We start from the raw sequence: 84,297 nt of genomic DNA, 5'->3' as shown, positions 1-84,297 counted from the left end.
CGAGGCGGCGGGTCGCCTCCGCGGCGGCCCGGCCCACCGCGGCGGCCGGGCCGTCGACGGCGCTGGCGGCGAGCCGCTCGGCGAGCAGCAGGCCGACCGGGCCGGCCAGGCCGAGGGCGAGCAGGCCGGCCGGGGCGGCCTCCACCCGCAGGTACGCCTCGAAGCGGTGCGCCGGCCGCCCGTCGACGGTGTCGGCGCGCACGGTGCAGCGGACCTCCCGCACCGGGGCGGGGAAGTCGGTCCCGGCCAGCAGTTCCACCGGCCCGTCCTGGGCGGCGGTCAGCAGCCCGGCCGGGTCGGCGATGTGCACCTCGGCGCCGAGCAGCGGCACCGTCTCCTCGTCCGGCCGCACGTCGTACCCGGTCATGGGGCCTCTTCCCTCGCGGCGATGTCTGCACCGAGTCTGGCACCGGCCGGGCCAAGCGGCCAACCGCTCAGCCGGCGTCGGCGAGCAGCGCGTCGACCAGGTCGCGGGGCAGCCCGTGGGTGTCGTGCAGCCAGTGGTAGTCGGGTTCGGTCAACGGGCCGCGCGCCCGGACCCGCTCGACCAGCGGCCGGCCGCGCCGCAGCAGCCCCCGGAACCGGTGCTCCTCGTCGCGCAGCACCGCCCGCAGCGGGCCGGGCTGGACCGGCTGGCGGAACCGGCGCAGCGTGTCGTCGAATCCGGTCAGCGGCAGCTCGTCCAGGCTCCGCGTCGGGTCGTCGCGCCACAGCACGGTCAACGCGCGGCGCAGCAGCCGCCGCAGCACGTACCCGCGGCCGGTGGCGCCCGGGCGTACCCCGTCGCCCAGCACGACCACCGCGGACCGCAGGTGGTCGGCGACCACGCGCAGGTCCGCGCCGCGCAGGCCCCACCGGTCGCCGACCGCGCCCACCCACGGGCGCAGCCCGTCGCCGGTGAACACGGACCGGTCACCACGCAGCACCATCTCCAGCCGTTCCAGGCCCATGCCGGTGTCGATGCTGGACAGCGGCAGCGGCGTGAGCCGGCCGTCGGGGTGCCGGTGGTGTCGCATCTGCACGTGGTTCCACACCTCCACCCAGCGGTCGTCGCCGCTCGGGGTGCCGGTGGGCGGGTCGTCACCGGTCCACACGAAGATCTCCGAGTCCGGGCCGCACGGGCCGGTCGGGCCGTTGGACCACCAGTTGTCCGCGCCGAGCGCCTCCACCGGCACGCCGAGCGTGGTCCAGGTGGCGCGTGCCGTCTCGTCCGGCCCGAGGCCGTGGTCGTCGCCGCCGAAGACCGTCGCGTGCAGCTTTCCCGGCGCGATGCCGTAGCCGTCGGTGAGCAGGTCGAAGCCCCAGCGCAGGCTGGTCGCGATGTCGTAGTCGCCGAGCGACCAGGAGCCGAGCATCTGGAACACGGTCAGGTGGGTCCGGTCGCCCACCTCGTCCAGGTCGGTGGTGCGCAGGCACCGCTGCACGTTGACCAGGCGGCGTCCGCCGGGGTGCGGGCGCCCCAGCAGGTACGGCGTGAGCGGATGCATGCCGGACGTGGTGAACAGCACCGGGTCGCCGGGCGGCGGCACCAGGGAACTCTCCGGCGCGTCGGAGTGGCCGAGGCGATGGTGGTGCTCGACGAAGGTACGGATGATCTCGTCGGGTGTCATGGCGGGTGCCTTCCGGGTACGGGCGACCGGACGGCCCACCCGACGGTGGCCGTGACACACGACGACGCCGGCGGACCGTCTCCGGTCGCCGGCGTGGGATGGGGCAGGTCAGGCGGCGGCAACCGGCGAGCGGGAAGCTCGCGCGGCCGCGGCGGTGATCGATCGCCTGCTCTGCATACCGCCAACGCTATCCCACCCGCCCTCCCCCGCCCACCTCATTTCCCCCACCACCCGCCCCGCCCTCGCCCGCCCTCGCCCGCCCCCGCCCGCCCCCGCTCCGCGCTGATTCACGGAAAGAGTGGCTATTCAGCCTTTGACAGCAACGCTTTCCGTGAATCAGCGCACTCAGGGAAGGGGGGTGGGGGTGAGCAGGTGGTGGTAGAGGGTGGTGAGGCGGTCGGCCTGGGCCTCCCAGGTCCAGGTGGACAGCGGCGAGTCCGGGCCGTCGTAGGCGGCGCGGTAGCGGGCCGGGTCGGCGAGCACCGCCCGGACCGCCCGGGCCAGGTCGGCGGCGTCCCGGGCACGGAACACCTCACCCTGGCCGGTGGCCCGGACCGTGTCGGCCATGGTGCGGACGTCGCTCACCACGATCGGCAGCCGCGCGTGCGCGTACTCGAAGAACTTGGTGATCAGCGCGATCTCGTGGTTGGGCCAGTGGTGCAGCGGGATGAGCCCGACGTCGGCGGCGGCGAGGAACGCGACGAGCTGCCGGTGCGGCACGTACGGCAGCACGTGCACCCGGTCGGCCACGCCGTGCCGGGCGGCCCGCGCCACGACCTCCCGGACGTAGCCGGCGGCCGGGTCGGCGACGACCAGGGCCAGGTGTACGCCGGGCAGCCGGGGCAGCGCCTCGACCACGGTGTCCACCCCGCGCTGGACGGCCATCGCCCCGCTGTAGACCAGCAGCGGGGTGCCGGCGGCCAGGCCGCAGCGGGCCCGGAGGTCGGGTGCGTCCCGGTCGTCCGCCTCGCCCGCGTCGGCCGGGACGGACCCGGCCCCGGTGACCGGTTCGGCAGCCATGACCGGGTCGGCGGCGGTGACCGGCGCGTTGAGCACGACGGTGGGGCGTTCGGGCAGGGCGTGGTCGCGGACCAGCAGGTCGGCGAGCGTGTCGGAGACGGTGACGACCGCGTCGGCGTGGCCGACGTACTCGCGGACGTAGCCGAGGTGGGCGGGCAGCCAGCGGGCGTTGTCGCGGCGGGGCCGGGCGCCGGGCAGCCACTCGTGGGCGTCCCAGACCAGCTTCACGGCGCGGCCCCGGTCCCGGGCCCGGTCGACCACGCGGGCTGCCACCCCGAGCATCCGGAAGTCGTGCGCGTGGATCAGGTCCGGGCGTAGCGCGTCGACGACCGGGCCGGCGACCCGCTCGTAGTCCCAGAGGCCCGGCTCCAGCCGACGCCAGGCCCGGTCACCGAGCCGGGCCCGCCAGTAGCGGACCTGGGCGTGCTCCACCGGCCGGCGGGCCAGCCGGGCGGCGCGCAGCGGCAGACCACCCCGGGCCACCAGACGCCGCCGCAGACCGGACATCCCGCCCACCGCCCGAGGCACGTCTCCCTGCTGACCAGGGGCGACGGGTCGGGTGTCGCGGGGGGCGTCGAGCGGCAGCACGCGTACCTCGGCGTCGCCGAGTCGCCAGCGACGCTCGGCGTCGACCCGGGCGCAGCCGAGCAGCGTGACGTCCCAGCCGGCGTCGGCGGCGGACCGGGCGGCCTTCTGCACCCGCGAGTCACCCTCGACCGCGTTGTCGACGAGCATCACCACCCGCCGGCCGGCGGCCGGCGGCGTCGCGGCGTCGTACGGCATCAACGACCACACCCCCCTCAGCTCGACGGCGCGAGTGTACGGGGGTCGGCGACCGCCACGAAGTGCGCGGAAGCCGCGCTGAGCTGGGCGGACACCGGTTGTGCAGGCGCCGGCGGGCGGAAGTTCACCCACCGTGCACCGGTCGGTCAGGCCGCGCCGGAGGGGACCAGCGGGCCCGGGGCGACCGGCTGCCGGCGGTCGCGCCGGTTGGGCAGCGACAGGCGGATCACCTTCCACCAGGCGGAGGCGACCTGCTTGGGCAGCGGGCCGGTGGTGTACCGCAGCCCGTACCTGTCGAACAGCGCCCGCACCTGCGGGGCGATCTCCTGGTAGCGGTTGCTCGGCAGGTCCGGGAACAGGTGGTGCTCGATCTGGAACGACAGGTTGCCGGTCATGATGTGCAGCAGGCGGGGGCCGCTGATGTTGGCCGAGCCGAGCATCTGCCGCAGGTACCACTCGCCGCGCGTCTCGCCCTCGATGGAGGTCTTCTCGAACGTCTCCACGCCGTTCGGGAAGTGCCCGCACATGATCACCGAGTGGCTCCACACGTTGCGGATCAGGTTCGCGGTGAACGTGGCGGCGAACGTGGACAGGAACGACGGGCCGGAGAGCAGCGGGTGCACCACGTAGTCCTTGAGCACCTGCTTGCGGATCTTGCGGCCGACCGCCTTGGCCCTGGCCCGGAACTTCGGGTCCTTGAGCCGCTTCTGCTTGAGGTGGTCGCCCAGCTCCAGGTCGTACGCGGCGATGCCGTACTCGAAGAAGGCGGCGTTGAGCAGGTTCCACACCGGCTGGCCCAGGTGCATCGGGTGCCACGGCTGGTCCTCGTCCACGCGCATGATGCCGTACCCGAGGTCGTTGTCCTTGCCGACCACGTTGGTGAAGCGGTGGTGCAGCTCGTTGTGCGACTGCTTCCACTGGTCGGCCGGGGAGACGTGGTCCCAGTCCCAGGTGGTCGAGTGGATCTTCGGGTCGCGCATCCAGTCCCACTGGCCGTGCAGGACGTTGTGCCCGATCTCCATGTTGTCGAGGATCTTGGCGACGGTGAGGCCGGCCGTGCCGACGATCCAGGCCGGCGGGAACAGCGAGAACAGCAGCACCGCGCGACTGCTGATCTCCAGCGTCCGCTGGGTCTTGATCACCTTGCGGATGTAGCGGGCGTCGCGCTCCCCCCGGTCGGCGATGACCCGGTCCCGGATCGCGTCCAGTTCCTTGCCGATGATCTCGATGTCCTCGGCGCTCAGGTGGGCGATCGGGTTGTCGGCCTTCTTCTGGATCACGGTCACGTCGGTGGCTCCTCAGAGTTCGATGTCGCAGGTACCGGCGGCCGCCGAGATACAGGTCTGGATCCGCACGCCGTCACCCGGCACGGCCGTGGTGACGTCGCCGTTGCGCAGGTCGCGTACCGCGCCCTGCCGCAGCGGCACGACGCAGCCGTAACAGATCCCCATCCGACAGCCCGAGGGCATGAGCACCCCCGCGTTCTCCCCCGCGTCGAGCAGGGTGGTGGCGCCGTCGGCCGCGACGGTCACCCCCGCCCCGGTGAACGTCACCGTGCCGCCGTCGCCCGGCGTAACCACCGTAGGACGGAACCGCTCGGTGTGCAGCCTGTCGGGGCAGCCGCGCGCCGCCCAGTGCGTCTCCGCCGCGTCCAGCAAGCCGACCGGGCCGCAGGCCCAGGTGTGCCGCTGGGCGTGGTCGGGTACCAGGTCGTCCAGCTCGGCCACGTCGAGCAGGCCGGAGGTGGCGGTGTGTCGCTCGACCAGCCGCACCGCGCCCCGGTCGGCCAGCGCCCGCAGCTCCGCGCCGAAGATGACGTCGTTGCGGGTGGGCGCCGAGTGCACCAGCACCACGTCGGCCCGTTCGGTGAGCCCGGCCCGCAGCATCCCCATGACCGGGGTGATGCCGCTGCCGGCGGTGAGGAACAGCACGCGCTCCGGCGTCGCGGTGGGCAGCACGAAATCGCCCTGCGCCTGGTCGAGCTGGACGATCGTGCCGGGCCGGATCCGGCGGACCAGGTGGTTGCTGACCTTGCCGTCCGGGATCGCCTTGACCGTCACGCTGATCCGGCCGTCCGCCGCCCCCGGCGCCGAGGTGACCGAGTACGCGCGCCACTGGCGTACGCCGTCGACGTCCACGCCGAGGCGCACGTACTGCCCCGGCAGGTGGCCGTGCCAGCCGCGACCCGGCTGGATCACCAGCGTCGCCGCGTCGCGGGTCTCCGGCCGGACCGCGACGATCCGGCCGCGCAGCGGGGCGCCCGCGCGCAGCGGCGCGATCATGTCCAGGTAGTCGCCCGGCAGCAGCGGGGTGGTGACCGTGCCGGCCAGCCGCAGCAGCCTGTCCCGGAAGGACGCCTTCTGGGGGCGGCGGGGCGCAGTTGTGGTCATATGACCAGCGTGGCTGCGGAATCGCATAACATCTTGACCAGCAAAGGTGAAAAGGTCACGGGTTTTTGTTCGAAGGGAACAACATGACGCAGGAGACCGGGACCGGCGCGCGGGCCGCCCATCTCGATCTCGACGCCGGCGTCGCGGCGCTGCTGCGCGACCGGCTGCCCATGGTCGCCGAGCGGACGGTCAGCGCGATCACCGCCGAGGTGACGGACTACTCCGGCGCGCTCACCGGCACCATGCGGGAGAAGATCGAGAACGCGGTACGCATCGCGCTCGGCACGTTCCTCCAGCTCATCGAGGGTACCCAGGCGTTCGACCCGAGCACTCCCCTGGCCCCCGCGCTGGAGGCCGCGTACGCGCTGGGCAGCGGCGAGGCACGGGCCGGGCGGAGCATGGACGCGCTGCTGGCCGCGTACCGGGTGGGTGCCCGGGTGGCCTGGCGGGAGGTCTCCACCACCACGGTCCGCAGCGGGCTGGCCGCCGAGACGGTGGCCGAGTTCGCCGAGCTGATGTTCGCGTACATCGACGAGCTGTCCGCGGCCAGCGTGGCCGGGCACGCCGACGAGCTGGCCAGCGCCGGCCGGGTCCGCCGCCGCGACCTGGAACGGCTCACCCAGCAGCTGCTCGCCGGCGAGCCGGAGGAGTCGCTGCGGCGCAGCGCGGAACGGGCCGACTGGCCGCCACCCCAGACGCTGACCGTGGTGCTGCTGCCCCGCCGGCACCTGCGCGCGGTGCTCGCCCTGCTCGGCCCGCAGACGTTGGAGAGCGGCGAGGACCTGCCCGGCATGAACCCGGCCGAGGAGCTGGCCGTGCTGCTCGTGCCGGACGCGCACGGCGGACGACGCCGGCAACTCGTCCGGCTGCTGCACGGGCACCGGGCGGTGCTGGGCCCGGCCCGCCCCTGGCACCGGGTCGCCGCGTCCTACCAGCGGGCCACCCGGGCGCTCACGCTCGGCCTCGGCGAGCCGGACGCCGGGCCGGTCGACACCGAGTGTCACCTTTCCGCGTTGCTGCTCAGCATGGACCCGGAAGCGCTTGCCGACCTGCGCACCCAGGCCCTCGCGCCGCTCGCCGCGCTTCCCCCGGCCACCGCGCACCGGCTCGCCGAGACGCTGCGGTCCTGGCTGCTGCACCAGGGCCGGCGTGACGACGTGGCGGCGGACCTGTTCGTGCACCCGCAGACCGTCCGCTACCGGATGGGCAAGCTCCGCGAGCTGTTCGGCGACCGCCTGCACGACCCCGCCACCATCCTCGACCTGACCATCGCCCTCGCTGTCCCACCCACGCAAGGCGGGGCCCCCGCTTGACGCCTCCGGCAGAGCAGGGGCCCCTGTTGACACTCGGGACGCAGGGTCCCGGTCGGTCGGGCCCTCCGACCCTGGCCCGGGGGCACGGCGGCCGGCAACCTCGGAAGGGGACGAGCAACGAGGAGGCGCCGCCATGGACCGGTCATCGACGCGTACCGAACAGAACCCGACGGTACGGGTGCTGGAGGCGGCAGCCCGGCAGTCCCTGCACGCCCCCTCGGTGTTCAACACCCAGCCGTGGCGCTGGCGGGTCAGCGCGGACGCGCTGGAGCTGCGTACGGACCCGGGCCGGCAGCTCGCGCACACCGACCCGGACGGTCGACTGCTGGTCCTGAGCTGTGGCGCGGCGCTGCACCACGCCCGGGTCTCGCTCGCCGCCGCCGGCTGGACGGTCGACGTCGAGCGGCTGCCCGACCGGGCGGACCCGACGCTGCTCGCCCGGCTGCGCACCACCGGCCCGACCGCCCTGGACGTGCCGGCCGGCCGGCTGGTCGACGCGATCCCGCGCCGCCGCACCGACCGGCGCGCGTACGGCGACCGCCCGGTCCCGGAACCGGTGCTGGCCCGGCTCGGGGACGCGGTCGAGGCCGAGGGCGCGCACCTGCACGTGGTCCGCCCGGACCAGATGCCGATGCTGGCGGTCTCCACCGGCCGCGCCGCCGATGCCGAGCTGGCCGACCCGGCGTACCGGGAGGAGTTGCGCCGCTGGACCAATCGCCCGGCGGGCAGCGGCGACGGCGTGCCCACCGCCACCGCGGTCCGGCCCGCGCCACGGCGGGTGCCGCTGCGTGACCACGCTCCCGGTGGGGCGGCCGGGCTGACCGTCGGCGCGGACTTCGACCGGGGCGCGGCGTACCTGATCCTGTTCGGTGAGCGCGACGACCCGGCGGCCTGGCTGCGCGGCGGCGAGGCGCTGTCGGCGCTGCTGCTCACCGCCACCGCCGAGGGCCTGGCCAGCGCGCCGCTCAGCGACGCGATCGAGCTGGCCTGGCCGCGCCGGATGATGCGTGACCTGCTCGCCGGCATCGGCGAGCCCTACCTGGTGGTGCGCGTCGGCTGGGGACCGGACGCCGACCTGCCGCCGGCCCCGCGCCGCGCGCCGGCCGACGTCATCGAGGTGGCGGCGCCGGCGGAGTGACCTGCCCGGCGTCACCACGCGCGCCGCGTGCCGGACCACGGAACGCCGTCCAGAGGTTGAACCCGACGATCGCGACGACGGCCACCGCCCATGGGACGAGGAACGCGACCGGCCGGCCGTCCCGGGCGAACCGGGGCAGGGCCACGCCCAGCAGCACCGCGCCGAACACGGCCGAGGCGACGGCCATCACCCGCCGCGCCCGCCGGCCGGGCCGGCCGGGGGCCGGACGCTCGTCGGCGGCCGCCGGCCGGCCGCCGCAGGCGCGACGCACCGTGGTCACGACGACCGTGGCCGCCACCACCACCCAGAGGACGGAGAACCACGCGGTGACGCTCTCCCAGTCGGCGGGCCACCGCCTGCGGGTCGGGCCGGCACACGCGGATCGGCCGCGGACACCACTCGTCGCGCACCGTCGCCATGACCACATCCGGTGAGCGAATCGGAGTGGCACAGCGCGCCGGCAGGCGGACGCCACAGTGTCCTCGCCCGAGAGCACGGCGCCAAGAACCGCGACCCTCGAGTGGTGACGTTCAGTGATATCGCTGCACCCATCCGCCGAACTACTCAGCGTGATCACAGATTGGACGCGGTACTGAGCGTCGCCTCGCGGCATATCGCGCTGAACAGGTAATGTCCTCCAGCGCTACCGGTCGTCGGCATGCATCGCTCGGCCCTTTGCTCTGCACACACGGGCGCAGCGGTAGCGTTCGGTCACCGATGCGTTGATGGCTGCAGAGCAAAGGGGTGCCACGGTGGTAGACCATCCTCGCCCCCGCCATCACCCTGGGTGACGCAAGAGCAGCGTTCGCAGGCGCCCCGGCCGGTCCATGCCGGACACCACCCCCGCCGGACCGGGCGGCACGGGCCGCGCCGGCGGTGTCGGCGAGCGCCCACCAGGAACTATTCCTTATTGTCCACTGTCACTGTCCGCAACCCTTGTGCACATTCCCAATCGCATGTTGACGGCTGCCAGTCCGGCGGCAATCATGATGGTCACTGGATCCACCTAACGCCAATGTCGGATCTGGTGGCTTTTCCCACCCCTCGACGGGATCGCGCCGGACGCGAGATTCCGCCGGGCGACCATGCCCGGCGCGCGCTCGGTAAATCCTATCGACGGAATAGGAAATCCACCGCTCGCCTCGAGGAGTCCGCCGGTGAACGGGAACAACGACGCTCCCGCGGCGAGCCGGCCCAGGCCGGCCTCGCACAGCGCTGAGCTGGAAGAACCGCTCGCACTGCACGGCGGCCGGCCGGTGCGGGACACGCCGTGGCCCACCTACGACAAGGGCGCGGTATTCGTGCACCCCGACGACGAGGACGCCGCAATTCGGGCCATTCGCAGCCATCTCTACTTCCGATACGACCATCGCGCGCAGAAAGAAACCGAATGCGGGCGGTTCGAGGACGAACTGTGCCGTTATTTCGGCACCCGGCACGCCCTCGCCGTTTCCAGCGGCACGGCCGCACTTGCCCTCGCCCTGATGGGCGCCGGGGTGCCGGCCGGGTCATTGGTCGCCTGTCCCGGATTCACTTTCGTCGCCACTCCGAGCGCCATTGTGCTGGCCGGGTGCCGGCCATTACTGGTGGAGGTCGACGACGACCTGCGGATGGACCTCGACGATCTGCGCCGCCGCTGGCGACCGGACATCCGGGCCATCATGGTCGTCCACATGCGCGGCTTCGCCGCCGACGTCGAGGCCTTGGCCGCCTTCGCCGCCGAGATGGGCGTGCCGCTCATCGAGGACGCCGTGCCGGCGCTCGGCGCCGAACTCAACGGCCGCAAGCTCGGCACGTTCGGCGCCGCCGGGGCGTTCAGCACCCAGTCCGACAAGGCGCTCAACTGCGGCGAGGGCGGCTTTCTGATCACCGACGACAGCACGCTGTTCGCCCGGGCGGTCGCGTTGTCCGGGGCGTACGAGGGGCGGCTGCGCCGGCACTTCCCGGACGGCGAACCGCCGCTCACCGGCCTGGACCTGCCGCTGCTCAGCCTCCGGATGGACGAGATCCGGGCGGCCCTGCTGCGCGCCGAACTGACCCGGCTGCCGCAGCGACTGACCCTGTTCCACCGCAACTACGCGCACGTCTCGCAGGCCCTGGCCGACCTGCCCGGCATCGCGGTGCGGCGGCCGGTCGCGCCCGGGGCGTACCTCGGGGAGGCGTTCGTGTTCCGCGTGCCCGGCGGCGACGCCGGCTGGTTCGCCCGGGCGCTGCGGGCCGAGGGGATCGACGCCCGCAACATCGGCGCGGACGACGACCTGAACGTCCGCGCGTTCTGGAACTGGCGCTTCCTCTATGACACCGCGGACCCGGGACAGATCCGGGCGACGCTGCCACGCACCGCGCGACTGCTCACCGAGACCGTCGACGTGCCGCTGTCGTCGAACCTCACCCCGGACGACTGCGACGACCTGATCCGCGCGGTCCGCAAGGTGGCCGCCGCCCGCGAGACCGTGCTGGCCCGGCCATGACCGGCGCGCCCCTGACCGACGCCGGCGCCGAGGAGAAGCCGCTGCCCCGGCGGGCGCTGGTCGGCCTGCTCGGCGGGCTCTTCGCCGGCTACCTCGGGTTGACCGCGGTCATCCCGGTGCTGCCCGGCTTCCTGCGCGAGCGGCACGGCGCCGGCGACCTCACCGTCGGCGTGGTGGTCACGGTGACCGCGGTGACCGCGCTGCTGGTCCGTCCGGTCGCCGGCGCGCTCGCCGACCGGCACGGCCACCGCACCGTGATGCTGACCGGTGCGCTCGTGGTGGCCGCCGGCGGGCTGCTCTACCTGGCGCCGCTGGGCGTGCCGGCGTTGGTGGCGGTCCGGCTGCTGGTCGGCGCCGGCGAGGCGGCGCTGTTCACCGCCGGGGCGGTGTGGATCGTCCAACTCGCCCCGCACCACCGGCGCGGCCAGCTCATCGGCCTGTACGGGGTGAGCATGTGGGGCGGCATCTCCGCCGGCACGTTCCTCGGCGCGACCGTGCAGCAGGCCGGCTACCCGGCGGTGTGGGTGCTCAGCGCCGCCGCGCCGGCGGCCGGCGCCGTGCTCGTCGCACTGGTGCCGGCCCCACCGCGTACCGCGCCGGCGGCCAAGGGTGGGGGCCTGCTGCTGCGCCCCGCGCTGCTGCCCGGCGTGGCGCTGACGTTCGGCGCCGCCGGGTACGCCGGCCTGGCCGCGTTCGTGGTGCTGCACCTGGACGCCCGCGGCATCGGGCACGGCGTGGTGGTGCTGAGCTGTTTCAGCGCCGTCTACGCCGGCACCCGCCTGATCATCGGGCACCTGCCCGACCGGCTCGGCCCCCGGCGGGTGGCCACCTGGTGCGGGGTGGGCGAGGCGGTCGGCCTGCTGGTCATCGCGGTCGCCCCGAACCTTGCGGTGGCGGTGGTCGGCAGCGTGGTGATGGGCGTCGGGTTCTCGCTGCTGCACCCGTCGCTGGCGCTGATGGTGATGAACCGCACCGATCCGGCGCGGCAGGGCGCGGCGATCGGCGCGTACACGTCGTTCTGGGATCTCGGTCTGGCGGTGTGGGGGCCGGCGACCGGGCTGGTCGCGGCCGGGTTCGGCTACCCGGCGGTGTTCGTCGCCGGCGCGGCCGGCGCGGCGGTGGCCGCCGCGATGGCGTTGCGCATCGGCCGGCCCGTCGGCAGCGAGACGCCGATGGAGGTACGGGCATGAGCGCTCCCGTGACCGTGCTCAGCGTCACCGGCTGGTGCCGCAACGGCAGCACCATCATCGGCAACGTCCTCGGCGAGGTGCCCGGCGTGGCGCACGTCGGTGAACTGCACTTCCTGTGGAAGAACTCGACCGGGCGCGGCGTCAACGACCGCTGCGGCTGCGGCGAGGCGCTGACCGCCTGCCCGCTGTGGTCGGCGGTGCTGCCGGTCGGCCGCCCGGCCGGCGTGTCGGCCGACGCGCACGCCGCCGAGGTGATCCGGCGGCAACGCGCCCGGCTGCGGACCCGGCACACCTGGCGGGTGCTGCGCCGGGGCGCGTCCGACGCGGACACCCGCGCGCACGCCGACCTGCTCGGCGCGGTCTACCGGGAGGTGGCCGCGCGCACCGGCGCCCGCGTGATCGTGGACAGCACCAAGATCCCGGGTGAGTCGGCCCTGCTGCCGCACGTGCCCGGCGTCGAACCGTACTGGCTGCACCTGGTCCGCGATCCGCGCGCGGTGGCGCACTCGTGGCGGGAGCCGAAGGAGTACGTCTACGCCATGTCGGCGGCGCGCAGCACCGCGTACTGGCACGGGTTCAACCTGGCCTCGGCGGCGATCAACCGCCGGCACCCCGACCGGTCGATGCTGCTGCGGTACGAGGACTTCGCCGCCGATCCGGCCGGCACGGTCGACGCGCTGCTGCGGCTGGTCGGCGTCGACCCGGCCGGCAACCCGGTCCACGACCGGACCGTCGCGCTGCGCGGCAACCACACGGTCACCGGCAACCCGGACCGGTTCCGGACCGGCCCGACCGTCATCCGGGACACCGACGACGGGTGGCGGCGGACGCTGACCGGCCGGCAACGGCTGGCCGTGGCGGCGCTGGCCTGGCCGTTGTCCACCCGCTACGGCTACCGGTCCGACGCAACGGCCCGGACGCATCCCGGCGCGGCGGCCCGCGTCGGCGAGACGGAGAGGTGACGGACGTGGATCTGGGGCTCAAGGGGCGGGTGGCGCTGGTCGCCGGCGGCACCAGCGGCATCGGGCTGGCCTGCGCGAGGGAGTTCGCCGCCGAGGGCGCGCACGTGGCGGTCTGCGGCCGGGACCCGGCACGCCTGGCCGCGGCCGAACGGGAACTGGCGTCGGTGGCCACCGGACGGGTCAGCGCCACCGCCGTGGACCTCACCGACACGGCCGCCGCCGCCCGCTGGATCGACGACGTCGCCGCCGACCTGGGCGGGACGGACGTGCTGCTGGTCAGCGGCGGCAGCCCGCCGGTCGGCACCGCCGCCGGGTTCGGCGTCGAGGACTACCGGGCGGCCGTCGAGCGGGTGCTGCTGCCCGCGGTCGCGGTGTCGACGGCCGCGCTGCCGCACATGCGCGCCGCCGGCTGGGGCCGGCTGCTGCTGGTCGCCTCCGAGACCGCCTGCGTGCCGATCGGTCCGCTGGTGCTGTCCGGGGTGACCCGGGCGGCGCTGGTCCGCTTCGCGCAGGGGCTCGCCGTCGACGTGGGCCGCGACGGCATCACCGTGAACGTGCTCGCGCCCGGCGGTGTGCGTACCCCGCCGATGGAACGCGCGGCGGCGCGGCTGGCCGGCGCGGACGGCGACGTGGAGGCGCGGCTGGCCGCGATGGGTCACCACAGCGCGCTCGGCCGGCTGGCCCGTCCCGAGGAGGTGGCCGCGATGGCCGCGTTCCTGGCCAGCGAGCGGGCGTCGTACGTGACCGCCGGCGTGCACCTGATCGACGGCGGCGCCGCCGCCACCGGCCCCGACCTGCCCCACCTGACCGGCGTCCGCAAGGACACCTACGCCTGATCCACCCGACCGCCGCACGAGGGAGTGCCCATGTCGACGACCAGCCAGTTCACCGAGCGGGACGTCTCCGAGTTCTTCGACCAGACCACGCAGACGTACCTCAGTTTCTGGGACAGCGAGGGCGTGCTGCACACCGGCTACTTCGCCGGGGACGACGACACCGACTACCACGCGGCGGCGGACCGGACCTCGGACATCCTCGCCGACGACGCCGGCATCGACGCCTCCTCGAACGTGCTCGACGTCGGGTGCGGCTGCGGCAACTTCCTGCTGCGGCTGGCCGGGCGCACCGGGTGCCGGGGCGAGGGGCTGGACCTGAGCATCGAGCGGGTGCGCTTCGCCGAGCAGCGGCGCGCCGAGCGGGGCGCCGGGCTGGACGTCCGGTTCCGGCACGGCTCGGCCACCGCCATGCCGTACGCCGACGGCACGTTCACGCACGTGGTCAGCCAGGACGCGCTGTTCCTGGTGCCGGAGAAGCCGCGCAGCCACGCCGAGATGTTCCGGGTGCTCGCGCCGGGCGGGGTGCTGGCGGTCTCCGACTTCCTCCAGCCGACCGAGCGGATCGGCGAGGCGGCCCGCCGGCACGTCTACGACCGGGTGCGCTGGAACGGCGGCTACTCGCTGGACGGCTACCGCGAGGCGCTGGCCGAGGCCGGGTTCGTGGACGTGGTGGCTCGCAGCCTGGACGCGCACATCCGGCAGACGTACCGGGTGCTGGGCCGCACCGCCCGGGAGCGGGCGGACGGCACGGCGGACGAGGCGGCGCGGACCTGGATCCTCGGCTTCGCCGAGTCGTGCGACGAGATCCAGGCGGCGATCGACCGGGGCGAGTTCGGCTGGGGCATGTTCGTCGCCCGCAAGCCGGCCTGAGGAGGGGGCGACACATGCAGCAGCGGACCGACACCGTGAAGCGGACCATCGCCGAGGTGGTCGCCGAGCGGAAGACCCAGATGTCGCCCGGCGCGACGTTCGTCGAGGCGTTCGCCAAGGACGGCTTCGACACCAGCGTCGACTACGACGTCACGATCACCGACTCGCTGACCAGTTCCCGGCGCAAGCCGCGCTACCCGTCCCGGAACATGCTGAAGGTGGTGGACCTGTCCCGGGACCCGCAGGACTTCTACTGGCACGAGAGCCCGCCCCGACCGGACGATCCGGCGGTCGACGGCGCGGACCTGCGCCGGGAGGCGGCCAACCACTTCCACCGCTCCCCCATCCCGCCGCTGCTCACCACCACCGCGTGGGTGCAGGTGCCGGACACGCTGTGGGAGGACCCGGTCAGTTTCGCCCAGTTCATCGACTACCGGCTGGTGGTGCGGCTGGCCACCGCCGAGAACCACACCATCCTGCGCGGCGAGGGCGGGCTGCTGGCCATGCCGGACCTGGGCCGGCTCACCGACCCGGGGCCGTTCGCCTCGACCATCCTGTCCGCCTGCAACGAGGTCGAGCAGATGGGCAGCACCGCCGACGGGCTGATCATCAACCCGGCCGACTACTACCGGCTGCTCGGCAGCGGCACGCTGATGCGGGACGTGGAGGAGAACGGCGTCTTCATCGTGCGTACCCGGCTGGTCGACCCGGGCACCGCGATCGTCGGCGACTTCGGCCACGGCGCGTTGCTGTTCGACGCCGGCCGGTCCACGATCGGGTTCGCCGAGCCGCCGCCGGGCACGTTCGCCGAGCCGGGGGTGGCGTTGCGCGCGGAGATCTGGGAACGGGTCGTGGTCAACCTGCCCACCTGCTTCTTCGTCGTGACGATCTGACCGGCGGCGACGATGACGACGCCCGCCCGCGCCGACCCCGACGTCCTGGTCATCGGCGCGGGCATGGTCGGGCTGTGCTGTGCCTGGTTCCTGCGCCGCGCCGGCCACACCGTGACGGTGGTCGACCGGGGCGAGGTCGGGGACGCGGCGGCCTGCTCGGCGGGGAACACCGGCTTCGTCGGCACCCAGGGCTCGGCGCCGCTGGCCGAGCCGGGGGTGCCGGCCAAGGGCATCCGCTGGCTGTTCAGCCCGGAGAGCCCGTTCTCGGTCCGGCCCCGGCTGGATGCCGCGCTGCTGGCCTGGCTGTGGCAGTTCCGCCGGCACTGCACCGAGCGGCACGCCCGCGCCGGCTTCGAGACGCTGCTCGCGCTCAAGCAACGCAGCCTGGCGCTGCTGCGCGGGATGTGCGCCGAGGACGAGCTGGCCGGCACGCTCACCGAACGCGGCATGATCCTGGCCTGCCACACCGAGCAGGGGTACGCGCAGGCGCGTCGCACGATCCGCGCGGCGACCGCCCGCGGGGTGCCGCTGCGCGACCTGGGCCGGGCGGAGCTGGCCCGGCTGGAGCCGGGGGTCGACTTCGCGGTGGCCGGCGCGCTGCTCAACGAGGAGGGCGCGGCGCTGCGCATCCCGGCGTTCCTGGTCGGTCTCGCCGAGGCGTTGCGGGCCCGCGGCGTGGAGATCGTCACCGGCGCCGAGGTGCGCGGTTTCGAGACGACCGGCCGTCGGGTGCGGACGGTGCGGACCGCCCGGGGCGACCTGCGCGCGAGCGAGGTGGTGGTGGCCGCCGGGGTGTGGTCGACGGCGTGCGCCCGGATGCTCGGCGTCGGGCTGACGCTGCAACCGGCCAAGGGCTACACCGTCACGCTCCCGGCCGGGCCGGGCACGCCCACCCGGCCGGTGCTGCTCAGCGAGGGCAAGGTCGCGGTGATGCCGCTGGGTGACCGGGTACGCGTCGGCGGCACGCTGGAGCTGTCCGGGCTGGACGCCTCGATCTCGCCGCGCCGGGTGGACGGCATCCTGCGTACCGCCCGGCGTTACCTGCCGGCGCTGGACACCGGCCGGCGACTCGACGTGTGGAGCGGGCTGCGCCCGTGCACGCCGGACAGTCTGCCGCTGATCGGCCGGGCCGGCGGCTGGGACAACGTCAGCGTGGCCACCGGTCACGGGCACATCGGGATGGGGCTGGCCCCGGCCGGCGGTGAGCTGCTCGCCCAGCTCGTCACCGGCGTGGCACCGACCCTGCCGGCGCGGACGTTCGCGCTGGACCGCTTCCGGAGGGGGAGCTGATGGGCGACCGACCGGAGATCGGGGTGCTCTGCCTCGACACCAGCTTCGACAAGATTCCCGGGCACATCCGCAACCCGGCCACGTTCGACTTCCCGGTGCGCTACCGGGTGGTGGAGGGGGCCACGCCGCAGCGGCTGGTCCGCGACGCCGACCCGACGCTGCTGGCGCCGTTCGTCGACGCGGCCCGGGACCTCCAGGCCGCCGGCGTCGCCGGCATCACCGGGGCGTGCGGGTTCCTGGTGCTGTTCCAGGCCGAGCTGGCCGCCGCGGTGGACGTGCCGCTGTGGTCGTCGAGCCTGGTGCAGCTGCCGATGGTGCACCGGATGGTCGGGCGTACCGTCGGGCTGCTGGTCGCCGACGAGGCGGCGCTGACGCCACGGCACCTGGCGGCGGTCGGCGCGGCGGACGTGCCGGTCGCGGTCACCGGCATGGCCGGGCAGCCGGAGTTCCGTGAGGTGATGCTCCAGGGGCGGCGGGACGCGCTCGACGTGGACCGGCTGGCCGCCGAGGTGGACGACCGGGTGGACGCGCTGGCCCGCGCCCACCCCGACCTGGGCGCGCTGGTGATCGAGTGCACCGACCTGGTGCCGTTCGCCCACCGGATCCAGGCGCGGCTCGGCGTGCCGGTGTTCGACATCGTCACGCTCACCACGATGGCGTACGCGACGCTCACCCGCCGCCCCTACGCGCCGTCCTAGGCGTCCCGCCCCCTGTTTCCCGGAAAGAGTGGCTTTCAGGGCCCGGATGGCCACTCTTTCCGGGAAACAGGGCGGGATGAGGGGCGCGGGGCGCTCAGACCGGGGGGATGCCGGAGCGACCGATGGCCGACATGTCGCCGCCGCCGATCTCGCTGGTCGCCGTCGGTGGAGGCGGTGCGGTCGTCTCGGTGCGGTCCTCGATGCAGGCGTCGCCGAGCCCGTGCATCAGCTCCCCGATCGCGGCCAGCGCCGAGCCCTTGTCCGGACAGGGGCGGCCGGTGGCGAGCACCTGGCCGTCGCCGCCCAGCACCGTGAAACCGACCCGGCCGTCGGTCTCGCTCTCGATGACGAACTTCACCGCGCTCCCCCCGCCGCTCAGACGCCGTGCGACTGGAGCCACAGCTCCAGCAGACCCAGTTGCCACAGCTTGTTGCTGCCGGCGGCGGCCTGCGCCCGGTCCGGCTCGGCGAGCAACTCGTCCACGTAGGCCCGACGGAACAGGCCACGCCGGCGGGCCTCGGGCGCGTCGAGCGCCTCGATCACCAACTCCCGCACCGGGCCGTCGACGTTGCGCAGCGCCGGCACCGGGAAGTAGCCCTTGGGCCGGTCGATGACCTCGGCCGGCAGCACCTCCCGGGCCACGTCCTTGAGCACGCCCTTGCCGCCCCCTGCCAGTTTGTGCTCGGGAGGGCAGGCGGCGGCGAGCGTCACCAGGTCCTGGTCGAGGAAGGGCGTGCGCACCTCCAGCCCCCAGGCCATGCTCATGCTGTCGACCCGTTTGACCGGGTCGTCGGGGAGCATCAGGTGGGTGTCCAGGCGCAGCACCGCGTCCACCGCGGTCTCCGCGCCCGGCGCGGCCAGTTCCGCGGCGACCAGCTCGCCGCTGACGTCGGCGTCGCAGGCGTACGCCGGGTCGACCACCCGGTTCAGCTCGGCGTGGTCGCGGTCGAAGAACGCGGCGGTGAACTCCGCGGCGGCGTCGGCGCGGGCCGCCTGCGCGAGCCGGTGGTGGTAGCCGTAGCCGGCGAACACCTCGTCGGCGCCCTGCCCGGACTGCGCCACCTTCACGTGTCGGGCGACCTGCTCGGAGAGCAGGTGGAAGGCCACCACGTCGTGGCTGCCCATTGGTTCGGTCATGGCCGCCACGGTGGCGCGGACGGCCGGGCCGAGGTCGCCGTCGGCGAGGCGGATGCGGTGGTGGTCGGTGTCGAAGGTGCGGGCGACCAGGTCGGAGTAGTGGAACTCGTCGCCGGACTCGTCGCCCCGGCTGTCGAAGCCGATGCTGAACGTCTGGAGGTGGTGCTGCCCGGCCCCGTCGAGCAGCGCGACGATCATGCTGGAGTCGAGGCCGCCGGAGAGCAGCACCCCGACCGGCACGTCGGCGACCAGCCGACGGCGTACCGCGGTGCGCAGCGCGTCTCCGATCGCGGCCCGCCAGTCGCCGGCGTCCATCCCGTCGTGGGCCGGGTCGCGCTGGTAGTCAGGCCGCCAGTAGACGTGTTCGCGGGTGCTCCCGTCGGCCTCCACCACCCGGACGGTGGCCGGCGGGAGCTTCCGCACGCCGCGCAGGATGGTGCGCGGCGCCGGCACGATCGAGTGCCAGGACAGGTAGTGGTGCAGCGCGACCGGGTCGATGCCGGTGTCCACGTCGCCGGCGGCCAGCAGGGCCGGCAGGGTGGAGGCGAACCGCAGCCGGCCGGGTGACTCGGCGAGGTAGAGCGGCTTGATGCCCAGCCGGTCCCGGGCCAGCACGAGGCGGCGGCGCCGCCGGTCCACCAGCGCGACGGCGAACATGCCGACCAGGTGGTCGACGAACCGTTCGCCCCACTGGGCGTACGCGACCAGGATCACCTCGGTGTCGCTCGTCGATCGGAAGGTGTGCCCGGCCGCCCGCAGCTCGTCGCGCAGCTCGGGATAGTTGTAGACGCAACCGTTGAAGACCAGGGCGAGCCCGAGGTCGTCCCGGACCATCGGCTGGTCGCCGGTCTCGGTCAGGTCGATCACGGTCAACCGGCGGTGCCCCAGGGTGACCCAGCCGTCGTTCCACCGCCCCTGGCCGTCGGGGCCGCGCGAGCGCATGGCCTCGGTCATCCGGGTCACCGCGCCCGCGTCGGGGGTGGCCCCGTCGAACCGGGCCTCACCGCTGATCCCGCACATGTCGGCGACTACCCGGCGTGTGACCAAGGAAACCCGGGATGGGCGGTTGGCGAGCCGGGGACGACGAGCCGTCGTACGGTGACGGTACGGGCCATGTCCCCGGGCGGTCCGGCCACGGGACGTGGCCGGAGATCAACAACGCTGCCAGGAGGACGTGTGTTCGCCAATTCCGAGGAACTCCTGCGATACCTCAGCAACGAGGACGTGAAGTTCGTCGACGTACGTTTCTGTGACCTGCCCGGCGTGATGCAGCACTTCAACCTGCCGGTCGAGTCCTTCGACGACAGCGTCTTCACCGACGGCCTCGCGTTCGACGGCTCGTCGATCCGCGGCTTCCAGTCGATCCACGAGTCGGACATGCTCCTGCTCCCCGACGTCGCCACCGCGTTCATCGACCCGTTCCGCGCCCAGAAGACCCTCGCGCTCAACTTCTTCGTCCACGACCCGTTCACCCGCGAGGCCTACTCCCGCGACCCCCGCAACGTCGCCAAGAAGGCCGAGGCCTACCTCGCCGCCAGCGGCATCGCCGACACCGCCTACTTCGGCGCCGAAGCCGAGTTCTACATCTTCGACTCCATCCGCCACGAAACCTCCGCCCACCAGTCGTTCTACTACATCGACTCGATCGAGGGCGCCTGGAACACCGGCCGCGTCGAAGAAGGCGGCAACCGCGGCTACAAGACCGCCTACAAGGGCGGCTACTTCCCCGTCCCCCCGGTCGACCACTACGCCGACCTGCGCGACAGCATGGTCCGCCGCATGGTCGACGCGGGCTTCACGGTCGAGCGCTCGCACCACGAGGTCGGCACCGGTGGGCAGTCGGAGATCAACTACAAGTTCTCGACGCTGCTGCGCGCCGCCGACGAACTGCAGCTCTTCAAGTATCTGATCAAGAACGAGGCGTGGGCGCACGGCAAGACCGCCACGTTCATGCCCAAGCCGCTGTTCGGTGACAACGGCTCCGGCATGCACACCCACCAGAGCCTCTGGCGGGGCGGGGAGCCGCTGTTCTACGACGAGACCGGCTACGCCGGCCTGTCCGACACCGCCCGCTGGTACATCGGCGGCCTGCTGCACCACGCCCCCTCGCTGCTGGCCTTCACCAACCCGACCGTCAACTCCTACCGGCGCCTCGTGCCCGGCTTCGAGGCCCCGGTCAACCTGGTCTACTCCCAGCGCAACCGCTCCGCCTGCACCCGCATCCCGGTCACCGGCAGCAACCCCAAGGCCAAGCGCGTCGAGTTCCGCGTCCCCGACCCCTCGGCCAACGTCTACCTCGCCTTCTCCGCGATGATGATGGCCGGCCTCGACGGCATCAAGAGCAAGATCGAACCCCCGGCCCCCATCGACAAGGACCTCTACGACCTCCCCCCGGAGGAGTGGGGCGACGTCAAGCAGGTCCCCGCCTCGCTGTCGCACGCGCTGGAGGCGCTGGCGGCCGACCACGACTACCTGCTCGACGGCGGCGTCTTCACCGACGACCTGATCTCCACCTGGATCGACTGGAAGAACGCCAACGAGGTCGACCCGGTGCGCCTGCGCCCGACCCCGCACGAGTTCGCGATGTACTTCGACTGCTGACGCCGTACCCCGTTCGTCACCGGCACCGCGTGCGGAGCCCGCGGGGTCGGTGGAAACGGCATCCGGGAGGCCACCGGCCTCGTACCGTCGAGACATGGCGCAGCCCCGCGACGACCGGCCCGGAGCGGCGGTGCGGCCGCGACCGACCGACGCCCCGGCGACCGCCGACCCGCTCACGCTCGGGGTGGAAGAGGAGTTCCTGCTGCTGCACCCGGTGACCGGGGAGAGCATGCCGGTCGCCGACCGGGTCCGCGACGCGCTCTCCGGCGTCGCCCGTGCGCAGAGCCGGCAGGAGTTCCGGCACAGCATGGTGGAGATGGTGACCCCGGTCAGCCCCGACCTGGCGTCGCTGCGGGAGCACCTCGTCGCGCTGCGTCGGGCCGCCGCCCGGGCCGCCGACGCGGTCGGGGCGCGGCTGGTGGCGGTCGGGGCGACCCCGGTCTGCGAGGCCCACCGCACGGTGCCCGACGAGCCCCGCTACCACGACATGTCCCGCCGGTTCGGGCCGGTCGCCCACGACCCGGCGGTGTGCGGCTGTCACGTCCACGTCGGGGTGCCCGACCGGGAACTCGCCGTCCGGGTCTGCAACCACCTGCGCCCGTGGCTGCCGGTGGTGCAGGCGCTCACCGTGAACTCGCCGCTGCACGACGGGCGGGACACCGGACACGCGAGCTGGCGCTCGATGCAGCTGGAACGTTGGCCGAGCATCGGGCCCACACCGCACTTCGACTCCGCCGCCGACTACGACGCCACCGTGCAGGAGCTGATCACCGCCGGGATCATGCTCGACGCCGCGATGGTCTACTGGTACGCCCGGCCGTCCGCGTCCTACCCGACCGTGGAGATCCGGGTCGGCGACGTCTGCCCCACCGTCGACGACACCGTGCTCGTCGCCGGGCTGGTCCGGGCGCTGGTCGCCGCCATGATCGACGAGATCCGCGCGGGTGTTCCCGCGCCGCGGATCCGCGACTGCCTGGTCGCCGCCGCGCACTGGCGGGCCGCCCACGACGGTCTCGACGGTGAGCTGGTGGACCTGCGCACCGGCCGGCCCCGGCGGGCCTGGGACCTGGTCGACGAGCTGCTCGCCACCGTCGCGCCCGCGCTGACCCGGCACGGGGACCGGGAGCTGATCATGCGGGAGGCGGAGCGGCTCCGCCGGGACGGCACCGGCGCCACCCGGCAACGCCGGATCATGGCCGACACCGGTGGCGACGTCCGCGCCGTGCTGGCGCATCTGGCCGCGCAGACCACCGCGGCCTGACCGGTGCCGGCCGTGCCGTCAGCGCAGACCGGCGAACAGGTCGTCCTCCGGCGTCGGCGCGCCGGTGGTGTCGCGGACCCGGACGAACGTCTCCGTCCCCATCAGCTCGACGAACCGCTCCTGCCCGAGGCGCAGGAAGAAGATGTTCTCCGCCTGGCTGGCGTGCGTGGCCAGCGAGGCGAACTTCTGCTCCCCGTGGGCCCGGGTGTCCACCCAGGTGGTGATCTCCTCGTCGGGCAGGCCCAGCGCCGGCGTCGAGTCGGTCGCCTCCGGATTCGGAAACTCCACCCCGATCTCCCGCATGACCTTGCCGAACTCCCGGAACGCGCTGCGCGGCACCGTGGTCCAGTAGACCTTCGCCGGGATGCCGGTGCGCTCCACCGCGGCCATCGTGATGCGGTGCGCCTGGATGTGGTCGGGGTGGCCGTAGAAGCCGTTCTCGTCGTAGGTGACCACCACGTCGGGGCGGTAACGCCGGATCAGCTCGGCCAGCCGGTCGGCCGCCTCGGTCACCGGCGTGTTCCAGAACGCGCCGGGCGCGTCGTTGGTGGCCCAGCCCATCATCCCGGAGTCGGCGTAGTCGAGCGTCTCCAGGTGGGTCACCTTCAGCGCCTCGCAACTGGCCACCAGCTCCGCCCGGCGCATCGCCACCACGGCCTGCGGGTCGTGGCCGGCCTCGCCCGGCTTGACGCCGTCGGGGCCGTCGCCGCACCGGCCGTCCGTGCAGGTCACGAGCACTGTCGTGACGCCTTCGGCCGCATAGCGGGCGAGGACGCCGCCGGTGCTCGTCGCTTCGTCGTCGGGGTGCGCGTGCACCGCCATCAGGGTCAGGGATCGCTCAGCCACCCCGTCACCATACGAGCATCCACCGACGCACTAACATTGCCCGGTCCGCAGACGGCGACGGAAGCGAGGCTCGATGGGTTGGCTCCGGCGGTTGCTGGGTGGCGGCGGTGGGGTCGAACTGGACCCCGAACGCCAGCAGACACTGCTGCGGGACGTCCGCCACTCCTACGGCGCGCACGCTCCGATCCGGTTCCCCGAGCAGGTCGACGCGATCGGTCGGCTGCTCGCCGACGACGACGGTCTGGTGGTGGCCGCCGGGATCGTGTGCGAGGCCGCCGAGGAGGCCCACGCCGACCTCCAGTTCCAGGCCCAGGAGGTGTTCCGGCGCACCGGCCGGCGGCTGCTGGTGCACCGACGCAACTACCGGCCCCTGTGGAAGGAGGCCGGTCAGTGGCTGCGCTGGCCACTCGCCGCGCTGCCCAGCGGGCTGCACCCGTACGCGCAGGTGGCCGCCGCCGTCACGGTGGTCGGCGGCCGGGCGAAGCGCCTCGACCGGGTGACCGACCCGCAGCCGTTGGTGACCCGCCTGTTCGAGGTGCTCGACCTCACCACCGCCGGCTGGGAGTTCGGCCGGGTGCGGGTGGACACCGACAGCGCCACGCTGGTCGAGCGGCTCACCGGCACCGCCGCGCAGGTGCTCGCCACCATGGACGATCCGCCCCGGCTGCCGCCGCCGGTCCGCGAGATGATGCGCCGCAACCACAGCATCGACGTGTACGACCCGGCCGCCCCCCGGGTGGTGGGTCGGATCAACCCGGGCGCCCGACTGCGCGAGACGCTGCTGGCTTGACCGCCGCCCACCCAGGGCGCGAGCCGGTCGGTCAGGTGGTCGTGCAGGTGAGGTTCGTCGGCGGGTTGTTGGCGCCGGTGACCGTGCCGATGAAGCCGAACGTGGTGGACGCCCCGGCCGCCAGCGCGCCGTTGTAGTCGACGTTGCGCACCGACACGTTCGCGCCGCTCTGGGTGTGGGAGCCGCCCCAGATCTGGTTGATGACCTGCCCGTCGGGGAACGTCCAGGACACCGTCCAGCCGCGGATCGCGGTCGCGCCGGCGGTCACCGTGACCTCACCCTGGAAGCCGCCCGACCAGGAGCCCGTCACCGCGTACGTCGCCCGCGCGCCGGACGGCGCGGGAGAGCTGGTGGTCGGTGTCGGTGTCGGACTCACCGTGGGCGTGGGCGGGGGCGGGGGCGTGACGGTCGGCGTCGGTGTCGGCGTCACGCCCGGCCGCGCCGCCCGGTAGGTGCGGCCGGCCCGGACGGCGAACTGGACGACGTCCGTCTCCGGTCGGGTGGTGGCCGGCGTGCTGCCGTCACCGGCGTCGGCGAGGGTGAAGCCGCCGGTGAACAGCCGGGACCGCAGCCGCAGCGTGCCGTCGCGGTCGGCGCGGACGACGATCTCGTCGGGCTGGCCGTTCGACCAGGCCAGCGCGACCGTGTACCCGCCCCGACCGCGTAGGCCCGCGACCTGGCCGGCGGGCCAGGCGGTGGGCAGCGCCGGCAACACGTTCAGCTCGCCGGTGTGACTGTGCAGCAGCATCTCGGCGATGCCGGAGGTGGCGCCGAAGTTGCCGTCGATCTGGAACGGCGGGTGCAGGTCGAACATGTTCGGCGCGAGCCGGTCGGTGCGCACCAGGTCACGCAGGAGCTTGTGGGCGCGGGCGCCGTCCTCCAGCCGGGCCCAGAAATTGATCTTCCAGGCGAGCGACCAGCCGGTCCCGTCGTCGCCCCGCAGCTCCAGCGTCCGGCGGGCGGCCTCGTAGAGCGCCGGCGTGCCCCGCTTGGTGATCTGGTTGCTGGGATGCAGCCCGTACAGGTGGGAGACGTGCCGGTGGGTCCGCTCGGTCTCGATCCAGTCGGCGAGCCACTCCTGGACGTTGCCGCGGGAGCCGACGCGGCTCGGGGGCAGCCGGTCTTTCGCGGTGCGCACCTGGGACCGGAACGTGGTGTCGACGCCGAGGACCTCACTGGCCCGGGCCGCGGCGTCGAACAGGTCGCGCAGGATCTGGTTGTCCATGGTGGGGCCGCCGCAGACGCTCGCGTTCGCGTGGTGCGGCAGCTCCGGCGAGTTCGACGGGTTCGTCACCAGGTAGTTGAGCGTCGGGTGGACGACCAGGGTGTCCAGGAAGAACTGGGCGGCGCCCTTCAACGCCGGATAGTTGGCCTGGAGGAACCCGAGGTCGCCGGTGAACAGGTAGTGGTCCCAGATGAGCGTGCTCAGCCACGCGCCACCGGTCTGCCACATGCCCCACAGCGCCCCGTCGACGACCGAGGCGCCCCGCCACGCGTCCGTGTTGTGGTGGGTGACCCAGCCGCCGGCGCCGTACTGCGCCTGGGCGACCCGCGCGCCGGTCACCGTCAGATCCTTGATCATGTCGAACACCGGCAGGAAGCACTCGGACAGGTTCGTGGTGTCGGCCGGCCAGTAGTTCATCGGCAGGTTGGCGTTGATCGTGTACTTCGAGTCCCAGGACGGGGCGAGCGAGTCGTTCCAGATGCCCTGGAGGTTCGCGGGTTGGGTGCCCGGACGCGAGGAGGAGATCAGCAGGTACCGCCCGAACTGGAACAGCAACGCGGCGAACTGCGGATCGTTTGTGCTCGCGTGTTGCGCGATCCGGACGTCGGTCGGCTGGTCGGCCGCGGCCGTGCGGCCCAGGTCGATCGTGACCCGGTTGAACAGCGCCTGGTAGTCGGCGAGGTGGCGGCTGCGCAACTGGTCGACCGCCACGCTCCGGGCGGCGCTGAGCCGGGTCCGCGCGATGCCCTGGTAGTCGCCGTTGACGGTGCGGTAGTTGACGTAACTGGAGCCGATCGAGATCAGCACCGTCACGCTCGTCGCGCCGGAGACCCGCAGCGTCCCGCCGGAGCTGCTGACCGTGCCACCGGTCACGGCGGCGTTGGCCAGGGCGAGGAACCGCACCGAGCCGGTGACGCCCTCCATGCTGCCGGAGATGCCGTCGAGCCCGATGGTGGCGGAGTCCGGGCTCGACACGGTGGTGCGTTGCGGGCTGTCGAAGGTGGCGGAGAAGCTGATCGAGTTCGCCCGGTCGGCGGTCAGCCGGACCACGATCACCTGGTCGGGCGCGCTCGCGAACACCTCCCGCTGATGTCGTACGCCGCTCAGCACGTAGCTCGTGGTGACCGTGGCGGTGGTGAGGTCGAGCGTCCGGCGGTACTGCGTCGCCCCGCCGGACGAGCCGAAGGCGAGCCGGAGGTTGCCCACGATCTGGTAGGCGAGCTGACCGCCGGGGGTCCCCATCATGGTCTGGTTGATGAGGTCCTGCGCCGAGGTCCACTGGTCGGCGAAGACGCGCCGCCGGATCTCGGCCAGGTTGGCCGCGCCCCGGGTGTTGGCGGAGTCGTAGGGGCCGCCGGCCCAGACCGTGTCCTCGTTGAGCTGGAGCCGTTCGGTGTCGACGTTGCCGAACACCATCGCGCCGAGCCGCCCGTTGCCGATCGGCAGCGCACGGAGCCAGTCGGTGCCGGCCTCCTCGTCGTACCACAGTGCCAGATCGTTCGCGGCCAGCACCTCGGGCGGCGCCGCCGAGCCGGCGCGGGCGGCGGCGGTCCAGGCGGCCGGCGCCAGCGCCGCGCCGGCGCCGGCCGCCGAAGCCTTGAGGACGTTTCTTCGGGTCACTTCGGACATGGTCTTCTCCCGGGCACGCGGATCAGAGGTGGGTGCAGGTGAACGACGGCGTCGTCGCCGTGCCGTTGGCGGTGAAGCCGAACGTGGTGGACGCGCCCGCCGCCAGGCTGCCGTTCCACGCCTCGTTGGAGACGTTCTGGGTGCTGCCGGAGGGCGCGTTGCGACCGCCCCAGAGCTGGGTGATGCTCTGCCCGGCGGCCAACGTCCAACTGACCCGCCATCCGCTGATGGCCGAGGCGCCGGCGGTCACCGTGACCTCGCCCTGGAAGCCGCCCGGCCACTCGGTGGAGGTCCGGTAGGTGGCGGCGCAGCCGCCGGGAACCGGCGTGGTCGGCGAGGCCGTGGGCGACGCGGTCGGCGAGACAGTCGGCGAAACGGTCGGCGACGGGGTGGGCGTGGTGCCGTCGAACTGGGTGAAGAACTTCCACACCTCGCCGGGGACCCAGGTCCGCGAGCCGCTGTCACCGCCGGCGCCGTCCTGCGGAGCGGCGATGTGGCCGCCGTCGAACGCCGCCCACACCACCGGGTAGCCGGGCCGGCAACCGGAGTAGGCGTAGACCGTGTGGGTCAGGCTGCCGGACCTCGGCTCCGGTGGGCTGGCCGCCGTGCAGCCGTTGTTGGTGACGAAGCGGTCCCGCAGCGCGCGTCCGCTGGCGATGCTGTCACCGATGCCGTGCACCCCGAGGTACGCGATCGGCTGGGTGCCGCCGCTGCATCCGCTGAGCGTGCCGGGCGACGACTGCACCGCGACCGCGCGGAACACGTTCGGCCGGGCGCAGGCCAGCGCGTAGCTCATCCCGCCGCCGTAGCTGAAGCCGACGGAGAACCGCTTCGTCGTGTCGACGCACAGGTCGCCCTCGATCCGGCGGAGCATGTCGTCGACGAACGTGACGTCCTCGCCGCCGGAGTTGGCCCAGCCGTTGCCGATGCCCTGGGGCGCCACGAAGATCGTGCTGTTGTTCGACAGCCGCAGCAGGCCGTAGTAGGCCCACACGTCGCGCTGCACGGTCTGGCCGGTCGCCACGTCCACGGCGGTGCCGCCCCACCAGTGGAATCCGAAGACCAGCCGGTACTGGCGGTTGCGGTCGTAGTTGTCGGGGAGCTTGAGGATGAAGCTGCGGTTCATCCCGCTGCTGGAGATGGTGTAGGTGCCGTTGGCCAGGGTCGGGGCCTTGCCGCAGCCGGCCGTCGCGGCAGCCGTCCCGACGTCGGCGGCCCGGGCGCTGCTGCCGAGCCCGCCGCTGACCGTCGCGGCGCCCATGCCCAGGGTCAGCAGGACGGCTGCCGCGACCGACCCGAGTCTCGTTCTGCGTGTCGACATGCGTGTCTCCTCAGGGGTGGTGGAGGGGGACGGCTCAGCGGAACTGCCACCAGTTGACGTTGAGCAGGTAGCCGCTGCCGCCGGCGAAGCGCAGGAACACGTCCTGGGTGCCGGTGGCGCCGCTGACCGGGCAGGTGACGGTGGTCCACGTCTGCCAGCCGCCGGTGGCCCCGACGGTGCAGGTGCCGACCACGGCGCCGGTGGCGCTACCCAGCCGTACCTCGATCCGGCCCCCGGCGGACGCCGAGGCCACCCGGGCGGTGAACGAGGTGGCGCCGGCGCCGAACGCGACGCCCTTGACCTTGATGTGGTCGCCGTGCTCGATCCAGCCGACGTTCATGCCGCCCTCACTGGACGGTTCGGTCTCCACGCCGACGGACCAGGCGATCGTCTCCGCCTCCTGGCGCACGTACGGGTTGAGCGTGCCGACCTGCGGTGCGCCGGCGGTGGTCATGTTGATCGTCGGGATGGTGCCGTCGGCGCGGTAGCTGAACTTCTCCACCGCCACCGACCTGGTGAAACCGCCGCCGCCCGGCAGCGCGCCGTTGTGGTAGAAGAAGTACGAGCCGCCGTTGAAGTCGATGATCGCCGGGTGGTTGGTGAAGCTGCCGCCCTGCCGGGGCATGATCGTGCCGCGGTAGGTCCACGGCCCGGTGGGGCCGGGCGCGGTGGAGTAGCCGATGAACTCCGAGCAGCACTCGGCGGCGAAGATGTTGTAGTAGGTGCCGTTGCGCTTGTAGACCCAGGGCGCCTCCTCGTAGAGCGTGGGGCGGCTGGTGTTCCCGCTGCGCGTGCCGAAGCCGGCGGTGGTCAGCGGGATCTGGGTCGGACTGCCGGAGAACGACGTCATGTCGGCGTTGAGCCGCACGTACCACAGGTTCGGGTTGCCCCAGTAGAGGTACGCCTGGCCGGTGTCGTCGACGAACGCGTGCGGGTCGATCTCGCCGTTCTCGACAAGCGGCCGGCCGATGGCGTCGCGGAACGGACCGGTGGGGCTGTCGGAGACCGCGACGCCGATCGCCATCCGGCCGGTGGCCCGGTTCTTGACCGGGACGTACCAGTAGAAGCGGCCGTTACGGTAGACGGTCTGGCCGGCCCACGCGTCGGCGCTGGCCCAGCTGAAGGTCGCCAGGTTCATCGGTACGCCGTGGTCGGTCCAGTTGACCATGTCGGCCGACGAGTAGACGCGCCACTCCTTCATGGTGAAGTAGGTCGAGCCGTCCTCGTCGTGGCCGGTGTAGAGGTAGACCCGGCCGTTGTGCACGAGCGCCGCCGGGTCGGCCGTGTAGACGGTCTGGACGATGGGGTTGTCCGCCCGGGCGGCGGCCGGGGTCAGCACGGCCACGCAGAGCAGGCCGGTGAGCAGGGCCACGCCGCGGCGCAGAAGCGTTCTCATCAGGAGTGCCTTCCTGGTCAGGGCGTGATGCGGAAAGTGGCGTCCTGGCGGTCGCTCGCGCTCGACGCGGAGCTGAGCGGGTCGATCCGCAGGAGTTGGCCGGCGTGCCGCAGGTAGCGGTCCGGGAAGTTGTGGGAGCGGAACGACGTCCACGTGCTGTCCGCCAGCCCGGCGGTCCGCTGGAAGGTGGCGTCCGCGCGGAACGTCGCGGTCCCGTCGTTCGGGTCGAGGCGGATGGCGTAGTTGTAGTGCCGCAGGAAGCTGCCGGGCCGGTTCACCGACTCGAACGAGACACCCGTGGGGTCGGCCAGGCCGGCCACCATCCGCCACATCTGGTCCTGGTACGGGTCGAACGGGTACGGGTCGATCCGGCCGACGCCGTTGCTGTGCCGGACGACCTGGTCGGGGAGGTTCGACGACTTGAGGCGTACCCAGTTCGGGGTGCCCCAGCGGGTGACCATCGCGTTGTACTCGGCGTCGCTGATCCCGACGATCGAGCCGTGCTTGGCGTTCAGCGGCGGGGTGTAGTCACGCTGGTTGAGCGGCGTCCACGAGTTGCCGCCGATGGTCGAGGTGGACCAGATGTAGTAGTCGGCGTTGACCGGGCTGAACGAGTCGCCCCACAGCCGCCAGCCGCCGTCGTTGTTCTTCACCAGCAGCGGCGCCTCGATCGCGTTGCCCTGCCGCAGGCCGCTGGTGTAGGTGGTGAAGCTGTTCGGCGCGCCGGTCGAGGACCGGGCGCCGTGCAGCAGGCCGGTGGACAGGTTCTTGTAGTACAGGTAGGTGGTGCCGCCGTCGACGACGATGTCGCCGTCGAGCACACCGAAGCCGGGGCTGAAGAAGACCTGTTGCGGGCCCACGGTGACGAAGTCGCTGGTGTAGTTGACCATCAGCACGTCGCCGCCGCTGTTGCACGAGTAGACGATGCCGTACTGGCCGCGGTTGGCGTCCCAGAACGCGGTCGGCGCCCAGGTGTGCGAGTTGGCCAGGGTGTGCATCCGGATCCGGCGGTAGCCGGTGAAGCTGGTCAGGTTCGTCGAGTCCCACACGTGCAGGTACTGGCTGTTCAAGCCGAAGTTGGTGCCCTTGAGATCGGTGGCCAGCACCACGAACGTGCCGTCCTGCTTGCGGAACACGAACGGGTCCCGCAGGCCGAGCTGTCCCTGGGTCGGGGTGACCACCGGGTTGTTCTGGTTCAGCGGCGTCCAGTTGAGACCGTCGCGACTCACCGCGAGGTGCAGGCCGTAGTCGGCGCCCTGGAAGTTCGGCGTCTCGGTGAAGTACGACATCGCGTACGCGGTGTTCGCCGCCCACGCGGCACCGGGCAGTCCGGCCACGGTCGCCGCGGTGAGCGCGCCGGAGGCGGCCACGGCCTTGATGAGTGCTCTTCGGCTGATCGCCACGATGGGGAACCTTTCTGACGCATGGTGGGGGGAAGGTGCGACGGGTCTGGCCGGGACGGTCGCCGTCAGGGCAGGGGGGATCGACTGTCGCCCGGCGTTCGAGGTCGGCGGTGGATCGCTGTTAGCGTTAACAAATGCTGCCCGCGCACTTCTACGCCACCCGCCTCGGCAGCTGCCGGCGCCCGAGCTCCCGGTCGCGCGCCACATCTGCCTATATCGACTTTCATGGATCGGGGTGGCAGCCGTCAAGATGTGACGATCAGGTTTCGCGAAAGTTCCGTCCGGCCGCCTGTCGGCAACCAGCCCGGCCGGACCCGTCCCCGACGGCTCCCACCTGCGCAGATCCGCGTCCCGCCGACGCGCCGCCGCTTCCCGGGCGCGAAATGTTACCGCTAACCTTTCGCGCCTCACCGGCCGACCGGCGGGTGCGGCCCGCGGGTCGGCCCGGGTCGACCGAGACTCCACGACGGCACGCGGCCATAGACTTCGCTCGTGATCGAAGAAGGACCGCGGCCGCACTTCCGCAAGCCCCGGCGCGGTGACCTGCCCATCGCCACGATCGCCGAGCTGGCCGGGGTGTCCCCGCCCACCGTCTCGAAGGTGCTCAACGGCCGACCCGGGGTGGGCGACCAGACCCGGCAGCGGGTGGAGGCGCTGCTCCGCGACCACGGCTACCGACGGCGGCAGGCCGGCGGCGCGGCCCTCTGCATCGAGGTGGTCTTCCACCGGATGCTGCCGTCGATCGCCATGGAGATCCTGCGCGGCGTGCAGAAGGTCGCGCACGCCAGCGACCACACCGTCGGCTTCACCGACGTGCACCGTCACGTGCTGGCCGGGCAGCCCTGGGTGGAGCCCCTGCTGCTGCGGCAACCGGCCGCCGTGATCACCGTGTCCTCACTGGTCACCGCCGAGGACGGGGAGCGGTTCGCGGCCGAGGGGATACCGCTCGTCGCCGTCGACCCGATCGGCGACCTGTTCCCCACCCCCGTCGTCGGGTCCAACAACTGGAGCGGCGCGCTCACCGCCACCCGGCACCTGCTCGACCTGGGCCACCGACGGATCGGGGTGCTCACCGGGCCGGTCAAGGACCTGTCCTCACGGGCCCGCCTGGACGGCTTCCACGCCGCGCTGGACTCCACCGGCGTCCCGTTCGACCAGAGCCTCGAACGACGGGGCGTGTTCACCGTGGACGACAGCCGCGACCTCGCCGCCCAGTTGCTCGCCCGACCCGATCCGCCGACCGCCGTCGTCTGCGGCAACGACCTCCAGGCGATGGGGGTCTACGCGGCGGCGTGGGAGGCGGGCCTGCGGATACCCGACGATCTGAGCGTCGTCGGGTTCGACGACGTCGACCAGGCGGCCTGGCTGGCGCCGCCACTGACCACGGTGCGGCAGCCGTTCGGCGAGATCGGCGCCACCGCCGCGCGCCTCGCCCTGACCCTGGCCGACGGCCGCACGCCGACCCAGGAACGCTACGAACTCGGCACGGCGCTCGTGGTGCGCGGCAGCACCGCGCCGCCGCGCCGCTGAGCCGTCACCAGGCCGCGAGGGCCGCCTCCCGATCCGCCCGGCCCGCCGCGACCCGGGCGTCCGCTCCCCCGTGGCCGATCCGGCGGGCCGAGCGGGGCGCCGCAGCGACCGGCCGCCCCACCCGGGTCACGTGCACGACCCGCTGCGGCGCCACGTCCAGCAGCGCGCCGAGCGCGTCACGGGTGGCGGCGACGTCGACGAGCTGGCTCAACGGGTGCGCCGCCAGGCCGGCGGCGTGCAGCGTCAGCCACACCCGCATCAGCACCCGGCCGAACTCGACCTGGCCGGCCGCGTCCAGGTCGGGCGGGGCCACCAGCGCCAGCACCGCGCCGCCGCGCGCGAGCGGATCGTCGCCGGCGGCGAGCAGCCGGGCCAACCCCAGCGGGCGCAGCACCGGATACGCGGCCAGCGCCGCCCGCAGCCCGGTGGCGGCCGGCCGGGACAACCCGAGGCAACGATCGCTGAGCCCGTCGGCCCGGTAGTCCGGCCGCGCCGGGTCCAGCCGCAGCCACCGACGCAGCTCGGCCACCACCGCCGGGTCCGCGTAGACCTGCCGGTCGGCGGCGCGCAGCAACGCGCCGAGCCGCCCGGCCCCGGGCACGAGGCGGACCCCGCCGCCGGCCCGCCGGGCCACGGCGTCGGCGGCCGCGAGCACGTCGGCGTCCGGGCCGCCGGTGAACCGGCCCCGGTCGGTACGCCGGTCCCAGACCTCCGAGGTGCGGAACGGCGTGCGGTACGGTTGCCGCGCCGGACGCAGCCGACCCACCCGGCGGTCGTGCTCGTCGTGGTCGGCGACCCAGTCCAGTCGCAGCCCCGCGTCGGCGGCGACGATCAGGCAGGTCTCCACGAACGCGCCGAGCGACAGCCGCAGGTCCCGCCCGCTCGGGTCGCCGGCCGGCAACGTGTCGGCCGGGTCCCAGCCGACGGTGATCGCCCAGCGCTCGTAGCGCAGCCGCCACGGCTGGGTGTTGTGTGCGCTCGGCGCGCGCCAGCACAGCGGCTCCAACGCGCGGAACGCGGCGAGGTCCATGTCATCGCTCCTTCGCGTAGAACGTGTAACCGTGCAGCGGACGGCCGCCGAGCCGGCGGTACTGCGCCGCCGAGGCCGGGTTGTCCCGCCCGACGTAGGTGCTGCGCAGCGTGGTGTAGCCGCCGGCGTGCAGGTTGTGGTGCAGGTGCGCGGAGAGCAGCCGCTGGTAGCCGCGCCCCTGGAACTCCGGCAGCACGCCCTTGACGATCAGCACCGCCTCGCGGCGGTACCGGCGGCGGGTGGCCAGCAGCCGGAGCTGGTTGACCGGGCCCAGGTCGCCGCGCGCCGCGACCAGGAACGCGCTGATGTCCGGTACGCAGAGCACGAACGCCACCGGCTGCCCGTCCCGGGTCAGGTACAGCAGCAGCGCGGAGTCCAGCAGGTACGCCAGCCCGTCAGTCTGCCGGCGCAACTGCGCGGCGGAGATCGGGGTGTAGTAGCCGAGCTGGGCGAACGAGTCGTTCAGCATGCCGCGCAGCAGGTCGAGCTGCTCGTCGAGGCGCCGCGCGTCGCCCCGGTGCAGCTCCAGCCGCGCGCCGTCCGGCTGCCCGCCCAACGCCGGCGGCGGCTCGACCGGGGCCGGCACCGGGCAGATCCAGGTGTCGGAGACGAACCGGCGGGCGAAGCCGTACGCCTCGTAGGCGGCCGGGTAGCGCGGCGGGTTCCAGGCGCTGTCGGTGAAGCCCCGGTCGTCGAACCCGGACGTGATCACCCCGCCGGCCTGGTTGGGCAGCAGCGCCACCGGGCCGAACAGCAGGTCCCGGTCGGCGCCGGCGTGCGCGGTGACGGCGTCGAACAGCGGCCCGGCGGCCGGCGCGGTGAACTCGGTGAGCCCGAACAACTGGCACCGCCGGCCCAGCTTCGCGTCCAGGTCCGCGTCGGTGTGCAGCGTGGTCCGCCCGACCACCGCGCCGTCGGCGTCACGCAGCACGTACAGCGGCACGCCGTCGGCCCACCAGCGGCGGATCTGCTGCCGGGGCGTCGGCACGTACCGTGGCTCGTCCGCGTACAGCCGGTCGGTGAGCGCGAGGAACTCGGCCAGGCCGCGCCGGCCGGTGACCCGCTCGAACCGGTGGCCGCTCACCGGCGTACCGCCGGTCCGGTGGTCTCCGCGCCCAGCGGGGTGAACGTGTCGATGTGGCCCATCGCGCCGTCCTCGGCCCGCCACGCGCCGTTGGAGTAGCCGTCCGGCGAGGCCGTGTAGAGCCGGATGAACCCGGCGGTCGCGTTGCGCCCACCGTCGGTCAGCCAGGCCATCAGTTTGCGGTGGTGCCGGGTCCGCGCGAAGCGCAGCATCGCGTCCCGGTCGGTGAAGAACGCGATCGTGCCCAACGTGAGCGGGAACTGCCAGTAGACGGTGTGCCAGCAGTAGCCCGACATCCGGCGCATGTCGCGCACCATCCGGAACCAGTCGGGGGCCAGCCGCAGCAGCACCAGCGGGCTCGCGTAGCGGGTGCCGCCGATGAACATCGCGCCGGCGCGGGCCTGCGCCGGGGCGCGGGAGAAGTCTCGGGTACGCATGGTCAGCTCACCACCAGGTAGGCGTTCTTGATCTTCTGCGGGCCGGCGAACGGGCCGGTTCCCGGTTCGTGCAGCTCGACCCGCAGGTCACCGGCGGAGGGGTCCTCCAGCAGGGACTGCGCGAAGTCGCGCGACACCGAGGTGAGGTGCCGGCGTACCCCCTCGCGGCAGGCGGTGGCGAGCGCCGCGCGGTCGGCGGCGGCCAGCGGGCCGCGCAGCTCGACGTGGATCACCGGCCGGGTCTCCAGCGTCGCGTCCTCGACCAGCGCCAGGCAGAACCGGCTGATCGCGCCGGCGTGCGGGTTGCCGGTGTAGAGGCCGTACTCGACGTCCTGCGGGTAGAGGTTCGCGCCCAGGTAGGAGATCGTGGAGTCGCGCCGGCCGAACAGCAGCAGCAACGGCAGCGTCATCCGTTCCTCGGCAGTCGCGGCGCGGAACTCGGCCGCGCGCACCGGGTCGGCCGCGGCCAGTTCGGCGATCCGCCGGTACGGCACCAGCAGCGCCTCGTCGCCGACGTTGTAGCGCAGCCGGGGCTGGAGCACGTCCGGCCCGGCCACCGTGCAGACCAGCTCCCGCCGCTCGTTGGTCTCCAGCCAGGTCGCGAACGGGTTGTACTGGAACACCATCGGCAGCCGCTGCTCGCCGGCGCCGAGCAGGTCCGCGCGCAGCCCCGGGTCGGTCCGCAGCCGACGCCGCAGCCACACCGTGAACCGGGTCTCCGCGCCGATGCCGATGGTCAGGTCCGACGCCCCGTACGCCGAGCGCACCCGCACGAACCGCTGCTCCAGGTAGTCCCGCAGCGCCTCGGTCATCCCCTCCCCGCCGCAGCTACCGAAGATCCGGTACCGCGACCAGGGGAAGTCCTCGGCGTCCAGCCGGTCGCGCAGGTGCTTGAGGAACGGCGGGTACGCGGTGACCAGGTAGTCGTGCCCCGGGCCGAACTCGCGCAACGTGTCGATGATCTTGCCGAGGTCCGGTCCGGTGTTCTTCACCACCGCGATCCGGGCCATCGCCGCGCCGGTCGTGGTGCCGGTCGCCCAGGCCCCCATCGAGTACGCGTTGATCACGAACGGCCGGCGCATCGGGAACACCAGCCCGGTGTAGCCGGCGATGTCCCGGTGCACCGCCCGCAGCTCCCGCTCGCCGCGCGGCCAGTTGAACGGCCGCCCCGACGACCCGGCCGACTCGTCGACCACCACGCCCCGCTCCGGCAGGCGCCCCCGCCGGCACCGGGCGGCGGCGTCGTGGCCCACCACGTACCCGAGCTTGTCGGTCTCCGGGAAGTCCCGCAGCCGGCGGCGGACGCCCGCCGGGCGGGCCCGCAGGAACTCGCGGTAGGCCGGCACCCGCCGGGCCGCCCGCACGCACGCCGCCCGCGCGTTCGCCTCGGCCAGCCGGTCGAGCGCCGGGTGGTGCCGCCGGGCCAGCCACCGCCACCCGGCCGGGTGGCGGCCGACCAGCCGGACCAGTGTGGCCACCGCGCGGCCGGTGGCCGACAGCGCGACCTCGCCGGGCAACGGCATGTCGACGGTACGCAGGGCGGCGGGTCGGTGCAGTGTCTCGGCCATGACAAGGATCCTGCCGACGCCGACGCGCCGACACCTGAGCCACGGCACGGGAATCGCGCTGAGTACGCGTACCCAGTGGTGCTTACGGGGTCAGCAAGGCGACGTCGTCGACCGCGCGGGGCATCCGCCGCGCCACGCCGGCAAGCAGGTCCGCGACCTGCACGCGCGGATCGTCCCGGGAGTCGGTCATCACCAGGCCGGCCAGCGGCGACTCCCCCGCCGGCAGCCCGGCGCGCTCGGCCAACGCGTGCTGGAGGCGACGCAGCCGGTCGGCGGTGAGCGCGCTCTGCTCGTCGTGGGTCACCAGCACCCGCCGCCGCCCCGCGCTCCAGAACGACACGGTCTCGGCCAACGCCGGCAGCAACGGCTCCAACGGCGGCGGGATCGACCGGTCCTCGGCGTAGAGCCGGGCCTGGACGGCGGCCACCCGGGCCCGGTCCAGCGCGGTGAGCACGGCGTCGGTCGGCGCGTGCCGCAGCAGCGCTTCCCGGGCCGCGAAGAAGCGGTCCACGCTGCCGTCGCCCGCCCGGTCCCGCCGCTTGGTCCGCAGCATGTCGACGAACGCCGCCAGGAAGGCGTCCCACTCGGGGCCGACCGCACGCCCGGTCCGGTGCAGCGCGAGTGCGTCCGCCCGGTGCTCTCCGGCCAGCCGGGTGCCGGCCAGGTAGGACGGCTCGCTCAGCAACAGGTCGACGACGCGGGTGACCAGGAAGCCTTGCTTGTCGAGCAGGTGGACGTGCGCCCGCCCGCGCAGTGCCGCCAGGAACCACGCCAACGCCTCGGCCGCCTCGGGTCGGCGCAGGAACTGCCGGGACTTGAACTCGTGCGGCGCGAACCGGAAATCGGAGCGCAGCGCCGTGACCAGCGCGGTCGCCTCCGGCACGCTCAGGTCGACGCTCGCGTGGGCGATCACCGGCGTGGCGGGGTCGAGCAGGTTGGTGCCGGAGAACCCCGACTCGTCGCAGGCGATCTCGACGAACACGCCGGACGGCGTCTCCGCCGGCGGCAGCCCACCCTGGAGCGGCAGCCTCATGCCCGGTCCCCCACCATGCCGACCATGGTCGCCGACCCGGCGCGATCCGACCACCGGTTTGGCCGCCGACCGGCTCCGCTCACGTCGGCGTGTCGTCCGCTTCGGTGTACTCCGGATCCGGTGGCGGATCGGTCGGTCCATCGTCGGCCGTCGCCCCGGGCCGGCGCGGCGTGAGCGCGCCGGTGCGGGCGTGGTTGACCAGGTCGAAGGTCATGGCGTCCACCACCGACGGGATGATCGTCGGCCAGACGTCGGTGGCGGAGGCGAGGGCGGCGTACTTCTCCACGATCTCGAACGACAGCGACGTGGCCCAGTCGGAATTCGCCAGCATGCACGTCTTGAACTGCTTCCAGCCGGATTCCCGGCCCTCCGGGGAACCGGTCAGCGTCAGCAGTCTCAGCGCGCCCCCGACGCGCAGGAAGTCCAGCGACGACGGGAACACCTGCCCGTACCAGTGATCGAGTTGGGGCAGGACGCGCAGCAACTCCGGACGGGCCACGACCAGCGGGACGGCGCGCACCGCGGCGGTGCGCGAGGTGACCGCCGCGCTGATGAGGTCACGCAACTCCGCCAGCGTGAGGTGGGCACAGTGGGCGAGCAGGTATTCCACCAACGCCAGAGCGGTGGGGTCGGTCAGGCGGCCCACCGTGCGGACGCGCTCCAGCAGAGCCCGCGCGCTGCCGGGCGACGGCGGCGCGTACAGGCGGTGCGCGACGACGTCGGCATAGAGCTGCGCCGACGTGTGTGCGGTGGCGGGCACGTGCAGGCCCCGCCAGAGCGCGACACCGACGTACGCGACGTCGACCGCTTCCGGATCGAACAGCAACTGTGCCTCATAGACGTCGCGGCCGATCGGGAGCAGAGGTTCCTGCCGCAGCCGGAGGAAACAGTGCCCGTCGGAGACGACCGGCTCGATGGTCCGTAGGACGCCGAACCAGGCGCCCTCGCCGAGACCGGCCTGGATCAGCCGGACGGTCGAGCGCCACCAGGTGAGGGAGTCACCACCGCCGGGCGCCAGCTCGTCGACCCCGATCGAGTGGTCCGGCAGGAGCAGCAGCCGGAGCACGATGAGGTTGGTGAGGTACGCGGCCAGCCGCTGGAAGCCGCTGCGGGCCCCGGGGTTGTAGCCGACCTCACGCCCGCCGGACCGGTGACGGTGCGCCTCGCTCAGCAGGCTCTCCAGGACCGTGCCACCGTTGACGCGCTCCAGCGGGTCGAAGGTGTCGAAGATCTGTCTGATGAACTCGACGGTCTTCTCGCTCGCAGCTATCGGTCGGTGCGCCAGCAACGAGTAGAGGATCTCGTCGTCGTTCCACGACGCCTCCGGCCGGAGCCGGCCGGCGCGGTAGCTCACGTACGAGTCGATCAGTTCCCGGATGCGGTCGACGGCGTGGTACGCCATCAGGTACTCCGCGAACGTGGCATGGAGGAACTCGTACGTCTTCCGCCGGTGGTCCACCTCGCCCGTCTCCGAGGTGTGGATGAAGAAGAAGCGCCCGATCGTCCGCCGGGCGGCGGTCAGCGAACGGACGAACCGGCCCGCCTCCCGGCCGGCCCGCTCGCCGCGCGGGTCGAGCAGCCCGAGGTCTTCCTGGAGCTGGTCCTCGGTGACGAACTGCTGTCCCCGGTTGAACATCCCGTAGGCGGCCACCCCGAGGCGCCACAGCTCGGCTTGTACCAGGGCCTCGGCGGGGGGATCGGTGAAGCGGTCGCGCGACCCGTCCTTGCGCAGTTCCCGCCGGGTGAAGTCGACGAGCAGCCGGTGGTAGACGGTGGTTTCGCTGGCCGCCATGGCGAACCGACCCGACGTGGCGGCCTGGATGGCGATCATCAGGAGCAGCAGGGGCTGCCGGGCCAGCTCGCCGGCCTCCAGGACGGCGTCCACGCTGAGGCGGGCCGCATCCGCTCCCGGCGTGGGCGCGTTCACCCGGTTCCAGACGTCGAGCCAGGCGCTGATCTGCGCTTCGGTGAAGTCCTCGATCCGGATGACCATGCAGCCGGTCGGGATGTTCGCAAGGTCCGCCACGACCTGCCGGGAGGTGAGGATGACCGCGACCGGGGCATCCTGAGTGGCCTCGACGCGCTGGAACTCCTGCACCTGGCTCAGGTAACCCGACTCGGTGGTGCCGGTGGCCTGCATCAGCTCGTCCAGCCCGTCCAGCAGCACGACCCTGGTGGCGCCGCCGGCGCCGTCGACCGCGGTGTTGCCGATCTTCGACCAGAGGGCGCGGGCGTGGGTGCCCTCGTCGAGGATCTGCTGGATCTGCTGGTAGATCGATGCGCCCGGATCGCGGATCCGCCGCAGCGGAACGAGGAGGGCCGGGAAGGCGGTGGCCGAGAGGCGAGCGGTGAGGACGCGGGTGAGCAACGACTTGCCGGCGCCGGGGTGCCCGAGCACCACCAACGGCCGCTGCGTGCACTCGACGGACGCGAGATAGCCGGCGAGGAAGGTGTCGAGGTCGGATCGCACCCGACGGGTCGACCACCACTCCTCGCTCGACGGATATGAGTAGGAGTCGACCACCGCACAGCGGAATCGTGGGGCGACGTAACCCTCGCGGATGGTCGGAATCGCCACCTCCGCGACACCCATGAGTTCGCTCGCACTGATGAGCGGCTGGTCGAGAATGGACCCGTTGAGCTTGCGGAGGGCCGTGGTGTCCGGGTCGCGGCCACTCGTGCCGGAGATCAGGGACAGCAGCGCCTCGACCTTGTGCAGGGAGTGCGCCTGGCTGCGCAGCGCGGCGACGATCTCCCGGTTGGCCGCCCGGACGGCCAGGCTCGCCCCGCGTTGCTCCCCCAGCAGCGCCCAGACCAGGAACTCCGGCACATCCGTCGCGAGCCGGAAGTAGTTCTCCTCGTACCGGCTGACGGCGGCCCGCAGGATCGCGTTGGGATCCGGGCGAGGGTGCGTCGTCCAGGCCCGTTCCCAGACCGCGAGCTTCTCGAAGGAACGCAGACAGCGGTTGATCGCGTCACGCAGGTAGGGCTCGACGCTGCGAGCGAGGTTGTCGTCGAAGGTGCGCCCCGCCCAGGGAACCTCGATGGTCGTGTCGAGCAGGACGGCGACGGCGTCGCCGTACCGCTGCGCGTCGTGCTTGTCCCGGAAGAGGTGCTTCTTCTCCTCGTCGGTCAGTTCGAGGCTGCGGTAGGTCGGCCCGAAGTGGGTCTGGAGCGCGTGGAACAGCGCCTCCCCGACCAGGACGGTGTGCGCGGCGGCGACGAGTTGGCGGCGTTCGTGGCCGGACGCCCCGGCGAGGCGGTCACGGCACCAGGTGACGCCGCCGGTCAGCAGCTTGACGAACTCGCTCTTCTGGTCCACCCAGCCCCACACCGCCGTGAGGACCGCGCTCCCCATCGGCAGGCCCGCCACCCCCGAGGCGAGGACCATGCCGCCGAGCAGTTTGTCGAGGCGGGTCAGGAGGACTGGCTCGTGGGCTCCGATCAACTTGAGCGCGGAGCGGTACGTCAGCGGCAGTCTCATCGAGTCCCCTGTGGATGGTCCAAGGCCGAGAGCATACTGGAGCCGCGCGACAGCGCGGGGTGATCGCGCAGCCGAGTCTCCGTACCGACAGTCACCAATCGGACACATTCGTGGCGTGCCGCCCTTGGCGCGGTGGCAGACTCCCCTCATGGCGAATGGTGAGCGTGAGCGCGCGGACGAGCGCTTCGAGAAGGTGGCCGAGGAGACCTCGGAGACCGTGACCCACGCGGCCACGGTGCTGGAGGAGGAACTCGCGGCAGGGCTGGCCGGCGCCCGGCGGCTCGAGGAGAAGCTGACCGAGAGCCGCCGGGTCGACCCGGAGGCGTTCGACGAACTCGTCGCGCGGGTCCGCACCGACGGGCACGCGCTGATCGACACCGTGGTCGGGCAACTGAAGATGGCCGACGACCGACGCGGCGAGGTGATCCGCCGCTACACCTCGGACGCGCACGACGCGCTCGACACCGTACTCAATCTCGCGCGGCTGGCGCCCGACGTGGCCAACGGGCTCGCGGACCGGCTGTCGTCGCCGGGTCCGGCCGGCCCGACCCGGACGGACCGGTAGCGGCGCGGTGGCGCCGACCACCGGGGTGGCCGGCGGGCACGTGGACCGCATGCTGGCGCGCTACCGCGGGCTCGCCCTCGACGCGCTGCTCGACGACCTGCCCGACGGCGGGCCGCGGTACCTCTACGACCTGGTCGCGGAGTATCCCCGGCGCTGGGGCAAGGGACTGCGCGCCGCGCTGTGCCTGGCGACCTGCCGGGCGTTCGGCGGCGCCGAGCCGGTGGGGCTCAACGCCGCGGTGACCGTCGAGCTGTTCCACAACGCGTTCCTCATCCACGACGACATCCAGGACGCCAGCGAGCAACGACGCGGCGGGCCGACCCTGCACGCCGAGTACGGGGTCGGCGTGGCGCTCAACGTCGGCAACATGACGAACCTGCTGGCGTTGCGGCGGCTCGCCGCGAACCGGGCGGCGCTCGGCTCGGGGATCGCGTGGCGGCTGTTCACCGAGACCGAGCTGATGCTGCGCCACTCGCTGGAGGGGCAGGCCATCGAGGTCGGCTGGATCCGTGACAACGTGTGCGACCTGGACGCCGACGACTACTACCGGATGTGCCTGAAGAAGACGTCCTGGTACACCTGCATCTATCCGTGCCGGGCCGGCGTCCTGGTCGCCACCGGGCGGGAGAACGCGGTCGACGTCCTGGACCGGTACGGCTGGTACCTGGGTGCCGCGTTCCAGATCCAGGACGACGCGCTCAACCTGACCGGCGACTTCGCCCGGTACGGCAAGGAGATCGCCGGCGACCTGTGGGAGGGCAAGCGGACGCTCATCCTCATCGACTTCCTGCGGCGGTGCACGCCCGACGAACGCGAGCGGGCGCTGCGCTTCCTGGGCCGGACCCGGGCGGCGCGCACCGCGTCGGAGGTGCGCTGGCTGCACGGGCGGCTGCTCGCGTACGACTGCGTGGAGTCGGCCCGGCGCAGCGCCCGGGAACTGGCCGCGGCGGCCCGACGCGAGGGAGAACGGGCCCTCGGTGCCGCGGCCGAGACCGAGGACGGTCGTTTCCTGCTCGACCTGACCGCCTACGTCGTGGAGCGCAACCGCTGACCGGTGGGCACCGGGGCGGTCAGTCCTCCACCCAGCCGTGCTGGCGCCCCAGCGCGATCAGCGCGCGCCGGGCCTGGACGATCTGCCCGCCGGTCATGGTGGGCGCGTTCGCCAGCAGCAGCTCGGTGACCGAGGCCTCGAACTGGCCGACCGTCAGCACGTCGAACTCGTCGTCCTCCACCGGCGCCGACCCGGTGCCGGCCGGCACGGCGGACGTCGCGCCCTGCAACGACACCGGCGGCGGGTCCAGTGTCACCCGCGCGACCTTCAGACCCCGCTCGGACTGCACGACCTCGTAGCTCACCTTCATGCCGACCGCCACGGAATGCCGCTGGTCGCCGAAGTCGTTCGCGTGCACGAAGACGTCGTCACCGCCGCGCACCGGCGCGATGAACCCGTAACCCCGGACGTCGTCGAACCGGACGATAGTGCCCTTTTCCATGCCCACCAACCCCGCCACCCGAACCAACAAACAAACCGGGGATCAGGATAGCGAAGAAACCGTCAGGCCGGGGGCTGCGCGTCGCGCCCGGGCGCGCCGACCGACGACGGGGTCTCCGCCGCCCCGGCCCGGTTCGCGCGGACCCGGTCCAGCCGGCCGGCCAACTCGTCGGTGAGCAGCAGGTCCCGCCGGATGTCGTCGTGCGGGTAGGCGGCCCGCCCGACCATGTGCGCCGCGACCGGGGCGGTGGCGAGCTGGAACATGCCCACCAGCACCAGCGTGGTGATGTCCACGCCGGTACGCAGCCGCAACGCGCACCCGAGCAGAACCAGCAGCAGCCCCAGCACCTGCGGCTTGGCCGCGGCGTGCATCCGGGACAGCACGTCCGGGAAACGGACCAGGGCGATGCCGGCGGCGAGGCTGAGCAGGGCGCCCGCGATCAGGCAGACGCCGGCGGCGGTGTCGAGGACGGCGTCGACTGTCACTTGGGGTCTTTCCGCGCCGCGAACCGCGCGACGCTGACCGATCCGACGAACCCGACGACGGCGAGGACCACCAGCACCGGCAGCGCGGTGGCGTCCCGGCTGTAGGCGGCCTCGGTGGCGATGGCGGCGACCGCGACGGCGAGCAGCACGTCGGTGGCGACGGCCCGGTCCAGGATCGACGGTCCACGGATGATGCGGAGCAGGGTCAGTCCACCGGCCACGGTGAGCAGCACGGTGACGATCACGGCCACGACTGTCACGTCGGTGCCCCTTCCAGGTCGACCGGCTCGGGCGGGCCGGTGGGGTCGGGATCGCGGAGCCGGCGCAGTTCCTCGCCCGAGCCGACGGCGGCGACGATGCGTTCCTCCAGCTCCCGCACACCGCGCCGGAACCGTTCCACCTCGTCCAGCGTCCGGACGCCGATGACGTGCACGTAGAGCGTGCCGGTCCCCCGGTCGGCCTCCAGGATGAGGCTGCCGGGCACCAGGGACAGCGCCTCGGCGGTGAGCGTCAGGTTGAGGTCGGTGTTCACCCGCAGCCGCACCGCGATGATCGCCCCGCGTGGGGTGTGCCCGAACCGGACCGCGAGCCAGGCCACCTGCGCGGACGCGACCACCAGGTCCCACAGGAAACGGGCCAGGAAGCGGGCCAGCGGCACCGGCCGGATCCGCCCGGCGAACGTCACCGGCGGCAGTGGGAAGACCACCAGCAGCACGGCCGCGACCGCCAGACCGCTGATCACGTTCGCCCAGGTGAACGTGCCCCACAGCAGCACCCAGACGGTGACCAGGCCGGTCACCGCGACGGCCCGGTTGCGCCACCGTACGCGGCGGGTCAGCGGCGCACGCGGAGGAGTGGTCACGGCGCACCGTCCGGGAAGACGGCCTCGACGTAGGGGGCGCGGCGCAGCAGGTCGTCGGCGGCGTCGGTGCTGATGTCGAAGAGCGGCCCGGCCACCACCGTCAGCCCGAGGCCGAGCACCACCAGCGCGGCGGTGGACGCGGTCATCAGCCGGGGCAGCACGGCGCCGGCCGGCGACGGGTCGTCGTGCGGCTGCTCGGCGCCGTCGGTGCGGGCCGCCCGGGCGGTGTCGTCGGGGCCCGGCATGTCCGGGTGCGGGTCCCGCCAGAACGCGAGGTTCCACACCCGGGCGATCGCGTAGAGCGTGAGCAGGCTGGTGAGCAGCCCGCCGGCGACCAGCGCCCAGGCCAGCACGCCGCCGTCGGACACGCCGGCCTGCACCAGGCCGACCTTGCCGAGGAACCCGGAGAACGGCGGAATGCCGGCCAGGTTGAGCGCGGGCACGAAGAAGAGCACCGCCAGCAACGGCGACAGCCGGGCCAGCCCGCCGAGCCGGTCCAGCGCGGTGCTGCCGCCGCGTCGTTCGACCAGACCGGCCGCGAGGAACAGGGTGGTCTGGATGGTGATGTGGTGCACCACGTAGAAGATCGCGGCGGACAGCCCGTGCGCGGTGGTCAGGCCGACCCCGAACAGCATGTAGCCGATGTGGCTGACCAGTGTGAACGACAGCAGCCGTTTGATGTCCGACTGCGCCACCGCGCCGAGGATGCCGACCACCATGGTCAGCGCCGCGATCACCAGCAGCAGGTCGGCGGTGCGGCCACCGGGGAACAGCAGCGTCTCGGTCCGGATGATCGCGTACACGCCGACCTTGGTGAGCAGGCCGGCGAAGACCGCGGTGACCGGCGCCGGCGCGGTGGGATAGCTGTCCGGCAGCCAGGCCGAGAGCGGGAACACGGCGGCCTTGATGCCGAACGCCAGCAGCAGCATGCCCTGGAGGACCAGCCGCAGGTCGTCCGGCAGCGCGTCCAGCCGGTCGACGAGCTGGGCCAGGTTGAGCGTGCCGGTGGCGGCGTAGATCAGGCCGATCGCGACCAGGAAGATGAGCGACGACAGCAGGCTGACCACGACGTACGTGGTGCCGGCGCGGATCCGGTTCTCCGTGCTGCCGAGCGTCAGCAGCACGTAGCTCGCCACCAGCAGGATCTCGAAGCCGACGTAGAGGTTGAACAGGTCACCGGAGAGGAACGCGTTGCACACGCCGGCGGTCAGCACCAGGTAGGTCGGGTGGTAGACCGACAGCGGCGTCTCCTCGTTGCCGTCGGCCAGGCCCTGCCCGATGGAGTAGACCAGCACGCACAGCGTGACCGCGGCGGAGACCACCAGCATCAACGCGGCGAGCTGGTCGGCGACGAGCACGATGCCCAGCGGCGCGACCCAGCCGCCCACCTCGACCACCAGCGGCCCGCCGAGCGTGGCGCGGACCAGCAGCAGCGCCGCGACCGCCACGGTGGCCGCGAGGACGGTGATGCTGACCCACCGCTGGGCGCGGGCCCGGCCGACGAGCAGCAGCGTCAGGGCGGCGCCGAACAACGGCATCACCACCGGCAACGGCACGAGCCAGCTCATCGGGTCCGCCCCGGCGCACCGGCGGCCACCCGCCGGTCGTCGTCCGCCCGGGCCGTCGGAACCCGGTCGGTGGTCTCCGGGTCGGCGGTGCCCGGCCCCTCGTCCCGCTCCGCCAGCTCCATGATGCGCTGGTCCTCGACGTCGTCCTGCACCTCGTCGTGCCCGTTGAGGTGCCAACTGCGGTACGCCAGGGCGAGCAGGAACGCGGTCATGCCCAGCGTGATGACGATGGCGGTCAGCACCATCGCCTGCGGGAGCGGGTCGGACATCTCCTCCTCGGCGGTGGTGCCGACGATCGGCGGGCCGCCGGCCCGGCCACCGGTGAGCAGCAGCAGGTTCGCGCCGTTGCCGAGCAGGATGACCCCCATCAGCACCCGGGTGAGGCTGCGTTCCAGCAGCAACGTGACGCCGGTGGCGAACAGGACGCCGACCACCACGACGTAGACCAGGTTGGGGCTCACACCAACTCCTCTTCCCGTGCCTCGGTCGGGGCGCTCTCCCCCTGGTCGGTCTCGCCCTGGTCGGCCTCCTCCTGGCGGTCCATCTCCGCGCCCAGGCTGCGCAGGATGTCCAGCACCAGGCCGACCACGATGAGGTAGACGCCGACGTCGAAGAAGACCGACGTGACGAAGTGGACGTGACCCAGCACCGGAAGGTGGAGGTCGAGCGCCGCGCTCTGGAGGAAGTCGCCGCCCAGCGGCATCGCGGCCAGCCCGGTGCCGACGGCGACGAACAGGCCCGCGCCGAGCACCCGGCCGGCGTCCACCGGCGCCGCGCCGTTGAGTTCGGTACGCCCGCCCGCCAGGTAGCGCACGGCCAGGCCGAGTCCGGCGACCAGGCCGGCGGCGAACCCGCCACCGGGCTGGTTGTGGCCGGAGAAGAGCAGGTAGATCGAGAAGAGCAGGATGGCGTGGAACAGCACCCGGGTGACGACCTGGAGGATCACCGACTGCGCGCGGGTGGTGGCGCCGCCGGTCAGCCAGCGCGGGCGCGCCGAGCTCTGCCGGCCGGCGCCGGGGATGCCGCTGCGCAGGTCCAGCGCGCGGGACCGGCGGAAGATCAGGCTGGCCACGCCGGTGGCGGCCACCACCAGCACGGCGATCTCGCCCATCGTGTCCCAGGCCCGGATGTCGACGAGCGTCACGTTGACCACGTTCTTGCCGCCGCCGTAGGAGACCGCCTCCTCGGGGAACCCGACCGAGATCGGCGTCGCCACCCGCGCCCCGGCCGCGACGTACGCCATGCCGGCGGTGACCACGCCCACGGCCACGCCGAGCGCGACGCGCACCCGCCGGCTGGACCGGATCGGGCGGGCGGAGAACTTCGTCGGCAGCCGGCGCAGCACGAGCACGAACATCACGATCGTGACGGTCTCCACCAGGAACTGGGTCAGCGCCAGGTCGGGCGCGCCGTGCAGGATGAACAGCAGCGCCGTGCCGTAGCCGGTCACCCCGACGAGGATCATCGCGGTCAACCGGCGTCGGGCGCGCGCGGCGGCCACGGCCGCGACCACCACGGCGGCGCCGGCGGCGGCCTGCAACGGGGTGTCCCAGAGCTGGTAACGCTCGGGCCACGGCACGCCGACCAGCAGCGCGCCGCCGGGCAGCACGACCAGCACCAGCAGGATGACACCGAGGTAGAACGGCAGCGATCCGCGCTGGGTGGCCCCGGTGAGCTCCACCGCCGCGCGGTCCACGGCGCCGGCCAGCCGGTCGTAGCCGGTGGCGCCGTCGAAGGGCAGCCGCGGCAGGTGCGGCCGGCGTCGGTGCAGCAACAGGAACAGCCCGACGCCGGCGGCGACGGCCAGCGCCGACAGGCCGAGCGCCGGGGTCAGCCCGTGCCAGAGCGCGAGGTGGTAGCCCGCGTCGGCGTCGGGATACTGGTCCGCGTACGGGGCGAGCACCCGGTCGACGGCCGGGGCGAGGACGCCGACCGCGAGACCGGCGACGGCCAGCGCCACCGCGGGCGCCAGGAACGCCCGGTCGACCGGCTCGGGCCGGGTGGCCGGCACGTCGGGTTTGGCGGCGAACGCGCCCCAGAGGAAGCGCGCCGTGTAGGCGACGGTCAGCGCCGAGCCGGTCACCAGCCCGGCGAGCACCACCAGCTCGACGGCGCCGCCGTGCAGGAACGCCTCCAGCGCGGCCTCCTTGGCGACGAACCCGGCCAGCGGCGGCAGGCCGGCCATCGAGGCCGCCGCGAGCCCGGCCACCACCGCCAGCGCCGGCGCCCGCCGACCCAGGCCGCTGAGCTCCCGCAGGTCCCGGGTGCCGGCGACGTGGTCGACGACGCCGACGACCAGGAACAGGGTGGCCTTGAACAGCGCGTGGGCCAGCACCATCGCGGCGCCGGCCAGCGCGGTGTCCCGGGTGCCGGCGCCGAGGACCACCATCAGCAGGCCGAGCTGGCTGACCGTGCCGTACGCCAGCAGCAGCTTCAGGTCGACCTGCCGCAGCGCCGTCCAGCCGCCGAGGAACATGGTGACCAGGCCGCCGGCCAGCAGGACGCCGCGCCACGCGGTGGCCTGGCCCACCGCCGGGCCCATCAGCGCGACCAGGAACACCCCGGCCTTCACCATGGCGGCCGCGTGCAGGTAGGCGCTGACCGGGGTCGGCGCGGCCATCGCCCGCGGCAGCCAGAAGCTGAACGGGAAGATCGCCGACTTGCTGGTCACCCCGAGCAGGACGAGCACCAGCGCGACGGTCAGGTAGCCGCCGTCCGGCAGGTCCTGCGAGATCTCCGACCACCGGTACGAGCCGGCGTGCTCGCCGAGCATCACGAAGCCGGCGAGCATCGCCAGGCCACCGAGCGTGGTCACCAGCAGCGCCTGCATGGCGGCGTGCCGGCTGGCCCGTCGGGTCGGGTCACTGCCGATCAGCAGGTACGAGAAGACGGTGGTGAGTTCCCAGAATACGTAGAGCAACAGCAGGTCGTCGGAGACCACCAGGCCCAGCATCGCGCCGGCGAACGCGACGAACACCGCGGCGAAGCGGCCGAGACCGGGATCGTCGGAGCGGAAGTAGCGGGCGCTGTACGCGAGCACGAGCGCGCCGACGCCGCCGACCAGCAGCACCATCAGCCAGGACAGCGTGCCCATCCGCAGCGCGAGGTCCAGGCCGAGTTGCGGCACCCAGGTGACCGTCTCGACCTCGGGCGTGCCCGAGCGGACCGAGTCGGTACGGGTCAGGGCCCAGATCAGCGCCGCGGCCGGGACGGCGGCCAGCAGGTAGAGCGCCCGACGGCCCCAGATGCGTACCAGCGCCGGGGCGGTCACGGCTGCGAGCGCATGGACCGCCACCAGAACCAGCACACAGCCCCCTCAAGATCGACACCCGGTTAGTCAACCCTAACCGGCCGCGCCGCGATCGACCACGTGCAGAGGGTCACGACCGTCGAGGCGCATCGGCGTCGACCGGACGGGGTACCCATCGGTGTTTCGCGCGCCGGTCGGCCCGCCGGTCCCGCCGGGTAGGCTCGCCACCCTGGCCGACCCGGACGACGAGGAGATGCCGTGATGCGTGCGGCCGCGCTGCTGTCGATGCGAACGGCCCTGGCGGGCACCACCGGCAACGCGGTGCTGATGGGCGCCGCCGAGATCAGCACCCCGGTCGGCTGGGTGCTGCTGCCCGGTCTGCTCGGCGTGTCGGCCCGGCCCCGGGTGGCGGCGCTGGTGTCGGCCTGGGCGGGCGTGCTGGTGGTCGCCTCCGTCGTCCTGCCGGTGGTCCCCGGTCACCGCAGCGACCCGTCGGCGTTGCTCGCGTCCGCGTTCAGCCTCGCCGCGGTCCCCGCCCTGGCGTGGGCCCGGCGCCACCGGCGGTCCACCGCCGTCGGGCGCGCCGCCGCGCCGCGCGACGTCGCGGTGTTCACCATGCCGGCGGGACCCGGGCGCGCCGCGCTGGCGATCTGCGGTACGCCCGGCGAGATCGCCGCCGCCGTGCCGGTCCGCGGCGGCGGCCTCCGCGTCCTGGTCGGCACCGTCACCGGCGCGGCGTTGACCACGCCCGCCGCCCGGCGGACCATCGAGGTGACGTTCCGCCGGCACGCCGGCCGGCGGCGGCAGTCGCTGCCGCAGCTCGTCGGCGCGGTGGACCGGGTGGTCCGCGACCTCGCGCCGGCCGGCCACCTGCGGGCCACCCTCGTGCAGGTGGACCGGTCCGGCCGGATCGACGTGGTGCGGTGCGGCTCGCCGGACGTCGCCGCCGTGACCGGGGGCCGGGCCGACCTCGCCGGGGTCCCGGCCGGCCCGGCGATCGGCTCCACCGACGCCGCCGACCGGCCGGCGCCCGACCGGGTCACGGCCCACCGTGTCGCCGCCGTCGCCGCCGAACTCACCGACGTGCGCGGCGATTCGTGGGTACGCGTCCTCGATCAGCTGGCCGACGACGAGGAGCCGGAGCGGGCCGCACAGCGGCTGACCCGCGCGGCAGCGGGCGAACGACGGACCGGTCCGGTGCTCGTGCTCGACACGGGGGTGCCCGCGCACCGGTGACGGTGCGGTTCAGCCGTCCCGGCGGTCCGAATGGTTCACGTTGATGATCGTGTTGGTGTCTCCCTCGCCGCCCTTGACGACGGTGCCGTTCCGCCACGCCAGCAGCGGATGGAACGACCACCGCGAGCCACGCCGGACGCCACCGTCGGCCGGCGCCGTGCCATCGACGCCGCCACCGTGCCTCCGGCCACCGTCAGCGCCAGCAGGAAGGCCGCCACGCTCGCCCACCGGTCGGCCCGGTCGAGGCCCTGCCGGGCGAGGAAGCCGACCGCACCGGCCAGTGCCAGCACGACGACCAGAACGGCCAGCCACACTCGATGCCGCATCAGCTCCTCCTCGACCATCGGTTGGAGTCGTCAGAAGTCGACGAATGGCCCGTCGTACTCCGGCGGATCGATTTCGGGCTCCACGGGCTCCGGGGGCTCCACGAGCTCCGGGGGCTCCACGGGCTCCGGGTCGAGCTGGTTGTGGTCCGCCAGCAGGACCAGTGCCGCGGGACCGACGTCCAGCTGCGGACCCCGTGCCGGCTCCCACTGCTCCGGCGTCGACGTGCGGAGCGGAAACGGGGTGGAGAGCGCGACGACCGGCGGCGCGAACTCGCGGAGAACAGCCAGGTCGGCCAGGACGCCGCGCTCCCCGGGTGCCGTCCGGTGGATCTCGGCGGCGACCTCATGGGTGTTTCCCGTGCCCACCATCACGGTCGCGGCGTCGCCGACCCGGGCGGCGCCGAACAGACCGAACAGGCTCGTCCGCTGGTGGGGCAGGTCGGACGCGTGAGCGAGCAGCGCCAACTCGTCGACGCGACCACCGGCCTCCAGCACCCCACGCAGGAACGTCGCCGTCCGTTCGCCCGGCGTCGGCTCCAGCACCGCGTACGCGAACTGCCGGACCAGGGACGCGTCCCGGACCAGGAACTCCGTCGCCGGCAAGATGGTGCGGTCGACCACGTACCGGTTGTTGACCGTCGTCCGTGACCCGTCGGCCTGGACGACGGCGACCGAGCCGGCGGCGGTGACCAGCCGGGTCGACCGCACCGGCACGCTCACCTCGGTCGGCCCCTGGCGCTCCGGCGGGTCGACGACGGGGCGCAGGGCGCGCTGGAACGCCGTGATCCGCTCCGCGTCGTCGGGATCGGCGAGCAGCGCGCCCAGCGCATCCCGGGCGGCGCTGGTAGCGGTGAGCTGGTCGAGGGAGAGCTCGACCCGGTCGACGTGGTAGTGATCGACCTGGCGGAGGTGACAGTCGTCGCCGTCCACCACGGCGGTGGCCCGGTTCGTGTGGACGGTGTGCGCGGGGAACAACCGCGCCAACCCGGAGACGCGGACCTGCCCGTGTGACGGGGCCATGACGTCCAGGACCGGCACCGGTTTCGGCCTGACCCGGCATGACGGGTGGTCGGGGGCCGCCACCTCGAAGGTGGCGGCTTCGACGCCGCCCCCGTCGAGGCCGTGTGGACCAGGCGGCACCTCGTCGGTGAGGTCGAACCTGTCGACCTCGACGCGCTGTGGAGGCCACGGCGGGCCCTCCGGCGGGACTACCTCTCGGGCAGGTGCGGCGACCTGACGCTCGGGCGGTCGGAGCGAGAAGTCGATGGCTGCCTCCCCCGGTCGGAATCCCGCCCGTTCAGGTTGGCACAAGGTGTCCAGCGAGCCCTGCACCCGGCTGCCGTCCCGGACCGACCGGCTCGGACATCGGTTACGCTCGCCGGCATGATCGGCGTCTCGACCGGTCCACCCGCCGCGCCCGCCTCAACGGGCATCGCGACACCGGCGCGGACCACGAGACGGAGCTCCGGATTTCCGGACCGGTGACCACGACTCGGCAGAGAGGCAGACCGCACCATGACGGCGGTGGAGGGCGCACAGCCCGGTGCCGCGGACGCCGCGATGGTCGGGCCGGACGCGGCGGAGGACGTACGCTCGCTGTTCGGGCAGTCCACCGCGGTCTTCGCGTCGCTCGCCGGGCCGACCCACGTGGTGACGAGCGCGAACGAGGCGTTCCTCGCCGCCGTCGGCGAGCAGCGGGCGGGCACCGGGATGCCGCTCGCGGAGCTGACGCCCGAGCTGGCCGGTCAGGGCTTCCTCACGCTGCTGGACCAGGTCTACCGCACCGGCGAGCCCTACACCGGGCGCGACGTCCGGGTGGTCCTGGGCACCGGGCCGCACACCCGGGAGGCGTTCTTCGACGTCACCTACGAGCCGCGGCGGGACGCCTCCGGCGCGGTCGTCGGGATCCGGGTGATCGGCCTGGAGACCACCCAGGTGAAGCACGCCCAACGGCTGATGGCCGAGCACCGGGCGCTGGTGGAGCAGATCGCGCGCCAGGCGCCGCTGGCCGAGGTGCTCGACGGGATGGCCCGCTGCATCGAGCAGCTCGCCCCGGAGGAACTGCTGGTCTCCGTCCTGCTCGCCGATCCTGACGGCCGGCACCTGCGCCACGGCGCGGCGCCGAGCCTGCCCGACTTCTACAACCAGGCCATCGACGGCATCGCCACCGGCGAAGGCGTCGGCTCCTGCGGCACCGCCGCGCACCGGCGGGAACCGGTCGTGGTCACCGACATCGCCACCGACCCGTTCTGGACCGACTTCCGCCCCCTCGCGGAGCGGGCCGGGCTGGGCGCCTGCTGGTCGACGCCGATCCTCGGGCGCGACGGCAGCCTGCTGGGCACGTTCGCCGTGTACCACCGGACCCCGCGCGTCCCCCAGGACGCCGACCTCGCGCTGGCCCGGGTCTTCACCGGCACCGCGGCGCTCGCCATCGAACGACACCACATCGAGCAGGCCAAGGCCGCCGTCGACGCCGAGGTGAGGGCGGCCCGGGACGAGTTGGCCCGGGTGGTGCGGGCGGAGCGGGAACTGCGCGCCGAGGCCGAGCAGCGCGCCACCGCCGCCGCGGAACTCGCCACGCGGGTCCGCGCCGCGGCCGCCGCACAGGCCACCGCGCCGCATCCCGAGCGGTGTCAGCTCGGCGGCGCCGACGGGTGCGCTGCGGCGGCCGAGATCAAGATCGCCGACTCGTGGGGCGACTCCGCGTGGGGCTGCCCCATCCACGTGGAGGAGGCCATCCTGAACGTGCGCTCGGTCTTCATCGCCAGTGAGGAACTCGGCGGCCTGGCCGCCTACCTCAACCGCTGACCTGCCACGGGGGGGTCGGCCGACGGCCCCCGACGGCCGCTCCGGGTGGAACCTCGGGGGCGTCTCCGGGTGGTCGCCGATGGGGTTTCGGGCTCGGGGCGGTCGACGATGGACGGACGTCCCGACCGCAGGAGGCACCGTGCACCGTCGTCCGTTGGCCCTGGCCGTCACCGTCCTCACGCTCGTCGCCGGATGGCCGGCTCCGGCTCACGCCGACCCGCCGCCACCGCGTCTCGCCTGGGGTGAGTGTGCCGACGACCTGCCGGGCGTCCCGCCCGATCCGGACGTGCGGTGCGCCCGGCTGCGACTACCGGTGGACTGGGCCCGGCCGCACGGGCCGACGTTCGAGCTCGCCGTGGCGCGCCGGGCCGCCCGGGTGCCGGAGCGGCGGGTGGGCACGCTGGTGTTCGGGCCGGGCGGCCCCGGAGACTCCGGGGTGGAGCGCATCCGCCGGGGCGACCGGTTCAGCGACGAGCTGCTCGACCGGTTCGACCTGGTCAGCTTCGACCCGCGTACGGTGGCCCGCACCGCCGCCCCGGCCTGCGCGCCGGATCCGACGCTGCGCCGACCGCCGATCCCGCTGGCCGGCCCGGCCGACTTCGACGCCCTGCTCGCGTACAACCGGGCCTGGTGGGCGCGGTGCCGTCCGACCAGCCCGGTCTTCGACCACGCGGACACGCTCAGCACCGTCCACGACCTGGAGGCGCTGCGGCGCGCGCTGGGCGAACGGCGACTGACGTTCCACGGCAGCTCGTACGGCACGCTGCTGGGTCAGCAGTACGCCGAGCGGTACCCCGGCCGGGTGCGGGCCGTCGTGCTCGAAGGCGTGTTCGACCACAGCCTGGGGGTGCGACCGTTCGTCCGGACCCAGGCCGCCGCCCTGCAGGACGCGTTCGACGAGTTCGTGGCCTGGTGCGACAGGTCCACCGAGTGCGTGCTGCACGGGCGGGACGTGCGGGCGGTCTGGGCCGACGTGCTGGCCCGCGCCGACCGTGGCGACTACGCCCCGCGTACCGCCTTCGACGTCACGGCCGTGACCCTCCGCGAGCTGGCCGGCCCGCGCTGGCCGCAACTGGCCACGGCCATCCGGAGCATGGCCGCCGGCACCCCGCCCGACGAGGTGAGGCTGCCGGTCGCCGTGGCGGCCTTCTGCGCGGACTGGCCGGCCCCGGTGCGGAACTACGCCGAGTACGCCGGTCTGGTCCGGGAGGCGGCGGCCGCCGCGCCGGACGTCCGCTACGGCGCCGGGCTGCTCGCGGTGCAGACCTGCCTCGGCTGGCCGTCCCCGGTCCGGAACCCGCCACACCAGCTCCGGGTACGCACCCGCACACCGCTGCTGCTGCTCAACGCCCGGCACGACCCGCGCACCGGCTACGCCTGGGCCACCGACGTGGCCCGGCAACTGGGCCGGCACGGGCGGCTGGTCACCTACGAGGGCTGGGGCCACGGCACGTACCTGCGCACCGACTGCACCACCGCCGTGGTGGACCGCTATCTCGTCGACGTGACGGTGCCCGCCCCCGGTACCCGCTGCCCGGCGGGCTGAACCGGGGACGGCCGGCGGGCGCGTCAGCCGCCCTCGGGCGACTCGACGTGCTCGCCGGTGACCGCCTCGATCTCCGCCAGGCAGATCTCCAGCAGCGGCACGTCGTCGTAGTTGCCGAGGACCACACCGACCCACCCGGTGTCCGGGTAGACGGTCCAGTTCGCGGCGACGCCGCCGGCCCCGCCGCCGCGCCCGAACACCCACTGGCCACCGATGATCGAGACCGGCATCGTGTACCCGTCGAACGAGGTGGGCGCCGGACCGGGCTGCCTGGCCCCGGCGAACAGGTCGGCCCAGGGCCGGTCGAGCAGCGTGCCGTCGCGCAGCGCCGCCGCGAACCGGACCAGGTCCGGCGCGGTGGCGAAGCCGTCGCCCGAGGCGTGCCCGATGAAGTCGCGGCCCGGGTTCCGGCCCGCGATGGGCGGGCTCACGCTGCCCCGGTCGAGGTGGCGCACGGCGTCCACCCGGCCGCCGTCGGCCTGGCGCATGTACGGGTGCGCGATGTGCCGGTCGGTGAGCCACTGCGGCCTGGTGAAGAACCCCGAGCCGCGCATGCCGGCGCGGGCGAACACGTGCTGGTGCACGTAGTCCCAGAACGTCAGGCCGGACACCACCTCCACGATCCGTGCCGCCATCGCCAGGCCGACGCCGGCTCCGGGGAGGTGGCCGTTGGAACCGGAGCCGGGCACCCCCGCCAGCGTCGCCTGCCGGATCCACCACTGCTGGTATTCGTGCACCTCCGCCCGGCTGTGGAAGACGCGCGTCCAGTCGGGCATCGGCGCGTCCAGCCCGGAGGTGCCGGTGAGCAGGTGGTGGATGGTCACCCGCTCGGCGATCCCCGGGGCCAGGTCCGTCAGGTGGGCGCCCAGCGGATCCGACAGCGACACCCGCCCCCGCTGGGCCAGTTGCAGGATCGCCACCGTCAGGAACGGTTGGCTCGCCGAGGCGAGGTTGAACGCCACGCCCTGGTGGTTGCGGATCCCCCGCTCCCGGTCGGCCATGCCGTAGCTGCGGGACAGCACCGTCCGGCCCCGGTACGACAGCAGCACCACGCCGGAGAACCTGTCCTGCGCCGCCAGCTCCGCCACGAACCGGTCGTACGCGCCGCCGGGTCGGGTGGCCGGCGGGATCCCTCCCTGCCCGGACGACGTGGCGCGGGACGAGCCGGAGGCGGGAACGGTCGGAGCGGCGTGGGCGGGGCCGGCGCCCAGCAGCGGCGCACCGGCCGCCACACCGGCCGCGGCCAGCCCGCCCCACCCGAGCAGCCGCCTCCGGTCGACACCGCGTACGGGATCCGATTCCATGATCACGCTCCGTTTCCTTGGTCCTGGCGTGTGGTTCCGTGCCTCCACCCAAGGGGGAGCGCTGTTGCGCCGGCGTATGCCTTTTTCGATATGCCGGTCGACCCGGTCGCCGTGACGGCTCTCACCACGTCACCGCGGCTGATCAGCGCCGTTCACCGGGTAGGAGAGGTGAGCATGACGTCGGCATCCGAGGTAGCCATGAGCAACGAGACCGGCCCGGTCGACCCGGCCCGGCTGCGGGCCGTACTCGACGGACCGTGGGCCCGGGTCCGCGACGCGCACCGCGAGCACCTCGACGGGCGTTTCCTACCGGTGTACGGCGAGACCGGCGACCAGGCGCGCGAGCGGATCAGCCGGCTGCTCCGCGAACTCCCGGTCGAGCTGGGGATCGGCGGGGGCTTCCCCACCGAGTACGGCGGCGACTCCGACGTCGGCGCCTCGATCGTCGCCATCGAGATGCTGGCCCAGGTCGACCTGTCGCTGATGGTGAAGGCGGGCGTGCAGTGGGGCCTGTTCGGCGGCGCGGTCGCGGCCCTCGGCACCCGGCGCCACCACGACGCCTACCTGCGCGACATCATCGCCGGCGAGATCTTCGGCTGTTTCGCGATGACCGAGACCGGCCACGGCTCGGACGTCCAGCACCTGCGCACCACCTGCGTGTACGACCCGCGGACGCAGACGTTCGACCTGCACACCCCGCACGAGGCGGCGCGCAAGGACTACATCGGCAACGCCGCCCGCGACGGCCGGATGGCGGTGGTCTTCGCCCAGCTGATCATCGAGGGGCGGCGGCACGGCGTGCACGCCTGGCTGGTCCCGATCCGCGACGCGCACGGCAATCCGCTGCCCGGGGTGACCATCCGCGACGCCGGGCCGAAGGCCGGCCTGCTCGGCGTGGACAACGGACGCCTCAGCTTCGACCACGTCAGCGTGCCGCGCGACATGCTGCTGGACCGCTACGCCCAGGTCGCGGCGGACGGCACCTACGCCAGCCCGATCGAGAACGACTCCCGGCGCTTCTTCACCATGCTCGGCACCCTGGTCCGCGGCCGGGTGAGCGTCGGCGGCGCCGCCTCGGCGGCCACCAAGGCGGCGCTGACCATCGCGGTGCGCTACGGCGACATCCGCCGCCAGTTCGGCACCGCCGACGCCGACCGGGAGGTGCTGCTCAACGACTACCTGGCCCACCAGCGCAAGCTGCTGCCCGCGCTGGCCACCACGTACGCGCTGACCTTCGCCCAGACCGAGCTGGTGACCGCGCTCAGCGAGGTGCAGGGCGGTGGCGACGGACCGGTCGACGAGCACCGGCAACGGGAGCTGGAGTCCCGGGCCGCCGGTCTCAAGGCCGCGCAGACCTGGCACGCGACCCGCGCCATCCAGATGTGCCGGGAGGCGTGCGGCGGCGCCGGCTACCTGGCCGAGAACCGGCTGCCCGGCCTCAAGGCCGACACCGACGTCTTCACCACGTTCGAGGGCGACAACACGGTGCTGCTGCAGTTGGTGGCCAAGGGGCTGCTCACCGGCCACCGCGACGAGTTCGGCTCGTTGGACGGCTGGGGACGCGCCTCCTTCGTCGCCGACCAGATCCGCGACATGGTGCTCGAACGCACCGCCGCGCGGGCGCTCATCGAGCGGCTGACCAGTGCCGTGCCCGGCCGCGACGACGAGGTCGCCGTCACCGACCGCGGCTGGCAGCTCACGGTCTTCGAGGACCGCGAGCGGCACCGCCTCGACGGCGCGGTCCGCCGGCTGCGCAACGGCGCCGCCACGAAGAAGGACCACCCCTTCGACATCTTCAACGACGTGCAGGACCACGTCCTGGCCGTGGCCGCCGCGCACGTCGACCGGGTGACGCTCGAGGCGTTCGTCGCCGGCATCGACGCCACCACGGACCCGGCCGTGCGGGCGTTGCTCTCCCGGGTCTGCGACCTCTATGCGCTCAGCGTCGTCGAAGCCGACAAGGGCTGGCTGCTGGAGCACGGCCGGCTCACCCCGGCCCGCGCCAAGGCGATCACCGCGGTGGTGAACGGTCTGCTGAAGGAGCTGCGCCCGCACCTGCGGACGCTCGTGGACGGCTTCGCCATCCCGGACGCCTGGCTGCACTGCGCCGTCCTGCGCGAGGAACCCGACCGGCAGGAGACCATGGCCGTCCATGACGCCGCCACCACCTGACGCGCCCGCGCCGCCTACCGACTCACCGCGTAGCTGACGGCCCAGACGACGGCGAGGGAGGCCACCCCGACCACCGCGGCCCACAGCGCACACCCCATGCCGTACCTGCGGTCGCTGAGGAGTTTCCGTTCGGTCTCCGCCGGCTCCCGGCTCACCGCGAGGTAGCGACCGGTTCTCGGCAGCGTGAGCGCGGCGACGCCGCTGTCGAGAATCGCCGGCCGGCCGATGACGTACAGCGGGAGGCCCGGGGGCACGATCTGCTCGACCACCCACACCCGTTCCACGCGGCGCGCCGCGTCCGCCGGGACCAGCCCGCGATCGATGAAGTCCTGGAGCCACCGGCCGTGGCGGCGAGGACTGGTGGTCTCCTCACCGACGACGGTCCGTACCGGCGTGGGACCGTCGTGCGCCACCGGCAGCCGCGTCTGCGCCCACGCGGACAGCCGTGGGTCGTTGACGGCCGCCTGGAGGAGCCGCGCCGACACCGCGGCCGTGCCGGTGCCGTCGGCCACCCCGAACGGGTCCCCCGCGGACTGCTCCCACAGCACATTCGTGCTGGTGAGCGGCGGGTCACCGGAACTGTCGACCGTGTACACCATGGTGTGGAACCACACCGCCTCGACGCCGGACAGCGGCGCGACCACCAGCCCGGCGGGCCCCGGCGCGGTTTCGCCGTACAGGGCCATCCGCCGGGGCAGCGGGGTCCCCGGGCGCAGCGCGGCACACGGGGACACCGGGTGTCGGCGGATCCACCGGTGCTGGCGGCCCTCCGACACGGCCAGGGCCAGCAGCACCGGCGCCAGCACCAACATGGCGTATCCGGCGATTCCCAGGATGGCGACGACGACCGTCAGGAACGTCACGCGGCCAGGGTAGACATCGACCGCCACCGCCGTGTCGCACCGGGGGTGGGGGCCAACAGCCGGTACGACAACGGGTGCCGACCTCCCTGTCCGGGCCCTCCGCCGGCTTGCCGGACGTCACGTTGATCCGCTGACGGCGCCGGCCGCCGGGTAGGTTCGCGGGCATGAGTGACGACACCTTCCGCTCGGTGGAGATCGAGCGCACCGGCCTGGGCACCTACACCGTGCGGAATCCCCGTGGTGGGTCGATCTCCATCGGCTCCGGCCAGAACGACACGTTCACGCCGGTGGAACTGCTGCTGGCCGCCATCGGCGGGTGCACCGCCGTCGACGTCGACCACATCACCAGCCGCCGCGCCGAGCCGGACCGCTTCACCGTCGAGGTCACCGGCGAGAAGATCCGCGACGAGGCCGGCGGCAACCGGATGCGCGACCTCCGGGTGGCGTTCACCGTGACCTTCCCGGAGGGACCGGACGGCGACCGGGCGCGCGAGGCGCTCCCCCGCTCACTGCGTCAGTCGCACGACCGGCTCTGCACCGTCTCCCGCACCGTCCAGCTCGGCACGCCCGTCACGATCGTCGACGTCGCCGGGGCGGGCGCTGACGACGAGTGACGGCCGTCATCGGGTTCCGCCGCCCGTGCCGCCGGCCGCGTTGAGGTAGGCCAGGACCGCGAGGACACGCCGGTGGCCGCTGTCGGTCACGGCCAGCCCGAGCTTGGCGAAGATGTTGCCGATGTGCTTGTGCACCGCGTTGTCGGTGACGACGAGCTGCCCCGCGATGGCGGTGTTGTCCCTGCCCTGGGCCATCAGCGCGAGCACCTCGCGTTCCCGGGGCGTGAGCGCGGCGATCGGGTCGCCGGCGCGTCGCACGAGCTGCGCGATGACCTCCGGGTCCATCGCGGTGCCGCCGTCGGCGACCCGACGCAGCGCGTCGACGAACTCGTCCACCCGGCTGACGCGGTCCTTGAGCAGGTAACCGACCCCGCCCCCGGAGGTGGACAGCAGCTCGGCGGCGTACTGCTGCTCGACGTACTGCGACAGCACCAGGACCGGCAGGCCGGGATGCTCACGGCGGGCCCGCAACGCGGCGTGGATCCCCTCGTCACGGAAGGACGGCGGCAGGCGGACGTCGACGATCGTGACATCGGGCCGGTGCTCCCGTACGGCGGCGAGGAACCCGGGCGCGTCGACGGCGACGGCGACGGTCCGGAAACCCGCCCGCCCCAGCAGCAGTTCCAGCCCGCTGGAGAGCAGGACGTTGTCCTCGGCGATCACCACCCGCACGGCAGCTCCACGGTGACGGTGGTCGGGCCGCCGACCGGGCTGTCGAGGTCGACGGTGCCGTCGAGGGCCAGTACCCGACGGCGGATCCCGGCGATGCCGGTGCCCCGTCGATCGTCGGCGCCGCCGACGCCGTTGTCGGTGATCACGGTCGACAACCGGTCGGCCACCCGATGGACCCGTACGCTGGCCGCTGTCGCCCGACTGTGTCTGGCGACGTTGGTGAGCGCCTCCGCGACGGCGAAGTAGACGATGGCCTCGGCCGCCGCCGGGACCAGCCCGAGACTGCCGAGGTCCAACCGGGTCGGTACGACGCAGCGGCTGGTCACCGCCGTCAACGCGCCGTCGAGGCCCCGGTCGGCGAGGATCGGCGGGTAGACGGTGCGAATCACCTCGCGCAGCTCGGTCATGGCCTCCTCGGTTCCTTCGTGCGCCTCCCGCAGCAGATCCGCCACGAGCTGGTCGTCGCGCGTCCGATCGGCGAACGCCTGGCGCGCCACGGCCAGCCGCATCGCGATGGCCACCAGGCGGGCCTGGGTGCCGTCGTGCAGATCGCGTTCGATGCGGCGCAGCTCCGCACCGTGGGCGTCGAGCACGTCGGCGCGGGTGCGGGTCAGCACCGCCACCCGTTCGGCGAGTTGCTCGTCGGTCGGGTGCGCCGAGACCACCGCGAGGCAGATCCGGGCGTGCGCGTGCGCGACCGGCGGAAAGACGAGGTACGCCGCGACGGCGAGCAGGAGCACCTGGAGAGGACCGAGGGTGAGTGCGGTCGTCCAGTCGGGCACCGGGACGTCGACGAAGAGCCGTGGCCGGTCCCGGGCGTCGAACGCCCACCAGAGCGGGGTCGCGACCACGGCGACCACCACGTTGCCCACGCACAGCAGCGCCGGCAGGCCGAACGCGACCCCGGTCAGGGCGTTCACCGGCAGCCAGAGCAGGGCGCGGGAGGTGCGGCCGGTCGGGTGGCCGGTCGCCGGCCCGGCCGGGGGCGGCGCCGGCGTCGTCGCGAGCAGCCGGCGCGCGCGGTCCCGGTGCCAGCCGGCCCAGAGCCGCGCCAGCCGCGGCACGCACAGCAGCGGGAGGGCGACCAGGGTGGCGACGCCGGAGAGCAGCGAGCCCAGCAGGTAGCCGCCGGCGCGGCCGGTCCGTGTCCACCGCGCCCACGCCGCCCCCGGGAAAGCTCTCGGCTCGGACACGGTGCCGAGTCTGCCCGGTGTGCGCCACCTCGTCACTACAGCCAGCGGTACCTTCCATACGGTGGCCCGGGGTATCGGCCCGGACCGTCGCCGACCCTAACGTCGGAGCACGTGAGATCGTCGAAAGCGCCGTCGGGACGCGCCGGCACAGCCCCGACCCCGCCGTACGCGGTGCGCCTGGAGTCGGTGTCCAGGCGGTACCGCTCGGGGCGGACCACGGTGCATGCCCTGGACGCGGTGACCGTCGACTTCCCGCGTGGCACGTTCACGGCCGTGATGGGCCCGTCCGGGTCCGGCAAGAGCACGCTGCTCAACTGCGCGGCCGGTCTGGACCGGCCGACCTCGGGTTCGGTCCGGCTCGGCGACGTCGAGTTGTCCGGCCTGAGCGAGGCGCGGCTCACCGAGGTGCGGCGGGAGCGGATCGGCTTCGTCTTCCAGGCGTACAACCTGCTGGGCGCGCTGACCGTCGAGGGCAACGTCACGCTGCCGTTGCGGCTCGCGGACCGCCGGACCGACCGGGGCTTCCTGCACGAGGTGCTCACCGCGGTCGGCCTCGGTGAGCACCGCACGCGGCGGCCGGCGGAGTTGTCCGGTGGCCAGCAGCAGCGGGTGGCGATCGCCCGCGCGTTGATCACCCGTCCGGACGTGGTGGTCGCCGACGAGCCGACCGGCGCGTTGGACACCCGGTCCGGCGGGCAGGTCTTGGAGCTGCTGCGTCGGGTGGTGGACGACATGGGCCAGACGGTGCTGATGGTCACCCACGACCCGGTCGCCGCCGCGTACGCCGATTCGGTGCTGTTCCTCGCCGACGGCCGGCTGGCGGGCGAGCTGACCCGGCCCACCCCGGCGCAGGTCGCGGCGCGCCTGACGCACCGGAGCGCCGGGTGATCCGCCGCCTGCGCCGGCTGGTCCGCCTCACCGGGGTCCCGCTGCCCGGGGACCTGGCGCTGGCCTGGCGCACGATCAGCGGGCGCAGGGGCGGCTTCGCCGGCTCCTTCGTCGCGCTCGTCGCCGGCGCGGCCCTGATCAGCGCGTGCGGCACGCTGCTCCTGTCCGGTCTCGGGACCGGGGTGGCCGCCGAGCGCTACGCGGGTGCCGCGGTGGTCGTCGGCGCGCCGCAGTCCTTCAGGCTGGACGAGAGTTCCGAGGTCCGCTACAGCGAACGCGTCACGCTGCCCGTCGGTACGGTCGCCGCGGTCGCCGCGGTACCCGGCGTCCGAACCGCCCTCGGCGACGTGAGCGACGTGGTCGGTCTGCTCGACGCGCACGGCGAGGTGGTGGGCGGCCGCGACGGTTTCCCGCTGCTCGGCCACGGCTGGTCGGCCGCGGCGCTCGGGCCGTTCCGGATCAGCCGGGGCCGGGCGCCCGCCGCAGCCGACGAGGTGGTGCTCGACGGCGAACTCGCCGACCGCGCCGGCTGGTCGCTCGACGCGACCGTGCGGATCGTGGTCGGCGGAGTTCCGTCCTCCTACCGGCTGGTGGGCGTCGCCGAGCCGCCGGCTGGCCGGCTGACGCGGCAGTCCGCGCTCTTCTTCACCGACGACCGGGCGTTCGCGCTGTCCGGGCGTCCGGACCGGGTGGACGCCGTCGGCGTGCTCGCCGCGCCCGGCGTGTCACCGGCGGCGCTGGCCGCCCGGATCAGGGCCGCCGTGCCGGACGTGGTGGCGCACACCGGCGCGGGTCGTGGTGACGTCGAGTTCCTCGACGTGGGCGATGCCCGCGGTCTGGTCGTCGAGACGGCGGCGGCGTTCGGCGGCACGGTGGTGCTGATCGTGACGTTCGTGGTCGGCAGCACGCTGACGCTGTCGACGCGGCAGCGCCGACGTGAGCTGGCGCTGCTGCGCGCGATCGGCGCGACACCCCGGCAGATCCACCGCATGATCGGCGCCGAGATGACGGTGGTGGCGTCGGTCAGCGCGCTGGTCGGCACCGTTCCCGGTGTCGTGCTCGCGTTCGGGATGCGCGAGGTGTTCGTCCTCGCGGGCGCGGTGCCGGCGGACTTCCGGATGCGGGTCGGCGTGCTGCCGACGCTGGCCGCGCTGGCCCTCTGCCTGCTCAGCGCCCGCCTCTCCGGCTGGCTGGTCGCCCACCGGGCGACCCGGGTCAGCCCGGTCGAGGCGCTCGGCGACGCCGCGGTCGAGCCCCGGCGGTTCGGCCGGGTCCGGTCGGTCGTCGGGTTCCTGCTCGTCCCACTGGGTCTGCTGCTGACCCTGGGCGACGTCGCCGCGGCGGGCGACTCGGTCGCCGACACCGCGGCGAGCGCGGTCCTGCTGTTCGTGGTGGCCCTCGGGTGTCTCGGACCGCTGCTGCTCCGCGGCCTGCTGCTGGTGTCCGGTCGCCTCCTCAACCCGCCCACCTCGGCCGGGGGCTACCTCGCCGGGGCCGACGCCCGCGCCAACTGGCGTCGGCTCAGCTCGGCCAGCACCCCGCTGGCCATGGGCGTGGCGCTGGCCGCGACGCAGGTGTTCGGCGCGGCCACGTCCGTCGCCGGCACGCAACGGCAGGTCGACGACGGGCTCCGGGCCGACCGGGTGCTGACCGCGTCGTCCGGGGGCGGGGTGGCCCCGCAGGTGGTGGACGCCGTACGTGGCGCGGCCGGGGTCGCCGTGGTGACGCCGGTGGCGCGGATGCGGGTGCTGCTGACGTTCCCCGCCGAGGACGGCACCGCCACCCGGGCCTACACCGCGCAGGGCGTCCCGCCCGACGGGCTCACCCGGACCATGGACCTGGCGGTGCTCCGGGGCGACCTCGCGGGCCTGCGGGGCGAGACGGTGGCGTTGAGCCGGATCGCGGCGCGGACCGCCCGCGCCCGGGTCGGCGGGACCGTCGAGCTGCGCCTCGGCGACGGCACCCCGGCCCGACCGCGGGTGGTCGCGATCTACGAGAACGGTCTGGGCTTCGGCGACGTCACCCTGCCCCACGACCTCGTCGTCGCGCACACCACCGCGCGGCTCGACACGGCGGTGCTGGTACGGGCCACGGACGGCACCGACGCGACGGCGCTCGCCGACGCGCTGCGCCGGGCCGTGCGACCCTTTCCGACGGTGCGGGTGGGCGACCGCGCGGCGTTCCTGGCCGCTCCCGGGGCCGGCGGCCCGGGCGACTGGGCGTTGAACCTGCTGTTCCAGGCCGTCCTGCTGGGCTACCTCGCCATCTCCGTGGTCAACACGCTGGTGCTGGCGACGGCCGCCCGGGGCCGCGAGTTCGCGATGCTGCGGCTGATCGGCGCCAGTCGCCGTCAGGTCCACGCGATGACGAACGGCGGGGCCCGGGTCGTGGTCGTCGCGGCGCTGCTGTTCGGGATGCTGGCGACGATTCCGCCGCTCGTCGGTTTCAGCCTCGGGTTGACGACGTCGCCCGTCCCCCGCGTCCCGATCGGCGGCCTCGCCGCGATCGGGGCGCTGACGACCACGCTCGCCTGGGGCGCCGTCACGCTGGCGACCCGGTTCGCGATGCGCCCCGCCGGTCGAGGCCATCGGTCACCGCGAGTGACCCGTCCGGACCGGCAGCCCGGTCGCCGGCCTCAGCGCCGGGCGCCACCCGGTCGGCCCCGGCCGGCCCCGGAGGAGGACCGGCGACCGCCGCGCGCGGCGCGCACCACCGGGGCCGCGCCCGCCCCGGGGCGGAAGTCCCGCGCGACGCCGGCCACCATCTCGTCGGGATCGCGACCGAGCGCCCGACGGATGTCCGCCGGGATCAGCTCCGATCTCGCCATCGCCATCCGCACCTGCACCGCGCGGTCGTCGAGCAGGGGCCGCAGGTCCGCCTCGTCCAGCTCGACGGCGAGCACCAGCGCGGCGCGGACGTCCGCCACCGGGTCCTGCGCGAGCGCGCGGCGCTGGGTCGCGGTGGTCCGCGGGTTACGGGCGAGCCCCTTGCGTACGCGTGCGGTGCGGTCGGCCATCAGGGCCGTGATCGTGTCGGGGTCGTGGGTGTGCGTGGCGAGTCGTTCCCGTACCTCGGGTGAGACGTCGTCGACCAGCCGCGCGGCCAGCTCGGGCTCCAGCTCGCGGCGCTCCGCGAGGAGACCACGCAGCTCCTTGTCGGGGGCGTCCGCCATCGCCCGGCGGACCGACTCGTCGCAGCCCGGGTTGCCGGCGACCGCCCAGCGGACCCAGCGGTCGGCGTCCTTCACGAGTCGCAGGAGGTTGCCCACCGAGGTCGAGGGGTTCCGCGCCACCGCCTCCCGGACGTGCCGGTCATGGTCGCGCGCCAGCGGTCGCAGCGCCTGTGCCGGCGCGTCGGGGCGGGTCGCGACCGCCTTGCGGACCGCGGCCGACGGGTCGGATGCCAGGTCGATGAGAGTCATCTGGGAGGTGGCCGGGTCCTGCGCGAGGGCGAGCCGCGCGTCGACACCCGCCCCGGTCGCATCGCTCACGCCGTGGTGTCCGCCTGCGTCCCGCTGCTCGCCCATGGGCGTCATCATGTCACGGCCCGGTTTCCGCGCCGCGCGCCCTGACCAGCGCCTCGACGACGCCGGTGCCGGTGGAGTCCCGGTCGTCGGGCGGGCCGTCCGGGGTCCCGTCCGCGGCGGCGACCCGCACCAGGACGCCCGCGCTGCGGTTGTGCGTCTCGATCCAGGTGGTCAGCGCCGCCCGGCAGGCGAGGTCGACGTGCCGCAGACCGCCCAGGTCCAGGTGTACGGGTCGGCTGGTCGGCAGGGCGTTGAGCGCGGTGAGGATCGTGGGCAGTCGCAGGAAGGTGGCGTTGCCGGTGAGCGTCACGTCGATCGGGCCGGTTCCCCCGTCGGCCACCGCCACCCGGACGTGGGAGGTCTCCCAGGCGGTCTTGACGATGGCCAGGCCGAGGCCGACGAGCACCCCGGCGAACAGGTCGGTCAGGAGGATGACGAGCGCGGTCGCGAGCAGCACCAGCGCCTCGCCCCGGTGCCCCCGCCACAGCTCCGGCATCGCCCGCACCGGCAGCAGCTTCGTCCCGGCGTGGATGAGCACGGCGGCCAGCGCGGGCAACGGGATGAGCTCGATCAGGCCGGGTGCGGCGGCGACGAACAGCAGCAGCCACACCCCGTGCAGGACGCGGGAGGCCCTGGTTCGCGCGCCGGCCCGCACGTTGGCGGAGCTGCGCACGATGACCGCGGTCATCGGCAGCGCGCCGAGCATTCCGCAGACCGCGTTGCCGGCGCCCTGTGCCACCAGCTCCTTGTCGAAGTCGGTACGCGGTCCGTGGTGGAGCCGGTCCACCGCCGCGGCGCTGAACAGGCTCTCCGCCGACGCGATCAGGGTGAACGTGGCGACGCTGGCCAGCACGCTCAGCTCCGTCAGCATGGTCCAGTGTCCGAGCGACGGCTGCACGGCAGCGAGCAACCCCTCCACCGTGATCGTCGCCACCGGCAGCCGCAGGACGCCGGCCGTCGCGGCGGCGACCATGACCGCGACCAGCGCTCCGGGCACCCTCCGCAGCCGGTCCGGCAGCCGGTCCCAGGAGAGCATGACCAGGAGCGTGACCACGCCGACGGCCAGTGACGTCCGCACCGTGGTGGAGCCGAGGATGTCGCTCCACAGCGCGGGCAGCCCGGTGAACTTCCCGACCCCGGACCGGGGCGCCTCCCGCCCGGACAGCACGTAGAGCTGGCCGACGACGAGCAGCAGGCCGATGCCGGCGAGCATGCCCTGCACCACGGCCACCGAGATGGCCCGGAACCAGCGGCCGAGTCGGAGGAACCCGAGGATCACCTGGATGAGGCCGGCGACCAGGACGACCGTGCCGAGGCCACCGAGGCCGTGCCGGCTCACCGCGTCGGCGACCAGCACGGTCAGGCCGGCGGCGGGGCCGCTGACCTGCATGCTGCTGCCGGGCAGGCAGCCGACGACGAGACCACCGACGATGCCGGTGACCAGGCCCAGTTCGGCCGGTACGCCGGAGGCGACGGCGATGCCCACGCAGAGCGGGAGCGCGACGAGGAAGACGACGACGGAGGCGGACAGGTCGGCGCCCAGGGTGCGCCAGGACAGGGTCGGAGACGACATCGTTCACATCCGGAGAGAGTGGACGGGCAACTGGTTGTCCCTGGGCCGCAGGACGGCTGGAAACGGCGTTACCGGCGGGTGCGGAACGCTATTCGACCGCCCCGATGAAGAGCCATTGCGCCAGTGGCGAATACGCCGGAGACAGCGCGACACAGCACCGACGATTCATGTTTCCATGCGGCTCGCTCCTCCTCCCGTCGGCGCATCGGCGCTGTTGAGGGCCGGTGTCAGCGACGACAGGGCGATCAGAAAACCGCTTTCGACCTTTCCACGACGACCCTTCCGGCAACCCCTGACAATATATCGAGATAAATATTATTCGCACAGCTCGCAGCCGCTCGAATCACCATTCAGGACCGACCTGAGCGCGTCGGACAGGAGGGGAACGCGTCAGGTCGCCCGGTCGGGAGCTACCGGGGCACGGCCCGGAACCACTCGTCCCGGACGGCCGGGTCGGGTCCACGCCGGGGCACCGTCGGCGGCTCCGCACCGGTGACCGGTGCGTAGTGGTCGAAGGTGGTGGTCAGGACCGCCTCGCCACCGGTGAGGTCGGGAAGGGCCGCGACGACCTCCGGCACCCGCGCCGTCGGCAGGCTGCCGCTCACCTCGAGGTACCCGCCGGCGACGGCGGTGTCGTGGACGATCGCGCCGAGCCGACCGAGCAGCGCCAGCACCGTCTCCACCGCATGCTGCGGAAGGTTGACGTCGAAGCGCTCGATCGGCTGGCACACCCGGGTGCCGGCCCGGCGCAGCGCCGCGGCGACCACCACCGGGGCGAGGTTGCGGAAGTCCGCCGCCACCGTCGAGATGGACTTGTCGAACTTCTGGTGCGGCCGGCTCTGCCGCGGCCAGTACCGGGACGCCGTCATGGTGACCGTGCAGTCGGTGACCGGCCAGCCGTGCCGGCCCTGCCGCAGCCCGGCCCGTACGCCCTCCTCCGTGGCGGCGACGAACGCCGGCGGAAGCCGGCCGGGCTCGACGCCGGGACGGAACTCGATGCCGTGCCCCACCGGCGCGGCGTCGATACGCAGCCCCAACCCGGCCAGGTACGGGTTGCCCCGCTCCCGCACCCGCTCCTCGGCGGCGCCGGTGCCGACGACCCGTTCGATGCAGGCGGTCAGCGTGCCGGAGAACCGCACCCGGACGCCGTACCGGTCCGCCATGAGCGCGGCCAGCACCTCCTTCTGGACCTCGCCGTGCAGCCGGATCACGGCCTCCGCCTGCTGCTCGTCGAGTCGCAGGTCCACCAGCGGGTCCTCGTCGGCCAGCTCGGCCAGGCCGGCGAACATCGCCAGGCGCTGGTCCGGGTCGACCGGCTCGACGACCGCCTGCCGGGTCGGTGGCGGGAACCGGTAGGCGTGCCGCCGCGGCGGGTCACCGAGGTGCTGACCGATCCGGGCCGACACGCCGCGCACCGCGGCGATCTGCCCGGCGGACACCGAGGGGCGCACCAGCACGCCGGCCGGTTCGGTGACGGCGATCTGGGTCACCGTCTGGGGGCGCGCCCCGTCGAGCCGCACCCGGTCCCGCACCCGGAGCTGCCCGGACCACACCCGCAGCCAGGCCCGCCGGCCCTGACCGTCCCGGTCGACGGCGAAGACCGTACCCGCCAGCGGGCCGTCCCGCTGCTCGTCGCGCGGCAGCAGGTCGGCCAGGAGGCGGCACAGCTGCCGCACCCCGGCGCCGGTGACCGCCGAGCCGCACGCCACCGGGCTGAGGTCGCCGCGGCGCACCGCGACCCGGATCGCGCGCCGGACGTCGCGGACGCGTAGCGGCTCGTCCGTCAGCCAGCGGGCCGCCACCGCGTCGTCGGCCTCCGCCACGGCCGCCACCACCGGTTCGGTGTCGAGGCCCACGGCCCGTACCCGGGCGTCACGCGTGCCCTGACCGGCGACCGTGGTGAGCACGACCGGGCACGCGCCGAGCCGTCGGCGCACCTGGGCCGTGACCCGGTCGACGTCGGCGCCGCGACGGTCCACCTTGTTGAGGAAGAACACCGTCGGCACCCCGATGCGGCGCAGCGCCCGCCAGATGGCGACGGTCTGCGGCTGGACGCCCTCCACGCTCGACACCACGAGCACGGCGGCGTCCAGCACGGCGAGCGAACGCTCGACCTCCGCGATGAAGTCGGGGTGGCCGGGCGTGTCCAACAGGTTGACGCTCAGGTCACCGAGCGCGATCGAGGTGACCGCTGCCCGGATGGTGATGCCGCGCCGGCGCTCCAACTCCATCGAGTCGGTCCGCGTCGTGCCGGCGTCGACACTGCCGGGCTGGGAGACCGCGCCGGCCTCGAAGAGCAGGCGTTCGGTCAGGCTGGTCTTTCCGGCGTCAACATGGGCGACGATTCCGAGGTTCAACAAGGCCAAAGCAGAACTCCACGGTGGGACGGTCCAGGGTCCGGGGCGTGGAATCCGCTCGCATCGTCACTCCTCGTCGTCGTGGTGGCCGGCGCCTCCGCCGGGTGCGGCGGTGGGCCGTCGCCAGGTTCGCACGCCCACGGCGACCGCCACCACCGAATTCGGGTCTCAGACCGATTCGAGCTCGCGATCCCCGGCCGACGCCGGGCCGCCGGCCCGGCCGGCCCGGCGGTCGACCCTGGTCCGCACGGCCCGGGCGTACAGGGCGATGCCGGCCAGGATGCCGAGCACGGCGATCGGCACCCCGAGGACGGGCCACACGTACATCGCCAGGAACCAGGACCGGACGTGGATGTCGGACAGGATGAAGACCAGCGGGATGATCCCCTGCGGGATCAGCAGGACCGAGCCGAGGCCCCAGCTCAACCCCTCGACCGGGCCGCCCCTCGCGGCCACGCCGGAGCCGTCGACGCGCCGGACCACGGGGGGTCGGCCGGTGCGCATGGTGTGCAGCAGGTCGGGGCCGTCCTCGGTGAGCTTCCGGATCGCCCCGGCCCCCAGCGCCCAGGCGACGGCGACGCCGGTCAGCACGCCCACCGGCACCCCGGCCCAGCTCAACCACGGCTGGTCGACCCGGGCGCCGAGCCAGACCAGGGCGAGCGCGGGCGCCGCCGGCAGCAACCCGACCCAGAACAGCACGTTGGACTGGCCGGTGGTGTCGGCGCGCTCCAGCGGGTTGCTCGGTCGCTTGTGGGCGTCGGGACCCGGGACCAGACCGAACACGGAGGCGTGGACGATCAGACCGGCGCCGCCGCCGAGCAGGGCGGGCACCGCCGCGGCGACCCACGGCCAGGTCCAGGTCAGGCCGCTCCACCAGCCGAAGGCGATGCTCAGGGCGACGGCCGGCGGCCCGAAGACGATCAGGTACGCCCACTGCCGGCCCCGTACGTCGGCGCGTTGGGTGCCGGTCGTCAGGGTCTGCCAGAGCGCGGTGCCGTCCTGGCTGTAGAGGTTGCCGGCCGAGGTGATCGCGAAGAGCGCGAGCGCCGGGCCGGCCCAGGGCAGCAGGACCCGGGCGTCGAAGGTCAGCGGCAGCAGCACGGTGCCCAGCGCCCAGACGATCGGCACCACCGCGGTGGTGGTCCGCAACGGGTCACGCCACCAGGTGCGCAGCTCCTTGCGGACGACGGCGCCGGTCGTACCGGCGAACGGGCCGCCGCGCACCGGGGCGCGGTGGGCGCTGCCCCGGATGGTGACCCGGGCCCGGCGCGGACTGCCCAGCTCCACCGACCAGACGAGCAGCAGCAGCACGCAGAGCACGGCCAGCCCGGCCGGCGCGGCGAGGGCGAGCGGCCAGTCACCACGGCCCGCGGCGTCCACCGCCACCACGCCCCAGCTCGACGGGACCGCCCGCAGCGTGACGGTGGTCGCGTGGGAGAACCCGGTGGTCAGGACGTCGGAGTACATCACGGCCACGACGATCATCCACCCGGACTGGGTGAGCACGAGCATCGCGGCGAACAGCACGCCGGTGATCGCCGCACCCGCCCTCGACGCCGCGACGGCCCCGAACAGCGCGTGGACCACCCGGGACAGCAGCACCACGAAGACCAGTTGCAGGGCCGCGACCGGCGCGGCCAGCACCGCCGGGACCAGACCCTGCCGGGCGCCGTACGTGATCAGGCCGACGAACCCCAGCGCGGTGACCGCGGTGGTGATCCCGACGAAGGCCGCCCCCAGCAGCCCCACCGCGAGCCGGCGACGCGGCACCGGCAGCAGCGTGAAGTGGTCGGCGCGCAGCACCGCCGCGCCGCTCCACAGCGGGCCGATCAGCCAGCCGAGCGTCCACATCCCGAACACGCCGGCGAGCAGGTCGCCCAGCACGTCGGTGGGCAGCTCGACCAGGGAGAGCCAGATGGTCGCGGCCGCGAACAGCAGGCCGAGGACCGCGCCGACCAGCATCCACGCCGCCCGGCCACCGGTCATCGAGTTCCTGATGATCGTCAACTTCATCCGGATCAGGACGCCAACCACGACAGCCCCTTCCGGGTGTGCGCGTCACCGCCGACCAGCCGGACGAACGTCTGCTCCAGCGTGGTGTCGCCGCGCACCTCGGCCAGCGGACCGGCCGCCACGACCCGGCCCCCGGCCATGACGGCCACGGTGTCGCAGAGCTGCTCGACGAGCGGCATCACGTGACTGGAGAGCACCACCGAGCCGCCGCCGGCCACGAACCCGGTCAGGATCGCCTTGAGCGCGGCCGCGGACACCGGGTCGACCGCCTCGAACGGCTCGTCCAACACCAGCAGCCGGGGCCCGTGCAGCAGGGCGGTCGCCAGCCCGATCTTCTTGCGCATGCCGGTGGAGTAGTCGACCACCAGGGTGCGCTCGGCCGCGCCGAGCTCCAGCACGTCGAGCAGTTCCTGGACACGGCCGGCCAGCACGCCGGCCTCGATGCCGCGCAACTGCCCGAGGTATGTCAGCAGCTCGCGCCCGGTCAGCCGCTCCGGCATGGACAGCCCGTCGGGCAGCACGCCCAGCAACGCCTTCGCCCCGGCCGGGTCGGACCACACGTCCACCCCGAACACCCGTGCGACGCCCGCGTCCGGGCGCAGCAGGCCGACCGCCATGGACAACGACGTCGTCTTGCCGGCCCCGTTCGGACCGACCAGGCCGAAGAACGACCCCTGCGGCACCACGAGATCGACGTGGTCGACGGCGGTGTGCGCGCCGAACACCTTGAGCAGGCCGGACAGGCGCAACGCCGGCGGCCGGCCCGCCACCTCAGGGCTCTCCGGCGCGGCGGGCCGGGGGTTCGCTGGTTCCATGGTTCCTCTCGCGGTCACCGGGCGTCGACGGTCTGGTGTCGGCCGAGCCATCGAACACCGTATCGGCGCGGTCCACGACAATCGGCCCCGACCCGGCGTCCCGGCCGCCCGGCGAGCGCGGGGATCGGCGGCGACGAATAGAATCCGGCGGATGGATGTCCCCGTGGCGCATTCGTGCGCGACGATCGAGTGGAGGACCTGATGATCGTTCGACGACTGCTGCTGCGCACGGTGGCGGCCGGCCTCGCGGCGACGACGCTGACGGCTCTGGCGCCGGCCGGGACGGCGCAGGCGGCGTGCACGACGAGCAGCTTCACCGTCGTCTGGGACTACGCGGGCATGTACACCGAGCCCAGGGAGTCCACGTTGTACGGCACCCGCCGCTACGGACAGGTCGTCACCGGCCCGACCGGCAACACCGCCAACGGTTGGACGCTCACCTACGACTACTGGAACGGCCTGGCGCTGTGGGCGTACATGAAGGACGCTTCGTTGCAGTACCGGGGCTGCGCCTGAGGGGCCGGCCGCTCCGGGCGGAACGCCTGGCCGGGGTCACCGGCCAGGCGTTCCGCTGGCGGAGGCTCGGGTCAGCAGCCGAGCCGCCTGCTGGACAGCGCGACGTCGTCGATCCAGAGGTCGAACTCGCCCGGCGTGGTGCCGCCCTGGTAGAGCTGCCAGCCGATCTTGACGGTGTCGACCGTCGGCAGGACGAAGGGCACGTCGTTGCCGCCGTGTTCGGTCGTGGACGCGGTCAGCTCCGGGTTCGCCACGCCGTCGATCCACACCGCGACCCGGTTGTCCGTCGCGTCCAGCCGCCACTCGACGCACTGCCAGGTGTCCTCGGTGACCGGGGCGGACTCCCGCCAGTTGGTCCAGTCGCCGGTCGGGCCGCCGTCCGCGCCGATCCCCCAGAAGGTGCCGGGGACCGTGGGCGCGTACTGGCCGCCGACCGGGCGGACGACCTCCGCGCTGCCGGCGCCGGTCGCCTCCACCAGCGTGAAGTGCGCCCAGTCCGGGGCGGTGGGGAAGGCGTCGACGCGCAGCCGCATCCGGCCGTAGAGGCGGTTACCCGGCGCGGCGACGTCGTCGACGCGCAGGAAGGCGCGCCCGTTGTCGACCGTGTGAACGTGCAGCACCTGGTTGCCCCGGCGGGCCCGCTCGACGGTGAGCGTGCCGTGGCGGGTGTCGACGCCCCACTTCAGTGTGCGGGGCCCGCCCGGGGGCAGTCGCTCGAAGTCCTCGCAGAAGAGCAGGCCGCGGGGGCACGAACGTGGGGCGGCGGTCGACGCGCCGGCCGGCCCGCTGCCGGCGACGGTGCCGAGCGTCAGGGCGGCGGCGAACACCGCGAGGAACCTACGCATGATCATCCTCCACGTGTCGTCGCTCAGGGGCTGGTGCAGGAGAGGCCACCGGGGGCGGCGTTGCTACTGCCGTTGACCAGGAATCCGAAGGTGGTCGAGGCGTTCGCGCCGAGGGACCCGTTGTAGTCGGCGTTGCGGACGCCGACCGTGCCGCTGGTGCCGGTGTTGACGCCGTTCCAGACGTTGGCGACGGTCTGCCCGCCGGCCAACGTCAGCCGCACCGTCCAGCCGGTGAGCGTGGTGGAGCCGTTGTTGGTCACGGTGACCTCACCCTGGAAGCCACCGCTCCAGCTGTTGACCATGCGGTACGTCGCGGTGCACGTCCCCGGCTGTCCGGTGGCGGGTGGCGTGGTCGGCGGGGTGGTGGTCGGCGGCACGGTGGTCGGCGGGGTCGTGGTCGGCGGCGCGGTGGTCGGCGGCGCGGTCGTGCCCGGCACCGTGGTGGAGGCGGCGTTGAGGGCGTCGCGTACGGCGCCGTACGCCGCCTTGGGGTTGCTGTTGCGGTCGAACAGCAGCGGGTTCTCGTTGCCACGCCAGGAGTCGCTGTCCCGGATGCCCCACGTCGTGACGCCGACGCAGCGGGGCACGTTCACGCAGGCCTGGGTGAGGCCCTGGTACTGGCTGGTCGAGGCGTTGGTGACGTCGGCTTCGGTCAGCGCCACGTCGACGCCGAGCGCGGCGAAGCTCGACAGCGTGGTCTGGAAGTTGGACGGCAGCGAACTGCCACCGGTGAAGTGGGTCTGCAGACCGACGCAGTCGACCGGGACGCCCCGGGCCTTGAAGTCCTTGATCATGTTGTAGACGCCCTGCGTCTTGGCGTACGTCCAGTTCTCGATGTTGTAGTCGTTGTAGCAGAGCTTGACCGACGGGTCGGCGGCGCGCGCGGTCCGGAACGCCACCTCGATCCAGTCGTTGCCGGTGGACTGCAGGTTCGACGACCGCCGGCTGCCGTTCTCGGCGAACGCCTCGTTCACCACGTCCCAGTAGGCCAGCTTGCCCCGGTAGTGGGCCATCACGCCGTTGATGTGGTCGATCATCGCCTGCCGCAGGGCGCTGCCGCTGAGACTTCCCCAGAACCTCGGCTGCTGGGCGTGCCAGGCCAGCGTGTGACCCCGGACCCGCATGCCGTGCTGGGTGGCCCAGTTGTAGATCGCGTCACCGGCCCGGAAGTCGAACTGGCCCGGGTTGGGCTCGGTCGCGTCGGGCTTCATCTCGTTGACGGCCGTCATCATGTCGAACTCGCGGTTCGCGATGGTCAGGAAGCCCTGGTCGGTGAGCCGGTCACCGCCCATCGCGGCGCCGAAGTACCGGCCGCTGCGCTCGGCCGCGGCCTTCAGGGTGGTTCCGGGCGGGTCGCTGAGATCGGCGCGGGCGAAGGTGGCCACGGCCATCGAGGACACCGTGACCGCCAGGGCGCAGGCGCCGCCCAGAAGCAGCCGGACGGCGCTCCTGCTCCGACGGCGCGCTCGATCGGGTACGTCGTTCATCTGTGCCTACTCCTCGGTGTGCGGTCTGGTCCGCTGCCGCGCACGGCACGGGATCCGGCCGGTCGACGGTCGGCGTACCGCGCTCGCGGCGGGACCAGCACGCGGCAGGTGACGCCGTCGTGGCGTCCAGCCGGCCGCGTCCGAATCGGTGACCACCGGCCGGCTACCCGGTCCGCCGGTGGATGGCGAACACTCCGCGTCGTGCGCCCGGTCGGAGTGACGCTGCCCTGCCGCGATGCTATATCGAATCAATTCGATACGCGACCGGCCCGCGTCCCCGACGGGGTGAGCCGGCAGCCGGGACCAGCGGCCGACGCTCGCGCCGGCTAGGCTCGTCGACGTGGTGGGCCGCCTCTCCGGGACCGGCCGGTGAGCCCGTTCCGGCTGCTCACCGACCTGGTGAGCCACTACGGCTACCCGGGGCTCGCCCTGCTCGTCGGCGTGGAGGGCTTCGGCGTCCCGGCGCCGGGCCAGACCGCGATCGTCCTCGCCGCCGGGTACGCGTCCCACGGACGACTGAGCGTCGTCGCCGTGGCGGCCACCGCGTTCCTGGCCGCGGTGGCCGGGGACAGCATCGGCTACCTGATCGGTCGCCACGGCGGTCGCCGGCTCGTCCTGCGCCACGGCCGCCGCCTGCGTCTGGGCCCGGACCGGTTCGCCCGCCTGGAGGCGGTGATGAGCCGCCACGGCCCGAAGCTCGTCGCCGCCGCCCGCTTCGTCGACGGTCTACGGCAGTTCAACGGGGTGGTCGCCGGCACCACCGGCATGCCGTGGCGGCGCTTCGTGGCCTACAACGCGCTCGGCGCCGCCGCCTGGGTGGGACTGTGGACGACGGCCGGCTACCTGACCGGCGACCACCTGCGGGCCGTGCTCGTGGACCTGCACCGGTTCGGGTGGTACCTGATCGCCGGCGCGGTCGTTCTCACGCTCGCCTACGTCGGCTGGCGACTGGCCCGCCAAGGGGGCGGCGACGCGTCGTAGGTCATCCCCCGCGGGTGGCCGGGGCGACGACCAGCACGACGAGGTTCCGGGGGCCGTGCACGCCTTCGACCCGGTTCGGTTCGATGTCGCTCGTGGCGGACGGGCCGCTGATCCTCGACCGCTGTCCCGGCCCACCATTCGCCGGGCAGATCGGGCGGCACGGCGAGCGTGTCGACCGCCGCGTTCCGCAACTCCGCCGCCACCGCGGCGGCGAGCATCGCCGGTTCGACGACCCGGACCCGGGCCCGGTAGTCGCCGACCCGTTGGGCGAACAACCGCACCACGTCCCGGGCGTCGGCGAGGGCGGCGAGGCGCTGCGCGGCGGCGAGCCGGCGCGGGCCGCCAGGGTGACCATGGACTTGACCTTGATCACCTCGTCGGCGTCGGCGGCGCGGACCAGGTCGACGACGATCCGGTTGGCCTCCGCCGCGTCGCGCGCCCAGTGCACGACGGCCCCCGCGGCGGTGGCCCGCTCCTCGAACCGCAGCAGGTGGCGGTCCAGGTGCCGCAGCGTCCGGTCCTTGATCGCGGCGCCGGCGACGCGCAGGTGCTCCCAGTCCGCGTCGCACCATTCGCCGCAGGAGATCGGATGACCTTCCCCCCGGACGTGGGCCAGCAGGACGCCCCGTCGGGGTGGCGGCGGTCAGGCCGACGCGGCCGGCCCGCCGAGGGCGTTGCGGAGCCACAGCTCGACGACGGCGAACGCCGTCTTTCGACATCGGCTATTGACGTCGCCGTAACAGCGGCCTAGCGTCTGTCGAACCGCTTCGTCGAAGCGCTTCGACGATCATTCGAACGCGGTGCCACGCCCGTCCCGAGGAGGTGCGCGATGGCCACCATGCACGACGTCGCCCGCCTGGCCCAGGTCTCGGTCAGCACCGTGTCCTACGTGCTCACCGGCACCCGGCCGATCTCCCCGGCCACCCGGGCCAAGGTGCGCGCCGCCATGACCGAGCTGGACTACCAGCCCAACGCCATGGCCCGTGGCCTGGCCAGCCGACGTAGCCGGATCCTGGGCCTGCTGCTGCCGATGGACGAGCGCGGCCTCGGCGCGACCGAGACGGCGTTCGTCACCGGGGCGGCCGCGGCGGCCAGCGCCGTCGGCTACCACCTGGTCCTGTCGCCCGTCGGGGGTGGCGGCGACCTCGCCGACCTGCGCCGGCTGGCCAGCCAGCGGATGTTCGACGGCGTCGTGCTGATGGAGGTGAAGCTCGCCGACGAGCGGGTCGCCGCGCTCCAGGAGGCCGGTGTGCCGCTGGTGCTCATCGGGCGCACCGGGGACACCGCCGGGCTCTCCTACGTCGACATCGACTTCGGGCAGACCGTGCGGGAGGCGGTGGCGCACCTGGTCGGGCTGGGGCACCGGCGGATCGTCTACGTCAACCACTCGGCGCAGACCCTGACCCGCGGTTACGGCCCGGCGCTGCGTACCCGGGACGCCTTTGTCACGGCCATGACCGGCCACGGCCTGGAACCGGTCATGATCCCGGCCGAGGACAGCGCCGCCGGCGGCCGGGCGGCGCTGGCCGCCGCCCTGGCGCGGGCGCCGGGCCTGACGGCGGTGCTGGCCATGAACGAGACGGCGATCTTCGGCATCCTCGGCGAGCTGACCGCACGAGGGCTGTCCGTGCCCGACGACGTCTCGGTCGTCTCGATGGTCACCTCGCCGCAGGTCGCCGAGCTGGCCACCCCGGCGCTGACCGCGATGACGTCGCCCGGATCGGCGATGGGCCGGATCGCGATCGAGGCGCTGGTGCGTCACCTGGACGGGGCCGGCGACGAGCGTCACCAGCAACTGCTGCCGTGCGCGCTGGAGATCCGGGGCTCGACCGCAGTCCCACGAAGCCGCCCACCGACGGGGGGCTGAACAGGAGAAACGGCCCGTCGCCGCGCGGCAACGCGACGACGGACCCAGTGAAGTACCGGCTCGATACTCAACGAGGAGGATAGCAATGCAGCGATTCCGCCGGATCGTCGCGGCGCTCGCCCTGGCGGCGACCGCGACGACCACCGTGACCGCGTGCGGGGGCGACGACAGCGGTGACGACAGCGGGGCCAAGACCCTCAAGCTCTGGCACTACGAGGGCGAGAACAGCGCGATGGGGGTCGGCTGGGACCGGGCCATCGAGATCTTCAAGACCGAGCACCCGGGCGTGGAGGTGCGCTTCGAGCGCAAGGCGTTCGAGCAGATCCAGCAGAACGCCGGCATGATCATCAACTCGTCCGAGGGACCGGACATCATGGAGTACAACAAGGGCAACGCGACGGCCGGCCTGCTGTCCTCCCAGGGCCTGCTCACCGACCTCAGCGACGAGGCGGAGAAGCGCGGCTGGGCCGGCAAGCTCAGCTCCAGCCTCCAGACCACCGCCCGCTACACGGACAAGGGCGTGATGGGGTCGGGCAAGTGGTTCGGCGTGCCGAACTACGGCGAGTACGTCACGGTCTACTACAACAAGGACCTGTTCGACCGCAACGGCGTCCCGGTGCCCACCACCATGGCCGAGATGACCGCCGCGATGGACACCTTCGTCGGCAAGAAGATCACCCCGCTGGGCATGGCCGGCGCCGAGTACCCGGCCGGGCAGCTCTTCTACCAGCTGGCCCTGTCGAAGGCCGACCGGACGTTCGTCGACGACTACCAGCTCTACAAGAACCCCGTCGACTTCAGGGCCGACCCGCTGAAGTACGGCGCGGACACCTTCGCCGACTGGGTGCGGAAGGGCTACGTGGCCAAGAACTCGGCGAGCCTCAAGGCCGAGGACATGGGCACCGCGTTCATCGCCGGCAAGACGCCGATGATCGTCTCGGGCAGCTGGTGGTACGGCCGCTTCAAGGCCGAGATGAAGGCCAACTGGGACACCTTCCTGTTCCCGGGCAACACGCTGAACGCCGGCTCGTCCGGCAACCTCTGGGTCGTCCCGACGAACAGCAGGGCCAAGAGCCTGGCGTACGACTTCATCGACATCACCCTGCGTCCGGAGATCCAGGACCTGATCGGCAACAACGGTGGTGTCCCGGTGGCCGGTGACCCCGCCAGGATCACCGACCCGAAGGACCGCAAGCTGATCGAGGACTTCAACACGGTCAGCAAGCAGGACGGCCTGGCCTTCTACCCGGACTGGCCGGTGCCCGGCTACTACGACGTGCTGGTCGGCGGGTTCCAGGGCCTGATCAACGGGTCCAAGTCCCCCGACCAGGTGCTCGACACGATCGCCAAGCCGTACGCCGACGGCGTCAAGGAGATCACCGGCAAGTGACACGGCGAGCGGCGGGCGCGGCCGGCACGACCGGTGCGCCCGGCCGCCCCGCCGGGAAGGATCCGCCATGGCAGTCTCCGACACCGTCGCCGCCGCGCCGTCCGCGGCGACCCCCGCCCCCGCTCCCCCGTCCCGCCGCCGAAAGCGGGGCCGCGATGCGGCGTACTGGCTCTACCTGCTCCCCGGAGCGGCACTGTTCGTCCTGGTCATCGGCGCGCCGCTGGTCGGCACCGGCTACCTGTCGCTGACCCGGTGGTCCGGGGTCGGTGACCCCACGTTCGTCGGGTTGGACAACTACCGGCGGTTGCTGGACGACGAGGTGTTCTGGGCGTCGTTCCGCAACACCGTGGCGATGATCGTCGCGATGGTGGTGGTGCCGACGGTGCTCGGGCTGCTGCTCGCCTCGGTGCTCTTCGACGTCATCGGGCGTCGGTTCAAGCCGCGTACGGCGGCGGCGTTGCGGGCCGCGTTCTACCTGCCGCAGGTGCTGCCCGTGGTGGTCGCCGGCATCGTCTGGGGCTGGATCCTGCGCCCCGACGGCGCGTTCAACAGCCTGCTCGACGCGGTCGGGCTCGGGGCGCTGCGCCACGACTGGCTGGGCGACCCGGACACCGCGCTGCCGGTGGTGATGGCGGTGATGATCTGGGTGCAGATCGGCTACCCGGTGGTCGTGTTCATGGCGGCGTTGCAGCGGGTCGACCCGGAGCTGTACGAGGCGGCCGAGGTCGACGGGGCGAACTGGCTGCGCCGGTTCCGCGCGATCACGCTGCCGCAGATCCGGCCGGAGACGTTCGTGGTGGCGCTGACCTGCACCATCGCCGCGTTGAAGGTGTTCGGGCCGATCTTCGCGCTGACCCGGGGCGGCCCGGAGAACGCCACAAATGTGCCGTCGTACTTCGCGTACTACACGTTCTTCAAGAAGCTCCAGGTCGGCTACGGCTCCGCGATCTCCACAGTGCTCACGGTGATCATCGTCGTGGTGGCCGTGGTCTTCATCGGGGCGCAGGCCCGCAGCGAGCGCCGGGACCGGGGGATCTGACATGGCCATCACGATCACCGGTGCCCCGCCGCGTCGGCCGGTGCGCGACCGGCACCACCGGGGCGTCAGCCGGTGGGTGGTGCTCGCCGGCGTCACCATCGGCGCGCTCGTCATGCTGGTGCCGTTCGCGTTCATGCTGCTCAACGCATTCAAGTCGCCCGGTGACTACTCGTCGGGCGGCCCGCTGAGCTGGCCGACCGAGTTCTACACCAGGGGTCTGCGGACGTACTGGTCCACTGTGAACTTCCCGCTGAAGCTGTGGAACTCGGCGTTGATCGCCGGGTCCGTGGCGGTGCTCGGCGTGGTCGTGTCGCTGCTCAACGCGTACGCCCTGGGGATCGGCCGGGTCCGCGGCCGGCTCTGGATCGTCGGGGTGTTCCTGCTGGCCAACATGCTGCCGCAGGAGGCGTTGATCTACCCGCTGTACTACGTGGCCAAGGAGATCGGCCTCTACAACACCCGACTGTCGGTGATCATCATCTTCACCGTCATCCAGAGCGCGTTCGGCACCTACCTGCTGGCCTCCGTGCTGGGCACGTTCCCGCGCTCACTGCTGGAGGCCGCGGCGCTGGACGGCGCCGGCAAGTGGACGGTGCTGTGGCGGGTGGTCTTCCCCAACCTGCGGCCGACCCTCGCCGTCCTGCTCATCTTCTTCTTCATCTGGACCTGGAACGAGTTCCTCATCCCGCTGGTCATGCTGATCGACAACCAGACGCAGACCATCCCGGTCGCGCTCGCGTCGTTGCAGGGCGACCGCCTGATGGACGCCCCGACGACGAACGCCGGCGCGTTGCTCAGCCTGGTGCCGGCCATCCTCTTCTTCCTCATCTTCCAGCGCACTCTCGCGCGCGGCATCACGGCAGGAGCCGAGAAGTGAAGTTCACCGACGGGTACTGGCAACTGCGCCCGGGAGTCAGCGTGCTGCGCCCCGGCACTGTCGAATCGGTCGAGATGGACGAGCGCGGCTTCACCGTCTTCGCGCCGGCCGGGCAGATCAACGGCCGGGGCGACACACTCAACCGGCCGGTCGTCACCGTCCGGTTCTTCTCCCCCGCGCCCGGCGTGGTCGGGGTGACCATCGGCCACCACAGCGGCGGGCTGCCCCGCGAACCCCACTTCGGGTTGCGCACCGACGACACCCACCCGGTCACCGTCGACATCACCGGCATCAGCGCGTCGCTGACCACCGGCGAGCTGACCGTCCGGGTCGCGCTCGTCGACGGGTGGCGGGTCGAGTTCCGGCACGGGGACCGGCTGGTCACGGCGTCCACCGGGCGCAGCGTCGGGATCGTCACCGACGGCGAGGGCCGCCGGTACGTGCACGAGCGGCTCGCGCTCGGCGTCGGCGAGACGGTGTACGGGCTGGGCGAGCGGTTCGGCCCGTACGTGAAGAACGGCCAGACGGTCGACGTGTGGAACGCCGACGGCGGAACCGCCAGCGAGCAGGCGTACAAGAACGTGCCGTTCTATCTCAGCAGCGCCGGGTACGGGGTGTTCGTGGACCACCCGGAGCACGTGTCGTTCGAGGTCGGCTCCGAGGTCGTCGCGCAGACCCAGTTCAGCGTCGAGGGCCAGTCGCTGACGTACCACGTCGTCGACGGGCCCACCCCGAAGGACGTGCTGCGCCGCTACACCGCGCTGACCGGCCGACCGGCCCGGGTGCCGGCCTGGTCGTACGGACTGTGGCTGTCCACGTCGTTCACCACGTCGTACGACGAGAAGACGGTGACCGAGTTCGTCGACGGGATGGCCGAGCGGAACCTGCCACTGTCGGTGTTCCACTTCGACTGCTTCTGGATGCGGCAGTTCCACTGGGTCGACTTCGTCTGGGACCCGGCGACCTTCCCCGACCCGGAGGGCATGCTGCGCCGGCTGCACGAGCGCGGGCTGAAGGTGTGCGTGTGGATCAACCCGTACATCGCGCAGCGCTCGTACCTGTTCGAGGAGGGCCGCCGGGCCGGCTACCTGGTACGCAACCCGGACGGCTCGGTGTGGCAGTGGGACAAGTGGCAGGCCGGCATGGCGCTGGTCGACTTCACCGACCCGGACGCGGTGGCCTGGTTCACCGGCAAGCTCAAGGCGCTGCTGGACATGGGCGTCGACTGCTTCAAGACCGACTTCGGTGAGCGCATCCCGACCGACGTGGTGTGGCACGACGGGTCGGACCCGCACCGCATGCACAACTACTACTCGTACCTCTACAACAAGGCGGTCTTCGAGCTGCTGGAGACCGAGCGGGGCGAGGGCGAGGCGGTGCTGTTCGCCCGCTCGGCCACGGCCGGCGGCCAGCAGTTCCCGGTGCACTGGGGCGGCGACTGCGAGTCGACGTTCGTCGCGATGGCCGAGTCGCTGCGCGGCGGGTTGTCCCTGGCCTCGTCCGGCTTCGGCTACTGGAGCCACGACATCGGCGGCTTCGAGGGCACCCCCGACCCGGCGGTGTTCAAGCGGTGGATCGCGTTCGGCCTGCTCTCCTCGCACTCGCGGCTGCACGGCTCCGGCTCGTACCGGGTGCCGTGGGCGTACGACGAGGAGGCCGTGGACGTGCTGCGGCACTTCACCCGGCTCAAGCTCCGGCTCATGCCGTACCTGGCGGCGACCGCCGAGGAGGCGTACCGCGACGGCATTCCGATGATGCGCCCGATGATCGTGGAGTTCCCGGACGATCCGGCCGTGGCGCACCTCGACCGGCAGTACATGCTCGGCTCCGACATCCTGGTCGCGCCGGTGCTCAGCGCCGACGGGCAGGTCACCTATTACGTGCCCGCCGGCACCTGGACCCACCTGGTCACCGGCGCGCAGCTCAC

Annotated in this window: 68 protein-coding genes and 2 pseudogenes (1 of these 70 running past the window's edge); 31 read left to right on the top strand and 39 right to left on the bottom strand. The window is 73.3% G+C overall.

The window, feature by feature from the left end; all coding sequences use genetic code 11:
* The 5 genes and pseudogenes from C8054_RS04535 to C8054_RS04515 form a co-directional block, all read right to left on the bottom strand.
* A pseudogene (locus C8054_RS04535) lies at positions 1-367 on the bottom strand (ATP-binding protein); the annotation flags it as partial.
* A 67-nt stretch (positions 368-434) separates the two neighbouring features.
* Positions 435-1,610, bottom strand: coding sequence for an alanine--tRNA ligase-related protein (locus tag C8054_RS04530; protein WP_107155429.1), 1,176 nt, complete (start codon positions 1,608-1,610; stop codon positions 435-437).
* 345 nt (positions 1,611-1,955) lie between these two features.
* Entirely contained in the window at positions 1,956-3,365 is a 1,410-nt protein-coding gene (locus tag C8054_RS04525; protein WP_107155449.1) for a glycosyltransferase, read from the bottom strand.
* Positions 3,366-3,559: 194 nt separating this feature from the next.
* A complete protein-coding gene (locus tag C8054_RS04520; protein ID WP_107155428.1) occupies positions 3,560-4,699 on the bottom strand; it encodes an acyl-CoA desaturase in 1,140 nt (379 codons plus the stop codon).
* Positions 4,700-4,711: 12 nt separating this feature from the next.
* Complete coding sequence (locus tag C8054_RS04515) at positions 4,712-5,803, bottom strand: ferredoxin reductase (protein ID WP_107155427.1); 1,092 nt, start codon at positions 5,801-5,803, stop codon at positions 4,712-4,714.
* 83 nt (positions 5,804-5,886) lie between these two features.
* Here C8054_RS04515 and C8054_RS04510 point away from each other — a divergent pair, with 83 nt between their 5' ends.
* Complete coding sequence (locus C8054_RS04510; protein WP_107155426.1) at positions 5,887-7,116, top strand: CdaR family transcriptional regulator; 1,230 nt, start codon at positions 5,887-5,889, stop codon at positions 7,114-7,116.
* 133 nt (positions 7,117-7,249) lie between these two features.
* On the top strand, positions 7,250-8,254 hold the full coding sequence (locus tag C8054_RS04505) for a nitroreductase (RefSeq protein WP_107155425.1): 1,005 nt from the start codon (positions 7,250-7,252) through the stop codon (positions 8,252-8,254).
* Here C8054_RS04505 and C8054_RS04500 read toward each other — a convergent pair.
* Complete coding sequence (locus C8054_RS04500) at positions 8,226-8,534, bottom strand: hypothetical protein (RefSeq protein ID WP_146179867.1); 309 nt, start codon at positions 8,532-8,534, stop codon at positions 8,226-8,228. The two genes, C8054_RS04505 and C8054_RS04500, sit on opposite strands and share 29 nt — an antisense overlap.
* Before the next feature lie 877 nt (positions 8,535-9,411).
* On the opposite strand from C8054_RS04500, the gene C8054_RS04495 reads away from it, so the two are divergent.
* Genes C8054_RS04495 through C8054_RS04460 form a run of 8 tightly spaced genes read left to right on the top strand, consistent with a single transcriptional unit; the run spans position 9,412 to position 17,464 of the window.
* The gene (locus C8054_RS04495; protein ID WP_107155423.1) at positions 9,412-10,725 is read left to right on the top strand and encodes a DegT/DnrJ/EryC1/StrS aminotransferase family protein; all 1,314 of its coding nucleotides are present in this window, start codon (positions 9,412-9,414) and stop codon (positions 10,723-10,725) included.
* On the top strand, positions 10,722-11,915 hold the full coding sequence (locus C8054_RS04490; protein WP_233219492.1) for an MFS transporter: 1,194 nt from the start codon (positions 10,722-10,724) through the stop codon (positions 11,913-11,915). The genes C8054_RS04495 and C8054_RS04490 overlap by 4 nt, the downstream gene beginning before the upstream one ends.
* Positions 11,912-12,877, top strand: coding sequence for a sulfotransferase (locus C8054_RS04485; protein ID WP_107155422.1), 966 nt, complete (start codon positions 11,912-11,914; stop codon positions 12,875-12,877). Before C8054_RS04490 ends, C8054_RS04485 begins: the two co-directional genes overlap by 4 nt.
* 5 nt (positions 12,878-12,882) lie before the next feature.
* A complete protein-coding gene (locus tag C8054_RS04480) occupies positions 12,883-13,713 on the top strand; it encodes an SDR family NAD(P)-dependent oxidoreductase (RefSeq protein WP_107155447.1) in 831 nt (276 codons plus the stop codon).
* Between the two features lie 30 nt (positions 13,714-13,743).
* Complete coding sequence (locus tag C8054_RS04475; protein WP_107155421.1) at positions 13,744-14,583, top strand: class I SAM-dependent methyltransferase; 840 nt, start codon at positions 13,744-13,746, stop codon at positions 14,581-14,583.
* Between the two features lie 14 nt (positions 14,584-14,597).
* The gene (locus C8054_RS04470) at positions 14,598-15,476 is read left to right on the top strand and encodes a family 3 encapsulin nanocompartment shell protein (RefSeq protein ID WP_107155420.1); all 879 of its coding nucleotides are present in this window, start codon (positions 14,598-14,600) and stop codon (positions 15,474-15,476) included.
* Between the two features lie 12 nt (positions 15,477-15,488).
* The gene (locus tag C8054_RS04465; protein ID WP_107155419.1) at positions 15,489-16,766 is read left to right on the top strand and encodes an FAD-binding oxidoreductase; all 1,278 of its coding nucleotides are present in this window, start codon (positions 15,489-15,491) and stop codon (positions 16,764-16,766) included.
* Positions 16,766-17,464, top strand: a complete 699-nt coding sequence (locus tag C8054_RS04460; protein WP_107155418.1) for an aspartate/glutamate racemase family protein — start codon at positions 16,766-16,768, stop codon at positions 17,462-17,464. The genes C8054_RS04465 and C8054_RS04460 overlap by 1 nt, the downstream gene beginning before the upstream one ends.
* Positions 17,465-17,558: 94 nt before the next feature.
* Here C8054_RS04460 and C8054_RS04455 read toward each other — a convergent pair whose 3' ends face one another.
* Positions 17,559-17,822, bottom strand: a complete 264-nt coding sequence (locus tag C8054_RS04455) for a hypothetical protein (RefSeq protein ID WP_107155417.1) — start codon at positions 17,820-17,822, stop codon at positions 17,559-17,561.
* Positions 17,823-17,839: 17 nt separating this feature from the next.
* Entirely contained in the window at positions 17,840-19,621 is a 1,782-nt protein-coding gene (locus tag C8054_RS04450; protein WP_107155416.1) for an N-acetylglutaminylglutamine amidotransferase, read from the bottom strand.
* 156 nt (positions 19,622-19,777) lie between these two features.
* Here C8054_RS04450 and glnA point away from each other — a divergent pair, with 156 nt between their 5' ends.
* Entirely contained in the window at positions 19,778-21,202 is a 1,425-nt protein-coding gene (gene glnA / locus C8054_RS04445) for a type I glutamate--ammonia ligase (protein WP_107155415.1), read from the top strand.
* Between the two features lie 94 nt (positions 21,203-21,296).
* Positions 21,297-22,463 carry a glutamate--cysteine ligase gene (locus tag C8054_RS04440; protein ID WP_107155414.1) on the top strand — a complete coding sequence of 389 codons (1,167 nt, stop codon included), beginning with the start codon at positions 21,297-21,299 and terminating at the stop codon, positions 22,461-22,463.
* 18 nt (positions 22,464-22,481) lie between these two features.
* Here C8054_RS04440 and C8054_RS04435 read toward each other — a convergent pair whose 3' ends face one another.
* Positions 22,482-23,309 carry a PIG-L family deacetylase gene (locus C8054_RS04435; RefSeq protein ID WP_107155413.1) on the bottom strand — a complete coding sequence of 276 codons (828 nt, stop codon included), beginning with the start codon at positions 23,307-23,309 and terminating at the stop codon, positions 22,482-22,484.
* Between the two features lie 73 nt (positions 23,310-23,382).
* Here C8054_RS04435 and C8054_RS04430 point away from each other — a divergent pair, with 73 nt between their 5' ends.
* Entirely contained in the window at positions 23,383-24,099 is a 717-nt protein-coding gene (locus C8054_RS04430; protein WP_107155412.1) for a hypothetical protein, read from the top strand.
* Positions 24,100-24,130: 31 nt separating this feature from the next.
* Here the strand turns inward: C8054_RS04430 and C8054_RS04425 are convergent, their stop codons facing one another.
* Genes C8054_RS04425 through C8054_RS04410 form a run of 4 tightly spaced genes read right to left on the bottom strand, consistent with a single transcriptional unit; the run spans position 24,131 to position 31,073 of the window.
* Positions 24,131-26,953 carry a glycoside hydrolase N-terminal domain-containing protein gene (locus C8054_RS04425; RefSeq protein ID WP_107155411.1) on the bottom strand — a complete coding sequence of 941 codons (2,823 nt, stop codon included), beginning with the start codon at positions 26,951-26,953 and terminating at the stop codon, positions 24,131-24,133.
* A 22-nt stretch (positions 26,954-26,975) separates the two neighbouring features.
* Positions 26,976-28,274: a cellulose binding domain-containing protein gene (locus C8054_RS04420; RefSeq protein ID WP_107155410.1), complete on the bottom strand. Its 1,299-nt coding sequence runs from the start codon at positions 28,272-28,274 to the stop codon at positions 26,976-26,978.
* Positions 28,275-28,308: 34 nt separating this feature from the next.
* Entirely contained in the window at positions 28,309-29,670 is a 1,362-nt protein-coding gene (locus C8054_RS04415; protein WP_107155409.1) for a glycoside hydrolase family 43 protein, read from the bottom strand.
* Positions 29,671-29,687: 17 nt separating this feature from the next.
* On the bottom strand, positions 29,688-31,073 hold the full coding sequence (locus C8054_RS04410) for a glycoside hydrolase family 43 protein (RefSeq protein ID WP_107155408.1): 1,386 nt from the start codon (positions 31,071-31,073) through the stop codon (positions 29,688-29,690).
* A 492-nt stretch (positions 31,074-31,565) separates the two neighbouring features.
* Here C8054_RS04410 and C8054_RS04405 point away from each other — a divergent pair, with 492 nt between their 5' ends.
* Complete coding sequence (locus tag C8054_RS04405) at positions 31,566-32,603, top strand: LacI family DNA-binding transcriptional regulator (RefSeq protein ID WP_107155407.1); 1,038 nt, start codon at positions 31,566-31,568, stop codon at positions 32,601-32,603.
* Between the two features lie 4 nt (positions 32,604-32,607).
* Here C8054_RS04405 and C8054_RS04400 read toward each other — a convergent pair whose 3' ends face one another.
* The 6 genes from C8054_RS04400 to C8054_RS04375 form a co-directional block, all read right to left on the bottom strand.
* A complete protein-coding gene (locus tag C8054_RS04400; RefSeq protein WP_233219491.1) occupies positions 32,608-33,633 on the bottom strand; it encodes a nitroreductase in 1,026 nt (341 codons plus the stop codon).
* A 1-nt stretch (position 33,634) separates the two neighbouring features.
* Positions 33,635-34,717, bottom strand: coding sequence for a GNAT family N-acetyltransferase (locus tag C8054_RS04395; RefSeq protein WP_107155406.1), 1,083 nt, complete (start codon positions 34,715-34,717; stop codon positions 33,635-33,637).
* A complete protein-coding gene (locus tag C8054_RS04390) occupies positions 34,714-35,154 on the bottom strand; it encodes a DUF4188 domain-containing protein (protein ID WP_107155405.1) in 441 nt (146 codons plus the stop codon). The genes C8054_RS04395 and C8054_RS04390 overlap by 4 nt, the downstream gene beginning before the upstream one ends.
* 2 nt (positions 35,155-35,156) lie before the next feature.
* Positions 35,157-36,722 (bottom strand): phenylacetate--CoA ligase family protein, encoded by a 1,566-nt coding sequence (locus C8054_RS04385; protein WP_107155404.1) that lies wholly within the window; start codon positions 36,720-36,722, stop codon positions 35,157-35,159.
* A gap of 82 nt (positions 36,723-36,804) precedes the next feature.
* A complete protein-coding gene (locus tag C8054_RS04380; protein ID WP_107155403.1) occupies positions 36,805-37,755 on the bottom strand; it encodes a hypothetical protein in 951 nt (316 codons plus the stop codon).
* Positions 37,756-37,834: 79 nt separating this feature from the next.
* The gene (locus C8054_RS04375; protein WP_107155402.1) at positions 37,835-41,239 is read right to left on the bottom strand and encodes an NACHT domain-containing NTPase; all 3,405 of its coding nucleotides are present in this window, start codon (positions 41,237-41,239) and stop codon (positions 37,835-37,837) included.
* Between the two features lie 148 nt (positions 41,240-41,387).
* Here C8054_RS04375 and C8054_RS04370 point away from each other — a divergent pair, with 148 nt between their 5' ends.
* Together C8054_RS04370 and C8054_RS04365 are read left to right on the top strand one after the other, a co-directional pair.
* Complete coding sequence (locus C8054_RS04370; RefSeq protein WP_107155401.1) at positions 41,388-41,804, top strand: hypothetical protein; 417 nt, start codon at positions 41,388-41,390, stop codon at positions 41,802-41,804.
* 7 nt (positions 41,805-41,811) lie between these two features.
* A complete protein-coding gene (locus C8054_RS04365) occupies positions 41,812-42,855 on the top strand; it encodes a polyprenyl synthetase family protein (RefSeq protein WP_107155400.1) in 1,044 nt (347 codons plus the stop codon).
* Positions 42,856-42,874: 19 nt separating this feature from the next.
* Here C8054_RS04365 and C8054_RS04360 read toward each other — a convergent pair whose 3' ends face one another.
* The 7 genes from C8054_RS04360 to C8054_RS04330 all read right to left on the bottom strand — a co-directional run bounded on the left by C8054_RS04360 (position 42,875) and on the right by C8054_RS04330 (position 49,519).
* Positions 42,875-43,297, bottom strand: coding sequence for a cold-shock protein (locus C8054_RS04360; RefSeq protein WP_107155399.1), 423 nt, complete (start codon positions 43,295-43,297; stop codon positions 42,875-42,877).
* Between the two features lie 62 nt (positions 43,298-43,359).
* Positions 43,360-43,782: a monovalent cation/H(+) antiporter subunit G gene (mnhG, locus tag C8054_RS04355; RefSeq protein ID WP_107155398.1), complete on the bottom strand. Its 423-nt coding sequence runs from the start codon at positions 43,780-43,782 to the stop codon at positions 43,360-43,362.
* Entirely contained in the window at positions 43,779-44,042 is a 264-nt protein-coding gene (locus C8054_RS04350) for a monovalent cation/H+ antiporter complex subunit F (protein ID WP_107155397.1), read from the bottom strand. Before C8054_RS04350 ends, mnhG begins: the two co-directional genes overlap by 4 nt.
* Positions 44,039-44,644, bottom strand: a complete 606-nt coding sequence (locus tag C8054_RS04345) for a Na+/H+ antiporter subunit E (protein WP_107155396.1) — start codon at positions 44,642-44,644, stop codon at positions 44,039-44,041. The genes C8054_RS04350 and C8054_RS04345 overlap by 4 nt, the downstream gene beginning before the upstream one ends.
* A complete protein-coding gene (locus C8054_RS04340) occupies positions 44,641-46,212 on the bottom strand; it encodes a Na+/H+ antiporter subunit D (RefSeq protein ID WP_107155395.1) in 1,572 nt (523 codons plus the stop codon). The genes C8054_RS04345 and C8054_RS04340 overlap by 4 nt, the downstream gene beginning before the upstream one ends.
* On the bottom strand, positions 46,209-46,673 hold the full coding sequence (locus tag C8054_RS04335) for a Na(+)/H(+) antiporter subunit C (protein ID WP_107155394.1): 465 nt from the start codon (positions 46,671-46,673) through the stop codon (positions 46,209-46,211). The genes C8054_RS04340 and C8054_RS04335 overlap by 4 nt, the downstream gene beginning before the upstream one ends.
* Positions 46,670-49,519, bottom strand: a complete 2,850-nt coding sequence (locus C8054_RS04330) for a Na+/H+ antiporter subunit A (protein WP_107155393.1) — start codon at positions 49,517-49,519, stop codon at positions 46,670-46,672. The genes C8054_RS04335 and C8054_RS04330 overlap by 4 nt, the downstream gene beginning before the upstream one ends.
* A 204-nt stretch (positions 49,520-49,723) precedes the next feature.
* Between C8054_RS04330 and C8054_RS04325 the strand changes: the two genes are divergently transcribed.
* Positions 49,724-50,698, top strand: a complete 975-nt coding sequence (locus C8054_RS04325; RefSeq protein WP_233219495.1) for a hypothetical protein — start codon at positions 49,724-49,726, stop codon at positions 50,696-50,698.
* A gap of 35 nt (positions 50,699-50,733) precedes the next feature.
* On the opposite strand, the gene C8054_RS04320 is transcribed toward C8054_RS04325, so the two are convergent.
* Positions 50,734-51,024: a hypothetical protein gene (locus C8054_RS04320; protein WP_146179866.1), complete on the bottom strand. Its 291-nt coding sequence runs from the start codon at positions 51,022-51,024 to the stop codon at positions 50,734-50,736.
* Positions 51,025-51,054: 30 nt separating this feature from the next.
* Entirely contained in the window at positions 51,055-52,044 is a 990-nt protein-coding gene (locus C8054_RS04315) for a hypothetical protein (RefSeq protein ID WP_158273807.1), read from the bottom strand.
* 495 nt (positions 52,045-52,539) lie between these two features.
* Here C8054_RS04315 and C8054_RS04310 point away from each other — a divergent pair, with 495 nt between their 5' ends.
* Positions 52,540-53,832: a GAF domain-containing protein gene (locus C8054_RS04310; protein ID WP_107155390.1), complete on the top strand. Its 1,293-nt coding sequence runs from the start codon at positions 52,540-52,542 to the stop codon at positions 53,830-53,832.
* Positions 53,833-53,971: 139 nt separating this feature from the next.
* The gene (locus C8054_RS04305; RefSeq protein ID WP_107155389.1) at positions 53,972-55,378 is read left to right on the top strand and encodes an alpha/beta hydrolase; all 1,407 of its coding nucleotides are present in this window, start codon (positions 53,972-53,974) and stop codon (positions 55,376-55,378) included.
* A 23-nt stretch (positions 55,379-55,401) separates the two neighbouring features.
* Here the strand turns inward: C8054_RS04305 and C8054_RS04300 are convergent, their stop codons facing one another.
* Positions 55,402-56,682: a serine hydrolase gene (locus C8054_RS04300; RefSeq protein ID WP_107155445.1), complete on the bottom strand. Its 1,281-nt coding sequence runs from the start codon at positions 56,680-56,682 to the stop codon at positions 55,402-55,404.
* 198 nt (positions 56,683-56,880) lie between these two features.
* Here C8054_RS04300 and C8054_RS04295 point away from each other — a divergent pair, with 198 nt between their 5' ends.
* On the top strand, positions 56,881-58,854 hold the full coding sequence (locus tag C8054_RS04295) for an acyl-CoA dehydrogenase (protein ID WP_107155388.1): 1,974 nt from the start codon (positions 56,881-56,883) through the stop codon (positions 58,852-58,854).
* A 14-nt stretch (positions 58,855-58,868) separates the two neighbouring features.
* On the opposite strand, the gene C8054_RS31935 is transcribed toward C8054_RS04295, so the two are convergent.
* A complete protein-coding gene (locus C8054_RS31935; protein WP_158273806.1) occupies positions 58,869-59,717 on the bottom strand; it encodes a hypothetical protein in 849 nt (282 codons plus the stop codon).
* Between the two features lie 164 nt (positions 59,718-59,881).
* On the opposite strand from C8054_RS31935, the gene C8054_RS04280 reads away from it, so the two are divergent.
* Complete coding sequence (locus C8054_RS04280; protein ID WP_107155385.1) at positions 59,882-60,331, top strand: OsmC family protein; 450 nt, start codon at positions 59,882-59,884, stop codon at positions 60,329-60,331.
* Between the two features lie 6 nt (positions 60,332-60,337).
* Here C8054_RS04280 and C8054_RS04275 read toward each other — a convergent pair whose 3' ends face one another.
* Positions 60,338-61,003 (bottom strand): response regulator transcription factor, encoded by a 666-nt coding sequence (locus C8054_RS04275; protein WP_107155384.1) that lies wholly within the window; start codon positions 61,001-61,003, stop codon positions 60,338-60,340.
* Positions 60,991-62,196, bottom strand: coding sequence for a sensor histidine kinase (locus C8054_RS04270; protein ID WP_199199521.1), 1,206 nt, complete (start codon positions 62,194-62,196; stop codon positions 60,991-60,993). Before C8054_RS04270 ends, C8054_RS04275 begins: the two co-directional genes overlap by 13 nt.
* A 111-nt stretch (positions 62,197-62,307) precedes the next feature.
* On the opposite strand from C8054_RS04270, the gene C8054_RS04265 reads away from it, so the two are divergent.
* Positions 62,308-63,084 (top strand): ABC transporter ATP-binding protein, encoded by a 777-nt coding sequence (locus tag C8054_RS04265; RefSeq protein WP_107155383.1) that lies wholly within the window; start codon positions 62,308-62,310, stop codon positions 63,082-63,084.
* Positions 63,081-64,247: pseudogene (locus tag C8054_RS33170) on the top strand (ABC transporter permease); the annotation flags it as partial. The gene C8054_RS04265 and the pseudogene C8054_RS33170, both read left to right, overlap by 4 nt.
* Positions 64,248-65,719: 1,472 nt before the next feature.
* Here the strand turns inward: C8054_RS33170 and C8054_RS04255 are convergent.
* The 5 genes from C8054_RS04255 to C8054_RS04235 all read right to left on the bottom strand — a co-directional run bounded on the left by C8054_RS04255 (position 65,720) and on the right by C8054_RS04235 (position 73,368).
* A complete protein-coding gene (locus tag C8054_RS04255; protein ID WP_158273805.1) occupies positions 65,720-66,574 on the bottom strand; it encodes a DUF2336 domain-containing protein in 855 nt (284 codons plus the stop codon).
* Between the two features lie 49 nt (positions 66,575-66,623).
* Positions 66,624-68,183, bottom strand: a complete 1,560-nt coding sequence (locus tag C8054_RS04250) for a SulP family inorganic anion transporter (RefSeq protein ID WP_107155381.1) — start codon at positions 68,181-68,183, stop codon at positions 66,624-66,626.
* Positions 68,184-68,593: 410 nt separating this feature from the next.
* Positions 68,594-70,543 (bottom strand): translation factor GTPase family protein, encoded by a 1,950-nt coding sequence (locus tag C8054_RS04245; protein ID WP_233219490.1) that lies wholly within the window; start codon positions 70,541-70,543, stop codon positions 68,594-68,596.
* 165 nt (positions 70,544-70,708) lie between these two features.
* Complete coding sequence (locus C8054_RS04240; RefSeq protein WP_107155379.1) at positions 70,709-72,574, bottom strand: hypothetical protein; 1,866 nt, start codon at positions 72,572-72,574, stop codon at positions 70,709-70,711.
* Positions 72,559-73,368 (bottom strand): ABC transporter ATP-binding protein, encoded by an 810-nt coding sequence (locus tag C8054_RS04235; RefSeq protein ID WP_199199520.1) that lies wholly within the window; start codon positions 73,366-73,368, stop codon positions 72,559-72,561. The genes C8054_RS04240 and C8054_RS04235 overlap by 16 nt, the downstream gene beginning before the upstream one ends.
* A 201-nt stretch (positions 73,369-73,569) precedes the next feature.
* On the opposite strand from C8054_RS04235, the gene C8054_RS04230 reads away from it, so the two are divergent.
* A complete protein-coding gene (locus tag C8054_RS04230; RefSeq protein ID WP_146179864.1) occupies positions 73,570-73,884 on the top strand; it encodes a hypothetical protein in 315 nt (104 codons plus the stop codon).
* A 71-nt stretch (positions 73,885-73,955) separates the two neighbouring features.
* On the opposite strand, the gene C8054_RS04225 is transcribed toward C8054_RS04230, so the two are convergent.
* Together C8054_RS04225 and C8054_RS04220 are read right to left on the bottom strand one after the other, a co-directional pair.
* Positions 73,956-74,729, bottom strand: a complete 774-nt coding sequence (locus C8054_RS04225; RefSeq protein ID WP_107155443.1) for a hypothetical protein — start codon at positions 74,727-74,729, stop codon at positions 73,956-73,958.
* 23 nt (positions 74,730-74,752) lie between these two features.
* Positions 74,753-76,216 (bottom strand): endo-1,4-beta-xylanase, encoded by a 1,464-nt coding sequence (locus C8054_RS04220; protein ID WP_107155376.1) that lies wholly within the window; start codon positions 76,214-76,216, stop codon positions 74,753-74,755.
* Between the two features lie 369 nt (positions 76,217-76,585).
* Between C8054_RS04220 and C8054_RS04215 the strand changes: the two genes are divergently transcribed.
* The 7 genes from C8054_RS04215 to yicI all read left to right on the top strand — a co-directional run.
* The gene (locus C8054_RS04215; protein WP_233219489.1) at positions 76,586-77,197 is read left to right on the top strand and encodes a DedA family protein; all 612 of its coding nucleotides are present in this window, start codon (positions 76,586-76,588) and stop codon (positions 77,195-77,197) included.
* An 83-nt stretch (positions 77,198-77,280) separates the two neighbouring features.
* Positions 77,281-77,790, top strand: a complete 510-nt coding sequence (locus C8054_RS31930) for a hypothetical protein (protein ID WP_158273804.1) — start codon at positions 77,281-77,283, stop codon at positions 77,788-77,790.
* A 236-nt stretch (positions 77,791-78,026) separates the two neighbouring features.
* On the top strand, positions 78,027-79,064 hold the full coding sequence (locus C8054_RS04205; RefSeq protein WP_107155374.1) for a LacI family DNA-binding transcriptional regulator: 1,038 nt from the start codon (positions 78,027-78,029) through the stop codon (positions 79,062-79,064).
* Between the two features lie 85 nt (positions 79,065-79,149).
* Positions 79,150-80,454 carry an ABC transporter substrate-binding protein gene (locus C8054_RS04200; protein ID WP_107155373.1) on the top strand — a complete coding sequence of 435 codons (1,305 nt, stop codon included), beginning with the start codon at positions 79,150-79,152 and terminating at the stop codon, positions 80,452-80,454.
* 67 nt (positions 80,455-80,521) lie between these two features.
* On the top strand, positions 80,522-81,493 hold the full coding sequence (locus tag C8054_RS04195; RefSeq protein WP_107155372.1) for a carbohydrate ABC transporter permease: 972 nt from the start codon (positions 80,522-80,524) through the stop codon (positions 81,491-81,493).
* 1 nt (position 81,494) lies between these two features.
* Positions 81,495-82,370 (top strand): carbohydrate ABC transporter permease, encoded by an 876-nt coding sequence (locus C8054_RS04190; protein ID WP_107155371.1) that lies wholly within the window; start codon positions 81,495-81,497, stop codon positions 82,368-82,370.
* A protein-coding gene (gene yicI / locus C8054_RS04185) for an alpha-xylosidase (RefSeq protein WP_107155370.1) crosses the window boundary here: on the top strand, positions 82,367-84,297 show its 5' portion. It continues 310 nt past the right edge of the window; 1,931 of the gene's 2,241 nt are visible here — the first part of the coding sequence; it begins with the start codon at positions 82,367-82,369; the stop codon falls past the right edge of the window. Before C8054_RS04190 ends, yicI begins: the two co-directional genes overlap by 4 nt.

The organism is Micromonospora sp. RP3T, assembly GCF_003027925.1.
In the GTDB taxonomy this organism is placed as follows: Bacteria; Actinomycetota; Actinomycetes; order Mycobacteriales; family Micromonosporaceae; genus Micromonospora.
Note: the sequence above shows the minus strand (reverse complement) of the source record. Positions and strands in the feature narration are given on the sequence as shown.

Coding starts and splice junctions, on each gene's coding strand:
- C8054_RS04200 (WP_107155373.1), top strand. CDS start 79,150: ATGCAGCGATTCCGCCGGATCGTCGCGGCGCTCGCCCTGGCGGCGACC.
- C8054_RS04420 (WP_107155410.1), bottom strand. CDS start 28,274: ATGTCGACACGCAGAACGAGACTCGGGTCGGTCGCGGCAGCCGTCCTG.
- C8054_RS04485 (WP_107155422.1), top strand. CDS start 11,912: ATGAGCGCTCCCGTGACCGTGCTCAGCGTCACCGGCTGGTGCCGCAAC.
- C8054_RS04430 (WP_107155412.1), top strand. CDS start 23,383: ATGGGTTGGCTCCGGCGGTTGCTGGGTGGCGGCGGTGGGGTCGAACTG.
- C8054_RS04230 (WP_146179864.1), top strand. CDS start 73,570: ATGATCGTTCGACGACTGCTGCTGCGCACGGTGGCGGCCGGCCTCGCG.
- C8054_RS04450 (WP_107155416.1), bottom strand. CDS start 19,621: ATGTGCGGGATCAGCGGTGAGGCCCGGTTCGACGGGGCCACCCCCGAC.
- C8054_RS04190 (WP_107155371.1), top strand. CDS start 81,495: ATGGCCATCACGATCACCGGTGCCCCGCCGCGTCGGCCGGTGCGCGAC.
- C8054_RS04415 (WP_107155409.1), bottom strand. CDS start 29,670: ATGAGAACGCTTCTGCGCCGCGGCGTGGCCCTGCTCACCGGCCTGCTC.
- C8054_RS04220 (WP_107155376.1), bottom strand. CDS start 76,216: ATGAACGACGTACCCGATCGAGCGCGCCGTCGGAGCAGGAGCGCCGTC.
- C8054_RS04360 (WP_107155399.1), bottom strand. CDS start 43,297: ATGGAAAAGGGCACTATCGTCCGGTTCGACGACGTCCGGGGTTACGGG.
- C8054_RS04465 (WP_107155419.1), top strand. CDS start 15,489: ATGACGACGCCCGCCCGCGCCGACCCCGACGTCCTGGTCATCGGCGCG.
- C8054_RS04525 (WP_107155449.1), bottom strand. CDS start 3,365: ATGCTCGTCGACAACGCGGTCGAGGGTGACTCGCGGGTGCAGAAGGCC.
- C8054_RS04400 (WP_233219491.1), bottom strand. CDS start 33,633: ATGGACCTCGCCGCGTTCCGCGCGTTGGAGCCGCTGTGCTGGCGCGCG.
- C8054_RS04470 (WP_107155420.1), top strand. CDS start 14,598: ATGCAGCAGCGGACCGACACCGTGAAGCGGACCATCGCCGAGGTGGTC.
- C8054_RS04385 (WP_107155404.1), bottom strand. CDS start 36,722: ATGGCCGAGACACTGCACCGACCCGCCGCCCTGCGTACCGTCGACATG.
- C8054_RS04325 (WP_233219495.1), top strand. CDS start 49,724: ATGCGTGCGGCCGCGCTGCTGTCGATGCGAACGGCCCTGGCGGGCACC.
- C8054_RS31930 (WP_158273804.1), top strand. CDS start 77,281: ATGTCGCTCGTGGCGGACGGGCCGCTGATCCTCGACCGCTGTCCCGGC.
- C8054_RS04250 (WP_107155381.1), bottom strand. CDS start 68,183: ATGTCGTCTCCGACCCTGTCCTGGCGCACCCTGGGCGCCGACCTGTCC.
- C8054_RS04280 (WP_107155385.1), top strand. CDS start 59,882: ATGAGTGACGACACCTTCCGCTCGGTGGAGATCGAGCGCACCGGCCTG.
- C8054_RS04515 (WP_107155427.1), bottom strand. CDS start 5,803: ATGACCACAACTGCGCCCCGCCGCCCCCAGAAGGCGTCCTTCCGGGAC.
- C8054_RS04505 (WP_107155425.1), top strand. CDS start 7,250: ATGGACCGGTCATCGACGCGTACCGAACAGAACCCGACGGTACGGGTG.
- C8054_RS04510 (WP_107155426.1), top strand. CDS start 5,887: ATGACGCAGGAGACCGGGACCGGCGCGCGGGCCGCCCATCTCGATCTC.
- C8054_RS04375 (WP_107155402.1), bottom strand. CDS start 41,239: ATGAGACTGCCGCTGACGTACCGCTCCGCGCTCAAGTTGATCGGAGCC.
- C8054_RS04310 (WP_107155390.1), top strand. CDS start 52,540: ATGACGGCGGTGGAGGGCGCACAGCCCGGTGCCGCGGACGCCGCGATG.
- C8054_RS04440 (WP_107155414.1), top strand. CDS start 21,297: ATGGCGCAGCCCCGCGACGACCGGCCCGGAGCGGCGGTGCGGCCGCGA.
- C8054_RS04490 (WP_233219492.1), top strand. CDS start 10,722: ATGACCGGCGCGCCCCTGACCGACGCCGGCGCCGAGGAGAAGCCGCTG.
- C8054_RS04475 (WP_107155421.1), top strand. CDS start 13,744: ATGTCGACGACCAGCCAGTTCACCGAGCGGGACGTCTCCGAGTTCTTC.
- C8054_RS04340 (WP_107155395.1), bottom strand. CDS start 46,212: ATGAGCTGGCTCGTGCCGTTGCCGGTGGTGATGCCGTTGTTCGGCGCC.
- C8054_RS04530 (WP_107155429.1), bottom strand. CDS start 1,610: ATGACACCCGACGAGATCATCCGTACCTTCGTCGAGCACCACCATCGC.
- C8054_RS04460 (WP_107155418.1), top strand. CDS start 16,766: ATGGGCGACCGACCGGAGATCGGGGTGCTCTGCCTCGACACCAGCTTC.
- C8054_RS04295 (WP_107155388.1), top strand. CDS start 56,881: ATGAGCAACGAGACCGGCCCGGTCGACCCGGCCCGGCTGCGGGCCGTA.
- C8054_RS04390 (WP_107155405.1), bottom strand. CDS start 35,154: ATGCGTACCCGAGACTTCTCCCGCGCCCCGGCGCAGGCCCGCGCCGGC.
- C8054_RS04425 (WP_107155411.1), bottom strand. CDS start 26,953: ATGTCCGAAGTGACCCGAAGAAACGTCCTCAAGGCTTCGGCGGCCGGC.
- C8054_RS04235 (WP_199199520.1), bottom strand. CDS start 73,368: ATGGAACCAGCGAACCCCCGGCCCGCCGCGCCGGAGAGCCCTGAGGTG.
- C8054_RS04315 (WP_158273807.1), bottom strand. CDS start 52,044: ATGGCCCCGTCACACGGGCAGGTCCGCGTCTCCGGGTTGGCGCGGTTG.
- C8054_RS04205 (WP_107155374.1), top strand. CDS start 78,027: ATGGCCACCATGCACGACGTCGCCCGCCTGGCCCAGGTCTCGGTCAGC.
- C8054_RS04370 (WP_107155401.1), top strand. CDS start 41,388: ATGGCGAATGGTGAGCGTGAGCGCGCGGACGAGCGCTTCGAGAAGGTG.
- C8054_RS04225 (WP_107155443.1), bottom strand. CDS start 74,729: ATGCGTAGGTTCCTCGCGGTGTTCGCCGCCGCCCTGACGCTCGGCACC.
- C8054_RS04320 (WP_146179866.1), bottom strand. CDS start 51,024: ATGCGGCATCGAGTGTGGCTGGCCGTTCTGGTCGTCGTGCTGGCACTG.
- C8054_RS04300 (WP_107155445.1), bottom strand. CDS start 56,682: ATGGAATCGGATCCCGTACGCGGTGTCGACCGGAGGCGGCTGCTCGGG.
- C8054_RS04195 (WP_107155372.1), top strand. CDS start 80,522: ATGGCAGTCTCCGACACCGTCGCCGCCGCGCCGTCCGCGGCGACCCCC.
- C8054_RS04380 (WP_107155403.1), bottom strand. CDS start 37,755: ATGAGGCTGCCGCTCCAGGGTGGGCTGCCGCCGGCGGAGACGCCGTCC.